An 87,437-nucleotide genomic window follows, 5' to 3' on the forward strand; every position below is an offset into this window, starting at 1 on the left:
TGAAGTGAACCCAAAAGTTTAGACAGCTTTTTTGATTAAGCGGCTTGAGTTCGGTATTGTACTGGGCTCAAGCCGTTAAGTTTTTGTTTGATTCTGTCATTATTGTAATAGTGAATATAATTGACAATATTCTTTTTAAGCGTTTCGATTGATGTAAATTTTTTCAGATGGAACATTTCAGATTTCAGAATGGCGAAGAAGCTTTCCATAGCTGCATTATCCAGGCAATTGCCTCTTCTTGACATGCTTTGCCTTATTCTTCTTTTTCGCAGCCTTTGTTGATACCCTTTCATTTGATATTGCCATCCTTGATCAGAATGGAGGATCGGTCTGGATTTTTCAGGCAACTTTTTTAGCGCCATTTCAAGCATATCCATAGTCTGATGGAACGTTGCCCGTTTCGATAAGGTGTAGCTGATTATCTCTCCATTGTAAAGGTCCATAATTGGCGATAAATACAACTTTTTACCTGACACATTGAACTCCGTTACATCGGTCACCCACTTTTGATTAGGCTTCCGGGCGTTAAAATCTCTATTCAGCAGATTCCGGGCAATTTTTCCTTGCTGCCCTTTATAAGATTTGTACTTCTTCCTTCTAACAAGGCTTTTTAGACCGCACTCTTTCATTAGTCTGGCAACACGTTTATGGTTGATATGCATCCCACTGCTCTTTAGAGCATCCGTTATTCGGCGATAACCATATCTACCCTTATGCTGACGATAAATAGCTATTATTGAAGTTTTAACGTGATTATCCTTATCAGGTTGTACCGATTTTTTCAAGTAATAGTAAAAAGTACTCCGTGCCATCCCCGCTACTTTCAGCAATATTTCCTGATCGTAGGACCGCCTTAATTCCTGGATGGCTTTTGCTGCCTGCCTTGTGCTTTGGCAGCTTTTTCCTGCTGAATTAAGGCGTCTAACTTTTTTAAAAATGCAAGCTCTGTGCGCAAATACTCGTTCTCTGCCTGCAAGGCAGCAAGCTTTTCCGCTTCGGGGTTAGACACTATTCTAGTGGTCTTTTTTTTCTTATTAGGCATTGCTGACTTTTTTCTACCTCTGTTTTCCATCAGTAAACCTCCTACTCCCTGGCTTTCATATATCTTTAACCAACGACCTACTACACTATCGTTAGCAATACCAAAGAGTGCTGATGTCTGCAATAAAGATAGGTGCTTTTTTAGCATATATTTTATAACCCGAACTTTAAACTCGCCCTCATAGCTGCCAGAGCGAAGCAACAACCCCTTCTTCCCAAACTGATTGTAAAGATTTACCCAGCGCTGAATACTCTTGTCGTTTCCTCCAATTTTACGTGCCGCAGAAGCCAGAGAGTCCTTACCAGAGATCACTGACTGTACTGCACCTATTTTTTGTTGATAACTGTATTTGATTCTTTTATTCATAAAAAATGTCCCCTAAAAGTGTCTAACTTTTAGGGGGCACTTCATTTCCGGAACAGCTTTTTTTGTACCTTGGCCGAAATGAGACTCCCTCTATGAGTATTGCAAGAGATAAACAGGCATATGCTGTCATCACCTGTTTGCTGTTCCTGAATGTAGTGCTTGATGTAGGCGCTGGATTCAGTATCCGCGGCTACTGGCCCGACCGGATATTATTTTACCTCTGGCTCATTGGCACGGTATACATTATCGTCACTTATTACAAGGAGAGATTCGTTAAAATATATACGTGGGTGTTAGTCGCGCTAACCCTGTTGTCTACGCTTCCCATGATGATACCCTTTCTTACCATTGTGAGTGTGGGTTTCGCGCAGGATACCCGGTTCCGTAAAGTACTGCCCGATAATTACCGTGTTCAGATGGGGGGTAAAAGCCCTATCGGCAATCGTATTTTTGAAGTCATGAAGGGCTTGGGCCCATTGGAAAGACTGGAGGGAGCAGCGAATATGAATCTGCTGGAAAGAGATCTTGGAACCGCTAAACTGGAAGACATTCAATCTGTGAAAGTGCTGCAGATGTGGCGGGACAGTAGCCGGATCGAGCTGCAGTTTCCTGATACCACCGTGCAGTTTCTCTTTAACAGAAAATAAAAAAGGCAGGTGTTGTTGCAAACACCTGCCTTTTAAGGTATCAGGATAATGGATGAAGGCCGGCAGCAGGGTCTGTATGATGTTGACGGGCTTTGGAAATTCTTCTTCCCCGGAAAAACAGGTAGAGGTTCAGGAATAACATCATACCGAGATAGATGAAGAAACCACCCAGCTTGGTGCTCAGTACTTCCATCAGTTCACGCGGTGTCTCGAGATGCTGCCCGATTTCCATGATCCGGAAAGCAAACCCGATGTTCAGCAAATAAAACCCCGTTTCAAAAAGTTTGTTGGTCGCCAGTGCCAGTTCCTGTTTCCCGTGAAAAATGTCAATCATAAATATTTTACTGTTTTTGAACAGTATCCAGGCTACGAGCCACGTAACGACAATGACTACGGGCAGATAAATCATGTAGGCGGAAAAGTTAAATGCGGGATGCATATGTTATGGTTTTATGGGATGAAGTAATTGTTTTTTTCTGCTGATGTAGTAGATCGCACTCATATTGAAACAGTGCAGCAACCCCAACGTGAGGACAATTAACCCCGTGCTCTCCGTTATTTGCGTCACCAGTCCGGTAACTGTATGAATCGTTTGCCAGAAGGAGATCATCACAGTGGCGTAGCCAATGTTCACCAGGTAATAGCCGGTGAGCAGGATATTATTGATGGCTTCACACAGCGCTGTGTCCTGTGGTATCAGGCCGTGAATGAAAACCCTGCCGTTCCGGTAAAAACGAAGTCCTACATGTACTGTGATCAGATAAGTGATAACGAAGTAAATCAGATAGGCAAGGATGTTCATGGCTTGTAAGTTTGCTTTTCTAATGTCAAAACTATTTAAAGTTTCGGTATTTTCAAAAAATATTGAAAGTTTTTTTGTGTGAAAGAGGTAGATGATTACCGGTAAAAAGGGGGCGGGGCAGCGGACTAGCTGTCGGTCAACCGGCGGGCGTATTTATTTTTGTAATCCACCGGCGTCACGCCGGTAATCCGGCGAAACACCTCCCTGAAAGTTTGCATGTCGGTATAACCGGTGTAGATCATTACCTCCTGAACGGACCTTCTGCCGATTTCGAGCTGGGTTTTGGCGCCTTCAATCCTGACGTGTTGTACATATTCTGCTACCGTATGACGGGTGGCTTTTTTGAACCGTCTTTCAAACGTGCGGCGGCTCATATTAAAGCGGAGCGCCAGCTCATCGACGGTGAATTTTTCCCGGTAGTGTTTTTCTATGTAGGCCTGGGCATCCCGGATAATATCGTCGTCGTGATCTTTCAGTCCGTGAAAGACGATGAAAGGGGATTGCATATTTTTATCCAGGTCCACCGCGAAATATTTAGCGGCGTAAATGGCCACCTCGCGCCCTGCATACTTTTCCACCAGGTGCAGCAACAGGTTCCAGTAGGCGTTGCCGCCGCCGCTGGAATAGAGGCCCTGCTGATCGGTGATCATTCGTTCATCCACCACTTCAATAGCGGGATAATAGAATTTCAATTCATTGGCGCAGGACCAGTGCGTGGTACACTGTCTTCCTTTCAGTAATCCCGAAAATGCCAGCAGGAACACACCGGAGCCCAGACTGGCCACTTCCGCGCCTTCTTTGTATTGGGAGGCTGCCCAAAGGGTGTATTCCCGGTTGAGCATCACGGCAGTGGTTAAATCTCCCGTGAGTGCCGGCACGATGATCAGGTCTGCATCTGTAATCTTTTCCAGCAGTACGTCCGGACGAATAGAAAAAGTCCCGTTCTCATACTGTACTTCTGCTGTTATGCCGGCCAGCTTCACGTCAAAGAGCGCCGGCTTTCCTTTTTCAGCCAGGAAGTCGTTGACACTATCGAATAAATGCCGGCAATCGGCAATAGAAGCTACCAGTGCATTGCGTACAGTGAGGATGTAGATGTGGACCATGTCCCAAAGATAAGCCGAACCGATGACGCAATTACCTACCTAAGGTTGTCGTATTCACCCGTTAGAAAGATGGGGGTTGGTATTTACCTTTGTATCGTTCTAAAAGAAATGATCATGCAGGCAATCACCACCTACTTTAATTTTATGGGTAACACAGAAGAGGCCCTGAATTTTTACAAGACGATTTTCGGAGGAGAAATCACCGCTTTGTCCCGTTTCAGTGATATGCCCGGCAGCGAGAAAATGCCGGCGCACGAGCGCAACAAGATTATGCATATGAGCCTGACGACCCAAAGCGGCGCCGTACTGATGGCCACTGACTTTCTCGAGTCTATGGAACAGCGGCTGGCAGTGGGCAATAATATACACCTGGTGATCAATACCGATTCAGAAAAGGAACTGGAGCAGCTGTTCGATATCCTGTCGGCCGGTGGTAAAGTGGAGATGCCCGTCAACAAGACTTTCTGGGGCGCTTATTTCGCTATGTGTGAAGACCGGTTTGGTATAAAATGGATGCTGAATTACAATTACCCGCAAAATAGTTAAACGATGTCTTTTCAAGCCTATCTGGATAATATCCAAAAGAAAACCGGTAAAACGCCGGAGGATTTTCAAAAGCTGGCCACCAAAAAAGGGTTGCTGGAAAACGGCGCTCTTAAGCCGGGTGTGAAAGCCGGGCAGATTGTAGCGTGGCTGAAAGAAGAATACGAACTGGGGCATGGGCATGCCATGTCTATTTACGCGTATTTCACCGGTAAAAGGGAGTAGGGGCGGGCTCAGGAAGTCCCTTCCCGTGCAACGGCCGCACCGGTATCGGAAAAAGTTATTGCCCTGCCCTTATTTTCTCCAGCAGCCGGTTGAGCTGCGTCACCTCGTGGTCATTCAGCGCGGCGTATACCTGGTCCAGTTTGTCCAGGTTGCGATCTACCTTTTTTACCTTTTCCAATCCGCTGGCGGTGATGCTGACTGCTACCAGCCGTTTGTCAGCGGGATTGACGGTCTTGCTGACAAAACCTTTGAGGACGAGCCGGTCAACCAGCCTGGACACGCCCGCGTTTTTCTCTTCCATCTGTTCCAGTATTTCGGAAGTAGAGAGTGGCTGGCTGGCCATGTGAAGTATTTTGAGGACGTTATATTGCTGGGATGTAAGTTCGTAGTTGGCAAAAAAGAGTTGTGACTGGTCGTATGACCAGTTGAAAGTCCGGAGAAGATTAAGGCCTAGTTTTCTCCGGACAGGTATTTCCGTGTTTTTCATAGCCTAAAACTACAAAAAGTTGTTTACTGGCAGAGGTAACCTCCATCCACGGGCAGATAAGCGCCTGTGCAGAAGCTGGCATCGTCGGAGGCGAGGAAGAGAATGGCTTTGGCTATTTCTTCCGGTTTGCCGAGTCTTTTCATGGCATGTTTGGATTCCATGTAGGCACGGCTGTCAGCGGATGCGTTGTCCATCAGCAGCGGCGTTTCGATATAGCCGGGACCGATCGTGTTGATGCGGATGTTGCTGGTACCGTTTTCCAATGCGGCCACTTTGGTCATGCCTACCAGTCCGTGTTTGGAGGCTGTGTAGGCAGCGATACCGATTTCGCCGACCTGGCTCATGATGGAACCTACGTTGACAATAGCGCCACCGGTATCCTGCCGGCGCATCCGGGCTATTTCATACTTCATGCCGTAGAAAACGCCGTTGAGGTTTACACCGGTGACTTTCTGCCATTCTTCGATGCTTTTCTCGTGTATGGGGGAGGCATCTACGATGCCGGCGTTGTTGATGGCCACGTCGAGCCGGCCAAACTGCGCTACGGTGGCGGCCACGGCATTTTCCATGTCTTCCGGTTTGGAGACGTCGCAGGCAATGAAGGCCGCTTCAGCGCCTTCCTGTAGTATGTCGTCGAGTGCCTGCTGGTTGAGCCGCAGGTCTGCAATCATTATGCTGGCGCCTTCACGTGCTGCCAGTATGGCGGTAGCTTTACCTATGCCGGAGATACCACCGGTAATCAACATCACTTTGTTCTCAAAACGTTTCATAGTCTGTCGGTTTTTAATCAAATTTAATGATTAGTCATTAATGATTAGTCATTAAAATGTTAAGGTTATGTTTTTTAACAGTTGGCTCGACAGGGGAGCCGACATGAGTTGACAAATACCTGGCGGTTTTACCGGTCAAATAATGGTTTTCACCGATAGCCGAATGTATTTCAACCGGAAAATGCTTTGTAATAGCCGGATCGGATGTACCTTTGTGACCCTATAAAACACGTGAAGCCATGAGAAAAGCATAACACAACGTATTTTGTTCCCCGTTTTTTGAAAAACATTCTATTATCGCAATTCACTACTATGCATACCACTTCCAAAAAAGCTGCGATTAGCTTTATTTTTATCACTTTGCTGATTGATGTGATGGGTTGGGGGCTGATCATCCCGGTGATGGCTGATCTGATTGCCCAGCTGAAGCACATTCCGGTCAATGAAGCCAGTACCTACGGCGCCCTGTTATTATCTGTTTTTGCCATCACACAATTCTTATTTGCTCCGGTCATCGGTAACCTGAGCGACCGCTACGGCCGCCGCCCTGTGTTGCTGCTGTCCCTCTTAGGATTCGGTATAGACTACATCATTCTGGCCCTGGCGCCTCACTATGGATGGTTGTTCATTGGCCGCGTGATAGCGGGCATTACCGGCGCCAGCTTTACCACTGCCACTGCTTACATTGCAGACGTGAGCACTGACGAAACTTCCAAAGCCAAAAACTTCGGGCTTATCGGCGCCGCCTTTGGTCTCGGTTTCGTATTGGGCCCTGCGCTGGGCGCGCTGCTGGCCACCTGGGGCATCCGTGCGCCATTTTACGCCGCCGCTGCGCTCTGCCTGCTCAACTGCCTCTATGGTTATTTCCTGCTGCCGGAATCGCTGACCAAAGAAAACCGCCGGCCGTTTGAATGGAAACGGGCCAACCCGTTCGGCTCCCTGAAGTTTCTGACCCGTCACCCCGAAATCGGCGGACTGGCGTTCAGCTTCTTCCTGATATACCTCGGTAGCCAGGCGGTACAGGGCAACTGGAACTTCTTTACCATCTACCGTTTCAACTGGAGCGAGAAAATGGTAGGTATCTCCCTCGCTGTAGTAGGCGTGCTGGTAGGTGCTGTACAGGCAGGGCTCACCAGGGTCATTAACCCGAAAATCGGGAACGAAAAAAGTATCTATCTCGGCCTGTCTTTATATGCGCTCGGCCTGCTGCTGTTCGCTTTCGCCACACAAGGATGGATGATGTTCGCTTTCCTGATACCTTACTGTTTGGGTGGTATCTGCGGACCTTCTCTCCAATCAGTGATATCCGGCCATGTGCCCCCGAACCAGCAGGGAGAACTGCAAGGCGCGCTGACCAGCCTCATGAGCCTGACCACGGTGATTGGTCCGCTGATCATGAACGGCACCTTTGCTTACTTTACCTCTGCCCAGGCGCCATTCTATTTCCCCGGTATGCATTTCCTGATCGGGGCGGTATGTATGATGCTCAGCGTGATCATCACTTATAAGGTGCTGACCCGCGAAAAAAGAGAGAACCCTGAACTGGCCGGCGTTATCAAAGGTGCTGCTTCCATGGGAGAAACACCGATGCATTAATGCCGATATAATATTATTCGCATGAAGGGCCGCTTTCCTCACACGGAAGCGGCTTTTTATTTTAAGAAAAGCAGGAGAGCGGTTTAAAGCCTGAAAGTTGTTGTATTTTCGTAGTTCGAAATTTATATATATAATGAAACCGTTGTTACAGAATCACCCGCGTGACTTGAATTTCCCTGTCCGGCCCCACTGGCGCTACTATGAAAAATATCGCAGACAACAGCCCGTACTATATGCTATTGCCACGCTGCTGGTCACTTTCGCCCTCCTTGATTTCTTTTTTCTGATAATGCTGATACAAAAGCTGATCAAAGACCCAATGCAACTCACTGCCGCCCAGTGGATACTGATCGGCAGTTTTGTGACGCTGGTGGGCCTTTTTCTCTTTGTAGCGCGTTATATGTCTGCCCTGCCGCTACGGGAGCAGCAACGTTATTACCAGGCCAGCGGCACCACCTGGCTGAGCGAAGATAAACGGCAGGCCCTGCGGCTGGAGCTGGTGGATATCTATAAAGGCGGTTACTGGAGCGAAACACTGGAATACTATCCGCTGGTGGCTTTTCAGGGCCCGGGAAAGTACCACACCTTCAAACCGGCGGAGGCCAACCTTTATAAAAAAGACCTCGACCAGAGCTGGGGCATTCTCACTACGGACAACTACCGGAAGGTGGCGCAGCAGCTGCTGACGAAGGGATACCATGCGGAAGCATTTGCCATGACATTGTCCCTGCGGAATAATGACAGCGCTGTCAGCACCCGGTTGGCTGCACTGACCAGCCTGCCGGAGCCCTATGTGCTTTCATGCCTGGAACACCGGCCTGATGGGCGTCCGCCTAAGCTGATTTGGGGTTATGAATGCTGGCGGCTGATCGTCATCTCCCGGGACGCTTATATGGCCGGGCATATCACAGCGGAAGAAGCCTGGAAAAATATCCTGCAGGCAGCGGATTATGTATACGAACTATTTGACGATTTCGCAGATTTCAGCGACAATTACCGCCTTGGTAATGCCTTTTGGAGTAATTCCTATGAAGTGACAAACGAACGGACTGTAGCTTATGAAAATTTCCTAACGCAATGCGACTGGCCTATGAAACATTTATCCTGGCCCGCATCCAAAGGCGTACAGCTTCCGGAAGCCATGGCGACCGGCTTCGCTACTGAACTGGCCATCGCCAAAAGTTTACAGCAGCAACCAGGGGAGCTTAACTGACGACTAAGGTCATTGGTTCTGTGATCGTCCTTACTCAGGCCATGTTGCGCAACAAACAGGGTATTAAATACTTCTGTTGCAGTCATGTTGTAAGGTAATGAATTGCCCACTGGAAAGAGGCATGGATACTCAGGTATCCGCGATTTTAGCTGCCAGGAATTCCTGTTCCTGTTGTGCAGCCGTTAACAGGCGTGCCTGTTCAAAACAAGCCACGGCTTTCTCTTTCTCGCCCATCCGTTTGTATATTTCACCCAGTACAGCATGATAGAGGTAGTAACGGTTTAGCTGGCGGTGGCCTTCCAACGCTTCCAGCGATTGCAACGCGGCCTTTGCGCCGGCATATTCCAGCATGGCCACACTGCGATTGAGCAATATCACCGGGTCTTTCGTGAGCTGCAGTAATGCATCATAGTAAGACAGGATCATTTTCCAGTTGGTGGCTGCATAGTTGGGCGCGATACAATGCTCATAGGCGATGGCGGCTTCGAGATGGAAAGGGGACAGGGCGGTGCCAACGGCGGCCTTGTTGAGCCATTCGTTGCCGGTAGCGATCAGGTTCTTGTCCCATTGCTGCCGGTCCTGCTGCGAGAGGGGGATAATGGTGCCGTCAATATGAAGCCTGCTGTGAATGCGGGCGGCGTGGAAGCTGAACAGGGCCATGAGTGCGGCAGCGCGTGGCTGCCGCGTATGCGCGTGATCGAGCAGGCACTGGCACAGGTATATAGCCTGTGCAATAATATCTTCCCGTATGAGCTGTTCATGCTGTGTGGCGCTATAGCCTTCATTGAACAACAGGTAGAGGCTGTTGAGCACCGCGTCCAGCCTGCCGGAGAGCTGCGCCGGCGGCGGAATATGAGGCCTTATCCGGCTGGCCCGAAAAAACGCTTTGGTCCGGTATAGCCTTTTGGAGATGGTGTCTTCTGAGGTCAGGAAAGCACGTGCCACTTCCCGGGTGCTGAAACCGCACAGTGACTTCAGGATAAAGGTGACCTGGTTTTCTGGGGAAATATCGGGATGGCAGCAGGCAAACATCATCCCCAGGAAATCATCTTTTATATTTTCGTCCTGCCAGTGCTGCTCCAGTGTATCCTCAGCGGATGGCGGCAGCTGGTCCGGGTTGGAGAAGTCAACGTCCGACTGATGTTTTCGCCGGCGTATAATATCGATCGCTTTGTTCCTGGCCACGCGGAAAAGCCAGGCTTCCGGGTTGTTGGGGATGCCGTTGAACTTCCAGGTTTCGAGGCCACTGAGCAGTGCGTCCTGCACCACATCTTCCGCGAGGGCATAGTTTTCTGTACCGAATATTTTTACCAGTACAGCCACCATCTTTCCGGACGCCTGTCGGAAAAGATGGTTCACTGCCTGGTCGATGTTTTGGGATGCGGTCATTTTTAATGTAACTGTCTGATGCCACGTATTTCAAGGGTGCAGCCGAAAGGCAGTCCCGGACAGCCTTTGGCCAGTTCTGCCGCCGCGGCGGCGTTGTCGGCCCGCAATACGAGGTAGCCTGCCACCAGCTCTTTGCCTTCAGCCAGCGGCCTGTCGGTAACGGTGGCGTTGCTGAGGACTGTCAGCCCTTGCGGTTCCAGGTTCTGGCCAGCGACATAGTTGCCGGAGGCCATCAATTCGCCGAGCCATTGCTGCCAGTGTTGCAGATGTTCCTGCATTTCCTGCGGGGAGCCAAGGCCGGGGTCTTTTCCGCCCCGGATGATCACTAAAAATTCCTGCATCGTCCTTATATTTTTGCGGGTGTTTTTAATTGTGCCACGAGAGTGGCAGGATTAAATTCAATATGTTCTGCGGAGATTTTTCCGTCTTTTATTTCCAGCAGATCGATCCAGCGGAAAACAACGGTGTTGCCAGTGGCGGGAATGCCATTGAATGCTCCTTTGTGGATGCCTTCCCAGCGGCCGTTGACCGTCACATAGTCGCCTTCTGCCAGTACCTGTTCCAGAACATATTGTCCGTCGAAGGCGGCAGCGCGGCGCTCCATTATGCCCAGGTGTCCGGCCGTATCGAGCGGTTGTTCTGTGGCCGGGTTGTAAAACCGGTGGTCTTCGGCGAGGTATTGACGGATGGCATCGAAGTCATTTTCGTTGATGCTGTCAAAGTACTTTTTGACGATGTTTTTGTTTGTCATAGTATTTGAATTTGTTACTATGACGTATCCCGTGATCCGGATTTGGACATCGGGACTAAAATATTTTTCAGACTTCCTGTAAAGTATTGATTTCCCTGCTTTTTGTTTCCAGGTCCAGTTCCACATGAATGGTGGTGCCGGCTCCGGGCTGACTGTCAAGCTCCAGTTTACCGTTGAGGTAACGGGCGCGGTTTTCCATGCTGGAGAGGCCGATACCGATGCGTTGCGGGCGTCGTGGATCAAAGCCTTTGCCGTCATCTTCCACCGTGATAAAAAAAGTGTGGCCGTTCTGGCTGCATTGCACGACAATGTTTTTAGCCTCGGCGTACCGCAGCGCGTTGGAGAGGGCTTCCTGAACAATACGGTAAATGGCCAGTTGAGCGGAAACGGGCATGTCTTTCCGGATATCGAAAGCTTCGAAATGGATGGTGGTCTGTGGTGTCTGCAGCGAGTCGCACAGTTCCTGCAGGGCTGTCTCCACGCCGAAGCGGGCGAGGGTTTCCGGCATCATGTTGTGGGCAATGCGGCGCACTTCAGAGACTGCGTTGTCTACCTGGTGGATAATTTTATCCAGCTCTTCGTGGGACCGTGACACGCCGCTCAGTTTTATCCTGATGCCCGACAGCAGGCCGCCCAGTCCATCGTGCAGTTCGCGGGCCACCCGGCGGCGTTCGCGTTCGGCGCCTTCCAGCATGGCTTCGGTGGCTACCAGCTGTTGCTGCTGCTGCATTTCCTTTACCTGTTGGCGGTGGTTGACTTCTTCCTGGACAGACAGTTTTTTCTGGTTGCGGTAAAATAACCAGGAGAAAGCGGCCAGTATCAGCAGGATGAGCGCCACGGTACTCAGCAGCCAGCTGAACAGCGACTGGTTGCGGGCTCTGGCCGCGGCTTCCTTTTTTTCCAATTCCAGTACGGCTATTTTCTTTTCGTGTTCTGCGTTGCGGTATTGAATTTCCAGCTCCTCCACTTGCCTGCGTACCACCTGGTTGTTGACGCTGTCGTTCTGTTCTTTATGCGCCATCATCATCTCGTAAGCGCCTTTATAGTCGCCGAGGCTGGCCATTGTTTCGGCCATTTCTTTTTTCAGCGTCAGCTGGTTTTTCTCATGCCCGATAAAAGTTTTATCAGTGGAAAGCGTTACCAGTATGGCTTTTGCTTCGCGGTACCGTTTCAGGTCTTTCAGTAGGGAGTATTTCTGATAGAGCAGGGCGCTGTAGCGATGGCCCTGGTTGAGGTGCTGCGCTGCTTTCATGCCGGCGTCAATAGCCTGCAGGGCGGCGGCGAACTGTTTCATGCCACCGTAGTACTGTGCATAGGTGGTATAGTAGAGCGAGGTATAAGACCGCTCTTCTTTGGATTCGGGCATCGCTGAAACGATGTCCAGGTTTTGTTTGGCCTTCGGCAGTTCTTTTTTGTAGATATAACAGGTGGCCATCCGGAGATAGTTCCAGATGATGAAATCGTCTTTTTGTCCTTCCTCTTTATATCTGTCGATGGCTTTCTGCTGATAGTGAATGGCTTTGTCGTACTCGCGTTCATTCATGAATGCCACTCCTACGGCGGAATAATACTGAGACAACAGCCCGTTTTCCTGTGATTTCTCTCCATAGGGGATACATCGTTCCAGTATAATGCGGAGAAATTCCCTGTCGTGTCCCCGGCGTTGTTCAATAAAGGCATAGTTGTACCAGAGACGGGCCCGCTGCCCGTATGCTTCCGGCGTGTCCAACCTTTCGAAGATGCGTTCCGCCGCCATCAGCCGTTGCTGACCTTTTTCGAAATCATCGACAAACACGCTGGCATTGGCGCGTACGGAAAGGAGCAGGCCTTCGTAATAAGGCTTGCCTTTGGCCAGCGGCGCAACCTTGTCTATGACAGCCATGGCTTTAACGGTATCGGTATACACCCAATAACTGGATATCTGTACTGCAGCGCGTATTTTTTCACTGTCGGTGCGCGCCCTGGCAAAAACGGATTCGAGACTGTCGAGGTACCGTTTATCGGTTGGGCTTTGCGCTTTCAGCACGGTGGTGAAAAAAATACAGCAAAGAAGAAAAAGGGTGGTTCGCATGGAATGGTTCATTCAGGGTATAAAAATAGGCAAAAAGCGATTTGTCTGGCGAGTTGGTCGGGCAGGCTGGCCATAAACCGGCAGATTTACTATCTTGTACGGCAAATGAACAACCCGAAAAGAATATGACGATTAGCAAAATTTGCGCAGCACTGGCCCTGGTACTACAACTGGCGATGGCCGGCCACGCCGGGGCACAAACGGCTACCCCGCCGGTATCGGATATGACCACCGGTCTGTTGACCTGGGCCAAACACCTAAACAACGACGTTGAAAAATATTACAAACCGGAAAAAGGCGAAGACCTGAGCCGGCACCTGGGTGACCTGAAGCAGGACCTGCAGGTATATATGAAAACCAGGAAAACACTGTCTGACAGCCTGTTCCGTCATAATATCGCACCCGGCAAAAAAGATCCCGACCGCCTGGAGGACCTGAAGACCAAAATGAGTACTGTGATGAATGATATGCGGAATGTGAGCGACCTGGTCAGCAACGATCTCCGCAAGGAAGGGGATAAGCTGAACGAGGACATGTATGAAGCGCTGTACGGACAGCAGCCCCGTTACCTGTCTTTTCTGGAGGCGTTTCTCGACGGCGTGGAGGTTACCAAAAAAGACCTGGCCGTTGATGGCAGCGTGCACTACCAGCGGTTGGAAGAGTGTATTGCACAGATAGCTTCCCTGAAAGACAAGATCGATAGAAAAACGAAAAAATAAGACCCGGATGCAAGCCTGGTAAGCCTGCCGACAGATACAACGTTTTGTTAATATTTGCCGGATGGTTTGCTTATATATTGATCCTGTGTTAGATTGAGTCGGAAATGAGCACTTATAACCCGTTTAGATGGCTGATATTATTCCTGTTAATGCTCTTGTTGCAGTTGGCGGCAAGGGCGCAGGTACGTGTGAGTGGAACGATATACGACCGTTCCGGTCGTTTCGGGATGCCGGGGGTAAGTGTCATGAGCACTTCCGGTGCGGGTACCGTGACGGACTCGATGGGCCGTTACGTGATCCGGCTTACGCTGGCAGACTCCCTGAGTTTTTCTTACCAGGGCAAGGCCACCATGAAGTTCCCTGTTAATGAGATCCATCCTAACCGTCCGTTTGATATGAAACTGCATGTGGATGTCACTACACTACCTACAGTGGTGGTTTCCACGAACCGGTTAAAAGACTATTCTGCCGACTCTGCGGCATTCCGTGACGAATACCGGAAAGTTTTCGATTATGCGCCCTCGTTGCTCGGTGGCACCAGTGGTCCGGGTGGCGTGGGCATCAACCTGGATATGATCTTTAATGCGAAAAAAATAAAACGCATGGAAGCTTTCCGGGAATTGCTCGAGCGGGATGAGCAGGAAAAATATGTAGATCATCGTTTTAATAAAGCGCTGGTGAAAAAGATCACCGGTCTTGAATCACCAGCGCTGGAGGCATTTATGAAACAGTATCGTCCCACCTATGCGATGTTCAGTTATTTCCGCAATGACTACGAATACTACCTCTATATCCGCGACAACGGGCGTCATTTTGCCAGGGTATGGGCCCTGGAACACCCGACGGTGAAAGATCCTGCCGGTTTGCAGATTATCCCGGGGCACTGATCAGCCAGCCTGCCTGATATCATCGATATTCATAGGTCCCCTGAAATTATTGGGTACGCCCACAATGATGTCCTTTATCTCAAAATAGGGAACTGCCAGTGTCTTCGACTCCCGGAGATATCCTATCAGATAACTGTATTGTTCCAGGTTAGTCGTCTCGATGATCATAAAATCGGAAACATGCGCATGGGTAAAATCGCAGTCAAACAGCCGGATGCTGCATTGATCGGCAAATTTGTCCAGCACGGCCCGGACTTCCGTTTGCACAAACAGGTCGCGCTCCGGCCGGGGGAGCGTCAGCCATTGCGGAGTGGCTTTTACCAAAAGAATAATTGTATAGTTCATAGTACTGATATTGAAATACAAAACTATTCCCGGTGATGCTCAAATCCCTTGACATAGGTAAAGAAATCAGGCGCCGGCTATTTTCCGGCGGATACGGCTCAGATGGGAAGGGGAGATGCCGAGCCAGGAGGCGATATGATATTGTGATATCTGTTGTTCCACGTCCGGGAATGCCTTCCTGAAATTGTGGTACCGGCTTGCAGCATCGAGAGAGGTGAGTTCTATTTCCCGCTGTTCTTTCTGCACAAAAATAGATTCTGCCCATTTGCGGGCAAAACGTTCCAGGTCGGGGCATGTTTCGTAAAGAAGGGTAACCTGCCGGTAGTCTGCCACCCAGATGTGGGCATCTGTCAGCGCCTGCTGGGATACCTGTGCAGGCCGGCCACTGATGAGCGAAGCATAGTCGCCGATGAAAGACGGGGCGGAAAAGAGTACTTTATTGAATTCTTCACCATTGTCTTTTCGGTAGAAGCCGCGTACGATCCCGCTTTCCAGGAAAGCCATGTTTCTGGCGATGTCACCGTCCCGGACAAAAAAGTGGTTTTTAGGCAGCGTAGCAGGTGAGAACAGCGCCGCTACCTGCTGCAGGGTAGTAGCCTGCAGCGGGTGATGTTGCGCGAAGAAGGCGTGGAGCGATTGCATGAGGGTATATATCTTGTTATTGGAGACGAATGCGTTAATTTTTTATTGTTTTAAATAATTATTCTATATTTGCGGTGCCGATAACAGGCTGCTGACATCACTGCAAGGGGCAGATGTTCCTACCAACGCCCCACGAACTACTCTTTTTTACCCAAATTAAAGAACATGCGATCTATTGCATTCTATTGTGATGCACATAGTGTTGAACGCAACGCTATGGAGCAGTTGCAGCAGTACTCCCAAAAACCGTTTGTAGACAGCATCAGCGCGTTTACTGATATTCACTATTGCGCCGAGAAAGCCCTGCCGGTAGGCGTGGCTTTTACAACCAGCGATTATTTTTACCCGTTGATCACCGGTAAAGACATCGGGTGCGGCGTGATGTATCTTAAAATCGATAAACAGCACTGGCTGCGGCCATTCGATAAAGACGCCCACTACAGGGCGTTTGCGCAGGCCCACACCCACATGACCGACGACGGTCTGGGCGGTGGTAACCATTTTCTCTCCATTGAGGAAGATAACGACGCCGTCTATATTATATGCCACACCGGAACGCGGGACAGGGGCATTGCCCTGTATCAGCATTGTATACAGCTGACCCGCGACTTCTCGCAGGCGTACGGCCGGGAGGTAGACTATGTGCATCGCGATTTTGTACAGCCGGATTTTCTCCGGTATTACCAGGACATCCTGCAATTCGGTTATGAAAGGCGCAAGAATTTCTGTGTTAAGACGATGATCTTTTTACAGAACGCCAATTATCTGAAATGTAATAAGGGTGCCATTGACAAGGGCTACCTGCAGCGCAACTACAAAGACCTGGGCAGCGAAGGGGTGTTGTATGGAACACCGTATCAACTGGAAGATTCCATTCACAATCACCTGCGCTTTTCCGATAAGGAGATTGTGCACCGCAAAGGCAGCACAGAGCTGCAACAGGGCAGGACCGTGGTGATTCCGCTGTCTATGTCCAGGGGCAGCCTGCTGGCCAAAGCCGGTTACCTGCCCGGCGCCGCCGAGGCATTGTATTCCTGCTCCCACGGCGCAGGCAGAAGGTTATCGCGCTTTGAAGCGATGAAATACTGGAAAACCGTATTAAAGGAAAAACAACGCAGGGCTTATAAAGAGCAGTTCCGTGAACTGCTCGACCGGTCAGGCAATTTTCCTTCCGGGTACATCCAGGAGTTTGATTTTGCTTATAAGGACGCGTCGGATGTTTTCCGGTATCAGCCTTACCTGCAAAAGGTAACACAGACCACGCCGGTGGTGACGGTTAAATACACCGAGATTTAATAGTAAGGGTGTATCAAAGTAATGTACCTGACAGCGCGATTTTTCGTTGCTGTCATACAAAGGAGATTATTTTGATGCACCCCTTTTTTGTTAACCTAACCTTATACCAGTGACGAAAGCAGAAGCATTCCGGCAACTGGTGGAAGCGCAGCAACAGCAACCGGTATACGTTAAGATCCATTTGATGGAGGTGTTGCTTTTCGAGTTTACCCTTGCAGGCCGCTGCGGCATTTTGCGCCGCGATGATGCGGATTTCATAATGTCATCAAATCCTTTAAAATAAAATATACCGAATGGTATATAAATTGTACTTTTGTTGTCCAGATTAATATAAAGTATATGGAAAATCAATATGACGTTGTGGTGATCGGCTCCGGCCCGGGCGGTTATGTAGCCGCTATCCGCGCTTCCCAGCTGGGTTACCGGGTAGCTATCGTAGAGAAATACAGTACGCTCGGCGGTACCTGTACCAATGTAGGCTGTATTCCCGCCAAATCACTGCTGGACAGCTCCGAGCACTACCACCAGGCAGAAGTACAGTTTAAAGCGCATGGCATTAATACCGGCGGCGTCAGCCTCGACTTCGGCCAGTTTATCCGCCGCAAGGGAGAAGTGGTGTCACAAAATACGGCGGGACTGGTGTATCTGATGAAGAAAAACAAAATACAGGTATATCACGGCCTGGGCAGCTTTACCGATGCCACGCACCTGAAAGTAAAGGCGGCAGATAACACGGAAACAGTATTGACCAGCCGCTACTTTATCGTCGCTACCGGCTCCAAACCCTCTACCATCCCAGGCGTGGCCATTGATAAGAAACGAATCATCACATCTACGGAAAGCCTGTCTCTGCCGGAGAAACCCGCCTCCATGGTGATCATCGGCGGTGGGGTGATCGGCGTGGAACTGGCGTCTGTTTATGCGCGTATAGGCACCAGCGTTACCATCATAGAATATACCGACAACCTGATACCTACGATGGACCGCGAGCTGGGTAAAGCTTTGCAGAAATCGCTCCGCCAGCTGAAGATAAACCTGTTGCTGGGCAGCAAGGTACAATCGGCGGTGAATAACGGCAATACTGCTACGGTGAAATTCCTGGACCAGCAGGGCGCGTCGCAGGAGATCACGGCGGACTATTGCCTTGTGGCTGTAGGCCGCAGGGCTTACACTGACGGGCTCAATTTACAGGCAGTGGGTATTCAGACGGCGAAAAACGGGAAGATCACCGTCAACGAAAAATTGCAGACCAATGTCCCTAACATCTACGCCATCGGGGATGTGATCGAAGGTCCTATGCTGGCCCACAAAGCAGAGGAGGAGGGCGTTTTTGCCGCTGAAACGATCCACGGCCTGCATCCGCATCTCAACTATGCGCTGGTGCCCGGCGTCGTATATACGTGGCCGGAAGTGGCGGCTGTTGGCGCTACGGAAGAACAACTGAAAGCACAGAACGTGGAATACAAAGCCGGCAAATTCCCTTACATGGCCAGCGCCCGGGCACGCGCTTCCATGGATACAGACGGTTTTGTGAAAGTGCTGGTGTCGCCGAAATACGGAGAAATACTGGGCGTACATATCATCGGCCCCCGTGCGGCGGATGTGATCGCGCAATCCGTGCTGGCCATTGAACAGGAGATGACAGCAGAGGAAATGATCCGTTCCTGCTATGCACACCCCACGTACGCAGAAGCATTAAAGGACGCTTACCTTATCGCCACTGGCCAGGGCGCAATCAATATCTAATTTGCTTAACTTGCCGTTGCAAAAATCCTGTTCTGCAATGGCAATTGATGGCGTTAAGATTATTGACAGTGACACCGCCCACGATGTTTACGGAGGCTTTATGGACATGTACGACGGCGGAGAAGAGCTGTCTGTTGTGGAAGCAACTTTTCCGCTGGAGAATGAAGAATATAGCCAGGACGCGCTGGACTACGAGCTGTATGTGACCGCCTGTGGGCTTGCCCTTTGGGAAACGGGCCTGATGGATGAAAACAAACTGGCATTCATCAGGTCTGTTATCGATAAAGGCGCTTTTATCAAAGCATGGGACCCCAATGGCCCCGACGGAAAAGCAAGGCAAAAAGAACTGGACCGCTACTGGAAAAAAATCAGTCAGCCTAACCCAAAAATCAGGGCAAGGAAAAAATACCGGAAAGTCACCCGTTTTTATTTCCAGCCTTACGACCTGCTGGCTTTTCAGCTGGACAACGGTTATTATATGGCCGCGCTTTGTGCCGAGATCTTCCAGCAGCGTGGCGTCTGCGAATACATGCTGGTACCAACTACTTATTACGGCGAAGCCCTGCCCGCCGTAGAAGATCTGCATTCCTGCCATCTCCTGGGCCGCACCATCGAATCTTTTTACGATACCGCCACCACAAAAAAAATGCAGCCCAACATTGAAAGGATATGGAAGTACCTTGGTGGTAACCCTAAATGTTTCTTCGGACTGAGTAAATACGGTCTGCTACACCGCGACGCGGCTATCTGTCGGCGCCAGTTACAGAAAATTGGCACGTTGCCGGTGGTGGAAGGGTTGAATGACACCGCTATCCGCAGCACGTTAAGCGGTTTTGAATCGCTTCGGAAACGTTTTTACGATGCCGTCAACGGCCTGGAAGAAGGGACCAGCCGGATGCATCAAAGCTGGCCTGTGAACATAGTTTGTAATATCGAATAGTATGGAACCACTCAAAGAGATGTTTAACCGCGATTTCTACCGGCATTTTGCCGATGTTTTTGCGGCCGCAGATAAAAAATTTGACCGGAACGGTTTTTATAAAGATGTCACCGACCAGCTGGAAACCCGCGAACTGAACGGGCGCCTGCGCCATACGGCGATGATGCTGGGTAAACATCTTCCTGGAGATTATAAAAAGGCAGTGGCAGTTTTGCAGAAAGCAGCCCCATCACTGAAGACCGGTTATACCGCCCTGGTATTACCCGATTTTGTGGCCCTGTATGGTAAAGATCATTTCGATCTTTCTATGGAGGTGTTGCAATACTTTACCACACTCGGTTCTGCGGAATTTGCCATCCGGGAGTTCCTGAAAGCGGATTTCGCCCGCACGCTGACCGTCATGAAAAAATGGGCCCGTCACGATGATCATCATGTAAGAAGACTGGCCTCCGAAGGGAGCCGCCCCCGGCTGCCCTGGTCCTTTAAGCTCGATGCCGTCATTAAAGATCCTTCTCTGACGCGGGATATCCTTGAGTCGCTCAAAACAGATGAAACACTGTATGTGCGGAAATCCGTGGCCAATCACCTGAACGATATTTCAAAAGATAACAGCGCCTATATGCTGCAGCTGGTAAAAGGGTGGGACACGCAGCATCCGCATACCGGCTGGATCATCAAACATGCCAGCCGCACGCTCATCAAAAAAGGGGATAAGGACTCCCTCAGCGTATTCAATTTTGAAAAGCAGGTGAAAATAAAGCTGGCACAGTTCAAACTGAGCGCAGCCGTTATCCGCCTGGGAGATGCGCTGACCTTCACTTTTCAGCTGAAAAGCGAAAAGACGTCTCCCCAAAAACTGGTAATAGACTACGTGGTCCACTATCCGAAGTCATCCGGTGAGTTATCGCAGAAAGTGTTCAAGCTAAAAGAGTTGACATTGCAGCCAGGGGAGTTGCTGTCATTCTCCAAAAAACAGGTGTTTAAAGACATGACCACCCGGAAGCACTATGCAGGTAAACATTTGATCAGTATTCAGGTAAACGGGAAGATATATGGCGAGCAGGCCTTTCAGTTAAAGATAATGTCCTGAAGTCAACAATCTGGCGAAAAAGTTGTTTCTTAGAGAAATGTACCCCAACATTTAAACCACTATGAAGTTAACTTTCAAAACCCTCGCCCTCACGATTATTGTCTCGCTGACAGCAATTGCTATCATTAACCCCGGACGTGCGTGTACCCGTGTCGTTTACAAAGGCCTCGACGGCTTGTACCTCACCGCCCGCTCTATGGACTGGAAGGAAGATACACAAACGGACCTCTGGATTTTCCCCCGTGGCATGGCCCGCAACGGAGAAACCGGTGCTCAGACCGTTAAATGGAAGTCCAAATACGGTAGCGTAATAGCTGCAGCGTACAACATTTGCAGCACCGATGGCATGAATGAAAAAGGACTTGTGGCCAACCTCCTCTGGCTGGCAGAATCCCAATATCCGCAATGGGACCATCAGAAGCCGGGCCTGACCATCGCCGCCTGGGTACAGTATGTGCTCGATAATTTTGCTACCGTTAAAGAAGCGGTGGACGAGCTGCAGCAGGAGCGTTTCACCATCGTGTCCGACAATGTGCCGGGACAGCTCAGACTGGCCACACTGCATTTATCTGTTTCAGATCCCAGTGGCGACAACGCCATCTTCGAATACATTGGAGGTAAACTGGTGGTCCATCATGATACTGCTTACCAGGTGATGACCAACTCACCGGTATTTGATAAGCAATTAGCGCTGAATGAGTACTGGAAAGAGATTGGCGGTACTACCATGTTGCCGGGCACCAACAGGGCGGCAGACCGTTTTGTACGGGCTTCTTTTTACACCAACGCTATTCCGAAAACGAAGGACTCCCGGCTGGCTGCAGCCAGCGTGTTCAGCGTGATCCGCAATTGTTCCGTGCCATATGGAATCAGCACGCCCGATCAGCCGAACATTTCTTCCACCCGCTGGAGAACGGTGTCTGATCAGAAGAACCTGGTGTACTATTTTGAGTCTGCCCTTACACCCAATACTTTCTGGGTGGACCTGAAAGATGTGAACTTTTCACCGAGGGGAGGCGTGAAGAAATTATCGCTGACCAAAGGAGAGATATATGCCGGCGATGTCTCCGGCTCCTTTAAAAGGACTAACCCGTTTAAATTCCTGGGCCCGCAATAGCAGGCCCTTTTTTTTGCCCTGTTTTTTAATAAAATGTTATCAGGGACGTATATACGCAATTAAACCAGTCATTTTTACTAAATTGCCCGCTGATCAACCGTGTGGGGATGCCTGATATTTTACAGTTACAGTTGGGGAATGCAGCCGCTTTTGAATCCGTATACCGCGGATACCATACGCGTGTGTACGCGTTTATGTGGCGCTATACCCGTGAAGCGGATGTTTGTGAGGAACTGGTACAGGAGGTATTTGTGAAGCTGTGGACCAGCCGCGGCACCCTGAATCCCGCCTTGGCGCTCACCACGCAGTTATTTCAGATAGCCAAGACCGTATTTATCGATTATCACCGCCGCACGAGCAGGCGTATCCGTTATATTAATATGACGGAGCATCTGGCGGAAGATGCCGCCATTGCGCCTGGTGTCAGAGACATTGCACTGCTCCGGCAGGTTTCCACCGTTATAGACACGCTGCCGCCCGTACGCCGGGAGGTATTTCTGCTGGGCAAAGTACAGGGATTGACCTATCCGGAAATAGCCAAAGAACTGTCGATATCCCCTAAGACAGTGGAAGGGCACATGTCCAAAGCCCTGAAATTCCTCCGTCATCGCCTGGGAGGCCTGCTGCACCTCGTTTTACTGTGGTTTTGCCAGCTCTGAAAAAAAATCTGAAAAAAAATTTTATACGGAGCAAGGGTGTTTTGCCACTTCGTACGTATAACCTTATCAAATGCCTATTTCAACCGAACAGATCGCACGATACCTGGAAGGCCGTTGTGCACCGGCCGAACAGCGGGAGATCGCTGATTATCTGCATCGCCACCCTGAGGAACTGGAACAGTTCCTGGACCAACAGGGATGGGGCGCAGACATGACGCTGCCCGAAGAACAATCGGAGCGAATGCTGACAGCTATCCGTCGCCAGACCGTGCATACCCGTCGCCGCAGACTGTTGTGGCCCGCTATCGGCACTGCTGCCGCTGCGGCCATCGCCGGATGGGTATGGTGGACCATGCCCGCCGCCGAGCAGCCGGTCCATAAAACCATGCCGGTCATGGCACAGGCGCCCGCTGTCACGGCGCCTGTCATCACGGTCCTGCGGGTATATCATGCCACAGACAGTGTGGTACGGCTGCCGGATGGCACAAATGCCACACTGCGGTCGTCGGCGGAAGTGCGCTATGATGCCGGTTATGGACGGCAGCATCGTGAACTGCAGCTGAGCGGTGAAGCCACTTTCGACGTGGCGGCACGCGCAGCCTTACCCTTTACCGTGCATAGCGGAGCGGTGAGCACCACCGCATTGGGTACCGTGTTTATGGTGAGCGCGCCGGAACATACCCATCATGTGAAAGTGCGGTTGCTGAGCGGAAAAGTAGTGGTGAAAACGAAAGATAGTAAGGGTACCTATCTGGCGCCAGGGCAGGAGCTGGCCTGGAATGAAGACAATAACAAACTGTCTGTATATGCCTGGAAGCAGCCGGTAAAGCCGGCCGCCGTCAATCCCGCAGTGGCGCCCGATGCAACAGTGCTGATGCATGACGGACAGATAGAGTTTGTCAAATGTGCGGTGGAAGAGGTGTTTAACGTATTACACCGGGAATACGGGATACAAATCTCCGCAGACCCGGGAGACCTGAAAGGCTGTTTCTTCAGTGGAACGCTGGCAGGGCAACAGGAAGCCGATGATATTATTCACACGATAGCGACATTAAACCAACTAACATTGACAAAAGATAACACCGGTTATCACATCCGTAAATAGTCCGTCTTTTTAAAGTCACCTACAGATAACAGGTTATTCACGTAAGGCTGGATAGCGGGGCACTGCTATGCCATAAAACAAACGTTATGATGATCAGATTTACAAAACAGTCCCTTAAAAGAGGCAGCTGGCTTTTTATTTCCCTATGGCTGCTGGCAATAACGGCGTATGCGCAGAACGGTGGAGGCACCATCACCGGCGTCGTTAAAAATGAAAAAGGCGAAACGTTGCCCGGCGTTACCGTTGGCATCATCAACGCCGATTCTTCTTTCCGCAAAGGGCAGGTTACCGACGCACAGGGCGTATTTCTCATTACCGGCATTCCTGCCGGCGGACCGTATGCCATCTCATTTACTTCCATCGGTTATATCAAACAGCAATCACGCAACCACAAGCTGGCCGAAGGAGAGAAAGTATCCCTGCTGATTAAACTGAAAGAATCCGCCACAGAGCTGAACCAGCTGGTAGTCATCGGTTACGGTACCCAGAAAAAAAGCGACGTGTCCACCGCCATCACCACTGTGAACACCGATTTTATCGGAAAGCAGTCTATCCTCCGTGCAGAGCAAGCCTTACAGGGCAGCGCTCCCGGCGTACTGGTACTTACGCCTTCCGGTCAGCCCGGTGAAAAACCGATGATCCGTATCCGTGGTACAGGCACCAACAAGAACCCGGACCCGCTATATATTGTAGACGGTTTCCCGGTAAATGACATTGAATACCTTAACCCTAATGATATTGAGCGAATGGACGTGCTGAAGGATGCTGCTTCCGCAGCGATCTACGGCGCCCGTGGCGCTAACGGCGTGGTGCTGATCACCACCAAAAGCGGCAAAAAGGGTCCTGCCCGCGTAGCATACGACGGCTATTACGGTATTCAGAACGCCTGGCGCAAAGTGCCGGTGCTGAATGGGACCGAATACGCTGAAATGATGAATGAAGGCGCCCGCAACGCCAACCAGGCAGCGCCTTTCGCCAACCCGGAACAATACGGTAAAGGCACCAACTGGCAGGACGCCACTTTCACCAAAAACGCGCCCATCACCAATCACAACGTGTCCGTGAGCGGCGGCAGCGAAAACTCCACCTACTTCACGTCGTTTTCCTATTTCGGGCAACAGGGCATCGTAGGTGGTGAACGCTCCCAGTTTGAACGTTATACCATCCGCCTCAACGGTGACCAGAAAATAAAAGACTTTCTCCGTGTAGGCGTGAGCTTAAGTTATATGAACACTACCAGCCGCGGCATCAATGCCAATGCTGACTATGGCGGTGTGCTGAACAACGCCATCAACCTCGATCCGCTGACACCGGTGTATGAAACAGATCCCACCAAACTGAACAACCCGGTGCATTACCCGATCAACGCCATCCGCAACGGCGATCAGATTTACGGTATCTCCACCATCATCACCGACGGACCAACCAACCCACTGGCCGCCATGCAGCTGGCCAACGGCAAAAACAAAAACGATAAGGTCCTGGGCAACGCCTACGGTGAAGTAGACCTGATGAAAGGACTGAAGTTCCGTTCTTCGCTGGGTATTGAAGTTAATAACTACAGCAGCAGCAGCTTTACCCCGCAGTATTACCTCAACAGCGCTTCCAAAACAGATGTAAGCCTGGTGGGCAAAGGGTTCTCCCGCCGCTATACCTGGCAGGTGGAGAACGTATTGTCTTACAACCGCAAATTCGGAAAACACAATATACAGGCGCTGTTAGGACATACCGCGCTGAAGTCCCGCTTCGAAAATATGAACGGCTCCCGTCCGGACCTGATCACCAGCGATCCGGACATGGCCTATATCGATCTGGCCACCAATGAAACGCTGAATAAGGTGAGCGGTGGCGCAGACGTAAGAGCGCTGTTGTCGTACTTTGGCCGTGCAGCTTATGACTACGACGGCAAATACCTGCTGTCCGCCACGCTGCGCCGCGATGGCTCTTCCCGCTTCGGCCGCAATAATCCGTTCGCCACTTTCCCTTCCGTGTCCGGCGGATGGGTGCTGTCCAAAGAAAAATTCTATGCCTCCAATACCGTCACCTTCCTGAAGCTGCGTGCTTCCTGGGGCCAGAACGGTAATGAAAATATCGGCGACAACTCCTTCCCGTGGGCAGCCGGCATGGTGCTCGGTAACGGCTATACGTTTATCAAGCCTACCGGCGAGGAATACTACCTCAATGGGGTGGCCTCCGGCGCCGTACCTAATCCCAATCTTAAATGGGAAACCTCCGAGCAGACCAACTTCGGCGTAGACATGGAACTGTGGAAAGGCAAACTGGCAGTAACGGCGGATTACTATATCAAGAACACCATCGGCCTGCTGTTTAACCCTCCCATCACCGCTATCGTGGGTAATCCTTCCCCTTACGTAAACGGTGGCTCTGTGTCCAACAAAGGGGTGGAACTGGGCATTACCTACAAACAGCAGGTGAATAAAGACCTGAGTTTCAATGTGACGGTGAACGGCGCCTACAATAAAAATAACGTAACCGCCATCAACAACGCCGCGAAAGCTGTAGCAGGTACCGGGTTTATCGGCGCCGGTGCCGTTACCCGTATGCAGGTAGGGTATCCTATCGGTTACCTGTGGGGCTACCGCACCGATGGTATCTTCCAGAATAAAAAAGAAGTGGACGAGTACGTAGGCCCTGAAGGCAAGAAGATACAATCCAAAGCGGTGCCGGGCGACCTGAGATTCATGGACCTCAATGGCGATGGTAAACTGGACAACAATGACAAGACCATCATCGGCGATCCCAATCCGGACGTAACCGCAGGTCTGAACCTGAACCTGACGTATAAACGTTTCGACTTCAGCATGTTTGCCGTAGGTATGTTCGGGCATCAGCTGCTGAACGGTTTGTACCGTTATGACATTAAGATGGCCAACATGCCGCGCCAGTACCTCGACAGATGGACTGAAGAAGGCTCCAATGCCAAATACCCCCGCTTTACTTTTGCGGACAACAACGGCAACCACAATAACGTGTCCGATGTGTATGTAGAGAACGCCAGCTTTGTGCGCATCAAAAATATCCAGGTAGGATATACGCTGGCTGAGGGGCTGGTGAAGAAAGCGAAACTGAATAATCTGCGTGTGTACGTTGCCGTAGATAATCCGTTCACCTTCACCCGTTACACCGGTTTTGATCCTGAGATCGGCGCCCGTGACGCCCTCAACCTGGGTGTGGACCGCGGCGTTTATCCGCAGGCGAGAACTTTCCGTGCAGGCGTAAATGTTAACTTATAATTCCTCTTACAAGTATGAAAACAAGATTCCGTTATATAAAACACGTATGTGTATCGTTGTTGCTGGTGGGTAGTGGTTGTTCCAAATCTTTTCTGGAGCTGGACCCGCCGTCACAAATTGTCGAGAGCAATTTTTTCCGTAATGAAAAAGAAGCCAACCAGGCGCTGGCCGGGGTGTACCATGTACTGCAATGGAACCAGTGGATGGGATTCCATCCCTCTCATTGCTGGAGTGAGGCTGCATCTGATGACGCTTACTCCGGCGGCGGCAGCCAGAGTGATGGTGTAGGCATCAAAGGGCTGGACCAGTTCAGGACGGTGACCATCGGGGACCAGACTTACCGGGGCCTCTGGTCTATCTATTATGCCGGTATTGCCCGGGCCAACGTGTACCTTGATAAAATCGGAAAGGTGACCGCTTCGGATGAATTCAAGCGGACCACCATCGCGGAAGCCAAGTTCCTGCGCGCTTATTTTTATTTTGAGCTGGTGCGCTGGTATGAAAACGTTCCGCTGGTGACGGTGCCACTGGTAGACGCTGCGCAGTATAATCAGCCCCAGGCCAAACCGGAAGCGGTTTTTAACCAGATTGCCAAAGACCTGGAAGAAGCGATGGCCGATCTTCCGAAAACAACGCAGCGCCAGGTAGGCGGCCATGCCACTCACTGGGGCGCTAAAGCCCTGATGGCCCGTGTGTATCTTTTCTATAAAGGCGTGTACAACCAGGATTTACAGACAGGCGCCAAAACGATCAACAAAACGGTGGCCCGCGACTACCTGGAGGATATCATTAACAATGGTGGTTTTAAACTGGCAGAGGACTTCGCCGGTATCTGGCGTAAGGCGGGCGAGTTTGGTACTGAGTCAGTGTTCGAGGTGTCGCACAGTGGTCTGATCCCTGTCAGCAATGTGAACGATCAGCGTTTGGGGCAGGGTAACCTCAGCGTGCACATGTTTGCCCCGAGGGGTATCAACGATCCGGTGTATACCGCCGGCTGGAGCTATAGTACCATTACTCAATCACTGTATGATGAGTTTGAGCCCAATGATCCGCGCCGCGACCAGACCATCCTCTATGGCCGTGATTTCAGCGCCATTGCGAAGAGCTGGCAGTATACCGGTTATTTCAATAAAAAATACGCAACGCATATTGAATATAAGGCGGGCGCCAACAGTGATGCCAACTGGGGCAACAACTACCGCTCGATCCGTTATGCCGATGTATTGCTGATGGCGGCAGAACTGTGGCTGGGCGATAACCAGGGTAAAGCCGACGCTTATCTGAAACTGGTGCGTGACCGCGTGAAGATGCCGGAGGTGAAAGCAACCGCCGAAAGTATCCGCCATGAGCGTCGGGTGGAGTTTGCCGGGGAGGGGATCCGTTACTGGGACCTGCTGCGCTACGGTCTGGACTATGCGAAAAAAGCGATTGACGCCTCCAGCACAAGGGGAGCGGACTATGACGGAGACCAGAGCCGTTTCAATATGGACTGGGATGTTACCAAGAGGGGCAGGCTGCCTATCCCGCAGCAGGAAGTGGATATTGCCAACGGAGTGTTAAAACAGAATCCCGGGTATTAGTTACCGGGTGTTGTATTGGATAAAGCTACCAGCGTTTGCTGGTAGCTTTTTTTTATCTTTAGGTAAATACAACTTCCTATGGATGACAAGACTGCCTTAGTCGTGGAGTTGTTTGGCAAAAACGCCCGGCTCTACGAAGAAAAATTCATGGACACACAACAGTACCACGATACACTGGATGTGTTTTGCGGGAATATTGCCCGGGAACAGGCGAACATCCTGGAGCTTGCCTGTGGTCCCGGTAATATTACGCAGTACCTGCTGCACCGGCGGCCGGATTTCCGTATACTGGGTACCGATCTGGCGCCCGCTATGCTGGAGCTGGCCCGTAAGAACAATCCCGGCGTCACTTTCCAGTTGCTGGACTGCGCCGATATCACTTCGTTGCCCGATCGGTATGACGGCATCATGGCCGGTTTTCTGCTGCCGTATCTCTCCCGGGAAGCGCTGACCAGGTTGATACAGGACGCCGTGGGCATACTGCGGCCGAAAGGCGTGCTGTACCTCAGTACTATGGAAGACGACTATACGAAATCAGGCTGGCGGAAGTCCAGTACGGGTGACGATTACTATCAGTATTTTCACGAAGGCGCCTGGCTTCATCAGGTCCTGGAAGCGCATGGTTTCCGTGTGGTCCATGAGCAGCGGAAATCTTCTGCCAACGGAGATGGGACTCCGGTGACGGATTTGTTTATGATAGCCGGCTTGTTGTGATGGAAAGATGTTCAGGTAGCAGTTGTGGTTTTCAATAGCGTATTCACATGGATCAGGCGGCTGTTACGATCTTTCTGTTAGCCGGGCGGAAGTACCAGGATATGATGGTGAGCACCAGCAGCAGCAGAGAAGGGAAGGTGTCTTTCATGGCATCGCCGGCGATGAGGTGTGAACAGAACGCTCCCGACATCATAAAGAAAAAGCCGGCGTAAGCCCATTCCTTTACCAGGGGAAATCTTGGTACCAGGATGGCGATCACCCCCAGTATTTTCCAGACGCCCAGTATTTTCAATGCGTAGGCGGGGTAACCCAGACGGGTCATAAAATCAGTTTCGGCTTTCATTTGCAACAGTTGTACAAGGGCGGTGGAGATCATGCCCAGAGAGAGCCAGAGCGTGGCGATCCAGTAGATGATTTTGTTTGTCTTTGACATGATATATTATTTTTTGAATTTGATAGCTACTTTTTCAAGGCGGTTGTGTGCCTGTCCCATGCCGCGGGCCATGCCAATCTTCAGGTATTGTGCTCTTTCTTCCAGTGTTTTGTAGAGGATGTGCATCCGGAGTTTGCTGGTATCTTCAGTGAGTTTTTCAAATTCCAGGAATTCCAGCTGTACGCCGAAACCGGTATTCTCCATTTCAAATGTCCGGACGATCCTCGCTTCGGGCACGAAGTCGTGGATAGCGCCGCTGAAGCCATGTTTGTTGCCCATAGGATCGGTGGTCTCAAATTGCCAGCTGCCGTGCTTTTTATTTTCCAGTTTCAGTACTTTGGTCCCCATCCATTCTTCCACGATTTCCGGTTCTGTATATGCTCTGAAAAGTAATTCCAGCGGCAGGTCGAATTCCCGGGTGACGATCAGTTCCTGTTTGCCTTCTTCGGCGTGGACTTTAGTTTTTAGTTCCATATGCTGTTATTTTTTTGTTTGATATTTTTTCATGACTGATTCCAGCTTGTTAAATCTATCATCCCACATCTTACGAAAGGGTTCAATGAAGTCGGCTATTTCTTTCATTTTCTGAGGATTTAAATGATAATAAATTTCCCTGCCGTTCTGTTCCTGCTTCAGCAGCTCACATTCGGTGAGTATCGCCAGGTGTTTGGATACGGTAGGCCTGGCGGTATCAAAATTCGCTGCAATGGCGCCGGCCGTCATGGCATGGGTGGCTACCAATACGAGTATGGCTCTCCTTGTTGGGTCGGCGATAGCCTGGAATACATCTCTTCTTAAATTCATTGTGTAGCTATTTGACTACAAATATATATGTAGTTATTTGACTACGCAAATTTTTTTATGACTTTTCGGTAAAAAAAGGAGAAGGGTGTATTCATCATATTGATAACCAATATGATGAATACACCCTGTATTAACCAATGGAGAAAAGCCGGTGGTCGTTAGTTGAGGAAGGCAAACTTATCCTCGAACATTTTGCCCACTACCGGGATAGGTTTCTTTTGTTCATTGACGGCGTTGATAATACCGAATATCCATAAGATCAGCAGCACAAGCCCGATATAGGTAAGGAAACCAAGCGAGGGAACAATGCTCACGGTAGTGGAAAGAATAACATTGATGAGCACCGACAGAATGAAAAAGCCCAGGCCTTGTTTTAAGTGATAAACGACCAGGTCACTCTTGGGGGAGAGGTCTTTGCTTTTTACATAAGCGACGATCCAGCCGATAATCGTCACATAACTCAGGATAGAAATGGTTTTGTTGTTCATGGTTTGATCATTTGCTGACAAAGGTAGCTATGGCGGCAAATGCAGGAACTGTGGATGGTTGTTCGGCTGCTTTGGCTTTGTATTTGTCGTTATCCGTCTTTCATGAGTTTGAAGAAAGCCTCTTTGTTGACCCTGGAAACGGGCACCTCGGCACCGTCTTCCATTTGCACCAGCCCTTCCCTGGAATAGCTGTTAATATAATTGGTGTTGATGAGATGGGACTGGTGTATCCGGAAAAATTCCGGCGGTAGCAGGATGTCTTCATAATTTTTCAGGGGTTTGGAGACAATGATCTTTTTCCCCTGTGTGAGATGAAAGGTAGTATACGAGCCGGATGTTTCACAACGGATGATCTGGTCGATCTTGACGACATGCATGGCTTCCTGCGTGGGTAGTACCAGCCTCCGGGGCGTCTTTTCCAGGCTGCTGTCCAGTTCATTCAGCTGCTTTTCAGCCAGGAACCGTCCCTGCAAGGCGGTTATCCGCTCCAGCGCCGTTTTTAGTTCTTCTGCATCCACCGGCTTCAGCAGGTAATCGATGGCGCTGAACTTAAACGCACGAATGGCGTGTTCTTCGTAGGCAGTAGTGAATATCAGGTGAAATGCCTTATGGGTTATCTGATGCAGTACATCGAACCCTGTTCCTTCCTTCAGCATGATGTCCATAAATACGAGGTCGGGCTTGAGCCGGTCGATGAGTTTGACGGCTTCGTCTGCTCTTTCGGCGTAACCGACAATCTGCACTTGTTGCGGGGCCACCATTTCCAGCAAAATGGAAAGGGCCTCCCGCAGGCGGTATTCGTCTTCTATGATAACGGTCCTGTACATCATTTTATATTATGGGGATGTATAATGTTACGATAGTGCCTTGCCCGTCAGCCGCGGGTTGCTCCCGTACTTCCAGCCGGCTGTGCGGATTGTCTTTCAGCATCAGCAGCAGGCGTTCATCTGTAATTTTTGTCGAGAGTGACTGATGCGGGGCATCGGTTTTGCGGCGCCGGGATTCCGTGAGTCCGATACCGTTATCGGTAATGGTGCACACCAGAATATGATCGTCGCTCCGCTCGTTAAACCGGATGGTCAGCAGCCCGCGCTTTGCGTCTGTCAGCGGCTTTAAGCCGTGCTCTATGGCGTTTTCCACGAACGGCTGTATCAGCAGGGGTGGCAATTGTAAGTCCACCGACGCTTCACAGTTGATGTGATAGTCAAAGCTTTTATTCAGTCGTAGCTGTTGTAATTCGATATAATTTTTCAGTGTTGCTATTTCTTCTTCCAGTGTGATTTTTTCCATACGGGAGTGTTCCAGAACACGCCTGCTCAGCCGCGCGAACTTGGACAGGTAGGACACCGCCAGCGCTGTATCCTGCTGGAGGATCATCCCCTGGATGTTTCCCAGAGCATTAAAGATAAAGTGGGGGTCCATCTGGGACTGAAGCAATCTTCTTTCCAGCGACAGCTTTTCAGCCAGGTTTTCCAGTGTTTCCTTTTCCATGAGCTGCATCCGGAGTTCGTTGTTGGCCTGCTGTTGCCGGAGGATGTCTTCCCTGTTCTGATAATAACGCTGCCGGTAATAATAAGACCGGTACATAAATACAAGTCCTGTCAGCAGCACAGCGGCAATTCCATACCCCAGCAGTTTGTTTTTTTTCTGGAGATGGTTTTCCTGCTCCAGCTGTGTGATCCGTGTTGCCTTTTTATCTGACTCGAACCTGGCATCCGCATTTTGCAGCATTTGTTGCGTGGATTCATCGTATTTCATTTGGTTGTACCGGACAAAAGGAACATCATAGGCGTGATAGGCCGCATAGTCTTTTTCGCGGGCGGCCAGCTCTTTCAGGCACCCGTAGAAGGCGGCCAGCAGGTAGTTGTCTTTGTAGGGGAGCGCCTGCTGATAGGCTATCCCTGTTTTGAAAAGGTTCTCCGCTATCCGGTATTCTCCTTTTTCCAGGAAGAACTGACCACGCAGTCCGATAGCGCTCCTGTACACGTTCCTCAGCTCATACCGCTGGCCAATGGCGGACGCTTTCTCCAGGCAGGACAGAAAGGACTGTTCGTCCGTTGGTTTGGGGCCATTCAGATATAGTACGGCCAGATTAATATAGGCGATGCCGATATTGCTCTTACTGATGATTTTTGCGTTTTGTTTTTCCGCCAGGTCGATGGTTTCTTTGAAAAATGCAACCGCCTCCTGCCACTGGCCGCGATCGCCGGAAGCGGTACGGTCCGAAAGATAGCCGCCCACCGCCAGTCTTGCGTGCAAAATGTTTTCCGGGTCGCCCGATTGCATGGCGTATGCCAGCGCAGCGTCCGCATACTTTTTTACTTTTTCTTCCGATCCCGGGGAGAAGAGATAGGAGATATCGGCGCCGGTTTTGGCGCATAAATCATATGCTTCCAGCTGTGTAAACAGCCCGTATGCTTCCAGCAGGTAGTCCAGCGCTTTGGATTTGTCATCTATATACGATTTGAGCGATCCCATGGCCCAGGCAGCAAATGCTTTGGCCCTCTTGTCGGCCGTGGCGTCTGCCGTCATGTGGGATAGCTCCGCATAACGGGTAAACTCTTTCAGGTGCAGGAGCCGCCGGTGTGTCATCGCCAGGTAGGCTTCACAAATGGCCTGATCGGCTTTGTTCTTCTTTTCTTCCGCCAGGTGGAGTGCTTCCAGCTGTATCCGGATGCTGGCCGTAGAATCTGTAAACCTTTTGGCGTAGCCTTCCCGGGCTGATTTTTCTACAGCAGATATTCCCTGTGCCCTGACAATGCCAACTATCAGTATACAAAGCAGGATACTGCCACCATATTTTTTTAATCGCCCTCTTACAATCATATAGATGAAATGATGGCTAAGATATTGATTGTTGCATGACTGGCAAAATATACTGACGGTATTGTCAAGCCACGATGGTAGCCTGTTTTCCGGATTTCAGGCATATGCTTCCAAATAACAACCGGGAGTGTACAAACACCAATTGAAACCGGGATGCCTGCATGTAAAATTTTAATCTTGTCAAAGAAATATTTACATTATGAAAATGAAGTTTTGGTTTTTTGCATTGACTTTTCTTTATCTTTCCGTGGAAACGGCCTATGCGCAACAATCGGAAGAAAAACGCATCAAAATTGAGCTGACGGTGAAAACGGGCAACAGCCAGGTATCCGCCCTGGTCCGGTCCTTTACGGTTTCTTACAACAGAGCGTTGAACGCCTCACAAGACACTGTCAACGGTAAGCCGGCGCCGGCCGAATCTCCCCGGGGCCATTACCTGTCGGCCGATTTTGAAAAGCAGAACATTCCGCTGTTGCAGGCGTTTATGAAAAACAAGAAAGGCCTCGATGGAGAGATAACGGTAACAGATGCTTTCGGAAAGCTTCCCGGCAGGAAGATCGCGTTTAAATCCGCTGTACTGGAGACGATGAACGACCAGGTGACCGGCGACTACGGCAGCGCCTTTATGACGCTGAATTGCGAGGAGCTGGTCCTCGATGGCGTAAAACTTGAATATTAACAAAGCATGAAAGACCCCACTGAATTTAAATTCCGGGAATCCGCAACGCTGGGCGTATTCAGCACCAAAGGCTTTGTGGACGGATTGTTGCCCGTATTGCGTGTTGTACATGAGCACGACGGGTACTGGCAGTTCCTGACCGCGGAGTTTATGAACGTTACGACAGAAGAAGAGCTGGCACGTGCTGAAGAGGGGGCGGTGCTGCTTTGTCTGCGGGATGTGATCGCGTTAGACGGGACGCTGAATGCACTGTATGACCTGCCCTGCGGGGAGTTTGCCGACAGAAAGTTTATCGGGGATGAATGGGTGCGCTCGGCATATGACGAGGAAGACGAATTAACAAGATAAAATCAGACGATAATATGGAGTTTTTACCTACTATCAGCAAGGAAGTAATAGCTGCTGCAGGCAGCGATGACTGGGCGTTTATTTATGCAGTGCTTGAACCGTACCAGGATGCCATTGAGGAAGCGGAGGAGGAAGAAACGATCCTTGATCAGCTGACGGATGACCAGCATACCCTGTTGATCTACGATGCGCTGTACGGACAGGTCACCAACGGTGGCTTTCTGCAGTTGATCCACAACGGCTACGGGCAGTTTGTTTTTGACGGTGTTTTTATAGAAGACCTCGGGAGATGGTCGCTGAACAAGACTGCAGCCTTGCTTACAAAGGCTGAAGCCATTTATACCGGGCATAAAGCGTTCCTGGAACAGGAGCGCGAGCTTGAGGCTTTTTCCGCGCTTTATAAGGAGTTCACAGCGTTTGAGCCCCTGGATAATGCTTTTTATGATATCATGGACGAAGAAGTGGCCCGCTTCAGAAAGTACATTGAAACGAACCTGGCTTCGTTTGTAAAGGTGACAGCATAGTTTAGTACCGATAAATATTAACCGTATGGACATTGAACAATACAAACAGCAATTTGACGAGCAGGACGCAGTGGGATGGGACTGTATCGACGGCGCTATGGAAAAGCTTTACCCGGGGCAGGAACCCAGGCATTATGCTCCGGGTTTATATTATGCCTTGGGTGGCGACAATCCCCTGGATGGCATCAGCGTTTATGAAAGCCGGCAACAGGCCGATCACCTGCATTTTGTGACCTACGGTTTTTCTGAGCTTTATTATGATGAGGAGGCAGCGGGCGGAGAATTCAGCAAGTTCGGCTTTGAGCTCACGTTCAGGCTGAAGAAAGCCACCGAAACAGAAGATCCCAACTGGGCCTGTAATTTGCTGCAGAATATCGCCAAGTACGTGTTCAGTTCCGGCAGATGGTTTGAAGAATTTCATTTTATCCCGGCCAATGGCCCTATCAGGCTGGAATACGATACAGACATTACGGCCCTTGCTTTCATCAAAGACCCGGAGCTGGGAACAATCACCACGCCGCACGGTCAAGTCACTTTTCTGCAAATGGTAGGCATCACCACCAACGAATATGAGTCGCTGATGAAGAACCCTACTACAGCGGAGTGTGAGCTGTTGCTGCAGCGGCTGCATGCTGAGAATGCGCTGCTGATCACCGATCTCGACAGGAAATAACGTATTTTTTATCCTTATATGATAAAGCGGAAAAAAGGCCGGTCTTCAGGGACCGGCTTTTTTTTGCAAAAAATTACGGATGAGGTAAAACCTTTTCAAAAATCGCCCCGTATCTAATACCATCTGAGTGGATAATCGTATTGAAGGAACTATCAACATATACCGAGCAAGAGCTGATTACTGCGTTGAAATTACGCAGGGAGGAGGCTTTTAATTACCTGTACGATCATTATTCCGCTGCATTAAACGGCGTCATCCGTAACATTATCCCGGAAGTACATACCGCAACAGACCTCTTACAGGAAGTGTTCATTAAAATATGGCGGCAGATTGACAACTACGACCCTTCGAGGGGCAGGTTGTACACCTGGATGTTTACCATTGCAAGAACGGCGGCCATCGATCACGTGCGCAGCAAAAGCTGGCAAAATAGTTTGCGGAACAGCGAACTGACCGAGGGCAGTCAACAATTGGCGGATCACAACATTCTTCCTTCCGATGAGCTCGGCTTACGTAAAATTGTACATACGCTGAAAGACGAACACAAGGCGGTATTGGAATTGTCTTACTTCCAGGGCTATACGCAGGAGGAAATCGCCCGGTTGATCAATATCCCTGTAAACACGGTCAAAACAAGAATCCGGGCTGCTATTTTGCAACTGAAAAAAAAGATAAAGCGATAACGTGGATATCAAGGCATACATAGAAAGTGGCATCATCGAGAGCTATGTCTTAGGCTTAGCTACTCCGCAGGAAGCGGATGAGCTGCAGCGTTTAAGCCAGACCTATCCTGAAATAGCAGCGGCGGTTGCCGGGGGGGAACAGTGGCTCCGGGAAACTGCGGACCATTATGCGCTACCGGCCCCCGAGGAGCTGAAAACACAGTTGCTTGCTCGCCTGGAGCATGAGTTTCAACCGGAAAAACAGGCGCCTGACCTACGCTACTACCGCAGGGACCTGTTTAAATACGCTGCCGCGGTACTATTGTTATTGCTCACTGTCAGCGGGTTACTGAATGTATATCTGTATAACAACTATCGGAATGCCAGCCGTGATTTTGTCCGGCTTCAATCCGGGATCGACATGATGGCTGCAGACAACAAGGCCTTTCAGGCAAAACTGGCCGTTCTTGAACAGGACCTGCGGTTTATTACCGCCCCCGGAACAATAAAAGTGCCGCTGGCCGGTGTCTCCGGGAGGGAAGACTACTTTGCGACACTTTACTGGAACACACAAACAAAAAACGTGTACCTGACTGCCAATCATCTGCCGGCGCCGGCGCCTGGGAAACAATATCAGTTGTGGGCGATAGTTGATGGAAAACCCGTGTCTGCCGGGCTGTTAAATCCAAATTGTACCGACCTGTGCATGGTAACCCCGGTTCAGCAGGCGCAGGCATTTGCCATCACCCTAGAAAAGACCGGTGGGAATCCCACGCCCACATCGGACCAGATGGTTGTGTTGGGTAAAGTAAAGGCCTAAACGAAATCTTCGTTCAAAAAATAATATCAACCCAAACTTTTAAACAAACTATCTCGTATCTGATTATGTGTTTGGAGTTATAATAGTTAGTTATCCTGATTAATTACTGTTCATTTTTTAGCTTCTAATTTTATTCTTATGGAAAACTTGCATCCGGTTTTGCCCTCTGCGGGCAATAATGACCGTCTATTGCCCGATAAGCTCGGCAGGAGAAAATTCCTTACTTATTGCGGCTTGGCAGCATCGGCCGCTACGTTGGCAGCCTGTAAAAAGGACAAGGATAATAACAATATGCCGCCTGCGGGTAGTATTGACCTGGGGATGGGAGACATTGGGATTCTTAATTATGCCTTTGCATTGGAGCAGCTGGAAGCCGCCTTTTACACACAGGTGGTCGCCAGTCCATATTCCGGAATAACTGCCGGCGAGCTTGCCTTGCTGACCGACATCCGGGACCATGAAGTTGCGCACCGGGAGTTTTTTAAGGCAGCTTTAGGCACCAAAGCGATCGTGAGTCTCGAGGTAAACTTCTCCGCTGTCAATTTCGGTAGCAGGGATAGTGTACTGGCTACTGCCAAAGCCTTCGAAGATCTTGGCGTTTCGGCCTATAATGGTGCAGGACAATTGATAACAGATCCTGCTTACCTGTTGCTGGCAGGTAAAATAGTTTCGGTAGAAGCGCGGCATGCAGCCTATATCCGTGATCTGATCAGCAACGGGTCTTTTGCGGATAATACCGTTGTCGATGCCAGTGGCCTGGATTTGGCCAGCAAACCCGCAGACGTGCTGATGGCGGCGAAGCCATTTTTGAAATCGGTATTATATGCGGGGAATCTGCCCACGGCGTAATCTGTTTTATCTCATAAAAATAAAGTCATGAACATACAAAATATTATCTCGGAAATAGCACAGTTCGATTCTGAGGTGTACGACCGTCTTGACTCCCGCCGGGCTGCGATGCGGCAGTTTACCCGTTGGGGAGGCAGACTGGCACTGGCGGCGGTACCTTTTGCACTGGGCAGCATGTTTAAAAAAGCATATGGCCAGTCTTCCGGCGGCGGTATAACAGCGGTACTCAACTATGCCCTGACGCTCGAATACCTTGAAGCGGAGTTTTATACGAAAGGCGCGGCTTCAGGAGTGGTACCGGCAGGGACACCGGCAGTGGGTGCCATTAACACTATCCGCGATCATGAGAACGCCCATGTGGTTTTTCTTAAAAATGCCCTCAATGCCATGGGCGCCACGCCGGTTCCTAAGCCTACTTTCGACTTTACCGCCGGCGGAGCATTCGCGAACATATTTTCCAATTACGATACCTTTCTGGCGGTAGCCCAGACATTTGAAGACACCGGCGTCAGGGCTTATAAAGGGAGGGCGGCAGAGCTGATCACTAATAACGCCGTGCTCACGGCAGCGTTACAGATACATTCCGTGGAGGCCAGACATGCATCTCATATCCGCCAGATGCGGAAGGCGAGAGGAGCTGGTCTGAAGCCGTGGATTACCGGCAAAGATACGGGAGGGATTGGAGCGGCTGTGCAGGCCAGTTATAATGGCGAAGAACTGACGAACCAGGCGGGCGTCGATATCACCAAATTTGTAAGTGCCAATGCTGCCAGCGAAAGTTTTGACGAACCACTCACTGCTGAGCAGGTACTGGCCATCGTAAAACCCTTTATTGTATAAACCATCATTTCTCACTTTTATCTTAATAGTTATGAAAAAAGCAATTATCCTGTTGGCCGTATGTCTGCCAATTTCGATGCAGTTCGCAGCAGGTATGTCATCTGTTTCAAGGACCGATATGCCTGTTGTTGTAGTGCGTGACTGGACCAAATCCGCCACTGCTACCTGGCCGGCCATGAAAGACGGTAAAACGCTGTGGTACAAGCTCGACAAAAAAGCTGGCCTCTGGTGGAGCGCGGACGGAAAAAAATGGGCTGCCGTTAAGGAAGGGGCCTGGATGGACAAAGACGGCAAATGGCTCAAGATACACGAACACAAACTGGTGTGGAGCACAGACGGCAAGTCATGGTCAGAAGTACCCGAATGGAAGTGGGAAGGATCCGACGGCAAGTGGTACAAATTCGATAACAACTGGACCCTGTGGGTGAATGAATAGGCACAGGCCCTGATTTTTTTTGACGGCGATCCATGGAAAAGGGCTGCACCAAAAGTGAAAACTTTTGGCCAGCCCTTTATAATTATGCAGAGCGGCAGCGTGTCCCGGATGATGTGGAGTCACTGCTGACCTGCCTCTACGGAGCGCATTGGGGTAGCGATGATTTTATTTCGGTGTTGTTATTTTGATAACAGGCGTATAGTTGTAATACCCTGCAGGATTGTCCTGTCCCCCGATCCGTGCGGCGGCCCGGATATAGTATACACTACCGGATTTGAGGCCGGTGAATGTTTTCTCGTAAATAGTGGCTTCCACGGTCGCATCGGGTATGTTCTGCACATCCTGTATGTCATTCAGCGTATAGCTGTTGACGTCAATACCTTCGGTGGTGCCGATAACAGCTACCAGTCTTGCTATTTTCTGCGTGTTGCCGTTGTGTTTAACACTATACTTCACCGTTACACTGTTGTTGGTGACATTGCCGGTGATTGCCGTTACTTTCAGGAATGGCGTTACGGGGATGTTTTTTTGGGTATTGGCGGCAATGTCCACCACCAGCGTATCCCTGTAATAGAAAGGCCCTTCAGCCACGATACGGTATTTCCCGGTAAAGAGCAGGTTGTTGGCGTAGGAACCGTCAGGATGCACTGCCGTATTGATCGGATTGGGGTTGCTGCTGCTGTATCCTACCTGGTAATAGCGGATCACGGCGCCGTTAAATGTTTGCACAGGCACGGCTTCGTTGGTTTTGATGTCCGTGAGCCGGCCTTGTATGCTGGCATCGGGCGCGGCGTAATTGTCTTTCTTGCATCCGGTGAACGCTGCGCTGCCCAGCAGGAGCGCCATACAGCTATTGATGAGATGTTGTTTCATGTGTTGGTCCTTTTTGTTTTAGTTAGAAACCCGGGTTTTGCACGAGGTTGCTGTTCTTATCGATCTCGCCGGTAGGGATTCGCTGATAGTACATCCGGGAGAGGAAGGTGCGGGTGTTTTTCGGCGCCGGCACGATCTGGAAGGTGTATTTCATATCGGCAGGGGATTTCCCGTTTTCCCACATGAGCCAGGGGTACAATGCATGGAACTGCGTATTGTTCAGCAGGTCGGTAGCGATGCGCCAGCGGCAGATGTCCCACCATCTGTGGTTTTCGAAGGCCAGTTCCACCTGGCGTTCGTGGCGTACCTGGTCACGGGTAATGCTGCTGAGGGTTTTGATGCCTGCGCGGTCGCGCAGCAGGTTGATGGCGCCCAGCGCTTCGGCCGTTTTCCCCAGCTCAATAGCGGCTTCTGCGTAGTTCAGCAGTACTTCACCATATCGGAATACGATCCAGGGGGTGGTAGAACGGCCATCTGCCAGTCTGTTGACAGGGTCCATGAATTTTTTTACATAGAAACCTGTTTTGGTAGGATCGCCACTGAGCAGCGGGCCGTCCTTGCCTACGCGAGGGATGCTGTGGGCGCCGCTGCCATAGGTGTCAGTGAGGTTGGCGGCGGTGAACTGTACGCCATTGTCTATCACGCCTCTTCTCAGTTCCACGACGCCGCCCTGCCAGGGAGCACCCGGGTACAGGATGCTGGCCAGAAAGCGGGGATCTTTGTCTTTAAACAGATCGGCGGTGCTATTATACACGATAGGGTTACCGGTTGCATCTTTTACTTTCAGTTTCCCCGGCGAACCGTCAGTGTATTCAAAGCTTTCCACCAGCTCCAGCGTGGGATTGGTAGCGCAGCCGTAGTCTACTTTGAAACTCTGTGGCGCGTTATAGAAGTCGAAGCCATGTGCCAGGTCGGGCGACTGGTACGTTTTCACGAAAATGACTTCCTTGTTTTTATCCAGGTCGGCGCCGGTGATGAACAGCTGCTGGAAGTTGGTGGTTTTATCACCATTGCCGTTAAACAATTGGAATTTTCCGGAGCTGATGATTTTCTGTGCGGCGTCGTAGGCTTTTTGCCAGTAGCCGTTTGCGTTAGCCGCAATGCCAACGACACCGCCGAGTTGCACGGAGCCGTATTTCGCAATAGATGCTGCATACAGCATGGCCCGGCATTTTAAGGCGAGGGCGGCGTAGCGGGTGGCGCGGTAACGGTTATCAGCGTTATAGGCTTCCGGCAGCTGGTCGGTGATGGCGTCCAGCTCGGAAGCGATAAAGTCATAAACTTCCTGTTCTTTGTTGCGCGGCACTTTCAGCGCTTCGGGATCGCCGTTGTACTGCTGTACTTTGGTGATCAGGGGCACGCCGCCGTAACGTTTTACGAGAGAGAAATAGTAGAACGCCCTCACGAAGCGTGCTTCTGCAAGGAAACCGGCTTTTTGTTCAGCGGAGATGTTTGGGGCATCAGGGATTTTCTCGATGAAATCGTTGACATTTCTCACGTAATTGTACTGCCACCAGGCGAACATTTCATCGCCGAGGATGGGATCGAGGGTAGCGCCCCAGCTGTAGGAGCGTACTGCTTCGTCGCTGGCCTGGCTGGGGAAAGCGGCCTGGTTGCCTTCTACCCAGTAGTCGAAAGCTTCCGTTTGCATCCTGCTGTAAAGGTTGGCGGTCAGCGCCTGTACGCCGGAAACGGAACCATAGGCGGCATCATCGGAGATGATGTCCTGTGCTTTTCTTTCCAGGAAATCTTTGTTGCAGGAGGCCGACAGCGTCAGCAGCAGCGCAAGGGATATCTGTTTGTGTATTTTTCTCATGGTGAATAGTTAAGAGGATCAGAATTGCAGGTTCATGCCCAGGGTGAGTACACGTTGCTGCGGATAGTACTTTCCGTTACCGGCCGCGTTGGTGTCGTCGTTGGTGGGCATTTCCGGGTCAATGAATTTCAGGTTGTCGAACGTGAGGAGGTTCTGTGCAGAGAAATAGAACCGCACCTGTTCGATACCGGCTTTCGACAGCATGGGTTTAGGCAGGGAGTAGCCCAGTTCCATGGTTTTCAACCGCAGGTAGGACGCGTCTTTCAGCCAGAAGGAGGATACGCCTTTGTTATTATCGAGGCCGTTAGAGATGGTAGACGGATATTTGCCCGGCACCCATTCGCTTTGCGGATTGTACGGGTCTTTGCGGTGCCAGCGGTCGGTGAAGTAGGCAAAGGCATTGGAGCCGTTGCTGAAAGGGTCTCTCATGGCGCCGTCTATCAGGATGTTGTAGTTGGCGGCGCCCTGGAACAGCATGGAGAGGCTGAAGCCTTTCCAGGTAACGGCGAGATTGAGGCCGTAGTATAATTCCGGTGTGTTGCCGCGGCCGATTACCTTGCGGTCGTTGCCGTCGATGATACCGTCGCCGTTGAGATCTTCATATTTGAGATCGCCGGGTTTGAGGGTGGTATTACCTTTGCGGTCCTGTATGGCCCAACCGGCAATCTCTTCCTGGCTCTGGAACTGGCCGACGGCGTTATATCCCCAGATCATGTTGCTCCATCTGTTGTTGTTATTGTCTTTCCAGTTGGCGAAAGCGTTGGTGGAGCTGGCGCGTTCCTGGTACAGATTACGTGTGCGCGTCCAGGTGATATTGGGATATACGTTGAGTACCACGTCGCCGATTTTTTTATTATAGCCCAGTACCAGTTCGAAGCCCTGTGTACGGTCGCTGTTCAGGTTCTCCGCAGGCAATCCGGCGCCATAGGTGCCGGGGAGGGAAAGCACTCTTTGTGCGAACAGGCCGGTACGTTTGCGGGAGAAGAAGTCCAGTTCAACGGTGAACGTGTTCTGCAGGAAGCCGGCTTCGAACCCGATATTGGCGGTGGTGGCGTTAAACCAGGTGATGAGAGGGTTAGGCAGCCCGGAAGGAGTCAGTCCACCTACGATGTTTTTACCGAAGATATAGCCGCCATCCGGATAGCGGTAGCCCGTAAGGTATTGGAAGGGGGCGGCGGAGCCGTCGTCGCCCATCTGGCCCCAGGAGCCTCTGATCTTGAGGTTATTGACCAGGCGGGTCATATTGCGGAAGAATGTTTCATCGCTCATTCTCCATCCGGCAGACACAGTGGGGAAGAAGCCCCATCGGTGGCCGGGCGCCAGTTTATAGGAGCCGTCGTAGCGGAAACCCAGTTCCAGCAGATAGCGGTCTTTATAATCATAATTCACCCTGCCTACATAGCCCATATAGGCGGCTTCGCTGGCTTTGCCGTTGTTGTTTTTGTTGGTATTGGCGCCGGCGAAGAGCTGGTCCAGCGCGTCGAGCATAAACTCACGATAGGCTTCAAACTGACTGCCGGTCGTTTGCCTTTGTTCAAACAGGAGCAGGCCTTTGAGGTGATGGTCACGCGCCAACGTTTTGGTATAGTTGAGCGACAGCTGCATGAGGGTGTTTTCTTCCTGTACTTCGTCCTGCCTCAGGTTCGTGGGGGCGTTGCCGATATATCCCACATCGTATTTATTCGTAGCGGCGTTATAGTTATACAGGTTAAATTGTTTCACCCATTTTTTGTTGTTGGCGGTACCGGACTGGTAGGAGTAGAGGGCTTTGGCGCTGAGTCCGTCTACGAAAGGAATGTCGTAGGCAAGGGAGGCGATGCCGCTCAGGTATTTGTATTTCTGGGCGGAGTATCCTGAGTAATCACTGTTCATGGAAGCCAGTACGTTCTGGCTGAAGTTGGTCACAGCGTAGTAGTCCGGGTTGCCGTTGGCGTACAGCGGATAGGTAGGATAGGCGCGTTGCACCTGGTCCATCAGTGTTACGGTTTCTGCTGCAGGATAGTGGCGGTTTTCGAGGCGGCCGCCGAGGTTGAGTTCCGCTGTGAGCCGTTTGTTGATTTTAGTGCTGATATTGCTGCGGAAGTTGTAGCGGTTGAAGCGGGTATCGCCGCTTTTCCACATGCCTTGTTGGTTGAGATATCCGAGGGAGAAGAAGTAGCGGGTGGATTCGGTGCCTCCGCTGACGTTCACGTTGTGATATTGTTGTGGTGTGTTTTTACGGATGGCGGCGTTGTACCAGTCGGTGCTTTCATAGCCGGCCTGCCCTTCACGGTATTTTTGTACTTTATCGGCGCCATACACGGGCGCCAGGCCCTGGTTGAGCTGCGATTCGTCTGTCAACTCGGCGAATTCGGCGGCGTTGACATAACGGGGATAGCGGGTATTGCTCTGGAGGCCGAAGTAGGTATTGTAGGTAATTTTTGGCCTGGACACGTTTCCTCTTTTGGTGGTGACCAGTACTACGCCGTTGGCGGCTTTGATGCCGTATACCGCTGCTGCTGCGTCTTTCAGGATGGAGATGCTTTCTATTTCAGAAGGATCGAGTTGTTCGAAGGTGGAGGGAACGCCGTCCACGATGACGAGGGCAGCGCCGAAGCCTCTGATATCGATGCGGGAGCCGTCTTTGCCGGGTTCGCCGCTGTTCTGCACTGCGCGGATGCCCGGTAGCCTGCCGGCGAGGGCGTTGCTGACATTGGTGACGGGGGATCTGGCGATTTCCTGTCCTTTTACGGAGGCAACGGAGCCGGTGATGTTCACTTTTTTCTGTGTGCCATAGCCTACGACCACCACCTGGTTGAGATCACTGATGGCCTGTGTAAGCGTCACCTGCAGGGTGGTCTGGTTGCCTGCGGCGATTTCACGGGGCGTGTAGCCAACGAGAGAAAATATGAGTACGTCTGTTTCGCTGACTTCCAGTTTAAACGTTCCGTTTTCGTCGGTGTGGGCGCCTCGCCGGGTGCCTTTGATGCCGACGCTGACGTAGGCCAGCGGGTTCCCTTTTTCATCGGTCACGCGGCCGCTGATGGTGTTTGCCACAGCAGCGGGAGCCGGGGTGCCCGGAGTTGTTTTGCGGGTCACGATCACGGTGTTGTCGATAATCTCGTAGGAGAGGGGCTGCTGACTGAGGGCCGCTTTCATCACCTGGTCGATGGTGCCGCGGGAGATGTTGAGGTTGACCGGTTTTGTTCCGGCCAGCCATTCGTCGCGGTATACAAAGGTGTAATGGCTTTGTTGTTCTATCAGCGCGAAGATGCTTTCGAGTGGTTTGTTTTTTACCGACACGGAGAGCTGTTGCGCAGATACACCGGCGGATACATTGATGCAGAATAGTGTGAGCAGTAAGGTGGTTAGCTTCATAACCCTGATGACTTTATTACGGAGGCAACTGCCCAGGGGCTTTGTTGCCTGTCGCCTTCCCGGGCGACCGGTGAACAAAAACCGTGTTTCGGGCACGGTTTTAACATAACAATCCAATTGCATAGATTTGCAGTGTTTGGGTTTAGAGATCAATAATCTTAGTCGGATATTGTTTTACGGTAACCCGGACATTCAGCCAGGGGCGGTTCCAAGCGCTCCTGGTTTTTTATGGGCTACCTGTGGCGCAGTGTGTGCCGCGCATTTTTCATAACGTTTGTTGATTTTGGTTAATAATGACTGGTCATACCGTAGTTTTTAAAGGTGAATAAATGCCGGCGTTGGAATTCAGGATGAGGGAAATACGAGGAGCCTGCCCGCTTCCTGTTTGCAGCGGATACCACTGAGTTCGAGGATGCGGATTACGCCGGACAGTTTCATGTTTCGTGGTACCTTGCCCGTTATATGTCCCTGTGGTACGCTTCCCTGGTAGACGATATCGATGTTGTACCAGCGGCTGATCTGGCGTAGTACCATAGGGATATTGTTGCCTGAGAAGCGGAACTGGCCGTCTTTCCAGGCGGTGGCGAGGGTTGTTTCCGTTTCTCCGACGGAGATGTGGCCGTTTTCATTGTTCACTACCGCCTGTTGGCCTGGCGCGAGTATTTTCTCTGTTGTTCCCTGTTTTACTTTTACGGCGCCGTTCAGCAGCGTGGTGTGGATGCCGTTTTCATCGGCATAACCCATGATATTGAAGCTGGTGCCCAGTACGGCGATTTGTGTGTTGCGTACTTTCACGCTGAAAGGACTGGAGGCGCTGGCAGCCACTTCAAAATAGCCTTCGCCGTTCAGTTCCACGCTTCTCTCCCTGTTGCTGAAAACGACAGGATATTTCAGCGAGCTGGCAGCGTTTAGCCATACGCGTGAGCCATCCGGAAGGACGAGTTTATACTGTCCGCCTTTGGGGACGGACATGATGTTATACAAGGTGTCTGTGAGTGCGCCGGAGTGTTCATCTACATAGAGAATGGAGCCATCTTCTTTTTTGATGATGCGTACGCCGCCCTGTTGCGCCAGTGCGCCGTTGCCGGCGCTGTCGAGCAGGATCTGGCGGCCGTTGCTCAGGGTGAGCACGGCCTTGTCCGACCCCGGTGCGGCGTCTTGTACAATGGTGGCCATCTGTTGAGATAGCGGCGTTTTGGTGTGCCAGTGGTGCCAGCAGTAGCCGGCGGTAACAATGGCGGCTGTTACCGCGGCGGCTGCCCACCAGCGGCGCCGGCGCGATGGCGCGACCGTTGCCGTATGACCCGGAATACCTGTCCGGGCGGCTATTTGATTCCATATCCTGTTTTCCTGTTCTGCCTCACTGGCGGCAAACGACACGGGTATCTCCACCGCGTCATCCTGACCGGCGTTGTACCAGGCGGCATATTCCTGCGCTTCTTCCGGCGTGATGGTGCCCTTCAGCCATTTCTCCGCCAGCACTTCATACCGGCTTTGTTCCTTTTCCTGGCTCATACAAAAGAGGTCTTTTATAATAAGTCAATCGAAAAGAACAAATCCCCATATTTTTCTAAAAAAAATTAAAAATTATCGTCGAATCAATAAAAAAAATTAATAAACGGGAAAATTGTATCAGGGAAGCGTGGCGAACAACAAAGCGGAGAGATGTTTAAGGCCGGTCTTTAATGTTTTGACTGCCCGTGCGAGATTGTGTTCAACGGCCTTCTCGGAGATATTCATCTGTTGGGCGATTTCTTTATGGGAGAGGCCCATTTCGCGGCTCAGCTGATAAGTAAGCCGGCAACGTTCGGGCAAAGCGGCCACCAGGCCGGAGAGCAGGTCTTTCAGGTCTTCGAAACGCAGCCATTGCTCGGTGGAATGGTCTTCGGGCGATATATTTTCCATGGCATAGGAAGAGTAAGCCCTGGCCCTTTTTTTCTTTGCCTGCAGATTGATGACGCGGTACTTCATGGCCACGGCGAGATAAGCAGGCAGCGGTCCGGTCAGGGTAAGTGTTTCGCGGCGGTCCCATACATCTGAAAAAACATCCTGTACCAGTTCTTCCGCTTCCCCGAGGTTGTCCAGTTTGTTGGCAGCCACGGAAAACAGTAGTTTCCAGTAACGCTTGTAGATAGTGGTGAAAGCATTTTCGTCTCCTTCGCGGAGTAAATGTAACAGTTGTATGTCGGCCAGTTCCTGCATATCGTCTCGTCCGCCAAGGAAAATAAATTTCGGGAAATAACCAAATACGCATGTTATTTTATCTATCTGTTGTGAAGACGCCGGTGGATTACCATCAACGTAAGATACCCCGGGCAGAGGCCCGGGGCAATGTTTACATGCAATCCTTAATAATCTGGCAGCCTGCTGGATGTATAGCGCTGCAGGGCTGCAGATTTTTCAATACCATCTTTTAACCGGGACCTGCACCTGCGTCCCTTGTCTGCAGGAATTTTCACCCTGTATATTGAAGCCACAAAATTTGTCTAATTTTGGATGATCATGGTAATCCAGTTTTAACTTAAATAGATGGTCCAGATGCTCAGACCCTGGAAAACGATATTAACGCTTGACTTTAATAATCCGCACTTGTCGGTATACCGGCAGATAGCGGACGGTATTGTGAAGGAGATAAAGAAAGGAAGGTTGAAACCCGGCACCCCGCTGCCGGGAACGCGCATACTGGCAGCAGATCTCGGCGTGAACCGGAAAACAGTGGTGCTGGCCTATGAAGAACTGACGGCGGAAGGCTGGCTGGAGACAGCAGACAAAAGCGGCACTTTTGTTTCCACGGAACTGCCCGACAGGAAGGCGCAGCCGACGAAGAAAACAGCCGGCTTCACCTTCAACGATCATGAGCGGCTGAGTCCTATACCGCAGGAGGTGAATGCCAACCTCATCGTGTTTAACGACGGCTGGCCGGATGTGCGGTTAGCGCCGCTCGATGAACTGGCCAAGGCGTACAAGCGTATTTTTCAGCAGAAAGCGCGCTGGCGTATGCTGGGCTACGGTCATGAACAGGGCGATGAAAGACTAAGGGCCGCGGTATCGGGCATGCTGTCTTTTAAAAGAGGCATGAACACCGACCCGCAGCAGATCTGCATCACCCGCGGCAGCCAGATGGCGCTGTACCTGACGGCACAAACGCTGCTGCAGCCGGGAGACACCGTCGCCATTGAATCGCCGGGCTATCTGCCGGCCCGGCAGACGTTTGTGAACGCCGGGGCCCGCATGGTGCATATCCCTGTGGATGAGAAAGGACTGATGACAGACGTGCTGGAAGAGGTATGCCGCACCACAACGCTGAAGGCGGTGTATGTAACACCGCATCACCAGTTTCCCACCGCCGTCAGCATGAAAGTGGAGCGGCGCCTTAAACTGTTGGAGCTGTCCAACCGCTACGGCTTTGCCATCATCGAAGATGACTACGATCACGAATTCCATTTCAGCGCCAGGAGCCTGCTGCCGCTGGCAAGCCACGAAGGTGCAGGCAACGTGATTTACATCAGCTCCCTGAGCAAACTGGTAGCACCGGCGGTGCGGATCGGTTACGTGACAGGGCCGCCGGCCTTCGTGGCGGCGCTGGCGCAGTTAAGGCGGCTGATAGACCGCCAGGGCGATCCTATCATGGAACTGGCCGTAGCCGGCCTGATGGAAGAGGGCATTATCAACCGTCATGCCCGGAGGGCATCCAATATTTATAAAGAAAGACGGGAAAAAATGGACCAGCTGCTGCATCAGTATCTCGACAAACAGGTGATCTTCCAGAAACCGGAGGGCGGGCTGGCCTTCTGGGTGAAGTTCGTGAAACCGACGGACACCAGTCAACTGGCGGCACGCCTGCTAAAGAAAGGCGTTTCTGTGATGGCCACAGAATTGTTCTGTTTTGATGGTAACCCGCTGAACGCATTGCGGCTGGGGTATGCTTCGCTGACACCTGCGGAACTGGAAGAAGGAATTCGTATACTCGCTACCGTAGTAAAGTAGCGGTTGCCTGTTTAACCGGGTTGCAACTACCGCCTTACTCCTCAATAATCATGGGCCTCATCTTCGCCCATTGGTAAGATACATAACCACCACTACGGTCCAGCCGCTTATCGCGGGGACTATAATGATATATTTTCCGGGTATTGGTATCCCCGATAAATATAAAAGGATGAAATGCCGCGGCGCTATTGACGCCTACGGCGATAAACGTATGGTTGTCTACCCACGCGGTTTCTTCAATCCAGGTGGATGCGCCCATGTAGGCAATGATGATGTGGGTGTTGTCGTTGGTTTTACCGAGCCGCAGGGCCTGGTCTGCCTCGAGGGTGGCGCGGTAGCGGCCTCCGGCTGTTTTCTCCAGCGATACCTGGTAGCTGTAGAAATCCAGCCACTGCTTTCTGTCAGGCGAGTAGCTGATCAATTTGCCGAAAGTGTCGAAGTAAGTGGTTGCCGCGGCGCCCCTGAGTGTATCGGGCGACTGCTTTCCGAAATCTGTGGCATTCAAGAACACAAAGGCTTCCGGTGTGAAGTGCGGGGTGCTGGCCGCCCACTTGTGCAGGGCGGGATCCTGCTGAAATAACCTGCGATAGTCTGCCGGCCGGGGTTGGGCCTGAGTGCTGTTATACAACAGCCAAAACAACGGAAGAAACATCCATTTCATGTTGGTAGTGAGTTACAGGTTTTTAAGATACGATTTTTTGATTTGAAACAGGCCCAGGCTGTTTTAAATCAGCAAATGATAGCGTAAAAATCCTTACATTAGTAAGACGGAGATGGCCAGGACACCCCGACTGAGATGAAAGTTAATTAATGACCCCATTTATCAGGACCTCCGTTATTGTTTACCTCAAAACCCTTAGGACCGCATGGAATTACAAGAACGTATTTCAGCAGCGGGCATTATGCCTGCCCATGCCAAAACAGCAGTATTATTATCCGCTGTTGCTTACAGTACACACGTGAAAGCTGATCTTGAAAAACATCTGCCGGGCTGGAGCCTTGTATGGGAAGGCTATGAAACGGTGGATGGCAATTTTGGTTTCATAGCCACAGATCCTACCGGCGAGTTCTACGGACTGGCCTTCCGGGGCTCGCTGCCGCCGACTGACATTTTTAGTGACTGGGATGCTTTTGCCAACTGGGTGCTGGAAGACCTGGATGTGATCTCCCTGGCGACATGGCATTATACCTCCCATGGTTTGGCCGCTATCAGCGCCGGCGCCAACAGGGCCTTTAATAATGCTGCCGGCATGAAAGACAAGCTCCGTGTGGGTGCTGCCAATATCTACAATTTTCTGAAGACCAGGGCGGTTTCCCAAAACAAAAAAGTAATCATAACGGGTCATAGTCTTGGTGGTAACATCGCCAATGTATATGCCTCTTATTTTGTGACAGCCCTGCAGCGGGAAGGTATCCGGTATGATGGCACTTATCTCTTTACTTTCGCGGCGCCGGCCGCCGGGGATACCGGTTTTGCTACCGACCTGGATAACAAGATCCCTAACGCCTGGCACTATGAAAATGTGAATGATATTATTCCCAAGTTCCCGGTCGTGTCTACCATGATCATGGCGTCGCTGTTATATCTTCCCTCTCCGTCGTCAGAAGAGATCATGATCACTTATGACGGTTACCAGATGAGCCTGCGGGACGGCTACCTGCTGCTGACAGGGCTGTTGTATAGCCTTGGTTACATGCAGCAGGCACTGCATTATGTTTTGTTCAACTCCACGCTGGACGCCCGGTACCGCAACAATACCCTGACCGATTATTTCGGGCAGATGGGAGCGCAGCATGCGCTGTCGCAATATACGCGTTATCTCGGGGTGGACGTGAGTGCGGCCCTGCTTGCGCGCAGCAGCATGGTACCGTTGTAACATACAGATATACCGGTTAATGGCTATATTTACGGGTATATCTATCTTTAAGCTTATGCAATTTGTATTCCGCGTATTCCTTGTACTATTGCTGACAGGGGGGCTGACAGCCAGCGCTGCTGCTCATAAACCTATTATGACAGGGGCTGAGCAGACCAGCCTTTATATACCTTACCTGAAAGGTAAAAAAGTGGGCATGGTCGTAAATCCTACTGCAGTGATCGGTGAACGTTTGCTGGTGGACAGCCTGTTGAAGCTGGGAGTGAAGGTTACCCGCATATTTGGCCCGGAGCATGGCTTCCGGGGCAATGCCAGCAATGGTGCGCACGTGGCCGATGAAGTAGACGCTGCTACCGGTATTCCGGTGGTTTCCCTGTATGGCGTCCGGAAAATGCCACCGAAACAGGATATGGACGCCATCGATGTGATGATTTACGATATACAGGACGTAGGCTGCCGTTTTTATACCAATATCAATACCCTGCGCGATATCATGGAAGCCTGCGTGGAAGCGGGGAAGGAGCTGGTGATACTGGACCGTCCCAATCCCAATGATTACGTGGACGGGCCTATCCTGGATATGAAACTGAAATCAGGCATCGGACAATTTCCGATACCGATTACCCATGGTATGACAGTCGGCGAGTTTGCCCGCATGATCAACGGGGAGGGCTGGCTAAAAAACAAGCGAAAATGTAAACTGAAGATCATCCCCGTAAAAAACTATAAACACGGTATGGACTATACGTTGCCCGTAGGTCCTTCTCCTAATCTGAATACGCAGCAGTCCGTCTTATTATATCCCTCCCTGTGTTTGTTCGAAGGAACGATTGTCAGCCAGGGCAGGGGCACCTATATGCCTTTCACCGTGCTGGGCGCCCCGGCGCTGAAAGGCCGGTATGAATTTTCCTTTACGCCGCAAAGTATCCCGGGAAAGGCCGAATCACCGTTGCACATGGGACAGGCCTGTTATGGTCTGGACCTTCGTGCGTTTGATACGGCTCCTTTGCGCAAGGCAGGTAGAATTAATCTTGGCTGGATGATCGAACTGTATAAAGCTTATCCTGAGAAAGAGAGGTTTTTTGATCAGTCTTACAGCAAACAGATGGGCAGTATTGATAAGCTGGCCGGTACTACGGCTTTCCGTCAGCAGATCATTGCCGGAAAGACCGAAGCGGAGATCCGCCGCAGCTGGGAGCCGGGGCTGGGGCAGTATAAAAAGATGCGTATCCGTTATTTGCTGTATCCCTGAGTTTTCATCCTGGATTGCAGATACTGATGTATTTCCGTCTCCTCCGGAGAAGAGCCGGGCTTGTATAATTGCAGGAAGCGTTTGTAGTATTTCATCGCCGTATTGCCGTTATGCAGCCCTGTTTCGTATATCCGTCCCATACTGTACTGCCGCAGTGGTTTGTGAGAAAGATACCACGAGGTGTCCAGGTTGGCCAGTGCCGGCTTGAATTGCCGCAGGCTTTCATAGTTGGCGGCCATGCTGCTGTAATAACTCTCCAGGCTGGATGATTTGGCGAAGCCGATGCATCGCAGCAGCAGCATATTGCTCTCCTGGTATTGCCTGAGCGCGGTATGGGCCAGCGCTGTATAGTAGGTAACACTTTCCGATGCTGCGTTGCGGTCCAGCAAATACTGATAGGTATCGATACAGGCCTGGTATTTTTTCAGGGCATAGTTGGCGGCGATGACATAGACAAACGTATTCGGCGATACTACGTTGAGCCGTTGGAGTTGTTCCCCGATGCCGGCGGTACGTTGGTAGTTTTTCACCATATAGGTCGTTTTTGCGGCGGTCGTCAGCACAGCGGACGCTGTGGAATCTCTCTCCAGGAACACGCGGGTAATGGAATCTGCCCGGGGATAGGCTTTCCGTTCCATCCATTCTTCGGCGGTCCGCGCCGCTACGCGGGCGTCGGCAGGATTCAGCTGGTAGGCCTGCTGCAGCCATACAAAGCCGGAGTCAGGCATCTGTGCGATGAAAGCGGCAAAGCCCAGTTGTTTCCAGGCTGCGGCGCTGGCGGGTTTCAGTTGTACGATGCGCTGATAAAGATGCACCGCTTCTCCGTAACGTTCCTGCTGCGAACGGATCGTTGCCAGATTTTGTAGCGCCGGTATCAGCGTACTGTCGAGGATCAGTACTTTTTCGTAGATGTCGGCTGCATCGGCCATTTTGCCGCCCTGGTAGCAGGTGTAGCCCAGCAACGCCATTTCCCGTGGTTCGCGTGGGTTGACTTTCGGCCGGAGGTAAGTGATGGCTTCTTCATATTGCTGGTCCTGCAGGTATTCCATGACCCTGTTCCTGTCTATTCCTTGTGCCCGGAGCGTACCGGATAAACATAACCATCCAATGATCCCGATAAAGTTTCGCATAGTGGACTTATTTTTTATAAAACTAAGTATTTAGTTTTAAAACTAAAAATTTAGTTTTGTTATATTTCGGGAAACGGAACCAATAGCAATGACAACAATATCATCCCTCGTGGGGCTAACGGCCATGGATATACTACAAATGGGCCACAACGGCTATACTTCTTCACAGGCGTGGGTAGCGGAGCAACAGCAGGACGGCGCGGAAATGCGTTTTACTTTTCGGCTGGAAACGCTGGCGTCCCCGAAACAAAAGACCTGGCATACCAGTGAAACAGAGCTGGCTGAACTGAATGAAGTGATGCAGCAGGGGCATTCTTTCGCCGCCTATGACAGCGGGAGGTTAACGGGATTTATCATCGCGGAGAAAAGGGACTGGAACAACACACTGTACGTGTCACAGTTGACAGTCGCGGCTTCGGAAAGAAGAAAAGGCATCGGTGTGCAGCTCATGAACACGCTGATAGCGCATGCTCGTCCGCTGAAAGTGCGGTTGCTGGAGCTGGAGACACAGAACACCAACGTACCGGCGGTCAGTTTTTACCAAAAGCAGGGATTCCGTTTGTCAGGGGTTCACCTCAAATTGTATGATCCGGTATGGTGCCCTGGCGAGGTAGCTTTTTATATGACTTACGAACTGTAAACCGATGAGCCCCGGGCTTCACCTGTGGATAACGGGAAGGCCCGTTCCCCGTTCCACGGCTGAAGCGCGGGACTCAGGCATTACTCAAACCTGCCAGGCGGACCAGGAACCCTATTCAGTTTTCCGGCGCGGCATATTGTACGATGTCGATGCCTACGCCGTTGGGGTCCACGATAGCGAAATGGTGATCGCCCCATGGTTCTTCCCTTAAAGCAATCCGGATAGGAACACCTTTGGCCTGCAGACTGGCGTAGATGGCTTTAACATCTTCCACTTCTATGGTAAGATAAATGCCTTTGCCGCCAAAGGCTTGCTGGAACAGCGGTTGCTGGCTGGCATGTTCCGGCAGCAGGAAGCTGATTTCTGCTTCATGGCCGGGCGTGTGCAGCAGCAGGTAAAAATCATTTTCGAAAGTTACGCCAAAACCGAGCACTCCGGTATAGAAGTCTTTGCTCTCCTTTATTTTCTCTGTGATAATACCGGCATTCATTTTCATATTTTCTCTTTTTTTGATGATACCACAAAGATGAAAGTATTTACGGGGACGGTATTGTAAAAAACGGACAAACTCAGGGTAGCGCCAGGGTAGGGGGAAGGCCGTACATAGTTTTGAATTCTTTGATGAAGTGCGCCTGATCATAGTAACCGGCATCGAAGAAGTGTTTGTTGGCCTTTAGGCTGTCGGCCGTGGGCGTGGTATGCAGCAGTTGCTGAAAGCGTACTACTTTACTGAAAGTTTTAGGAGCGTCGCCGATATAGAAATCAAACAGCCGTCTCAGTTGTCGCGGACTGACGCCGCTGTGAAGCTCTTTTTCCAGCCGGATGTTACCGCCGGCACGAAGGATCAGGTCCACCGCCTGCAACAGGCGATGATCGGCATCGCCGGTATGGCCTGCCAATATTTTTTCGAAAAACCGGTCCAGCAGCGGTTGCAGCGTAGCCAGGTCGTGAAAACCGTTCGTTAATTGTGCAAGACCGTTCGCCAGCGCGGGCGCCACGGCATCGAGCGCTTCAAAACGATTGGTCAGCAAAGCGGCATTTACGTTGAACAACAACGGAAACGCCGCTGGCAGAAAGCGGATACCGATATAATTAAAAGGATGGTCGAGGGGAAATTCAGTATAGGTGGTGGAGAACCCCATGACATATACATTTTCGGGATGATGCGTATGGAAAAAGAGATCTATGCAGCCATCGGCCACCACGCGATATACAAATGGTTCCGACAGTGAAGGGTGAGACGTTAGCTGCCAGTAGCAATAAATGTAGGATGTCAGCGGAAACGATGGCAGGCATTCCTGGTAGGTGGCCTGGTCGCGCCCTGAGCGGATGGCCGGTTGTACAGGCCTGAACATTTGGAAATTTGGATATTTTTTTATTTGGTTATTGGATTTACGGATGTATGAATTTTTTGATTTACTGATTTACAGCACGAAGATCGGTAATATATCACAGGAGAGATCATATAATCCGGGTTTAAGATTTATTAAAATTTCGAAATCCGTAAATTTCAACGTCCGTAAATCAATTTGCGCTAATTTAGCGGCCGTTTAACAACAGTACAGCATGAGCGGAACGCCAGCCATTAGTATAATTATTGCCACCTATAACACTGCAAAAGACATCGGCGGTTGCCTCGATTCGATTGCCGCGCAATCTTTTAATGACCTTGAAGTGGTAATTGTGGACGGCGGCAGCACCGACCAGACGATGGCGCTTGTAAAATCCTATGCAGCGCGTTTTCCCCTGAAATGGTGCAGCGAAAAAGACAATGGTATTTATGATGCGTTGAACAAAGGCGTGAAAATGGCGTCCGGGCGCTGGTTATATTTTCTCGGTGCGGATGATCGGGTGTTGCCGGGATTCAGCGAACTGGCCGGGAAATTAGAGGATGAACATGCCGTGTATTACGGGATCACCAGAGAATATCACAGCGATGGGCGGGCGCCGGTGGGGCTGCTTACCGGGGAGTTCTCCAAATACCGGATGGCCAAGGGCGCGATCAATCATCAGGCAATCCTTTATCCGGCGGCTGTGTTTCAGCATTATGCCTATAACCTGCGCTACCGCGTGTATTCAGACTATGAGCTAAATATCAGGGTATGGGGTGATACCCGTTTCAAAAAACTGTTCTATCCGATTCCTGTCGTGAGTTATAACATGACAGGTTTCTCCGCTAACAACCCCGATACGGTGTTCCTGGCGGAGAAACCGGGCATTATCCGGGAAAGTTTCGGCTGGTTGGTATATGTACGTTTTATGCTGAAAGAATGGAAACGCCGGCGTAAACAGTCCTGATCAACCGGTGATATAACTTCTCCGGAAAAATTCTCCTACCCGTCCTTTAAAATAATATTTCAGTTTGGTGCCAAAAGAACGCCTGTAGCGGGGTATTTCCATCATTTCGTGGAAAGTGCCTTGCAGGCCGGCGGCCTGCAACTGTTTGTCTACTTTTGCCAGTGCGTGGATATAAGGTTTGTAGATGATTTTCAGTTGTTCGTCTGTAATGGGATATTGGCCCAGGAAACAGCCCTTGGGATAACAGTATTTGTAATCCTGGTAGTGATAGAACACCAGGCCGAACTGTTTGCCGGTAGCGGTTTCGGTGCCGGTGATAGTTTCTCCCTGTTGGGAGAAGGTGTATTGCTGTATGTTCCAGGGAGCAACGCCGCCACCAAGGTGTTGCAGTTCGTGCACGCCCTCAAAACGGTCCATCCAGTAGTCGAGGTATTTCTGGTCTCCGAATTTGCCGTCTTCAAATCGTTTGTAACACCATTCGAAGCAGGATTCTTTCCAGTCTGTCAGTACCCGTCTGCCGTTTTCATCGTTGCGGAAGAACATGAACTGTACGCAGTATCTGCCGCTCAGGGCTGTCTGGTCGTACACCGGCGTATAGCGGTGGTCGGTGATCAGGACAGACTTATTGCCCATCTCTTTTACCAGGATGCCCGGATCGTCGAAGAACAACAGGTCTGCATCAATATAGGTGCAGGAGGGAAGCTGGTAACGCTCCAGGCAGTACTCGATGGTAGCTGGTGTGCAGGTCCAGCAGTATTCGCCTGGGGTGCGTGTAGGCTTTATTGTTAGTAACCGTTCGTCTTCAAATTCGGAAAGCGAAATAACGGTCGCTTTGGGCAGCCGCAGCGCAGTAAGGGTTTGATGACAGCGGTCGTCGAAGGCGAAGATATACAGATGAAAGTCGGGGCATTGCTGCTCCAGGGATTCGTACATCGCCAGTCCGCGTGTCAGGTATAATGAGTTAAAGAGCGTACAAAAATTAAGCATGCTTGTTTCGTTCAATATCAGAAAAAGGTCAGGCGCCGGTTAGCAGATATCTCAGCCAGCGTTTGAAGCGTTTCCGCTTACCTTTGAAATACGGGTATTTGTGCAGGCTGAAGAAAAAATCCTTAAAGGCGCTGTAGCCCTGTCTGCTTTGTTCAACCGGGATATTACCAACTGTTACCGGTTCCTGGCTCACGGACACGTCGTAGTCGTTGGTGTCGGTACAGTGGGTACCGGAATTGTCCATACCGTTGTCTCTCGCCAGCGATTGACCGGGGTAGAGGGTATATTGGTCTTTCAGGAATGCGGAAGCGTACCATCTTACGGCCCATGAATCGTTGCGGCCTTCGATCTGGTCTTTCAGCATGTTGGTGTAGGAAAAAGTATCATCAAAATCGAACCGGAAGGTCAGTTTACGCCGCATGACCTCATCGAGCAGCTGTTGTCCGTCGGCCTCGAAATGGTCCCACGCTCTTTTCCAGGTGGCCCAGATGGAGCAGTCGGCGCCCCGGATAAAGAAGGTGGGCGGCACCGGTTTCCGCAGTGGATACAGCAGGGCACAGATACAGGCTACTTTGGGTTCCTGTTCGTAATAGTCCAGCGCATCGTTGAGAAAACGGAGACAATGAGGGGATACCAGGATATCATCTTCTACCTGGATAATTTTACCATGTTTGTTGACCACCATGGTAACGCCGGAAATAATGCTTTTAGAGAGTCCCAGGTTGACCGGTTGCTCGATGATGGAGATATTTCCGAAGCCTGTCACGCTACGGAGGTAGTCCCTTACTTCCTGCACGCGCGGAACATCCTGCTCGTGGCGAGGCCCGTCGCTGAAGATGTACAGGTCAGACGCCGCGGCTTCCGGATTCCGCAGCAGGTATTCGATGGTCTTTTGCGCTTTGTCGGCCCTGTTGAACACAAACAACGCAATAGGAGCTAAAGACATATTTTCTCCGGTAGTTTAGAAATTTCTGGCATAATCAATCGGCAAATATAATAAAATTCAACTAAATTACATGTAAAGTATTTTCCTAATAATACTGTGTTTATGCGTTTATCCCTGCTGCAACTTCCGCTGGTGCTCATGCTGGTATCCGGCGGTGCATATGCCCAACAAGACAGTCTTCAGGCCCGTGAAAAAGCTACCGCCGCCATCAAACTGATGGATGGGGGAGAACCTGAAAAATCCATCCCATTGCTGGAAGAGGCTGCCAAGCTGGACCCGAAGAACCTCGATTATCCGTACGAGATGGCGTATGCCCGTTACCTGATGAAAGATTATAACAAAAGTGTGGACATCCTTAAAAAGCTGGCCCGCCGTGACGACGCCAATGACAGGGTGTACCAGCTACTGGGCAACAGCTACGATATGGCCGGGCAAAGGGAGAAAGCCATCGAGACCTATGAAAAAGGGCTGAAGATATTCCCGGCATCGGGTAATCTGTACCTGGAGCGGGGCGTCATGGAGGTGATGAAAGAGGACTATAACAAAGCGCTGGCTTATTTTGAAGCAGGTATTGCGGCTGCGCCCATGTACCCTTCCAACTATTACTGGGCAGCGAAGATATTCGGCAATTACACCCAGGAAGAAGTGTGGGGAATGATTTACGGGGAGATATTTCTGAACCTGGAACGCAACACCCGCCGGACAGTAGAGATCAGTAAAATGCTGTACCTGACGTATAAGTCAGAGATCAAACTGGAAGGAGATTCAGCGAGCGTCAGCTTTAGTAAAAATAATGTGATCAATCTTAGTTACGATCCCAAGGGAGGACCGGAGGCATTGGCGGCGCAGCTGAAGAACCTGAAGATGCCTTATGGCGGAAGTGTTTATGAACCTAACCTGGCGATAGCGGTAGCTGGTGAGAAAATCATCAACCTGCAGTCGCTCAACAATATACGTTCGAGATTTTTGGAGCTGTATCAGCAGAAATTCCGTAGTATGACGAAAGTACCGGTAGTGCTGTTCGATTATCAGCAGCAGGTAAAAGAGGCCGGTTTCCTGGAGCCTTACAACTACTGGATACTGGGCTATGGGCAGGAGCAGGACTTCACCGACTGGCGCGCGGCCCACGGGGACCTGTTCGACCGTTTTCTCGGGTGGGTGAAGGACCACCGGCTGACCATCAACGAAGAGTCCCGGTTCTATCGTACCCGTTACTGATCAGGGGAGCTTCGCTACCCATCTTTCCGGCATGAGCCGCAGTACGTGGTAAATCAACTTCCACTTAAATCCCGGTACAATGGTGAAATGTTTGCCCGCGTTCACTACGGCGCCGGCAATGAACGCCGGTTCCAGCATCAGCGACTCCGGGAGGGGCAGTCCTGCCGTCATCTTACTGCGGATGTAGCCCGCCACAATCACGTTGACGGTTATACGTCGTGCAAACAAATGTTGCCTTAATCCCGCGAGGTATTGGGTGAAAGCAGCTTTGGTGCTGCCGTAGATAAAATTGCTTTTCCTGCCGCGGACGCCCGAAAGGGAGGAGAGCCCGATAATCCTTTCCAGCGCTGTGTTGGCGTTGTCGGTAGCGATCATGTTCAGGATGGACACTGCTCCGCAATAATGCACCTGCATCATATTGAAGGTACCGTCCCAGTCCTTCATGGCGGCGGTATTGTCTTTCAGGTAACCGGCGGCGTACAGGACGATCTGCGGTTTGGCAGGAAGGCTGTCATAGAATGTGCGGTGACTGCCGAAGTCCGTTGCATCGAAATGGCGGATGGTCACCTGTTCTGGAGGGAGTTGCTGTTGTTGCGCGAATGTTTCCAGCGCAGCGGTGCTGCGGGAGGCTGCTACCACGTGATACCCCCGGCTGACGTACATTTTGAGCGCTTCTTTTGCCACATCGGAATTGGCGCCCAGTATAAGGACTTGTTTCATATCTAAAAAAGATGACAGGATTTTTCGCAGGTGGGTTAAAACAGGCACGAAGTTCCTGTTTTTTGACGGTAAGTCAAAGCGCCTGTGAAAAATCCTGTCATCTTTTACCGCCGGTTAGCGCTCATAGAAGGGCGCAGGTTCCAGTCCCAGCGAGCGGTAATAGACATATATCTGTCCGCGGTGGTGTATTTCATTGTCGATGAAATAAAGCACCAGGTTGATCACTACGCCTTCGTACATGCCAAAAGCTTTGTCTGTTTCCTGGAAGCGTTCTTCCGTGATCAGCGGCCAGTATTCGTTGATCAGCCGGGTATTTTCGTCCCAGAGGTCGAGAATTTCCTGTTTGGTAGCGGGTTGTTCTCTTTTAGGAACGGTCTGCCAGTTGCGGGTGGCGGCGCCGGTCACGCCCATGCCGGAAACATTGATCTGTTCCATGGCTAAGGCAGCTACAGAGCGCATGCCGCCGATGGAATAGTCAAAAAAACGGTCTTCCGGGAACCCTTCCAGCAGGCGACGGGTAAGGCGGCGGTGTCCCTGGTAATGTTCGAGCAAATCGGCGCTGGAGATGGCGGTCACTGGTGTTGCGATGGTCGTGTTTTCCATATATCTGTTTTCTTTAGATGTTGAATAATGTTGATGGTCCAAAGATAACTGGCGGGTAGTGACAACCTTATGTCAGCAGGGTTGAAAAAAATTTAATCCGGGAAAGTGAGCACGGTGCGGCCGATGTTGCGGCGGTTCTCCATATCGCTGTGGGCGCGGGCTACGTCCGTAAAGGCGTAGTTATTGACCTGGCTTTGGAGCCGGCCGTCGGCGATCAGTTCCAGCAGGTAGCGGTTCCATTGCTGCCGTAGTTCCGGGGGGATGTTATAGACGGTAGACCCGGCGACACGGGCGGATTTCATTATCAGCTCCTGGGGGTTGACAGCGGTGGGTTGCCCGGAGCTGTTTCCATAGATGATCAGCGTGCCGTTGACAGCGAGGGCGGTCACCAGTTGAGCAGGCGTATCGCCGCCGGTAGCGTCCAGTATCAGGTCGGCGCCCTGCGTGCCGGTGACGGTTGTCAGTTGCTGGAGCCAGTCAGCGTCGCGGTAGTTGATGACGTGTGTAGCGCCGAGGGAGCGTACGTAGGTCTGTTTAGCGGCGCTGCCGGTGAGCGCGATGATATGGGGAACGCCTTTGATTTTCGCCAGTTGTACCGCTTTAGCGCCCACGCCGCCGGCGGCAGCGGTGATGACTACGGAGCTGTAGCCGCTGGTTTGTTCCAGCAGGTGTTGGGCTGTCAGTGCGTGGGTAAGCAGTCCTTCCGCGGGAGCCACGTGGTCGGGCAGAACGGTGAGGGCTGTGGCAGAAATGGCGGCATAGGCGGCGTATCCGGCAGGGGCGTATCCGGTTACCCGTTGTCCTGCCCGGAGGTGTTGTACATCGCTGCCTGTTTCGGTGATAATACCGCTCACCTCGCCGGGTAATATGGCCGGAAATTGCGGAATAAAGGGGTAAATACCCTGACGGACAAGGAGGTCGGCGTAATTGACGCCCACCGCCTGCACTTTCACGATCACTTCCTGCGGGGTGGGAACGGGCATGGGCCGGTCGGTCACTTCCAGCACATCAGGAGCGCCGTAAGCGTTAATGGTCACTGCTTTCATATGATGATGTTGTTTAGATCGTACAAAGATGATGGATCAGGCCCGATGAAACACCATATGTTTCATCTATGTAAGTGACTTGTTTTTCCGTCAGATTTTCTGTAGTGCCTTCGTTTTATACGTGGCGAAGAGGTCTTTCATTTTTCCGGGCGACGGTACAGGTTGTCGGGAAAGCAGTTAAATTCGTTGTAAGTATTTATTTTTCTATGAAAAAAATCCGCGTATATATTCCGTTCCTGGCAGCGCTGCTGCTGACGCAGGTGCTACCTGCACAAAACAGGATCGTCGTGTTTCAGTCTGATTTCGGTTTGAAGGACGGGGCTGTTTCCGCCATGAAGGGCGTGGCCAATAGCGTATCTGCCGACCTTAAACTGTACGATCTGACCCATGAAATACCGGCTTACAACATTTGGGAGGCCGCCTTCCGACTGGAGCAGACGGTGCCCTACTGGCCGGAGGGAACGGTTTTCGTATCGGTAGTGGACCCTGGTGTCGGCACCAACCGTAAATCAGTGGTGCTCAAGACCCGCAAAGGGCACTTCATCGTGACACCGGACAACGGTACGCTTACGCTGATAGCAGCGTCGGAGGGGATAGCCGAAGTGCGGGAGATCGATGAGGCGGTGAACCGCCGCAAAGGCTCCGGAAAATCTTACACTTTTCATGGCCGCGACGTATACGCCTACACCGGCGCGCGCCTCGCATCCGGCACCATCGCTTTTGACCAGGTAGGGCCTGTATTGCCGGCCAGTGTGGTTAAGTTGCCATTTCAGCGGGCGGTGCGGGAGGGGAAGACGCTCCGGGGGAACATTCCCATCCTGGATATCCAATACGGCAATGTGTGGACCAACATCGACGCCGCCCTGCTGGAGGAGCTGCGGCCGCAGTACGGTGATACGCTGGAAGTGACATTCTATCACGGGCAGCGGCAGGTGACCACGATACAGACGCCCTACAGCGAGACATTTGGCGCTGTGGCCGAAGGCAAGCCGCTCGCGTATCTCAACAGCCTGATGCAGCTGTCTTTCGCCCTTAATATGGGGAACCTTGCAGCGGCGTATCACCTCGGCAGTGGCAGCGACTGGAGCGTGGCCGTTACCCTGATGCCCCGGCAGAATTAAATCCTTTTAAGTAATTTGCGTCCCAGTTTAATTGTGATTATGGATATCAGTATCAATAAATATATCAGCGAGACAGGCTTCTGCAGCCGGCGGGAGGCAGACAAATACATAGAGCAGGGCCGCGTCACCATCAATGATAATATCGCTTCCAAGGGTAACCGCGTGAAGGCAGGCGACGTGGTGGAGGTAGACGGAGAACCGCTGAAAAAGAAAAAGACGACCGTGTATATCGCGCTCAACAAGCCCAAAGGCATTACCTGTACCACCGACCTGAAAGATAAAACCAATATCATCGACTTCATGAATTTTCCGTCGAGGATATTTCCTATCGGCCGGCTGGACAAGCTTTCCGAAGGGCTGATCTTCCTGACCAATGACGGTGATATCGTGAACAAGATCCTTCGTGCCGGTAACCAGCATGAAAAAGAATATATCGTGTCTGTCGATAAACCCGTTACCCTGGAATTTATCAAGGCCATGCGCAACGGGGTGAAAATACTGGGTACCGTTACCCAGAAGTGTTTTGTGCAGCAGGAAGGGACCGACAGGTTCCGTATTATCCTTACCCAGGGCCTCAACCGCCAGATACGCCGTATGTGCGAGGTGCTGGGATATAAAGTCGTGACGCTGAAAAGAACGCGTATCATGAACATGACCCTAAAAGATCTGGCACCCGGAAAGTGGCGTTATTTTACCAAAGAAGAAATTTCCAGCATCAATACCATGGTGGCTTCCAGCAGTAAAACCGCTCCCGGTGACAACAGCGGAGGAATGGATGAATAGCGTGTATGCTTCAGCGTTAGCGTAAAAAATTTTTCGAAAAAAATTTGGAAGTGAAAATTTAATTCCTATTTTTGCACCCGCTTAACAGCAATACAGTAAAGGATTCCGTAGCTCAGTTGGTAGAGCAATACACTTTTAATGTATGGGCCCTGGGTTCGAGTCCCAGCGGGATCACAGACAACTTATAAACCTCGCGCTAGTCGCGGGGTTTTGTTTTTTAGTTGAGCGTTTAGTTGAGTTCCTTTTGTATAACCCCAATTTTTTTCCCGTACTTCATACAGGTTAATCAGCTTTTACTAAGATACGAAATATCTATTGTCGATTTATTTTAGTGTCTTATGATACTCACTATTTATTGCATGTCGAAGTTTGTACTTGAAATAAAGGCGGGACTACCATCTGGTGCTTTTGACCAATTAAACATCCATTCCAAAATGGGCTCTTCGATTGTTATTTTTCCGTTCTCTGTCTTGATTTTATCTCCGTAAGGCATATTTTTATTTATTGCGGTAAGTGTATAATGATCGTATGCGAGCAAACCACAAAAGAGCACAAGTTGAATTACCCCAAACTAAGAATGCTAAAACTCAATCGAAAATTCCAGCACTGACAGTTACTCTTTATGCTTTATTCAAAACGGCAGGCACCGAAAGGCTTGCTTCTGACGCCTTTTCTGCTCAAATGTTAAATAAGCTAACCGGAGTGGATACTGATAGCATTAAAGAAAATCTTTGACGGATTATACACCCCAAGAATTTAACGCTCAAGGAACGAGCTGAAATAGTAAAGGGTATATCCGTTGCAAAGGCTTACTTTGAAAAGTTAAGTTATCCGCTAGCAATTAAGCTACTAGATGAGTTGGAGACGAAATTGGAGAAGAAATAGCACATCTTTTGCCTTGATGTATCGGCTTTAAGTATACTTAGTTTTTTTTGCTTTCCTCCAAACGTATGTTTGCCAGCTAAAACGGTAAGTGTATGAAGGAAAATGTGCAAATTGAAAAAGCTCTAACCCCCATGTTGTTTCCCTTTGATCCCGACCACTTTTGGCAGCGGGTAAGACTTATCATCCGGGAAGAGATATGATCAATTCCGGTCATCAGTTTGTTGAATTTGTATCAAAACTCGGTACCAGTGCGCTGAGCGATTTAACCAAATCTATCTATAACCAGAAAGTCAATCGCGAATCCTCTTTTGCGAGAGGGCTGACAGGCAACGGTGTTTTGAGTGACGAAACGCTGGACCGGTTCAGAAAGGAGGCAAACAGAGAATCGCTGTCAGCTCTTAAAACCGCATGGGCCAAAGAGTTGTCGGGAACAGACCCTGCTTCTATAAATTATATGATCAACCCGTTTGCACGAGCCAACTTTTTATCCGCACGTGCATTGGCGGCTACCTCCAATGAAGAAGCGCTGGGGCTGATTTCGGCTACAGCTGTTGATGTTGCTACGCAGTGGCTTTTCGGATTAGAAGGTGTGCGGCCAAGAAATTTTAAAGCAGGACTTTCTTTCAGCACGGCGGAGATACCCAAGGTGAATAATTCAATTATTGTCGGTGATGGTGGGAATTATGTAACACGAATGAAATATGTACGGGACATTTATGAGCATGAAACACTATCAGATATAATACAGTCAGGTGTTGACAGAACAAACAGTACAGGACTGGAACATGCTGTTGTAAGATTGGGACCCAATAGTCCCTACCCAGGCCTGAAAGTGATGGTGAGCGGCGGAACACACGGTATTAACTTTGCGCCAGGAGAAATTACCACCTTGTTTGGACATACTCATCCGGCTGTGACGGGGGCGAGCACTGCAGATTTTACGGCCTTGCAGCAGTTAAATCAAAGTAAACAGTATATTTTTGAGGGGTTAACTGGACAAAAATTATTAATAAGAAAACCATAGTTATGGCAATCATTTTTGAAAATGAAAGTACCTGCCCTTTGTGCGGGCAGGTACTGAATAAAGAGAAACCTTATTTTTTGCTGCCACCGCTTATTGGGAATGTGAAAGACCCTTTGTTTATTTTCAGTGACAGCGGAATACACGTCGAATGCTTTGAGAGAAATTCTCTGAAGGAAAGAGTGTTGTATCATCTGGACATATATGATAAGCGGCCGCCCGTAACTGATCTGAGATGTGATGTAGACGGTGCTTTGATCACTGATCTGCGAAAAGCACTGCTCTTCGGGCTATTGACATCAGATCCTGATGAACCGCTGTATGAGTTTAACTATACGGTACTCAATACTGATAATGTAAGTAAATGGGAGAAAAGGGAAGCGTTTCTGAAGGCCGGAGCAGATTTTTTACAGCAGGGAAAATGGGAAGGCCTTGCCGGCCCTGGTTTGCTTCGTTATCTGATAGATGAGGTTAATCAGGCTTTAGCGGCAAATCAGCAATAGTCGGTTGGTGACGCTGATAGTGGCTGTGTTTTCAGATATATGCAGCTCATTTTTATCCACCCTACTCTTTTTCTCCATTCATTTATCTCCTTTTTCCTTTTGTGAAAATCTTCGGGCGGGTTCTGTTTTTTGACTTCGCCCGTTTTCTTATCAGTGGTGTTTGCGCTTCAAGCGTGTTAAGTCCAGTAGATTTGCGCCCTTCATTAACTTTGCGCACTTTACCCTTTGGGCAGATTAGTTTGATTGGTAACAGCATACTCAAAAAATTTTAGTCGATTTTTTGGTCGAGTTCAATGCTGTTAACCGTTATAAAGGTGGGGTTTTAAAAAATTGACCGGTTTTATAAGGTGTTGAAAATCAATTTATAAAAGTAAAACTAAGTAAAGTGGTGTAAGACTTTTCCTGACTTCTGTAATCCCATCGGGATCACAGAAATAGAAAAGGCTTCAGAACGTATTCGTTTTGAAGCCTTTTTTTGATTCGATAACTGATCGATTAATTTTTCGGCTATCACAACTTATTGATTTGTAAAAGGTGTTGGGTTCGAGTGCCAAGAGGATAATTAGTGATATGTTGGGCCTCTACGGTAGTATTATATAACCCCGATTTCTTTCCCGTACTTTATACAGGTTAACCAGCTTTTACTAAGATACGAATTATGTATACAAGATTTTAGATCGACTGAATAGAAACTATTGCCTAATAGACGGCATAAATTTTCTTAAGTGCTGTTTAAATGCACCGGACATTTCCTATATGAATAATTATACTGAAATACATTCGCAATGTATTTATAACGTTAACGTATAAACGATTTTAACCTGTTGGTGCATTGTGGGCGCAGTATAGTGTAGGTAATGTCAGTGGATTCTTTGTAACTGTTTGGTATTCTTTACTGTATAAGGTTTTGAGGAGTCCTTCCATTATTGTAAAATGAAAATTGTCAACGTAAATTTTTTACAACAAGAAAACATTCCCGAAAATTATTCCCGGTTTAATTTTAATTTTTACTACTTTCGTTCGAGTTGCTATTTATATAACCATTGCAAAAAGAAAACTGCCGGATAGTATTTATTCTACATTTTTTTAAACGTTGTTAGCCGGTTTGTTACGTCCGTTAGATAGGCCTTAATGAATTTTCCCATTGCTGTTAAAGGATAGATTTGTTTGTTATTGCTTGAGTCTCATAGTATCGGGGGAATTATGGATTGGAATAAATAACCATTTAAGAAAAATAATCATTGTTACACTGTATCTGGTGTAATATTCCTGTTTTGCTGTTGTACGCTTATAACTACCTGTGTTGAATGATGCTACTTTGTCTGCAGGCATTATCGCTGCATGATGCCAACGCGTGTTTGAAAATCAGTGAGTGATCTGTTGGGCCTCTGGGGAGTCATTGCCAGTATGTGCTGGCCTGGATTCGTATGCCCTTACCGGTTCAAGTTGTAGATGGTGAATTGCCATGGTCATCCCGCTTCGCGCTTGCTTTAATGCATCGTAAAGTATGGGTGTCTCTGGAAAGGAATGCTATTTCTATCTGTCTAATTTAGGTGACTGCGCCATGAGTAGAACTATTTTTGATTACCTGATCTCTAGCACTGCAAAAGATCCATGTAAGATTGCTTTTATTTCCTTGGGAGAGAATGGAGAAGAGGTCCGCCGTTTGTCCTATACTGATTTACTCGCGGCAGTAGAAAATCTTTCGGGCAGATTGAATGCAAAAAATTGGAAAGGACATTGTGTATTGCTGATGTTTCAGCATACAGACGACTTTATTGTTTCGTTCCTGGCCTGTATCAGGTCTGGTATTATACCTGTTCCTGTTCCTTACCTCAAAGGCCGTAAGCATACAGAAAGGCTGGAGCGTATCATTACGGATGCCTCCGCGGCAGCGGTGCTTTCTGATGAACCAGGGCTGCACTCGTTGCAACGCCGGTTTTCAGAAAGCGGGGATGCCGCATGTATTGTTTTGTATGATACTACCGCGGAAGAATGCTCCCTGCCGCCGGCCGCACCTGTTTACAATGAAATTGCTTTTATTCAATATACGTCCGGCTCAACAGGCAACCCCAAAGGGGTAGTTGTTACCCATTCCAACCTGTTGCATAATGAACAGCAGATCAGCGCCTGCTTTGGCTGCGAAAGCTCTTCTGTTATTTTCTCCTGGTTGCCGTTCTATCACGATATGGGACTGATTGGTAATCTCTTGCAAACAATATATGTCGGTGGTACCTGTGTACTGTTGCCTCCGTCCGGTTTTATGCGTAAGCCTGCACTTTGGCTGCAGGGAATTTCCAGGTATAAAGCCACCCATAGCGGAGCGCCGGATTTTGCCTATATGCATTGTGTGAATAAAATCACAACGGATGATATGGCCAAGGTTGACCTCTCTTCCTGGAAAGTCGCATTTAGCGGGGCGGAGACGGTAAATGCATCTACGATAGCGCTTTTTAGCCGGCGTTTTTCATCTATCGGTTTTTCGGAAGAATCATTTTGCCCCTGTTATGGATTGGCGGAGGCAACCTTACTGGTCGCCGGAAGAAAAAGAGGAGAAACAAGGACCACCTTGTTTATAAGCACGGAAGAAAATAATCACAGAAAGATCGTCCTGCATGATCAAATAAACAGCAACCTCAAAGCTGTTGTAAGTGTAGGATCGGTCTTCAATGGTACCTCCATCAGGATCATAACCCCCGGCAGCAACCGTTCATGTGAAGCGCTGGAAGAAGGGGAGATATGTATTGCCGGCGAAAATGTTACCCGGGGGTATTGGAACAAAAACAATGAAGCGTACTTTGTCAGCCAGGATACGCAGCTGTTTTTTCGTACCGGCGACCTGGGGTTTACCTATGAAAACGAACTGTTTGTTCATGGAAGACTAAAAGAAATGCTTGTTGTACGCGGCCAGAATTATTATCCCTATGACATAGAACAACAGGTGGCAAAGGTCCCCGGTGTGGAAAATACCGGCATTGCCGTTTTTACTACCAACGATTACGCCGGAGACATGGTTGTAGTGGTTGAAATACAAAAGCAGTTGGCTACCGCTGAACAAATGTCTGATACTGTCAATGCTGTCAATGCTATTGTGAATGGGCATTTTGGAATTGATCCCCACGATATTCTGCTGGTCCGTCCGCTACAGATTCCCCGTACCACCAGTGGGAAATTGCAACGCCTTGCCTGTAGGAAAAGTTATGCTGCGGGTACATTTTCTTCACTATGCTCCAAAACCGGACTGGTACAAACAGCGGAAGATGTGAATGAAGATACCCATTCATCCCGGTTGGAAGCGGTGAAACGGCTTCCTGACGCGATAAACATACAGAATTATGTTGTCAGCATCTTGCGGCTTAAAACACATCTGCCGGAACAACTTATTACAGACAAAAACACAGAACTCAGTGATCTGGGCGTAGACTCCCTAAAGGCCATGGACCTGGTCAATACGGTAAAGCACGACCTGGGAGTAAATATACAGGTAACAGACATTTTTAATAATAATTCGCTGCCGGCACTTGTATCACTCCTGGAAAACCTGCTGTGGCTGCAACAGGCAGAGATTACAGGAAAGAGAATGATCATCTGAACGCACCTTGAAAGTTAATAATATGAGCATACTGGAAATACTGACAGCCTTAAGGGCAAACAATATTGTGCCCTCTGCAGAAGGAGGACAGCTAATGCTGTCCGGTAATACGGATCTGCTGCCCGATGACCTGATAGCTACCATAAAATCCCGCAAAAAAGAACTCCTCGCGTTTTTGCAGGCAGCCATAGGTAATGGAGATCCGGAACCTATTTTGCCCGTCGCAGCGCAACAGCATTACCCGGCTTCCAACGCACAAAAGAGAATATGGCTGCAATGCCAGCTGGAGGTTGCTCAGACTGCCTATAACCTGGTGAAAGGGCTGCATGTCGACCGTGATCTGGATGAAACATTGCTGGAGCAGTCGCTCCAACGGATGATTGCCAGGCATGAAAGTCTGAGGACCATATTCCGTGAATCCGAGGGAGAAATTAGGCAGGTCATACTAAAAGAAGCGGCCATAGCGATAGATTCTTCTTTCATAGCAGATCCTTCCGGGGTCGGCAACCTGCTGCAGCAGGCTTTGAAACAGGCCTTTGAGCATGTTTTTAATCTGGAAAACGGTCCACTGATCAACATCCGTCTGTTACACCTGCCGGATAATGCTACTGTGCTGGTCCTGTGTATGCACCATATTATCAGTGACGGTTGGTCGGCAGGATTACTGCTGAAGGAACTCCTCCTGGAATATGACACCGAACCAGCTATAGCCGTACAGCCCCTGGGGATTCAGTATAAAGACTATACCGCCTGGCAGGAGAGCCGCTGGACCGGCGAATTGGGAGCGGCAGCGGCCAATTTCTGGAAAAATGAATTTGTCAGTTTACCGGAAGCCCTGAACTTGCCTACAGACTTTTTGCGACCCGATCGTAAATCCTTTAAAGGCGCTATCAGCAGATTTTACCCCGGGGAAACGCTGCAAAAGGATATCACTTTATTTTGCCGCCATCACCAGGTGACGCTGTTCAATTTCTATCGTAGTTGCCTGACTATACTGTTGCAGCAATATTCCGGTCAGGATGATATAACGATAGGGGTACCGGTCTCCGGCCGGGGGCATAAGCAGTTGGAAGACCAGATAGGCATGTATGTGAATACGCTGCCGTTGCGGATGGAAATGGATACAACGGAAACGTTCCTGTTGTTTTTGCAGCGGGTGATGGCGCATTCCAACAGCGCCCTGGTATACCAGGATTATCCCTTTGATGAAATTGTAGACAGCATTGACTGTAAATGGGACGTTAACCGTAATCCGCTTTTTGATGTAATGATGGTGTTGCAACAGGTTCCGGTTGCTGCCGGTAGCGATATTAACAAAATATCGTCTGTTGAAAAATATATTTATGGCGGTGACATCATGGAAGAACTGCCGGCATCCGCAAAATTCGACCTGAGCTTCAATTTTGATTTTGAACCTGACGGGGAAGCATACCTGGACATAGAATATGCAACAGATTTATTCGATAAAAAGAAAATCCGTCAGCTCTATCACTCGTGGTTGTCGTTGGTGAAAGTGGTCATGGCAGACCCGGGTATCCTGCTGTCGGATATTACGGTGGTGGACGATGCGGAAGCAATCTGCCTACTGGAAACGTTTAATAATACTGCGGCCGGATTCCGGCAGGATGTAACACTCATAGGCCTGTTCGGGGAGAGGGTAGCTGCCACCCCGGAAAAGACCGCACTGGTGTTTCAGAAAAAAAGCTTTACCTATTCTCAGCTTAATATTATGGCTAACCGCCTGGGAGGCTATCTGCGGGAACATTATCAGGTCTGCCCGGATGACCTGGTGGCGGTGAAGCTGCCCCGTAGCGAATGGTTGATCATTTCCATCCTTGGAATATTAAAGTCCGGTGCGGCTTACGTCCCTATCGATCCCGATTTCCCCGAAGAGCGTATCGACTATATCCGGAAAGACAGTAACTGCAAGGTGCTGATAGATGAGCAGGAATTAAAACGGTTTATCAGTGTATCTGCCAGTTACTCCGCTACAGACCTGCCCCTGGTCAATACGCCTGATGATCTGGCATATGTTATCTATACCTCCGGTTCTACTGGCAGACCGAAGGGGTGTATGCTCCGTAACCGAGGCGTAGTAAACCGTATTGAATGGATGTGGGCGCACTATGGGTATACGGACAACGATGTTATCCTTCAGAAAACGACCTGCACATTTGATGTGTCTGTATGGGAATTGTTTATTCCGCTTTGCCTGGGAGGACGGATGGTGCTTTGTCAGCAAGCCGATACGTGGTCTCCGGAAAGACTATTGCTACTGATAGAACAGGAAAAGGTAACCAATCTGCATTTTGTCCCGGCTATGCTGTTCACTTTTATTACAGACGTTATGCAGCGGGAGAATGTGCCGCATCGGCTCAGGAGCCTTCGGTGTATCATGACGAGCGGGGAGGCCTTGCCGCTCAGTACCGTCAAGGCGTGGTACAACCTGGTACAGGTCCCTTTGTATAACCTGTACGGGCCTACGGAAGCGTCGGTAGATGTCACCTGGTACACAACCGCTGCTACGGATACCATCATTCCTATTGGACGCCCCATATGGAATACACAGATGTATGTGCTGGGGAAATGCAATCAGCTGCTGCCGGTTGGCGTCACCGGCGAAATATGTATCGGCGGAATAGGTCTTGCCAAAGGCTACCTGAATAAACCTGAGCTTACAACCGAAAAATTTGTGCCTAATCCGTTCCGCCCCGGCGAGCGGATGTATAAGACCGGCGACCTTGGTCGCTGGCTGCCTGATGGAAATATCGAATATATTGGCCGCAGGGACGATCAACTGAAGATCCGTGGTTATCGTATAGAGGCCGGTGAAATTGAAGCGGTCCTGCAATCACACCCTGACATTGAAACAGCCGTGGTGACGGCTTGGCTCACACCGCAGCAGGATAAGGAACTGGTAGCTTACCTGGTGACCGGAAAACAGCTGTTGACGAATGATCTTACCGCATTCCTCGGCCATGTGCTGCCTTCTTATATGATACCCTATTATTATGTAACGCTGGATGCGCTGCCGCTTAGTCCCAACGGAAAGATAGACCGTCGTCAGCTGCCATCTCCGGTGCCGTCGATGTTATCTTCAGCAACTTACGAGGCGCCCGTTAATGCGGTTCAGCTGACGCTCGTGCAACTGTGGGAGGAACTGTTGAACCGCAGCCAGGTGGGCATCCGGGACGATTTCTTTAAACTGGGCGGCCATAGTCTGAAAGCCACCAGGCTTGTCAGCCGGATTTATAAACAATTGGAGGTGAAAATCGGTGTAAAGGATGTTTTCCTGCATCCTGTGCTGGAAGACCTGGCTGCACTGATTTTGTCTTTGCAGCAGACTTCATACGCAGAGATTCCGCTGGCAGCACCGGCAGAAAGTTATCCGCTTTCCTCTTCTCAACGCCGGTTATGGGTGATCAGCCAGCTGGAAGGCGGCAATGCCGCTTACAATATGCCTGGTGTGTACGTTTTCGAAGGAGTGTTGAGCGCCGCTGCATTGGCAGCGGCATTTCAGGCATTGATTGTCCGCCACGAAATTCTGCGTACCGTTTTCCGGGAAGACGTGTCGGGAGAAGTACGGCAATATATTCTTGATGAGGATAATACCGGCTTCGTCTTACAGGAAGAAGACCTGCGTATATATGCTGATACTACGGCGCCTTTGAAGAAGGCGCTTGACACCATAGCGCTGGCGCCGTTCTCCCTGTCAGAAGGACCGTTGCTCCGCGCCTGCCTGTACCATCTGTCTGATTATAAATGGGTCTTCGCCTGCACCATGCATCACATCGTCAGTGATGGCTGGTCTATGGGTATTATGATAGCGGAGTTGTTACAGCATTACAATGCGTCCGTGGAAGGGGCGGCATTATCGGCAGCACCGTTAAAATTACAATACAAGGACTATGCTGTATGGCAGCAACAGCAGCTGCTGGGCCCACTATTGGGCATGCATCGCAGCTACTGGCATCAGCAGCTGGATGGAGATCTGCCGGTGCTGGACTTGCCGGTAGACACTCCCCGTTCTGCTGCAAAAAGTTACCGGTGCGGAAGCGTAACACATACTATCAGCAAAGAACTGACGGCCGGGCTGAAAAAACTTTGTGTCAGCAATCACAGTACGGTTTTTATGGGATTATTATCCTGTGTAAATGCACTGTTGTACCGGTATACGGGACAGGATGATATCATCATTGGCTGCCCGGTGGCAGGTCGTGAACACGCCGATCTGGAAGACCAGATAGGTTTTTATGTGAACACCCTCGCCCTGCGTGCCCGCTTTGACGGTGACAGCAGTTTCCTTGAACTGCTGCAACATATCCGTCAGATAACCATGGAAGCCTATACACATCAGCTGTACCCCTTTGATATGCTGGTGGATGAACTGAAGGTACTTCGGGATGCAAGCCGTAACCCGCTTTTCGATGTGATGGTGGTATTGCAGGATGCGACAGAAGAAGAGATGAGGTTGCCATCATTGAATGGTATAAGCGTAACACATTATCAGGAAGATACCGTCAGGGCCAGCAAATTTGATTTGCTCTTCAGCTTCAGGGAAACGGCTGGAACGTTGCAGCTGACAATGGATTATAACAGTGATCTGTACAACATCGATAAGATAGCACAGATGGGGCGTCACCTGGAACAGCTGCTGACAGCGGTATTGGCCGGTCCTGAAATAAAACTGGCTACATTGTCTTATCTGGGCGTTGCGGAAGCGGCACAATTGCTGGGCACGTTCAGTAAGATCATCAATGGATATAAGCCCCGCAAAGATTTGGCTGTGATGATGCAACAACGGGGTTATGCAGGCATTCGTACCTACATCGTCGATGAACACCTGCAACTTCTGCCGGTTGGCATAAAAGGAGAGATCTGCATCGCCCTGATGCCGGAAGATAAAACAGGTGCAACGGAACTGCCGCCTGCGCATCCCGACTTTAAAGGCCGGTTATTCAGGACTGGTGATCTGGGCGTAAGGTTGGCTGACGGAGAGATCGCTTTTTCTGTCCGCAAAGAAGACCTGGTGTATATCCATGGCTGTAAGGTGGATATTACTGCTGTCGAAGCTGTTTTATTGTCCTTCCCGGGCGTTACGGCAGCAATGGTAAAGGCGCTGAAAGTTTCAGCGGATAATACGGTGCTGCTGGCCTACCTGCAGAGCAGCATGGAATTCCAGGCCGCTGCTGTCAAGTCCTTCCTTAGCGCAGTGCTGCCTGCGGCCATGGTCCCTCAATATTACATCGGACTCGACGAACTGCCGCTGGACGAAGAAGGGCTTCCGGACAGGTCAAAGCTGCCATTGCCCGCGCCGGAGCAGCTTTCCGGACTTGAATGGTATGCCCCTCCCGAAAATGAGGTCCAGGAAAAGCTCCTGGAAATATGGACCGGGTTGTTATTCCGGGAGAAGATCAGCATTTACGATCATTTCTTTGAACTGGGAGGACATAGTTTAAAAGCCACCAGGCTGGTTAACCTGATCTACAAAACTTTTGAGGTTAAAGTAGGGTTGGACGAGATTTTCAAACATCCGGTACTGGCAGACCTGGCGGCATTAATAGATGCTGCCATGCATACGGGGTTTGTCGCCATACCAATGGCAACACCGCAGGAAAGTTATGCGTTGTCACCGGCACAAAGGAGGCTGTGGGTGGTTTGTCAGCTGGAGGAAGCGAGCGTTGCGTATAATATGGCCGGTGCGTACGTGCTGGAAGGAGATCTGCAACAGCCAATACTACAGGCCGCCTTTCATGCCCTGGTCGACAGGCATGAAATACTGAGGACCGTTTTCAGGGACGATGAAGCCGGAAACATACGCCAGTATATACTGGAGGCAGATCAGCCAGACTATCATATTCCTGAAACAGATTTCAGGATGAGCGCAGATGTTGATGCATCCGTAAAAGAGGCGGTCCTCGCCGGAGGCTTACAGCCTTTTTCTCTGTCTGCCGGCCCATTGGTCCGGCTGGCACTATACCGGCAGGCTGCAGACAAATGGGTGCTGGGCTGTACCATACACCACATTATCAGTGATGGCTGGTCTATGGAAATCATGATACGCGAATTACTGGAATACTATAATGCAGGCGTCTCCGGACGAACACTGTTATTGCCGCCCTTGCGCATACAGTATAAGGACTACTCGGTATGGCAACAGCAGTTGTCCCTGCAGTCCAGCGAAGAACGCCTGTATTGGCTGAAGCAGTTTGAAGGAGAAATCCCTGTTTTGCAACTGCCAACAGATAAGGCACGCCCGCAGGTAAAATCATATCGCGGGCAAACGATCTGTAAAATGATACCAGGCGATCTTTTTAACAGGTTCTCATCCTTATTGCAACGGGAGAAAGATACCCTGTTTATGGGCCTGCTATCACTGGTCAACGTATTATTATATCGTTATACCGGTCAGGATGATATTATTACCGGCAGCCCTGTTGCCGGCAGAAGACATCCGGACCTGGAAGGCCAGATCGGTTTTTATGTAAACCTCCTTGCTTGGCGCACCCGGCTGACAGAAGAAGATAACTATTTGTCACTGCTGGAGAAGGTAAAAGATACCGTATTAAAAGGGCTTAACTACCAGGAGTATCCATTCGATGCGCTTGTGGAAGAATTGCCGCTGCCCCGGTCAACAAACAGGTCGCCATTGTTTGATGTACTGCTGGTATTGCAGCAGTCCTCCGGAGAGGAAGAATCCGGTGGCGTTGCCGGTATGACGGTCAAAGACTATGGCAGGCAGGAACAACAGATCAGCAAGTTTGATATTTCCTTCTGCTTCACCACTGCAAACGATGAACTGCAACTGTTGCTGGAATATGATGACAGCCTCTTTACCAAAATGACTGCTGACCGTATAGGGGACCACGTTATACAGCTGATGAATGCTGTAACGGAAGATCCGGGCTTACAGCTGAAACAGTTGAGTTACCTGACAGTACCGGAAAAAGAGCAACTGCTGAATACCTTTAACGACACGGCCGCGCCATTCCCGGCGGGTCAGACCATCGCTGCATTGTTTGAAGAACAGGCGCGGCTTACGCCCGATAAAACAGCGCTGGTATTTGAAGATGTACGTCTTACCTACCGTGAATTGCGGGATAGGGCGAATCGGCTGGCTGTAGTATTGAACAGACAGTATGATATCAACCCGGATGATCTGATCGCTGTGAAGCTCAAACGCAGTGAAATGCTCATCGTCACCATAATTGCCATACTCAGGACCGGTGCCGCTTATTTGCCGGTGGACATGGATTATCCGGAGGAACTGATCGGCTATATGATATCCGACAGTAATTGTATCGCACTGATTGACGAAGAATGGCTGTCGGAACATGAAGCTGGTGTAGCATTGCCGGAGGCGGAAGTCTTGCCGGTAAGGGGAGAAAGCCATCACCTGGCATATGTAATGTACACTTCGGGATCTACAGGAAAGCCCAAAGGGGTGATGGTAGAGAACCGAAGTGTGGTGAGACTGGTGAAATACGAGAATTATGCAGGTCTTACAGGAACGGAAGTATTATTGTCTACCGGTGCTTTGTCTTTTGATGCCACCACTTTTGAATACTGGGGCATGTTGCTGAACGGGGGATGCCTGGTACTGTGCAGCCAGGAAACACTGCTGGACAATTCCCTGTTACATACTGTAATAACCGGCGAGAAAGTTAATATCATGTGGTTTACTGCCGGATGGTTTAACCAGCTGGCCGACAGTTACCCTATCGTTTTTAGCGGCTTGAACAAAATCCTGACAGGGGGTGATAAAATTTCTCCCGTACATGTGAATAAACTACTGCAGGAATATCCGCTGCTGGATGTTATTAACGGTTACGGGCCAACGGAGAATACAACGTTTTCCCTGACCTACCGGGTACAGGCGGGCGAGGTGGAAATCCCGATCGGGAAACCGGTGTCAAACAGCACTGTTTATGTACTGGATGACCAGCTGAAACTTGTACCTGTTGGCATCACCGGAGAAATATGTGTAGGAGGCGCCGGACTGGCAAGGGGTTATCTGAACAAACCTGACCTAACAGCGGAGAAGTTTATTCCGAACCCTTATTGCCCCGGAGAACTGATGTATAAAACCGGTGACCTCGGCCGTTGGCGACCTGATGGTAATATCGAGTTCCTCGGCCGGAAGGACGATCAGCTGAAAATACGCGGCTATCGTATAGAAGCCGGTGAAATAGAAACCATTCTGGAGTCGCATCCTGATATTAATGCCGCCCTGGTTACAGCGTGGCTTACTCCCCAGGGCGATAAAGAACTGGTAGCTTATGTGGTGGGCAGCCGGCCACTGGAGGCAGGAGCGCTTACCGCTTACCTGGGTAACATTCTCCCTGCCTATATGGTGCCGTACTATTATGTACCGCTGGATGCATTGCCGCTCAGCCCCAATGGTAAAGTGGACCGGCGTCAGCTGCCGTCTCCCGCCACTGCGGCCCTGGCTTCGGATACAGTTTATCAGCCACCTGTTAATCCTGTTCAGTCAACCCTTGTGGAGCTTTGGCAGGAGCTGCTGAACCGCAGCCGGGTAGGCATCCATGATGATTTCTTCCGGCTGGGAGGCCATAGCCTGAAGGCTACCAGGCTGATAAGCCAGGTTTATAAGACGCTGGAGGTGAAAATCGGACTGAAAGATGTCTTCCTGCACCCGGTGCTGGAAGATCTGGCTGCGCTGATCATGTCTTTGCAACATACTGCCTACGCAGAAATCCCGCTGGCGCCGCCGTCCCTCTGTTACCCGCTTTCTTCTTCCCAGCGCCGGTTATGGGTGATCAGTCAGCTGGAGGGTGGTAATGAAGCCTATAACATACCGGGCGTATATGTTTTTGAAGGAGCGTTGAACATTACGGCGCTTGCCACTTCATTTCACGCGCTGATAGCCCGCCATGAGGTGTTGCATACCGTGTTCCGCGAAGATGCGTCAGGAGAGATATGCCAGTATATCCTTGATTTGGATAATACCGGGTTCCAATTACAGGAAGTGGACCTGCGCGCATGTGCTGATGCCGACGAGCAGCTCCGGCAGGCGCTCGATGGCATGGCGCTGAAACCCTTCTCCCTGTCCGATGGCCCGTTGCTGCGCGCATGCCTGTACCGTATGGCTGACGATAGGTGGGTGTTTGCCTGTACCATGCATCACATCGTCAGTGATGGCTGGTCCATGGGCATCATGATAGAAGAACTGCTACAGGGTTATCATGCAGCGGCCACCGGAGCGTCCTTGTCGCTGCCGCCTTTGAGGCTGCAATACAAAGATTATGCGGTATGGCAGCAGCAGCAGCTGAGCGGTCCGTTACTGGCCGCGCAGCGTAGCTACTGGCATCAGCAACTGGAAGGAGACCTGCCGGTGCTGGAGCTGCCTGTAGACAAGGTTCGTTCTGTCGTTAAAAGTTACACAGGAGGGAATGTGAAGCACGTATTCAGCAGGGAGCAGGCCGCAGGACTAAAAACGCTTTGCGTCAACAACGGCAGTACGCTGTTTATGGGTTTGCTGGCCTGTGTAAACACACTATTGTACAGATATACAGGACAGGAAGATATCATCGTGGGCAGCCCTGTTGCCGGCCGGGAACATACCGATCTGGAAGATCAGATAGGCTTTTATGTGAACACCCTGGCACTGCGCGCCCGTTTTGACGGCAATGACAGTTTTCTCCGCTTGTTGCATCATATCCGTCAGGTTACGATGGAAGCATATACGCATCAACAGTATCCCTTCGACATGCTGGTGGATGAACTGGACCTTCCCCGGGACACCAGCCGCAACCCATTGTTCAACGTAATGGTGATATTGCAGAATAATGAACGTGTACAACCACAGGCTTTTCAGCAGCTCGTTGATCTCCGGGCCACTCCCTATGCGTCAGATGGATTTACTATCAGTAAGTTTGATCTGCTGCTGGGTTTTATGGAAACAGCGGAAGGGTTGTTACTCGAAATCGAATACAGCCGGGACCTGTATGAACACGAGACCATCGAACGGATGGTAACTCACCTGGAACAGCTGCTGGAGGATATCATATTACACCCTGTAAAATCCCTGTATGAACTGAAGCTGTTGCCGGAACAGGAAAGCCGACTGCTGCGCGAGGTGTTCAACAAACCGCAGACTGCTCCTGATGAAAGAACGATTGTGGATCTTTTCCGGAAGCAGGCAGCCTGTACTCCTGATAACCCAGCTATCGTAAGTGGCAGCGATATAGTTACCTATGCCTCTCTGGATGAGACGTCCAACAGATTTGCCCACTATCTGCTGCACCACTACAGGATCGTCCCTGACAGCCTGGTGGCTGTCAAAATGGAGAGAAATCCGGCATTTGTTATTACCGTTCTGGCGATCATAAAAACGGGGGCGGCCTATATGCCGGTGGATATTTCCTGTCCGGAAGAAAGGTTAAAGCTACTGGAGGAGGACAGCAATTGTATCACTATTATAGATGATGATTTCTATGCGGCCGCCGTTGCTGCCCTGCCCGGATTTGCGGGAACGGCGCCGGAGGTGGCGCTGACGGCAGATCAGCTGTTGTATCTGATATATACATCGGGGTCAACAGGTATTCCCAAAGGTATTATGATGCCGCACCGGAGCATGGTCAACCTCATGTTGTATCACACCGGCCTGTTTCCGGATAACGAAGTGACAAAAGTCTCATTGCTGGCCAATGTTGGTTTTGATGTGTCTTTCCAGGAAATATTTTCCACATTGCTTCGCGGCGCCGTATTATATCCGGTGGAGGAAGATGTAAAAAAAGATCCGGTGGCGCTCACCGATTTTATTGTCCGGCACCGAATTGATACCGTGTTTCTGCCTACTGCCTATTTTAAATTGCTGGCAGAAGATGATTATTTCCTGGATAATGTCCGAAACGTGGTCAAACATGTCATCGTGGCGGGAGAGCAACTGATATTAAGTGAATCGTTCATACAGTATTTGCAGGAGAGCGAATGGGAACTGCATAACCACTATGGTCCTGCTGAAACCCATGTGGTAACGGTGCTTCGCATGGGCCGCGACAACGCCTCCGGTATGCAGCGGCTGCCGACGATAGGAAAGCCGGTAGATAATTCACAGATTTATATACTGGATAACCATCATCAGCTATGCCCGGTGTCTGTTATCGGAGAGATCTGTATTGGCGGAGCAGCGGTTGCCAGAGGATATCTCAATAAAACAGACCTGACAGCAGAAAAATTTGTGGACGATCCTTTCTTTCCTGGTCGGAAGATGTATAAAACAGGAGACCTGGGAAGATGGTTGCCCGATGGGAATATAGCGTATACCGGGCGCCGTGACGGACAACTGAAAGTACGCGGCTACAGGGTAGAACCAGGAGAAATAGAAACCACCCTGTTGTCATGGCCGGGCATTGAATCGGTGGCGGTACAGCTTTTCCCCGGCGCCAAAGGAGAAGCGGAGCTGGTGGCCTATATGGTGTCCGCAACAACAATACCGGTACCGGAAATCCGTGTGTTTCTGGAAGAGCGGTTACCTGCCTACATGGTACCGTATTTTTACCTGCAAATACCTGAGTTGCCACTAACGGCCAATGGTAAGACTGACAGAAGTAAATTACCACTCCCCGCGGTGGATGACTATCTTACCAACAGCCGGCAGATAGCCCCCCGCAACAGCACAGAGGAGAAACTGGTGGTTATATGGAGGCAGCTGCTGGGCCGTGAAAAAATTAGTGTCCACGATCATTTCTTTGAAATGGGAGGGCACAGCCTTAAAGCTACCCGGCTTGTAAGCCAGATATATAAGACGTTTGAGGTGAAAATCGGACTGAAGGACATTTTCGCCCATCCTTCCATCGAAGCGCAGGCAATCATGATACAATCTGCACGCCGCGCAGCTTTCGATCCCATCCTTCCCGCGCCGGAAGCTGATAGTTACCCGTTATCGGAGGTACAGCGAAGACTCTGGATTATGAGTCGTTTTGAAGGCGCTAATGCGGCCTATAACATGCCGGGAGTATTTAAGTTTGAAGGAAAGCTGGACTATACAGCGTTGGAAAATGCTTTCAGCAGGCTGATAGCCCGTCATGAAAGCCTGCGTACTGTTTTCCGTGAAGACGGTAGCGGGGAGGTGAAGCAGTTTATCCTGGACCCGGCGGCTACAGGATTCAGGATAATTTATGAGAACCTGAATAACCTCGTTGACAACGAAGCCGGACTAAATGAAATCATCAGAAAAGAAGCCATGAGACCTTTCTCTTTGGCAACGGGGCCATTGCTGCGGGCTGCGCTTTACAGGATAGCTTCCAACCGATGGATCTTCGTATATACGATGCATCACATTGTCAGCGACGGCTGGTCGATGAATATTCTGATCAAAGAGCTGATGAACTGCTACAACGCTCATGTGGCCGGAAAAGAATGGAAATTGCCGCCTTTAGCTATTCAGTACAAAGATTATACACTATGGCAGCTCCAACAGCTCAGCGGGTCACAGGGAGATATTTACCGGTCCTATTGGCTGAAACAGCTGGAAGGTCCATTGCCTTTACTGGAGCTGCCTGCGGATAGTACGCGCGCAGCCGTCCGGAGTTTTCAGGGAAATGTTGTATATCACTTCTTTCAGGAAAAGGAAATAGTTGCCTTGAAATCACTTTGCCTGAACCATGACAGCACATTGTTCATGGGATTGTTAGCCCTTGTCAACACCCTGTTGTACAGGTATTCAGGCCAGACAGATATTATAATGGGCACACCGGTGGCGGGCCGGGAGCATGTGGACCTGGAGCACCAGATCGGTTTCTACGTGAACACGCTTGCTCTTCGCAGCAGGTTTGCAGGTAATAACAGCTTTGAAGAGCTGCTGCAACACACCAGGCAGATAACATTGGAAGCCTATTCCTATCAGGCATATCCGTTTGATACGCTGGTGAACGAATTGAATATTGCCCGTGATACGAGCCGTAACCCGCTGTTTGATGTTATGATCATCCTTCAGAACAATGATAAGAGTTACATCGAAACCGTTAAAGATGCCGGTGAGTTGCTGATCGACAATTATCCCTACCACGAAAGGGCATTCAGTAAGTTTGACCTGACGTTTGATTTTATAGAGTTACCCGGAGGGCTACAGCTTACACTGACCTACGACAAAGGACTCTTTCATGAGCAACGGATGAAAGATATGAGCAGGCATATGGCAACGCTGTTGTCTGCTGTCCTGGACGATCCGGCATCTCCGTTGGAGCATTTCGATCTGCTGACGGCCGCCGAAAAGCTGAATGCCATTGCCACGGCAAAAGAACAGCCATATTCGTTCAATCCGAAGAATACATTTCAGTATACACTGGATTCCTACGCCGCTGAAATCCCAACAGCCCTGATAGCGGTGGAGGGTGGCCGCACCATCGCCCTGGCGGCATTACAACAGCAATCCGGAAGTTTCTGCAGTTACCTGAAGGATCATTGTCACCTGAAACCGGAACACATAGTGGAAGTGCAGCTGGAAGATCCGTTGCTGCGCGCGGTCGCTGTGGCCGCTGTCACCAGGGCGGGCGCCACCTTGCTGTTACGGGAAACGCCTGACAGCATGCCACTGCCTGCCGTGAAAGAGGTGAAGATCATCAACACTGCGCTGGTGAAGGGCTGGTTGCTGCAAAAGGAAAAATACGGGATAGCGGATGTCGTTCCCGTTCATCCGGCACATCCTGTTATTACGCTCTGCACACTGGAAAATTCACTGGTGATAAAGTACGATACTGCCGTTAATCAGCTGTTCTGGTCCGGCGCGACAGAGTGGGAACAAGGAATTGCCGCCATGCAATGCTGGGTGCAGCAGGATTTTCACAGGATGGTAACCACCTTCTATGCCGGCCTGAAAATGAAGCAGACCCCCGATATTCCCACAGATGCAGCAATACAGGACACTTTCAATGCTGCGATCAGTGAGGAGTTTTAAATATCATCCTGTTAGGATTTATTAACGTAAAAAGCAAAGACATGAGTAAAAAAGCCATACATGCCGTATTTGAGCAGGTGGCCCAAACCCGGCCTTCCGCCATAGCAATAGAATCAGGGAAGGAACATATTACCTATCAGGCACTGAATATATTAGCCAATCGGATCGCGTTTCTGTTGCAACAGGCAGGTGCAGGTAAGGATAATATTGTAAATATTGTGATGCCTTCCTCTGTGCCTTATGTGGGTGCGTTGCTGGCCGTTCTGAAACGGGGAAGCATCTTTTTGCCGGTAGACCTGTCATTTCCGAAAAAACGGCTTGAACAGGTCCTGACAGAGACATTTGATGGTATCGCCATCGTAGCGGCTGCCTGGAAAGACGATTTCCTGTTGCTGGCGGCGGAAATGAATATTGTTGTGGTTTCCCTGATCGTTATTGACGACACGAATATCCCCGTTTTATTAACCAGGAAGAACGAGGATTGGGACGTGTTTAAAACCTCACCGGCTGTCGAATGGGATCACAACCCGCATCTGGAAGTAAACGGGGAAGAATCCTGTTATATCTATTACACCTCCGGCTCCACGGGGAAAGCCAAAGCTATTGTGGGCAAAAATGTAAGCCTCAGCCATTTCATCCACTGGCAGATCCGGGAATTCAATATTGACGCCGGCTGTCGCGTTACGCAGTTGGCGCAGGTGACATTCGACGCATCGTTGCGCGATATTTTTGTTGCGCTGATCGCCGGCGGGACGCTCTGTATTCCGGATACAGCCACCAAAGGGACGCCTGCGTTGCTGCTCCGATGGCTGGAGCAGCAACGGATCACTATTATCCACTGTGTGCCATCCCTTTTCAGAGTGCTGACACAGGAGCGGGCTGCAACGGCAAACGTTCATCTGGAACAGCTGAAATATATTTTTACCGCTGGTGAAATGCTTTATGGAAAAGATATTGTGGAATGGAGAAAGTATGAAGGGGAACAGGCTGAAATCGTCAGTTTCTACGGCCCTACGGAAACCACTATGATCAAAACCTTTTACAGGATAGGCCCTAAACTGCCTGCAGGAAAGATCCCTGCCGGCATCCCCATCAGCAACACCGTCGTAGCGGTCATTGACAATGACAGGCGCTGTGCCCCCGGTGAAACAGGGGAGATATATATCAAGACACCGTTTGCAACAAAAGGATATTACAATAATCCTGCCCTGACCAGCGAATATTTTGTGCAGAATCCCCTGCAACAGGATGTTACGGATATCGTTTATAAAACCGGGGACCTCGGCAGGTTACTCCCGGATGGCAATATAGAGATTGTGGGACGTGCGGACAATCAGGTGAAAATTAACGGTATCCGCCTGGAACTGGAGGAAGTCGAGCTGGCAATATTACAACAGGAACAGGTAACGAGCGTGGTTGTAAAAGCGCACCATGAAAAGGATAATTCCCTCATGCTGGCTGCCTACTACACCGGCGCTCCGATTGCCGCCGAATCTTTTCACGCTTTTCTTGCGCCGTTGCTGAACAAGAGCTTCATCCCTTCGTATTTCATTCACCTGGAAGCGTTTCCACTGAACAAAAACGGAAAGGTGGACAGGAGCGCGTTATTTTTGCCGGGACCGGGTGACGGACAGGACGATGCTGCCGACCGCCCACAGGGTGAAACGGAAGAGAGAGTAGCCGCACAGTGGAAGGCCATTCTGGGAAATGAATCGTTGGGAAGAAACACTTCTTTTTTCGCTTCCGGCGGAAACTCCCTGAAGGCGCTGCTGCTGCTTTCCAGGATTAAACGGGACCTGGGAGTGAGTCTGAAAATAACGGACATTCTTGGGTTGCCCACCATCAGAGAGCAGGCAGCCTTCATTGATAACAGCCTGCATACAGGATTTGAGGCCATTCCCATCGTTGCCGGACAAGCGTCTTATCCTGTGTCGGCGGCACAAAGAAGAATTTGGGTACTTAGTCAGTTTGAAGAAGGAAACACTGCCTATAATATACCCGGAGCCTGTACTTTTGAAAACGCTCCTGATATACCGGCGCTGGAATACGCCTTTACCTCGATGTTGTCGCGTCATGAAAGCCTGCGCACCGTTTTCCGGGATGAAGGCAGCGACGGCATCAGGCAGTTCATCCTGGAAGCGGGAAGCATTCGTTTCAGGATCGGGAATGAAGACTTCCGCGAGGAGAAAGACGTATTGCAGAAACTGACGGACTTCTCGGCAGCTCCATTTGACCTGACTACCGGGCCATTGCTGCGAGCCGGACTATTTCGCACAGGGCAGGAGGAATGGGTGTTTGTTTGCTGTATGCACCACATTATCAGCGATGGATGGTCTGTGAATGTTTTTATCCGTGAACTGCTGCATTTTTACGATGCCTTCCTGCACCAAAGGAAACCTTCCCTGTCCCCGTTACGTATTCAATACAAAGATTACGCAGCCTGGCAACAGGCACAGCTGCTAAAAGACGAGAATGAAAACGGGCATAAACTTTTCTGGCTTCAATTGCTCGAAGGGGAGTTGCCGGTGCTGGACCTGGCCACGGATAAACTCCGGCCGGCCATTAAAACTTTCCGGGGCGATATAGTAAAACAGGAGATCAGTTCAGCGAACCTTGCACGCATTAAAACTTCTGTCGCCAGAAATAACAGTACGTTATTCACGCATCTTTTATCATTGGTTAATATTCTCCTCTTCCGTTATACCAACCAGGAGGATATTATCATCGGATGCCCTGTCGCCGGGCGCCAGCATACGGACCTGGAGGACCAGATCGGGGTATATGTGAACATGTTGCCGGTCAGATTGCGTTTCAGTGGCAGTGACGCGTTCAGCGCCATACTGGGAAAGGCTAATTCCGTTACGATGGCGGCCCTGGAGCATCAGCATTATCCTTTTGATGTATTGGTGGATTCGCTGAACCTGAAGCGGGACACCAGCCGTAATCCTATTTTTGATGTGGCGTTGGTGGTGCACGATTATGTGAAGCCGCAGGCGTCAGCCGATGAAACGCTTCATGTTAAAGCGTTTGAAGGCATCAGCAGAAATTTCAGCAAGTTTGACCTCACTTTCAATTTCCAGGAGACCGCTGCGGAACTTCGGTTAAACATTGAATATAATACAGACTTGTTTTACAGGGACACCATCATAAGGATGGGAAAACACTTTTTGCAGTTGCTGGAAGTAGCGCTGAGCGCTCCTGAAACTGCGGTAGGCAAGCTGGACTACCTCTCCTCAACAGAAAAAGATTATTTACGGCATGTGTTGGACAACAGTGCTGTGCCCTATCCGGCAACGGCGACGGTTACTTCATTGTTTGAGTCTCAGGTGGCGGCCACACCGGATAATATAGCGGTGGTTTGCGGGGACACGCGGCTG

The 87,437-nt window shown here is 50.2% G+C and carries 74 protein-coding genes and 1 tRNA gene; 42 read left to right on the plus strand and 33 right to left on the minus strand.

From position 1 onward, the window contains the following. Positions 1 to 35: 35 nt before the first annotated feature. On the minus strand, positions 36 to 938 hold the full coding sequence (locus B5D63_RS33350; protein ID WP_143313049.1) for an IS3 family transposase: 903 nt from the start codon (positions 936 to 938) through the stop codon (positions 36 to 38). Continuing rightward, the gene (locus B5D63_RS34860) at positions 854 to 1,408 is read right to left on the minus strand and encodes a helix-turn-helix domain-containing protein (protein ID WP_143313048.1); all 555 of its coding nucleotides are present in this window, start codon (positions 1,406 to 1,408) and stop codon (positions 854 to 856) included. Before B5D63_RS34860 ends, B5D63_RS33350 begins: the two co-directional genes overlap by 85 nt. Positions 1,409 to 1,500: 92 nt before the next feature. Between B5D63_RS34860 and B5D63_RS33355 the strand changes: the two genes are divergently transcribed. Beyond that, on the plus strand, positions 1,501 to 2,055 hold the full coding sequence (locus B5D63_RS33355; RefSeq protein WP_078673238.1) for a hypothetical protein: 555 nt from the start codon (positions 1,501 to 1,503) through the stop codon (positions 2,053 to 2,055). A gap of 40 nt (positions 2,056 to 2,095) precedes the next feature. Here the strand turns inward: B5D63_RS33355 and B5D63_RS33360 are convergent, their stop codons facing one another. From B5D63_RS33360 to B5D63_RS33370, 3 genes are all read right to left on the minus strand, one after another. After that, the gene (locus B5D63_RS33360; protein ID WP_078673239.1) at positions 2,096 to 2,494 is read right to left on the minus strand and encodes a hypothetical protein; all 399 of its coding nucleotides are present in this window, start codon (positions 2,492 to 2,494) and stop codon (positions 2,096 to 2,098) included. A 3-nt stretch (positions 2,495 to 2,497) separates the two neighbouring features. Then, a complete protein-coding gene (locus B5D63_RS33365) occupies positions 2,498 to 2,857 on the minus strand; it encodes a hypothetical protein (protein WP_078673240.1) in 360 nt (119 codons plus the stop codon). Positions 2,858 to 2,982: 125 nt separating this feature from the next. Next, the gene (locus tag B5D63_RS33370; protein ID WP_078673241.1) at positions 2,983 to 3,963 is read right to left on the minus strand and encodes a GlxA family transcriptional regulator; all 981 of its coding nucleotides are present in this window, start codon (positions 3,961 to 3,963) and stop codon (positions 2,983 to 2,985) included. A 114-nt stretch (positions 3,964 to 4,077) separates the two neighbouring features. Between B5D63_RS33370 and B5D63_RS33375 the strand changes: the two genes are divergently transcribed. After that, complete coding sequence (locus tag B5D63_RS33375; protein WP_078673306.1) at positions 4,078 to 4,509, plus strand: VOC family protein; 432 nt, start codon at positions 4,078 to 4,080, stop codon at positions 4,507 to 4,509. Between the two features lie 3 nt (positions 4,510 to 4,512). Then, positions 4,513 to 4,731 carry a DUF4287 domain-containing protein gene (locus B5D63_RS33380; RefSeq protein ID WP_078673242.1) on the plus strand — a complete coding sequence of 73 codons (219 nt, stop codon included), beginning with the start codon at positions 4,513 to 4,515 and terminating at the stop codon, positions 4,729 to 4,731. A 55-nt stretch (positions 4,732 to 4,786) separates the two neighbouring features. Here the strand turns inward: B5D63_RS33380 and B5D63_RS33385 are convergent, their stop codons facing one another. Both B5D63_RS33385 and B5D63_RS33390 read right to left on the minus strand, forming a co-directional pair. Further along, a complete protein-coding gene (locus B5D63_RS33385; protein ID WP_078673243.1) occupies positions 4,787 to 5,218 on the minus strand; it encodes a MarR family winged helix-turn-helix transcriptional regulator in 432 nt (143 codons plus the stop codon). A gap of 23 nt (positions 5,219 to 5,241) precedes the next feature. After that, a complete protein-coding gene (locus B5D63_RS33390) occupies positions 5,242 to 5,988 on the minus strand; it encodes an SDR family NAD(P)-dependent oxidoreductase (RefSeq protein ID WP_078673244.1) in 747 nt (248 codons plus the stop codon). Between the two features lie 312 nt (positions 5,989 to 6,300). Between B5D63_RS33390 and B5D63_RS33395 the strand changes: the two genes are divergently transcribed. Next, entirely contained in the window at positions 6,301 to 7,584 is a 1,284-nt protein-coding gene (locus tag B5D63_RS33395) for a TCR/Tet family MFS transporter (RefSeq protein ID WP_078673245.1), read from the plus strand. A 133-nt stretch (positions 7,585 to 7,717) separates the two neighbouring features. Continuing rightward, the gene (locus tag B5D63_RS33400) at positions 7,718 to 8,797 is read left to right on the plus strand and encodes a DUF1266 domain-containing protein (protein ID WP_078673246.1); all 1,080 of its coding nucleotides are present in this window, start codon (positions 7,718 to 7,720) and stop codon (positions 8,795 to 8,797) included. Positions 8,798 to 8,926: 129 nt separating this feature from the next. On the opposite strand, the gene B5D63_RS33405 is transcribed toward B5D63_RS33400, so the two are convergent. From B5D63_RS33405 to B5D63_RS33420, 4 genes are all read right to left on the minus strand, one after another. After that, on the minus strand, positions 8,927 to 10,186 hold the full coding sequence (locus B5D63_RS33405) for an RNA polymerase sigma factor (RefSeq protein ID WP_078673247.1): 1,260 nt from the start codon (positions 10,184 to 10,186) through the stop codon (positions 8,927 to 8,929). Positions 10,187 to 10,188: 2 nt separating this feature from the next. After that, positions 10,189 to 10,527 carry a YciI family protein gene (locus B5D63_RS33410; RefSeq protein ID WP_078673248.1) on the minus strand — a complete coding sequence of 113 codons (339 nt, stop codon included), beginning with the start codon at positions 10,525 to 10,527 and terminating at the stop codon, positions 10,189 to 10,191. Between the two features lie 5 nt (positions 10,528 to 10,532). Beyond that, positions 10,533 to 10,937: an ester cyclase gene (locus tag B5D63_RS33415; RefSeq protein WP_159456264.1), complete on the minus strand. Its 405-nt coding sequence runs from the start codon at positions 10,935 to 10,937 to the stop codon at positions 10,533 to 10,535. Positions 10,938 to 11,004: 67 nt separating this feature from the next. Continuing rightward, entirely contained in the window at positions 11,005 to 13,008 is a 2,004-nt protein-coding gene (locus B5D63_RS33420; RefSeq protein ID WP_159456265.1) for a tetratricopeptide repeat-containing sensor histidine kinase, read from the minus strand. A 125-nt stretch (positions 13,009 to 13,133) separates the two neighbouring features. Between B5D63_RS33420 and B5D63_RS33425 the strand changes: the two genes are divergently transcribed. After that, positions 13,134 to 13,727, plus strand: a complete 594-nt coding sequence (locus B5D63_RS33425) for a hypothetical protein (protein ID WP_078673251.1) — start codon at positions 13,134 to 13,136, stop codon at positions 13,725 to 13,727. Between the two features lie 104 nt (positions 13,728 to 13,831). Beyond that, the gene (locus B5D63_RS33430) at positions 13,832 to 14,614 is read left to right on the plus strand and encodes a peptidase associated/transthyretin-like domain-containing protein (RefSeq protein WP_078673252.1); all 783 of its coding nucleotides are present in this window, start codon (positions 13,832 to 13,834) and stop codon (positions 14,612 to 14,614) included. On the opposite strand, the gene B5D63_RS33435 is transcribed toward B5D63_RS33430, so the two are convergent. Both B5D63_RS33435 and B5D63_RS33440 read right to left on the minus strand, forming a co-directional pair. Further along, the gene (locus tag B5D63_RS33435; protein WP_078673253.1) at positions 14,615 to 14,959 is read right to left on the minus strand and encodes a darcynin family protein; all 345 of its coding nucleotides are present in this window, start codon (positions 14,957 to 14,959) and stop codon (positions 14,615 to 14,617) included. It lies immediately after the preceding gene. 66 nt (positions 14,960 to 15,025) lie between these two features. Next, a complete protein-coding gene (locus B5D63_RS33440) occupies positions 15,026 to 15,601 on the minus strand; it encodes a Crp/Fnr family transcriptional regulator (protein WP_078673254.1) in 576 nt (191 codons plus the stop codon). A 165-nt stretch (positions 15,602 to 15,766) separates the two neighbouring features. On the opposite strand from B5D63_RS33440, the gene B5D63_RS33445 reads away from it, so the two are divergent. The 11 genes from B5D63_RS33445 to B5D63_RS33490 all read left to right on the plus strand — a co-directional run bounded on the left by B5D63_RS33445 (position 15,767) and on the right by B5D63_RS33490 (position 29,102). Next, complete coding sequence (locus B5D63_RS33445) at positions 15,767 to 16,897, plus strand: RtcB family protein (protein WP_078673255.1); 1,131 nt, start codon at positions 15,767 to 15,769, stop codon at positions 16,895 to 16,897. Between the two features lie 109 nt (positions 16,898 to 17,006). Beyond that, positions 17,007 to 17,180 (plus strand): hypothetical protein, encoded by a 174-nt coding sequence (locus B5D63_RS35215; RefSeq protein ID WP_159456266.1) that lies wholly within the window; start codon positions 17,007 to 17,009, stop codon positions 17,178 to 17,180. 56 nt (positions 17,181 to 17,236) lie between these two features. Then, positions 17,237 to 18,643: a dihydrolipoyl dehydrogenase gene (lpdA, locus tag B5D63_RS33450; protein WP_078673256.1), complete on the plus strand. Its 1,407-nt coding sequence runs from the start codon at positions 17,237 to 17,239 to the stop codon at positions 18,641 to 18,643. Positions 18,644 to 18,680: 37 nt separating this feature from the next. Further along, positions 18,681 to 19,583: a hypothetical protein gene (locus B5D63_RS33455; RefSeq protein WP_078673257.1), complete on the plus strand. Its 903-nt coding sequence runs from the start codon at positions 18,681 to 18,683 to the stop codon at positions 19,581 to 19,583. A 1-nt stretch (position 19,584) separates the two neighbouring features. Beyond that, positions 19,585 to 20,673, plus strand: a complete 1,089-nt coding sequence (locus tag B5D63_RS33460; RefSeq protein WP_200817154.1) for a DNA alkylation repair protein — start codon at positions 19,585 to 19,587, stop codon at positions 20,671 to 20,673. A gap of 61 nt (positions 20,674 to 20,734) precedes the next feature. Beyond that, complete coding sequence (locus tag B5D63_RS33465; protein WP_078673259.1) at positions 20,735 to 21,790, plus strand: linear amide C-N hydrolase; 1,056 nt, start codon at positions 20,735 to 20,737, stop codon at positions 21,788 to 21,790. A 107-nt stretch (positions 21,791 to 21,897) separates the two neighbouring features. Further along, positions 21,898 to 22,449, plus strand: coding sequence for an RNA polymerase sigma-70 factor (locus B5D63_RS33470; RefSeq protein ID WP_078673260.1), 552 nt, complete (start codon positions 21,898 to 21,900; stop codon positions 22,447 to 22,449). Between the two features lie 70 nt (positions 22,450 to 22,519). Further along, positions 22,520 to 23,554, plus strand: a complete 1,035-nt coding sequence (locus B5D63_RS33475; RefSeq protein ID WP_078673261.1) for a FecR family protein — start codon at positions 22,520 to 22,522, stop codon at positions 23,552 to 23,554. Between the two features lie 86 nt (positions 23,555 to 23,640). Next, positions 23,641 to 26,808: a SusC/RagA family TonB-linked outer membrane protein gene (locus tag B5D63_RS33480; RefSeq protein WP_078673262.1), complete on the plus strand. Its 3,168-nt coding sequence runs from the start codon at positions 23,641 to 23,643 to the stop codon at positions 26,806 to 26,808. A gap of 14 nt (positions 26,809 to 26,822) precedes the next feature. Continuing rightward, positions 26,823 to 28,388 (plus strand): RagB/SusD family nutrient uptake outer membrane protein, encoded by a 1,566-nt coding sequence (locus tag B5D63_RS33485; protein ID WP_078673263.1) that lies wholly within the window; start codon positions 26,823 to 26,825, stop codon positions 28,386 to 28,388. Positions 28,389 to 28,466: 78 nt separating this feature from the next. Next, on the plus strand, positions 28,467 to 29,102 hold the full coding sequence (locus tag B5D63_RS33490; protein WP_078673264.1) for a class I SAM-dependent methyltransferase: 636 nt from the start codon (positions 28,467 to 28,469) through the stop codon (positions 29,100 to 29,102). Positions 29,103 to 29,154: 52 nt separating this feature from the next. Here B5D63_RS33490 and B5D63_RS33495 read toward each other — a convergent pair whose 3' ends face one another. The 6 genes from B5D63_RS33495 to B5D63_RS33520 form a co-directional block, all read right to left on the minus strand. Then, on the minus strand, positions 29,155 to 29,535 hold the full coding sequence (locus tag B5D63_RS33495) for a DoxX family protein (protein WP_078673265.1): 381 nt from the start codon (positions 29,533 to 29,535) through the stop codon (positions 29,155 to 29,157). Between the two features lie 6 nt (positions 29,536 to 29,541). Further along, complete coding sequence (locus B5D63_RS33500) at positions 29,542 to 30,009, minus strand: SRPBCC domain-containing protein (RefSeq protein ID WP_078673266.1); 468 nt, start codon at positions 30,007 to 30,009, stop codon at positions 29,542 to 29,544. Positions 30,010 to 30,015: 6 nt separating this feature from the next. After that, on the minus strand, positions 30,016 to 30,339 hold the full coding sequence (locus tag B5D63_RS33505; RefSeq protein ID WP_078673267.1) for an ArsR/SmtB family transcription factor: 324 nt from the start codon (positions 30,337 to 30,339) through the stop codon (positions 30,016 to 30,018). Between the two features lie 158 nt (positions 30,340 to 30,497). Next, positions 30,498 to 30,827 (minus strand): DUF4870 domain-containing protein, encoded by a 330-nt coding sequence (locus B5D63_RS33510; protein ID WP_078673268.1) that lies wholly within the window; start codon positions 30,825 to 30,827, stop codon positions 30,498 to 30,500. An 89-nt stretch (positions 30,828 to 30,916) separates the two neighbouring features. Next, the gene (locus B5D63_RS33515) at positions 30,917 to 31,657 is read right to left on the minus strand and encodes a LytR/AlgR family response regulator transcription factor (protein ID WP_078673269.1); all 741 of its coding nucleotides are present in this window, start codon (positions 31,655 to 31,657) and stop codon (positions 30,917 to 30,919) included. Position 31,658: 1 nt separating this feature from the next. Next, positions 31,659 to 33,653, minus strand: a complete 1,995-nt coding sequence (locus B5D63_RS33520) for a sensor histidine kinase (RefSeq protein WP_078673270.1) — start codon at positions 33,651 to 33,653, stop codon at positions 31,659 to 31,661. A gap of 199 nt (positions 33,654 to 33,852) precedes the next feature. On the opposite strand from B5D63_RS33520, the gene B5D63_RS33525 reads away from it, so the two are divergent. From B5D63_RS33525 to B5D63_RS33565, 9 genes are all read left to right on the plus strand, one after another. Beyond that, positions 33,853 to 34,332 carry a hypothetical protein gene (locus B5D63_RS33525; RefSeq protein WP_078673271.1) on the plus strand — a complete coding sequence of 160 codons (480 nt, stop codon included), beginning with the start codon at positions 33,853 to 33,855 and terminating at the stop codon, positions 34,330 to 34,332. Between the two features lie 6 nt (positions 34,333 to 34,338). Continuing rightward, a complete protein-coding gene (locus B5D63_RS33530) occupies positions 34,339 to 34,680 on the plus strand; it encodes a hypothetical protein (protein WP_078673272.1) in 342 nt (113 codons plus the stop codon). 14 nt (positions 34,681 to 34,694) lie between these two features. After that, a complete protein-coding gene (locus B5D63_RS33535; RefSeq protein ID WP_078673273.1) occupies positions 34,695 to 35,204 on the plus strand; it encodes a DMP19 family protein in 510 nt (169 codons plus the stop codon). 25 nt (positions 35,205 to 35,229) lie between these two features. After that, positions 35,230 to 35,877: a suppressor of fused domain protein gene (locus tag B5D63_RS33540; RefSeq protein ID WP_078673274.1), complete on the plus strand. Its 648-nt coding sequence runs from the start codon at positions 35,230 to 35,232 to the stop codon at positions 35,875 to 35,877. A gap of 140 nt (positions 35,878 to 36,017) precedes the next feature. Beyond that, complete coding sequence (locus B5D63_RS33545) at positions 36,018 to 36,560, plus strand: RNA polymerase sigma factor (RefSeq protein ID WP_235021698.1); 543 nt, start codon at positions 36,018 to 36,020, stop codon at positions 36,558 to 36,560. Between the two features lies 1 nt (position 36,561). Beyond that, positions 36,562 to 37,359, plus strand: a complete 798-nt coding sequence (locus B5D63_RS33550; RefSeq protein ID WP_078673276.1) for an anti-sigma factor — start codon at positions 36,562 to 36,564, stop codon at positions 37,357 to 37,359. Positions 37,360 to 37,497: 138 nt separating this feature from the next. Next, positions 37,498 to 38,208 carry a ferritin-like domain-containing protein gene (locus B5D63_RS33555; protein ID WP_078673277.1) on the plus strand — a complete coding sequence of 237 codons (711 nt, stop codon included), beginning with the start codon at positions 37,498 to 37,500 and terminating at the stop codon, positions 38,206 to 38,208. Positions 38,209 to 38,235: 27 nt separating this feature from the next. Beyond that, entirely contained in the window at positions 38,236 to 39,048 is an 813-nt protein-coding gene (locus B5D63_RS33560) for a ferritin-like domain-containing protein (protein WP_078673278.1), read from the plus strand. 31 nt (positions 39,049 to 39,079) lie between these two features. Beyond that, on the plus strand, positions 39,080 to 39,484 hold the full coding sequence (locus B5D63_RS33565; RefSeq protein ID WP_078673279.1) for a hypothetical protein: 405 nt from the start codon (positions 39,080 to 39,082) through the stop codon (positions 39,482 to 39,484). A gap of 165 nt (positions 39,485 to 39,649) precedes the next feature. Here B5D63_RS33565 and B5D63_RS33570 read toward each other — a convergent pair whose 3' ends face one another. The 5 genes from B5D63_RS33570 to B5D63_RS33590 all read right to left on the minus strand — a co-directional run bounded on the left by B5D63_RS33570 (position 39,650) and on the right by B5D63_RS33590 (position 47,732). Next, positions 39,650 to 40,357, minus strand: a complete 708-nt coding sequence (locus B5D63_RS33570) for a DUF3823 domain-containing protein (protein ID WP_078673280.1) — start codon at positions 40,355 to 40,357, stop codon at positions 39,650 to 39,652. A gap of 22 nt (positions 40,358 to 40,379) precedes the next feature. Beyond that, complete coding sequence (locus B5D63_RS33575; protein WP_078673281.1) at positions 40,380 to 42,173, minus strand: RagB/SusD family nutrient uptake outer membrane protein; 1,794 nt, start codon at positions 42,171 to 42,173, stop codon at positions 40,380 to 40,382. A gap of 18 nt (positions 42,174 to 42,191) precedes the next feature. Then, entirely contained in the window at positions 42,192 to 45,530 is a 3,339-nt protein-coding gene (locus tag B5D63_RS33580) for a TonB-dependent receptor (protein ID WP_159456267.1), read from the minus strand. A 345-nt stretch (positions 45,531 to 45,875) separates the two neighbouring features. Beyond that, positions 45,876 to 47,045: a FecR family protein gene (locus tag B5D63_RS33585; RefSeq protein WP_078673283.1), complete on the minus strand. Its 1,170-nt coding sequence runs from the start codon at positions 47,043 to 47,045 to the stop codon at positions 45,876 to 45,878. Between the two features lie 117 nt (positions 47,046 to 47,162). Continuing rightward, on the minus strand, positions 47,163 to 47,732 hold the full coding sequence (locus tag B5D63_RS33590; RefSeq protein WP_078673284.1) for an RNA polymerase sigma factor: 570 nt from the start codon (positions 47,730 to 47,732) through the stop codon (positions 47,163 to 47,165). Positions 47,733 to 48,059: 327 nt separating this feature from the next. Here B5D63_RS33590 and pdxR point away from each other — a divergent pair, with 327 nt between their 5' ends. After that, positions 48,060 to 49,517: a MocR-like pyridoxine biosynthesis transcription factor PdxR gene (gene pdxR, locus B5D63_RS33595; protein WP_078673285.1), complete on the plus strand. Its 1,458-nt coding sequence runs from the start codon at positions 48,060 to 48,062 to the stop codon at positions 49,515 to 49,517. Positions 49,518 to 49,551: 34 nt separating this feature from the next. On the opposite strand, the gene B5D63_RS33600 is transcribed toward pdxR, so the two are convergent. Beyond that, positions 49,552 to 50,178, minus strand: coding sequence for a hypothetical protein (locus tag B5D63_RS33600; RefSeq protein ID WP_078673286.1), 627 nt, complete (start codon positions 50,176 to 50,178; stop codon positions 49,552 to 49,554). A 205-nt stretch (positions 50,179 to 50,383) separates the two neighbouring features. Here B5D63_RS33600 and B5D63_RS33605 point away from each other — a divergent pair, with 205 nt between their 5' ends. Continuing rightward, the gene (locus tag B5D63_RS33605; protein ID WP_078673287.1) at positions 50,384 to 51,394 is read left to right on the plus strand and encodes a lipase family protein; all 1,011 of its coding nucleotides are present in this window, start codon (positions 50,384 to 50,386) and stop codon (positions 51,392 to 51,394) included. 55 nt (positions 51,395 to 51,449) lie between these two features. After that, positions 51,450 to 52,646 (plus strand): exo-beta-N-acetylmuramidase NamZ family protein, encoded by a 1,197-nt coding sequence (locus B5D63_RS33610; RefSeq protein WP_078673307.1) that lies wholly within the window; start codon positions 51,450 to 51,452, stop codon positions 52,644 to 52,646. Here the strand turns inward: B5D63_RS33610 and B5D63_RS33615 are convergent. Beyond that, a complete protein-coding gene (locus tag B5D63_RS33615; RefSeq protein WP_078673288.1) occupies positions 52,628 to 53,776 on the minus strand; it encodes a tetratricopeptide repeat protein in 1,149 nt (382 codons plus the stop codon). The genes B5D63_RS33610 and B5D63_RS33615 overlap by 19 nt on opposite strands. Before the next feature lie 88 nt (positions 53,777 to 53,864). On the opposite strand from B5D63_RS33615, the gene B5D63_RS33620 reads away from it, so the two are divergent. Further along, complete coding sequence (locus B5D63_RS33620) at positions 53,865 to 54,416, plus strand: GNAT family N-acetyltransferase (protein ID WP_078673289.1); 552 nt, start codon at positions 53,865 to 53,867, stop codon at positions 54,414 to 54,416. A 115-nt stretch (positions 54,417 to 54,531) separates the two neighbouring features. Here the strand turns inward: B5D63_RS33620 and B5D63_RS33625 are convergent, their stop codons facing one another. Then, positions 54,532 to 54,912 carry a VOC family protein gene (locus B5D63_RS33625; protein ID WP_078673290.1) on the minus strand — a complete coding sequence of 127 codons (381 nt, stop codon included), beginning with the start codon at positions 54,910 to 54,912 and terminating at the stop codon, positions 54,532 to 54,534. 73 nt (positions 54,913 to 54,985) lie between these two features. Further along, positions 54,986 to 55,771, minus strand: coding sequence for an AraC family transcriptional regulator (locus tag B5D63_RS33630; protein ID WP_078673291.1), 786 nt, complete (start codon positions 55,769 to 55,771; stop codon positions 54,986 to 54,988). Positions 55,772 to 55,982: 211 nt separating this feature from the next. Between B5D63_RS33630 and B5D63_RS33635 the strand changes: the two genes are divergently transcribed. After that, the gene (locus tag B5D63_RS33635; protein WP_078673292.1) at positions 55,983 to 56,714 is read left to right on the plus strand and encodes a glycosyltransferase family 2 protein; all 732 of its coding nucleotides are present in this window, start codon (positions 55,983 to 55,985) and stop codon (positions 56,712 to 56,714) included. On the opposite strand, the gene B5D63_RS33640 is transcribed toward B5D63_RS33635, so the two are convergent. Both B5D63_RS33640 and B5D63_RS33645 read right to left on the minus strand, forming a co-directional pair. Next, the gene (locus B5D63_RS33640; RefSeq protein WP_078673293.1) at positions 56,715 to 57,701 is read right to left on the minus strand and encodes a glycosyl transferase; all 987 of its coding nucleotides are present in this window, start codon (positions 57,699 to 57,701) and stop codon (positions 56,715 to 56,717) included. A gap of 28 nt (positions 57,702 to 57,729) precedes the next feature. Then, a complete protein-coding gene (locus B5D63_RS33645; protein ID WP_143313329.1) occupies positions 57,730 to 58,647 on the minus strand; it encodes a glycosyltransferase family 2 protein in 918 nt (305 codons plus the stop codon). A gap of 102 nt (positions 58,648 to 58,749) precedes the next feature. Here B5D63_RS33645 and B5D63_RS33650 point away from each other — a divergent pair, with 102 nt between their 5' ends. Further along, positions 58,750 to 59,865, plus strand: a complete 1,116-nt coding sequence (locus tag B5D63_RS33650) for a tetratricopeptide repeat protein (protein WP_078673295.1) — start codon at positions 58,750 to 58,752, stop codon at positions 59,863 to 59,865. Here B5D63_RS33650 and B5D63_RS33655 read toward each other — a convergent pair whose 3' ends face one another. The 3 genes from B5D63_RS33655 to B5D63_RS33665 all read right to left on the minus strand — a co-directional run bounded on the left by B5D63_RS33655 (position 59,866) and on the right by B5D63_RS33665 (position 62,234). Further along, positions 59,866 to 60,585, minus strand: coding sequence for an SDR family NAD(P)-dependent oxidoreductase (locus tag B5D63_RS33655; RefSeq protein WP_078673296.1), 720 nt, complete (start codon positions 60,583 to 60,585; stop codon positions 59,866 to 59,868). It lies immediately after the preceding gene. Between the two features lie 114 nt (positions 60,586 to 60,699). Then, on the minus strand, positions 60,700 to 61,188 hold the full coding sequence (locus tag B5D63_RS33660) for a DinB family protein (protein WP_078673297.1): 489 nt from the start codon (positions 61,186 to 61,188) through the stop codon (positions 60,700 to 60,702). Between the two features lie 92 nt (positions 61,189 to 61,280). After that, positions 61,281 to 62,234, minus strand: a complete 954-nt coding sequence (locus B5D63_RS33665) for a quinone oxidoreductase family protein (RefSeq protein WP_078673298.1) — start codon at positions 62,232 to 62,234, stop codon at positions 61,281 to 61,283. Positions 62,235 to 62,440: 206 nt separating this feature from the next. On the opposite strand from B5D63_RS33665, the gene B5D63_RS33670 reads away from it, so the two are divergent. From B5D63_RS33670 to B5D63_RS33710, 9 genes are all read left to right on the plus strand, one after another. Further along, the gene (locus B5D63_RS33670) at positions 62,441 to 63,355 is read left to right on the plus strand and encodes an SAM hydrolase/SAM-dependent halogenase family protein (RefSeq protein ID WP_078673299.1); all 915 of its coding nucleotides are present in this window, start codon (positions 62,441 to 62,443) and stop codon (positions 63,353 to 63,355) included. A 39-nt stretch (positions 63,356 to 63,394) separates the two neighbouring features. Further along, positions 63,395 to 64,138 (plus strand): 23S rRNA pseudouridine(2604) synthase RluF, encoded by a 744-nt coding sequence (gene rluF / locus B5D63_RS33675; protein ID WP_078673300.1) that lies wholly within the window; start codon positions 63,395 to 63,397, stop codon positions 64,136 to 64,138. Between the two features lie 101 nt (positions 64,139 to 64,239). Further along, positions 64,240 to 64,312 (plus strand) — tRNA-Lys (locus B5D63_RS33680). Between the two features lie 354 nt (positions 64,313 to 64,666). Next, on the plus strand, positions 64,667 to 64,873 hold the full coding sequence (locus tag B5D63_RS33685) for a hypothetical protein (protein WP_078673301.1): 207 nt from the start codon (positions 64,667 to 64,669) through the stop codon (positions 64,871 to 64,873). Positions 64,874 to 65,219: 346 nt separating this feature from the next. Next, entirely contained in the window at positions 65,220 to 66,047 is an 828-nt protein-coding gene (locus B5D63_RS33690) for a hypothetical protein (protein WP_078673302.1), read from the plus strand. 2 nt (positions 66,048 to 66,049) lie between these two features. Further along, positions 66,050 to 66,547 (plus strand): hypothetical protein, encoded by a 498-nt coding sequence (locus B5D63_RS33695; RefSeq protein WP_078673303.1) that lies wholly within the window; start codon positions 66,050 to 66,052, stop codon positions 66,545 to 66,547. A 1,564-nt stretch (positions 66,548 to 68,111) separates the two neighbouring features. Continuing rightward, entirely contained in the window at positions 68,112 to 70,139 is a 2,028-nt protein-coding gene (locus B5D63_RS33700; protein WP_159456268.1) for an AMP-binding protein, read from the plus strand. A gap of 22 nt (positions 70,140 to 70,161) precedes the next feature. Next, complete coding sequence (locus B5D63_RS33705; protein ID WP_078673305.1) at positions 70,162 to 84,060, plus strand: non-ribosomal peptide synthetase; 13,899 nt, start codon at positions 70,162 to 70,164, stop codon at positions 84,058 to 84,060. Positions 84,061 to 84,101: 41 nt separating this feature from the next. Then, on the plus strand, positions 84,102 to 87,437 hold a 3,336-nt coding region (locus B5D63_RS33710), incomplete at its 3' end, for a non-ribosomal peptide synthetase (protein WP_143313333.1).

Source organism: Chitinophaga eiseniae (assembly GCF_900167135.1).
In the GTDB taxonomy this organism is placed as follows: Bacteria; Bacteroidota; Bacteroidia; order Chitinophagales; family Chitinophagaceae; genus Chitinophaga; species Chitinophaga eiseniae.

Bases quoted from the DNA above. Each gene is read 5' to 3' on its own strand.
- B5D63_RS33570 (WP_078673280.1), bottom strand. From the start codon at position 40,357: ATGAAACAACATCTCATCAATAGCTGTATGGCGCTCCTGCTGGGCAGC.
- B5D63_RS33645 (WP_143313329.1), bottom strand. From the start codon at position 58,647: ATGTCTTTAGCTCCTATTGCGTTGTTTGTGTTCAACAGGGCCGACAAA.
- B5D63_RS33360 (WP_078673239.1), bottom strand. From the start codon at position 2,494: ATGCATCCCGCATTTAACTTTTCCGCCTACATGATTTATCTGCCCGTA.
- B5D63_RS33540 (WP_078673274.1), top strand. From the start codon at position 35,230: ATGGACATTGAACAATACAAACAGCAATTTGACGAGCAGGACGCAGTG.
- B5D63_RS33445 (WP_078673255.1), top strand. From the start codon at position 15,767: ATGCGATCTATTGCATTCTATTGTGATGCACATAGTGTTGAACGCAAC.
- B5D63_RS33700 (WP_159456268.1), top strand. From the start codon at position 68,112: ATGAGTAGAACTATTTTTGATTACCTGATCTCTAGCACTGCAAAAGAT.
- B5D63_RS33690 (WP_078673302.1), top strand. From the start codon at position 65,220: ATGATCAATTCCGGTCATCAGTTTGTTGAATTTGTATCAAAACTCGGT.
- B5D63_RS33555 (WP_078673277.1), top strand. From the start codon at position 37,498: ATGGAAAACTTGCATCCGGTTTTGCCCTCTGCGGGCAATAATGACCGT.
- pdxR (WP_078673285.1), top strand. From the start codon at position 48,060: ATGGTCCAGATGCTCAGACCCTGGAAAACGATATTAACGCTTGACTTT.
- rluF (WP_078673300.1), top strand. From the start codon at position 63,395: ATGGATATCAGTATCAATAAATATATCAGCGAGACAGGCTTCTGCAGC.
- B5D63_RS33705 (WP_078673305.1), top strand. From the start codon at position 70,162: ATGAGCATACTGGAAATACTGACAGCCTTAAGGGCAAACAATATTGTG.
- B5D63_RS33515 (WP_078673269.1), bottom strand. From the start codon at position 31,657: ATGATGTACAGGACCGTTATCATAGAAGACGAATACCGCCTGCGGGAG.
- B5D63_RS33565 (WP_078673279.1), top strand. From the start codon at position 39,080: ATGAAAAAAGCAATTATCCTGTTGGCCGTATGTCTGCCAATTTCGATG.
- B5D63_RS33615 (WP_078673288.1), bottom strand. From the start codon at position 53,776: ATGCGAAACTTTATCGGGATCATTGGATGGTTATGTTTATCCGGTACG.
- B5D63_RS33395 (WP_078673245.1), top strand. From the start codon at position 6,301: ATGCATACCACTTCCAAAAAAGCTGCGATTAGCTTTATTTTTATCACT.
- B5D63_RS33365 (WP_078673240.1), bottom strand. From the start codon at position 2,857: ATGAACATCCTTGCCTATCTGATTTACTTCGTTATCACTTATCTGATC.
- B5D63_RS33625 (WP_078673290.1), bottom strand. From the start codon at position 54,912: ATGAAAATGAATGCCGGTATTATCACAGAGAAAATAAAGGAGAGCAAA.
- B5D63_RS33520 (WP_078673270.1), bottom strand. From the start codon at position 33,653: ATGATTGTAAGAGGGCGATTAAAAAAATATGGTGGCAGTATCCTGCTT.
- B5D63_RS33610 (WP_078673307.1), top strand. From the start codon at position 51,450: ATGCAATTTGTATTCCGCGTATTCCTTGTACTATTGCTGACAGGGGGG.
- B5D63_RS33505 (WP_078673267.1), bottom strand. From the start codon at position 30,339: ATGAATTTAAGAAGAGATGTATTCCAGGCTATCGCCGACCCAACAAGG.
- B5D63_RS33380 (WP_078673242.1), top strand. From the start codon at position 4,513: ATGTCTTTTCAAGCCTATCTGGATAATATCCAAAAGAAAACCGGTAAA.
- B5D63_RS33405 (WP_078673247.1), bottom strand. From the start codon at position 10,186: ATGACCGCATCCCAAAACATCGACCAGGCAGTGAACCATCTTTTCCGA.
- B5D63_RS33455 (WP_078673257.1), top strand. From the start codon at position 18,681: ATGGCAATTGATGGCGTTAAGATTATTGACAGTGACACCGCCCACGAT.
- B5D63_RS33495 (WP_078673265.1), bottom strand. From the start codon at position 29,535: ATGTCAAAGACAAACAAAATCATCTACTGGATCGCCACGCTCTGGCTC.
- B5D63_RS33620 (WP_078673289.1), top strand. From the start codon at position 53,865: ATGACAACAATATCATCCCTCGTGGGGCTAACGGCCATGGATATACTA.
- B5D63_RS33655 (WP_078673296.1), bottom strand. From the start codon at position 60,585: ATGAAACAAGTCCTTATACTGGGCGCCAATTCCGATGTGGCAAAAGAA.
- B5D63_RS33685 (WP_078673301.1), top strand. From the start codon at position 64,667: ATGCGAGCAAACCACAAAAGAGCACAAGTTGAATTACCCCAAACTAAG.
- B5D63_RS33415 (WP_159456264.1), bottom strand. From the start codon at position 10,937: ATGACAAACAAAAACATCGTCAAAAAGTACTTTGACAGCATCAACGAA.
- B5D63_RS33665 (WP_078673298.1), bottom strand. From the start codon at position 62,234: ATGAAAGCAGTGACCATTAACGCTTACGGCGCTCCTGATGTGCTGGAA.
- B5D63_RS33390 (WP_078673244.1), bottom strand. From the start codon at position 5,988: ATGAAACGTTTTGAGAACAAAGTGATGTTGATTACCGGTGGTATCTCC.
- B5D63_RS33585 (WP_078673283.1), bottom strand. From the start codon at position 47,045: ATGAGCCAGGAAAAGGAACAAAGCCGGTATGAAGTGCTGGCGGAGAAA.
- B5D63_RS33385 (WP_078673243.1), bottom strand. From the start codon at position 5,218: ATGAAAAACACGGAAATACCTGTCCGGAGAAAACTAGGCCTTAATCTT.
- B5D63_RS33530 (WP_078673272.1), top strand. From the start codon at position 34,339: ATGAAAGACCCCACTGAATTTAAATTCCGGGAATCCGCAACGCTGGGC.
- lpdA (WP_078673256.1), top strand. From the start codon at position 17,237: ATGGAAAATCAATATGACGTTGTGGTGATCGGCTCCGGCCCGGGCGGT.
- B5D63_RS33400 (WP_078673246.1), top strand. From the start codon at position 7,718: ATGAAACCGTTGTTACAGAATCACCCGCGTGACTTGAATTTCCCTGTC.
- B5D63_RS33370 (WP_078673241.1), bottom strand. From the start codon at position 3,963: ATGGTCCACATCTACATCCTCACTGTACGCAATGCACTGGTAGCTTCT.
- B5D63_RS33580 (WP_159456267.1), bottom strand. From the start codon at position 45,530: ATGAAGCTAACCACCTTACTGCTCACACTATTCTGCATCAATGTATCC.
- B5D63_RS33670 (WP_078673299.1), top strand. From the start codon at position 62,441: ATGAAAAAAATCCGCGTATATATTCCGTTCCTGGCAGCGCTGCTGCTG.
- B5D63_RS33635 (WP_078673292.1), top strand. From the start codon at position 55,983: ATGAGCGGAACGCCAGCCATTAGTATAATTATTGCCACCTATAACACT.
- B5D63_RS33485 (WP_078673263.1), top strand. From the start codon at position 26,823: ATGAAAACAAGATTCCGTTATATAAAACACGTATGTGTATCGTTGTTG.
- B5D63_RS33430 (WP_078673252.1), top strand. From the start codon at position 13,832: ATGAGCACTTATAACCCGTTTAGATGGCTGATATTATTCCTGTTAATG.
- B5D63_RS33435 (WP_078673253.1), bottom strand. From the start codon at position 14,959: ATGAACTATACAATTATTCTTTTGGTAAAAGCCACTCCGCAATGGCTG.
- B5D63_RS33500 (WP_078673266.1), bottom strand. From the start codon at position 30,009: ATGGAACTAAAAACTAAAGTCCACGCCGAAGAAGGCAAACAGGAACTG.
- B5D63_RS33355 (WP_078673238.1), top strand. From the start codon at position 1,501: ATGAGTATTGCAAGAGATAAACAGGCATATGCTGTCATCACCTGTTTG.
- B5D63_RS33410 (WP_078673248.1), bottom strand. From the start codon at position 10,527: ATGCAGGAATTTTTAGTGATCATCCGGGGCGGAAAAGACCCCGGCCTT.
- B5D63_RS33605 (WP_078673287.1), top strand. From the start codon at position 50,384: ATGGAATTACAAGAACGTATTTCAGCAGCGGGCATTATGCCTGCCCAT.
- B5D63_RS34860 (WP_143313048.1), bottom strand. From the start codon at position 1,408: ATGAATAAAAGAATCAAATACAGTTATCAACAAAAAATAGGTGCAGTA.
- B5D63_RS33475 (WP_078673261.1), top strand. From the start codon at position 22,520: ATGCCTATTTCAACCGAACAGATCGCACGATACCTGGAAGGCCGTTGT.
- B5D63_RS33440 (WP_078673254.1), bottom strand. From the start codon at position 15,601: ATGCAATCGCTCCACGCCTTCTTCGCGCAACATCACCCGCTGCAGGCT.
- B5D63_RS33465 (WP_078673259.1), top strand. From the start codon at position 20,735: ATGAAGTTAACTTTCAAAACCCTCGCCCTCACGATTATTGTCTCGCTG.
- B5D63_RS33525 (WP_078673271.1), top strand. From the start codon at position 33,853: ATGAAAATGAAGTTTTGGTTTTTTGCATTGACTTTTCTTTATCTTTCC.
- B5D63_RS33660 (WP_078673297.1), bottom strand. From the start codon at position 61,188: ATGGAAAACACGACCATCGCAACACCAGTGACCGCCATCTCCAGCGCC.
- B5D63_RS33535 (WP_078673273.1), top strand. From the start codon at position 34,695: ATGGAGTTTTTACCTACTATCAGCAAGGAAGTAATAGCTGCTGCAGGC.
- B5D63_RS33510 (WP_078673268.1), bottom strand. From the start codon at position 30,827: ATGAACAACAAAACCATTTCTATCCTGAGTTATGTGACGATTATCGGC.
- B5D63_RS33420 (WP_159456265.1), bottom strand. From the start codon at position 13,008: ATGCGAACCACCCTTTTTCTTCTTTGCTGTATTTTTTTCACCACCGTG.
- B5D63_RS33560 (WP_078673278.1), top strand. From the start codon at position 38,236: ATGAACATACAAAATATTATCTCGGAAATAGCACAGTTCGATTCTGAG.
- B5D63_RS33630 (WP_078673291.1), bottom strand. From the start codon at position 55,771: ATGTTCAGGCCTGTACAACCGGCCATCCGCTCAGGGCGCGACCAGGCC.
- B5D63_RS33695 (WP_078673303.1), top strand. From the start codon at position 66,050: ATGGCAATCATTTTTGAAAATGAAAGTACCTGCCCTTTGTGCGGGCAG.
- B5D63_RS33480 (WP_078673262.1), top strand. From the start codon at position 23,641: ATGATGATCAGATTTACAAAACAGTCCCTTAAAAGAGGCAGCTGGCTT.
- B5D63_RS33490 (WP_078673264.1), top strand. From the start codon at position 28,467: ATGGATGACAAGACTGCCTTAGTCGTGGAGTTGTTTGGCAAAAACGCC.
- B5D63_RS33650 (WP_078673295.1), top strand. From the start codon at position 58,750: ATGCGTTTATCCCTGCTGCAACTTCCGCTGGTGCTCATGCTGGTATCC.
- B5D63_RS33470 (WP_078673260.1), top strand. From the start codon at position 21,898: ATGCCTGATATTTTACAGTTACAGTTGGGGAATGCAGCCGCTTTTGAA.
- B5D63_RS33600 (WP_078673286.1), bottom strand. From the start codon at position 50,178: ATGAAATGGATGTTTCTTCCGTTGTTTTGGCTGTTGTATAACAGCACT.
- B5D63_RS33460 (WP_200817154.1), top strand. From the start codon at position 19,585: ATGGAACCACTCAAAGAGATGTTTAACCGCGATTTCTACCGGCATTTT.
- B5D63_RS33425 (WP_078673251.1), top strand. From the start codon at position 13,134: ATGACGATTAGCAAAATTTGCGCAGCACTGGCCCTGGTACTACAACTG.
- B5D63_RS33575 (WP_078673281.1), bottom strand. From the start codon at position 42,173: ATGAGAAAAATACACAAACAGATATCCCTTGCGCTGCTGCTGACGCTG.
- B5D63_RS33375 (WP_078673306.1), top strand. From the start codon at position 4,078: ATGCAGGCAATCACCACCTACTTTAATTTTATGGGTAACACAGAAGAG.
- B5D63_RS33590 (WP_078673284.1), bottom strand. From the start codon at position 47,732: ATGCAGGAACTGGCCGACATACAACTGTTACATTTACTCCGCGAAGGA.
- B5D63_RS33640 (WP_078673293.1), bottom strand. From the start codon at position 57,701: ATGCTTAATTTTTGTACGCTCTTTAACTCATTATACCTGACACGCGGA.